General features: G+C 66.2%; 110 protein-coding genes, 1 tRNA gene and 1 pseudogene (1 of these 112 running past the window's edge). 65 read left to right on the forward strand and 47 right to left on the reverse strand.

The features are described from left to right. The 4 genes and pseudogenes from AmiPiv_RS21755 to AmiPiv_RS21770 form a co-directional block, all read left to right on the forward strand. A pseudogene (locus AmiPiv_RS21755) lies at positions 1–136 on the forward strand (homoserine dehydrogenase); the annotation flags it as partial. 2 nt (positions 137–138) lie between these two features. Further along, complete coding sequence (locus tag AmiPiv_RS21760) at positions 139–1,167, forward strand: thiamine pyrophosphate-dependent dehydrogenase E1 component subunit alpha (protein ID WP_340040782.1); 1,029 nt, start codon at positions 139–141, stop codon at positions 1,165–1,167. Next, positions 1,168–2,166 carry an alpha-ketoacid dehydrogenase subunit beta gene (locus AmiPiv_RS21765; RefSeq protein ID WP_340040784.1) on the forward strand — a complete coding sequence of 333 codons (999 nt, stop codon included), beginning with the start codon at positions 1,168–1,170 and terminating at the stop codon, positions 2,164–2,166. 3 nt (positions 2,167–2,169) lie between these two features. Further along, entirely contained in the window at positions 2,170–3,534 is a 1,365-nt protein-coding gene (locus tag AmiPiv_RS21770; protein ID WP_340040786.1) for an acetoin dehydrogenase dihydrolipoyllysine-residue acetyltransferase subunit, read from the forward strand. Positions 3,535–3,661: 127 nt separating this feature from the next. Here the strand turns inward: AmiPiv_RS21770 and AmiPiv_RS21775 are convergent, their stop codons facing one another. Next, positions 3,662–4,330, reverse strand: a complete 669-nt coding sequence (locus tag AmiPiv_RS21775; protein WP_340040788.1) for an HAD family hydrolase — start codon at positions 4,328–4,330, stop codon at positions 3,662–3,664. Between the two features lie 90 nt (positions 4,331–4,420). Further along, positions 4,421–5,047 carry a hypothetical protein gene (locus AmiPiv_RS21780; RefSeq protein ID WP_340040790.1) on the reverse strand — a complete coding sequence of 209 codons (627 nt, stop codon included), beginning with the start codon at positions 5,045–5,047 and terminating at the stop codon, positions 4,421–4,423. Positions 5,048–5,241: 194 nt separating this feature from the next. On the opposite strand from AmiPiv_RS21780, the gene AmiPiv_RS21785 reads away from it, so the two are divergent. From AmiPiv_RS21785 to lpdA, 15 genes are all read left to right on the forward strand, one after another. Continuing rightward, positions 5,242–5,676, forward strand: a complete 435-nt coding sequence (locus tag AmiPiv_RS21785) for a transcriptional regulator GutM (RefSeq protein ID WP_340040792.1) — start codon at positions 5,242–5,244, stop codon at positions 5,674–5,676. A gap of 55 nt (positions 5,677–5,731) precedes the next feature. Then, positions 5,732–6,490: a PTS glucitol/sorbitol transporter subunit IIC gene (gene srlA / locus AmiPiv_RS21790; protein ID WP_340040794.1), complete on the forward strand. Its 759-nt coding sequence runs from the start codon at positions 5,732–5,734 to the stop codon at positions 6,488–6,490. Positions 6,491–6,505: 15 nt separating this feature from the next. Next, positions 6,506–7,519 carry a PTS glucitol/sorbitol transporter subunit IIB gene (srlE, locus tag AmiPiv_RS21795; RefSeq protein WP_340040796.1) on the forward strand — a complete coding sequence of 338 codons (1,014 nt, stop codon included), beginning with the start codon at positions 6,506–6,508 and terminating at the stop codon, positions 7,517–7,519. Between the two features lie 119 nt (positions 7,520–7,638). Further along, a complete protein-coding gene (locus AmiPiv_RS21800) occupies positions 7,639–8,019 on the forward strand; it encodes a PTS glucitol/sorbitol transporter subunit IIA (RefSeq protein ID WP_340040798.1) in 381 nt (126 codons plus the stop codon). Between the two features lie 48 nt (positions 8,020–8,067). Further along, on the forward strand, positions 8,068–10,047 hold the full coding sequence (gene ptsP, locus AmiPiv_RS21805) for a phosphoenolpyruvate--protein phosphotransferase (RefSeq protein WP_340040799.1): 1,980 nt from the start codon (positions 8,068–8,070) through the stop codon (positions 10,045–10,047). 707 nt (positions 10,048–10,754) lie between these two features. After that, a complete protein-coding gene (gene mdh / locus AmiPiv_RS21810) occupies positions 10,755–11,723 on the forward strand; it encodes a malate dehydrogenase (RefSeq protein ID WP_340040800.1) in 969 nt (322 codons plus the stop codon). Positions 11,724–11,733: 10 nt separating this feature from the next. Continuing rightward, a complete protein-coding gene (gene sucC / locus AmiPiv_RS21815) occupies positions 11,734–12,930 on the forward strand; it encodes an ADP-forming succinate--CoA ligase subunit beta (RefSeq protein ID WP_340040801.1) in 1,197 nt (398 codons plus the stop codon). A gap of 3 nt (positions 12,931–12,933) precedes the next feature. Beyond that, on the forward strand, positions 12,934–13,836 hold the full coding sequence (sucD, locus tag AmiPiv_RS21820; protein ID WP_340040802.1) for a succinate--CoA ligase subunit alpha: 903 nt from the start codon (positions 12,934–12,936) through the stop codon (positions 13,834–13,836). A 115-nt stretch (positions 13,837–13,951) separates the two neighbouring features. Next, positions 13,952–16,939, forward strand: a complete 2,988-nt coding sequence (locus AmiPiv_RS21825) for a 2-oxoglutarate dehydrogenase E1 component (protein WP_340040804.1) — start codon at positions 13,952–13,954, stop codon at positions 16,937–16,939. 25 nt (positions 16,940–16,964) lie between these two features. After that, positions 16,965–18,230, forward strand: a complete 1,266-nt coding sequence (gene odhB / locus AmiPiv_RS21830) for a 2-oxoglutarate dehydrogenase complex dihydrolipoyllysine-residue succinyltransferase (protein ID WP_340040806.1) — start codon at positions 16,965–16,967, stop codon at positions 18,228–18,230. A gap of 68 nt (positions 18,231–18,298) precedes the next feature. Then, complete coding sequence (locus AmiPiv_RS21835) at positions 18,299–18,742, forward strand: VOC family protein (RefSeq protein WP_340040808.1); 444 nt, start codon at positions 18,299–18,301, stop codon at positions 18,740–18,742. Then, the gene (locus AmiPiv_RS21840; protein ID WP_340041097.1) at positions 18,742–19,383 is read left to right on the forward strand and encodes a LysE family transporter; all 642 of its coding nucleotides are present in this window, start codon (positions 18,742–18,744) and stop codon (positions 19,381–19,383) included. The genes AmiPiv_RS21835 and AmiPiv_RS21840 overlap by 1 nt, the downstream gene beginning before the upstream one ends. Next, positions 19,383–19,877 carry a hypothetical protein gene (locus AmiPiv_RS21845; protein ID WP_340040810.1) on the forward strand — a complete coding sequence of 165 codons (495 nt, stop codon included), beginning with the start codon at positions 19,383–19,385 and terminating at the stop codon, positions 19,875–19,877. Before AmiPiv_RS21840 ends, AmiPiv_RS21845 begins: the two co-directional genes overlap by 1 nt. Continuing rightward, the gene (locus tag AmiPiv_RS21850; protein WP_340040812.1) at positions 19,874–20,629 is read left to right on the forward strand and encodes an SDR family oxidoreductase; all 756 of its coding nucleotides are present in this window, start codon (positions 19,874–19,876) and stop codon (positions 20,627–20,629) included. Before AmiPiv_RS21845 ends, AmiPiv_RS21850 begins: the two co-directional genes overlap by 4 nt. A gap of 25 nt (positions 20,630–20,654) precedes the next feature. Continuing rightward, positions 20,655–22,061: a dihydrolipoyl dehydrogenase gene (lpdA, locus tag AmiPiv_RS21855; protein ID WP_340040814.1), complete on the forward strand. Its 1,407-nt coding sequence runs from the start codon at positions 20,655–20,657 to the stop codon at positions 22,059–22,061. 70 nt (positions 22,062–22,131) lie between these two features. On the opposite strand, the gene AmiPiv_RS21860 is transcribed toward lpdA, so the two are convergent. After that, positions 22,132–22,410: a hypothetical protein gene (locus tag AmiPiv_RS21860; RefSeq protein WP_340040816.1), complete on the reverse strand. Its 279-nt coding sequence runs from the start codon at positions 22,408–22,410 to the stop codon at positions 22,132–22,134. A gap of 345 nt (positions 22,411–22,755) precedes the next feature. Between AmiPiv_RS21860 and AmiPiv_RS21865 the strand changes: the two genes are divergently transcribed. Further along, positions 22,756–23,100, forward strand: coding sequence for a DUF2867 domain-containing protein (locus AmiPiv_RS21865; protein ID WP_340040817.1), 345 nt, complete (start codon positions 22,756–22,758; stop codon positions 23,098–23,100). A gap of 76 nt (positions 23,101–23,176) precedes the next feature. Here the strand turns inward: AmiPiv_RS21865 and AmiPiv_RS21870 are convergent, their stop codons facing one another. After that, positions 23,177–24,250, reverse strand: coding sequence for a TraB/GumN family protein (locus tag AmiPiv_RS21870; RefSeq protein WP_340040819.1), 1,074 nt, complete (start codon positions 24,248–24,250; stop codon positions 23,177–23,179). A gap of 87 nt (positions 24,251–24,337) precedes the next feature. Then, positions 24,338–25,276 (reverse strand): tyrosine recombinase XerC, encoded by a 939-nt coding sequence (locus AmiPiv_RS21875; RefSeq protein ID WP_340040821.1) that lies wholly within the window; start codon positions 25,274–25,276, stop codon positions 24,338–24,340. A 67-nt stretch (positions 25,277–25,343) separates the two neighbouring features. Here AmiPiv_RS21875 and rimM point away from each other — a divergent pair, with 67 nt between their 5' ends. After that, positions 25,344–25,952, forward strand: coding sequence for a ribosome maturation factor RimM (gene rimM / locus AmiPiv_RS21880; RefSeq protein ID WP_340040823.1), 609 nt, complete (start codon positions 25,344–25,346; stop codon positions 25,950–25,952). Next, positions 25,949–26,647 (forward strand): tRNA (guanosine(37)-N1)-methyltransferase TrmD, encoded by a 699-nt coding sequence (trmD, locus tag AmiPiv_RS21885; RefSeq protein WP_340041099.1) that lies wholly within the window; start codon positions 25,949–25,951, stop codon positions 26,645–26,647. The genes rimM and trmD overlap by 4 nt, the downstream gene beginning before the upstream one ends. Before the next feature lie 49 nt (positions 26,648–26,696). Here the strand turns inward: trmD and AmiPiv_RS21890 are convergent, their stop codons facing one another. Both AmiPiv_RS21890 and acnA read right to left on the reverse strand, forming a co-directional pair. After that, complete coding sequence (locus AmiPiv_RS21890; RefSeq protein WP_340040825.1) at positions 26,697–27,452, reverse strand: sulfite exporter TauE/SafE family protein; 756 nt, start codon at positions 27,450–27,452, stop codon at positions 26,697–26,699. A gap of 263 nt (positions 27,453–27,715) precedes the next feature. After that, a complete protein-coding gene (gene acnA / locus AmiPiv_RS21895) occupies positions 27,716–30,406 on the reverse strand; it encodes an aconitate hydratase AcnA (protein ID WP_340040827.1) in 2,691 nt (896 codons plus the stop codon). Between the two features lie 283 nt (positions 30,407–30,689). Here acnA and ccmA point away from each other — a divergent pair, with 283 nt between their 5' ends. The 4 genes from ccmA to AmiPiv_RS21915 all read left to right on the forward strand — a co-directional run bounded on the left by ccmA (position 30,690) and on the right by AmiPiv_RS21915 (position 33,094). Beyond that, positions 30,690–31,301, forward strand: coding sequence for a heme ABC exporter ATP-binding protein CcmA (ccmA, locus tag AmiPiv_RS21900; RefSeq protein WP_340040829.1), 612 nt, complete (start codon positions 30,690–30,692; stop codon positions 31,299–31,301). A gap of 243 nt (positions 31,302–31,544) precedes the next feature. Beyond that, a complete protein-coding gene (gene ccmB / locus AmiPiv_RS21905) occupies positions 31,545–32,210 on the forward strand; it encodes a heme exporter protein CcmB (RefSeq protein WP_340040831.1) in 666 nt (221 codons plus the stop codon). A gap of 141 nt (positions 32,211–32,351) precedes the next feature. Beyond that, positions 32,352–32,522: a heme exporter protein CcmD gene (ccmD, locus tag AmiPiv_RS21910; protein WP_340040833.1), complete on the forward strand. Its 171-nt coding sequence runs from the start codon at positions 32,352–32,354 to the stop codon at positions 32,520–32,522. After that, positions 32,519–33,094: a DsbE family thiol:disulfide interchange protein gene (locus AmiPiv_RS21915; protein WP_340040835.1), complete on the forward strand. Its 576-nt coding sequence runs from the start codon at positions 32,519–32,521 to the stop codon at positions 33,092–33,094. The genes ccmD and AmiPiv_RS21915 overlap by 4 nt, the downstream gene beginning before the upstream one ends. Positions 33,095–33,252: 158 nt before the next feature. Here AmiPiv_RS21915 and AmiPiv_RS21920 read toward each other — a convergent pair whose 3' ends face one another. From AmiPiv_RS21920 to dapF, 5 genes are all read right to left on the reverse strand, one after another. Further along, complete coding sequence (locus tag AmiPiv_RS21920; RefSeq protein WP_340040837.1) at positions 33,253–33,420, reverse strand: hypothetical protein; 168 nt, start codon at positions 33,418–33,420, stop codon at positions 33,253–33,255. A gap of 165 nt (positions 33,421–33,585) precedes the next feature. Continuing rightward, positions 33,586–34,239 (reverse strand): septation protein A, encoded by a 654-nt coding sequence (locus tag AmiPiv_RS21925; protein ID WP_340040839.1) that lies wholly within the window; start codon positions 34,237–34,239, stop codon positions 33,586–33,588. 41 nt (positions 34,240–34,280) lie between these two features. After that, positions 34,281–36,089, reverse strand: coding sequence for a signal recognition particle-docking protein FtsY (gene ftsY, locus AmiPiv_RS21930; protein ID WP_340040841.1), 1,809 nt, complete (start codon positions 36,087–36,089; stop codon positions 34,281–34,283). A 13-nt stretch (positions 36,090–36,102) separates the two neighbouring features. Beyond that, positions 36,103–37,386, reverse strand: a complete 1,284-nt coding sequence (gene mtaB / locus AmiPiv_RS21935) for a tRNA (N(6)-L-threonylcarbamoyladenosine(37)-C(2))-methylthiotransferase MtaB (protein ID WP_340040843.1) — start codon at positions 37,384–37,386, stop codon at positions 36,103–36,105. Beyond that, positions 37,386–38,270: a diaminopimelate epimerase gene (gene dapF / locus AmiPiv_RS21940; protein WP_340040845.1), complete on the reverse strand. Its 885-nt coding sequence runs from the start codon at positions 38,268–38,270 to the stop codon at positions 37,386–37,388. Before dapF ends, mtaB begins: the two co-directional genes overlap by 1 nt. A gap of 230 nt (positions 38,271–38,500) precedes the next feature. Between dapF and AmiPiv_RS21945 the strand changes: the two genes are divergently transcribed. From AmiPiv_RS21945 to zapE, 3 genes are all read left to right on the forward strand, one after another. After that, a complete protein-coding gene (locus AmiPiv_RS21945) occupies positions 38,501–39,904 on the forward strand; it encodes a hypothetical protein (RefSeq protein WP_340040847.1) in 1,404 nt (467 codons plus the stop codon). 163 nt (positions 39,905–40,067) lie between these two features. Beyond that, on the forward strand, positions 40,068–40,607 hold the full coding sequence (locus AmiPiv_RS21950) for a protease inhibitor Inh/omp19 family protein (protein ID WP_340040849.1): 540 nt from the start codon (positions 40,068–40,070) through the stop codon (positions 40,605–40,607). Positions 40,608–40,639: 32 nt separating this feature from the next. Continuing rightward, the gene (zapE, locus tag AmiPiv_RS21955; RefSeq protein ID WP_340040851.1) at positions 40,640–41,833 is read left to right on the forward strand and encodes a cell division protein ZapE; all 1,194 of its coding nucleotides are present in this window, start codon (positions 40,640–40,642) and stop codon (positions 41,831–41,833) included. A gap of 68 nt (positions 41,834–41,901) precedes the next feature. Here the strand turns inward: zapE and AmiPiv_RS21960 are convergent, their stop codons facing one another. Further along, the gene (locus AmiPiv_RS21960) at positions 41,902–42,600 is read right to left on the reverse strand and encodes a ceramidase domain-containing protein (RefSeq protein ID WP_340040853.1); all 699 of its coding nucleotides are present in this window, start codon (positions 42,598–42,600) and stop codon (positions 41,902–41,904) included. Positions 42,601–42,818: 218 nt separating this feature from the next. Between AmiPiv_RS21960 and AmiPiv_RS21965 the strand changes: the two genes are divergently transcribed. Together AmiPiv_RS21965 and AmiPiv_RS21970 are read left to right on the forward strand one after the other, a co-directional pair. Then, complete coding sequence (locus AmiPiv_RS21965; protein WP_340040855.1) at positions 42,819–43,586, forward strand: DUF1223 domain-containing protein; 768 nt, start codon at positions 42,819–42,821, stop codon at positions 43,584–43,586. A 395-nt stretch (positions 43,587–43,981) separates the two neighbouring features. Then, positions 43,982–44,368 carry a DUF2794 domain-containing protein gene (locus AmiPiv_RS21970; protein WP_340040857.1) on the forward strand — a complete coding sequence of 129 codons (387 nt, stop codon included), beginning with the start codon at positions 43,982–43,984 and terminating at the stop codon, positions 44,366–44,368. Between the two features lie 38 nt (positions 44,369–44,406). Here AmiPiv_RS21970 and AmiPiv_RS21975 read toward each other — a convergent pair whose 3' ends face one another. Next, positions 44,407–44,958 carry a DUF308 domain-containing protein gene (locus tag AmiPiv_RS21975; RefSeq protein WP_340040859.1) on the reverse strand — a complete coding sequence of 184 codons (552 nt, stop codon included), beginning with the start codon at positions 44,956–44,958 and terminating at the stop codon, positions 44,407–44,409. Positions 44,959–45,156: 198 nt separating this feature from the next. On the opposite strand from AmiPiv_RS21975, the gene AmiPiv_RS21980 reads away from it, so the two are divergent. Beyond that, positions 45,157–47,259, forward strand: coding sequence for a putative bifunctional diguanylate cyclase/phosphodiesterase (locus tag AmiPiv_RS21980; RefSeq protein WP_340040861.1), 2,103 nt, complete (start codon positions 45,157–45,159; stop codon positions 47,257–47,259). Between the two features lie 3 nt (positions 47,260–47,262). On the opposite strand, the gene AmiPiv_RS21985 is transcribed toward AmiPiv_RS21980, so the two are convergent. The 6 genes from AmiPiv_RS21985 to AmiPiv_RS22010 all read right to left on the reverse strand — a co-directional run bounded on the left by AmiPiv_RS21985 (position 47,263) and on the right by AmiPiv_RS22010 (position 52,287). After that, positions 47,263–48,141, reverse strand: a complete 879-nt coding sequence (locus tag AmiPiv_RS21985) for an SDR family NAD(P)-dependent oxidoreductase (protein WP_340040862.1) — start codon at positions 48,139–48,141, stop codon at positions 47,263–47,265. A 35-nt stretch (positions 48,142–48,176) separates the two neighbouring features. Next, the gene (locus AmiPiv_RS21990) at positions 48,177–48,620 is read right to left on the reverse strand and encodes a nuclear transport factor 2 family protein (protein ID WP_340040864.1); all 444 of its coding nucleotides are present in this window, start codon (positions 48,618–48,620) and stop codon (positions 48,177–48,179) included. 26 nt (positions 48,621–48,646) lie between these two features. Then, entirely contained in the window at positions 48,647–49,552 is a 906-nt protein-coding gene (locus AmiPiv_RS21995; protein WP_340040866.1) for an NAD-dependent epimerase/dehydratase family protein, read from the reverse strand. Positions 49,553–49,628: 76 nt separating this feature from the next. Beyond that, positions 49,629–51,278, reverse strand: coding sequence for a copper resistance CopC/CopD family protein (locus AmiPiv_RS22000; protein ID WP_340040868.1), 1,650 nt, complete (start codon positions 51,276–51,278; stop codon positions 49,629–49,631). Position 51,279: 1 nt separating this feature from the next. Continuing rightward, positions 51,280–51,810 carry a copper chaperone PCu(A)C gene (locus tag AmiPiv_RS22005; RefSeq protein WP_340040870.1) on the reverse strand — a complete coding sequence of 177 codons (531 nt, stop codon included), beginning with the start codon at positions 51,808–51,810 and terminating at the stop codon, positions 51,280–51,282. A 96-nt stretch (positions 51,811–51,906) separates the two neighbouring features. Beyond that, positions 51,907–52,287, reverse strand: coding sequence for a hypothetical protein (locus AmiPiv_RS22010; protein ID WP_340040872.1), 381 nt, complete (start codon positions 52,285–52,287; stop codon positions 51,907–51,909). Positions 52,288–52,493: 206 nt separating this feature from the next. On the opposite strand from AmiPiv_RS22010, the gene AmiPiv_RS22015 reads away from it, so the two are divergent. Beyond that, on the forward strand, positions 52,494–52,910 hold the full coding sequence (locus AmiPiv_RS22015; RefSeq protein WP_340040874.1) for an ACT domain-containing protein: 417 nt from the start codon (positions 52,494–52,496) through the stop codon (positions 52,908–52,910). On the opposite strand, the gene AmiPiv_RS22020 is transcribed toward AmiPiv_RS22015, so the two are convergent. The 3 genes from AmiPiv_RS22020 to AmiPiv_RS22030 all read right to left on the reverse strand — a co-directional run bounded on the left by AmiPiv_RS22020 (position 52,901) and on the right by AmiPiv_RS22030 (position 55,373). Further along, positions 52,901–53,806 (reverse strand): bestrophin family protein, encoded by a 906-nt coding sequence (locus AmiPiv_RS22020; RefSeq protein ID WP_340040876.1) that lies wholly within the window; start codon positions 53,804–53,806, stop codon positions 52,901–52,903. The two genes, AmiPiv_RS22015 and AmiPiv_RS22020, sit on opposite strands and share 10 nt — an antisense overlap. 292 nt (positions 53,807–54,098) lie before the next feature. After that, entirely contained in the window at positions 54,099–55,133 is a 1,035-nt protein-coding gene (locus AmiPiv_RS22025; RefSeq protein ID WP_340040878.1) for an aspartate-semialdehyde dehydrogenase, read from the reverse strand. Between the two features lie 108 nt (positions 55,134–55,241). Next, positions 55,242–55,373 (reverse strand): hypothetical protein, encoded by a 132-nt coding sequence (locus AmiPiv_RS22030; RefSeq protein WP_340040880.1) that lies wholly within the window; start codon positions 55,371–55,373, stop codon positions 55,242–55,244. 141 nt (positions 55,374–55,514) lie between these two features. Between AmiPiv_RS22030 and AmiPiv_RS22035 the strand changes: the two genes are divergently transcribed. Further along, a complete protein-coding gene (locus AmiPiv_RS22035; protein ID WP_340040882.1) occupies positions 55,515–56,276 on the forward strand; it encodes a DUF805 domain-containing protein in 762 nt (253 codons plus the stop codon). A gap of 68 nt (positions 56,277–56,344) precedes the next feature. Here AmiPiv_RS22035 and leuB read toward each other — a convergent pair whose 3' ends face one another. The 6 genes from leuB to AmiPiv_RS22065 form a co-directional block, all read right to left on the reverse strand. After that, positions 56,345–57,448, reverse strand: coding sequence for a 3-isopropylmalate dehydrogenase (leuB, locus tag AmiPiv_RS22040; protein WP_340040884.1), 1,104 nt, complete (start codon positions 57,446–57,448; stop codon positions 56,345–56,347). A gap of 148 nt (positions 57,449–57,596) precedes the next feature. Continuing rightward, positions 57,597–58,400: an endonuclease/exonuclease/phosphatase family protein gene (locus AmiPiv_RS22045; RefSeq protein ID WP_340040886.1), complete on the reverse strand. Its 804-nt coding sequence runs from the start codon at positions 58,398–58,400 to the stop codon at positions 57,597–57,599. A gap of 16 nt (positions 58,401–58,416) precedes the next feature. Beyond that, positions 58,417–58,797, reverse strand: coding sequence for a RidA family protein (locus AmiPiv_RS22050; protein ID WP_340040888.1), 381 nt, complete (start codon positions 58,795–58,797; stop codon positions 58,417–58,419). Positions 58,798–58,807: 10 nt separating this feature from the next. Further along, the gene (locus AmiPiv_RS22055) at positions 58,808–59,638 is read right to left on the reverse strand and encodes a hypothetical protein (RefSeq protein WP_340040890.1); all 831 of its coding nucleotides are present in this window, start codon (positions 59,636–59,638) and stop codon (positions 58,808–58,810) included. Between the two features lie 234 nt (positions 59,639–59,872). After that, positions 59,873–60,478 carry a 3-isopropylmalate dehydratase small subunit gene (gene leuD / locus AmiPiv_RS22060; protein WP_340040892.1) on the reverse strand — a complete coding sequence of 202 codons (606 nt, stop codon included), beginning with the start codon at positions 60,476–60,478 and terminating at the stop codon, positions 59,873–59,875. 134 nt (positions 60,479–60,612) lie between these two features. Next, the gene (locus tag AmiPiv_RS22065) at positions 60,613–61,527 is read right to left on the reverse strand and encodes an ABC transporter substrate-binding protein (RefSeq protein WP_340040894.1); all 915 of its coding nucleotides are present in this window, start codon (positions 61,525–61,527) and stop codon (positions 60,613–60,615) included. 179 nt (positions 61,528–61,706) lie between these two features. On the opposite strand from AmiPiv_RS22065, the gene AmiPiv_RS22070 reads away from it, so the two are divergent. Genes AmiPiv_RS22070 through AmiPiv_RS22080 form a run of 3 tightly spaced genes read left to right on the forward strand, consistent with a single transcriptional unit; the run spans position 61,707 to position 64,493 of the window. Next, entirely contained in the window at positions 61,707–62,639 is a 933-nt protein-coding gene (locus tag AmiPiv_RS22070) for a FecCD family ABC transporter permease (protein WP_340041101.1), read from the forward strand. Further along, entirely contained in the window at positions 62,636–63,685 is a 1,050-nt protein-coding gene (locus AmiPiv_RS22075; RefSeq protein WP_340040896.1) for a FecCD family ABC transporter permease, read from the forward strand. Before AmiPiv_RS22070 ends, AmiPiv_RS22075 begins: the two co-directional genes overlap by 4 nt. Further along, positions 63,678–64,493: an ABC transporter ATP-binding protein gene (locus tag AmiPiv_RS22080; protein WP_340040898.1), complete on the forward strand. Its 816-nt coding sequence runs from the start codon at positions 63,678–63,680 to the stop codon at positions 64,491–64,493. The genes AmiPiv_RS22075 and AmiPiv_RS22080 overlap by 8 nt, the downstream gene beginning before the upstream one ends. Positions 64,494–64,559: 66 nt before the next feature. Here the strand turns inward: AmiPiv_RS22080 and AmiPiv_RS22085 are convergent, their stop codons facing one another. Beyond that, entirely contained in the window at positions 64,560–65,009 is a 450-nt protein-coding gene (locus AmiPiv_RS22085; protein ID WP_340040900.1) for a glyoxalase superfamily protein, read from the reverse strand. A 248-nt stretch (positions 65,010–65,257) separates the two neighbouring features. Between AmiPiv_RS22085 and AmiPiv_RS22090 the strand changes: the two genes are divergently transcribed. Further along, the gene (locus AmiPiv_RS22090; RefSeq protein WP_340040902.1) at positions 65,258–65,638 is read left to right on the forward strand and encodes a hypothetical protein; all 381 of its coding nucleotides are present in this window, start codon (positions 65,258–65,260) and stop codon (positions 65,636–65,638) included. Between the two features lie 45 nt (positions 65,639–65,683). Here AmiPiv_RS22090 and AmiPiv_RS22095 read toward each other — a convergent pair whose 3' ends face one another. The 5 genes from AmiPiv_RS22095 to AmiPiv_RS22115 all read right to left on the reverse strand — a co-directional run bounded on the left by AmiPiv_RS22095 (position 65,684) and on the right by AmiPiv_RS22115 (position 71,174). Next, the gene (locus AmiPiv_RS22095) at positions 65,684–66,172 is read right to left on the reverse strand and encodes an SRPBCC family protein (protein ID WP_340040904.1); all 489 of its coding nucleotides are present in this window, start codon (positions 66,170–66,172) and stop codon (positions 65,684–65,686) included. 30 nt (positions 66,173–66,202) lie between these two features. Continuing rightward, the gene (locus AmiPiv_RS22100) at positions 66,203–66,544 is read right to left on the reverse strand and encodes an ArsR/SmtB family transcription factor (RefSeq protein ID WP_340040906.1); all 342 of its coding nucleotides are present in this window, start codon (positions 66,542–66,544) and stop codon (positions 66,203–66,205) included. A gap of 154 nt (positions 66,545–66,698) precedes the next feature. Next, on the reverse strand, positions 66,699–68,138 hold the full coding sequence (locus AmiPiv_RS22105; protein ID WP_340040908.1) for an FAD-binding oxidoreductase: 1,440 nt from the start codon (positions 68,136–68,138) through the stop codon (positions 66,699–66,701). Between the two features lie 161 nt (positions 68,139–68,299). Beyond that, positions 68,300–69,088 carry a DUF2189 domain-containing protein gene (locus AmiPiv_RS22110; RefSeq protein ID WP_340040910.1) on the reverse strand — a complete coding sequence of 263 codons (789 nt, stop codon included), beginning with the start codon at positions 69,086–69,088 and terminating at the stop codon, positions 68,300–68,302. Positions 69,089–69,194: 106 nt separating this feature from the next. Next, on the reverse strand, positions 69,195–71,174 hold the full coding sequence (locus AmiPiv_RS22115; protein WP_340040912.1) for a BTAD domain-containing putative transcriptional regulator: 1,980 nt from the start codon (positions 71,172–71,174) through the stop codon (positions 69,195–69,197). A 173-nt stretch (positions 71,175–71,347) separates the two neighbouring features. Here AmiPiv_RS22115 and AmiPiv_RS22120 point away from each other — a divergent pair, with 173 nt between their 5' ends. After that, entirely contained in the window at positions 71,348–71,590 is a 243-nt protein-coding gene (locus tag AmiPiv_RS22120; RefSeq protein WP_340040914.1) for a DUF1127 domain-containing protein, read from the forward strand. A gap of 990 nt (positions 71,591–72,580) precedes the next feature. Here AmiPiv_RS22120 and AmiPiv_RS22125 read toward each other — a convergent pair. Continuing rightward, positions 72,581–73,750 (reverse strand): NAD(P)/FAD-dependent oxidoreductase, encoded by a 1,170-nt coding sequence (locus tag AmiPiv_RS22125; RefSeq protein WP_340040916.1) that lies wholly within the window; start codon positions 73,748–73,750, stop codon positions 72,581–72,583. Between the two features lie 96 nt (positions 73,751–73,846). Between AmiPiv_RS22125 and AmiPiv_RS22130 the strand changes: the two genes are divergently transcribed. Further along, positions 73,847–74,737, forward strand: a complete 891-nt coding sequence (locus tag AmiPiv_RS22130; RefSeq protein ID WP_340040918.1) for an HpcH/HpaI aldolase/citrate lyase family protein — start codon at positions 73,847–73,849, stop codon at positions 74,735–74,737. Between the two features lie 21 nt (positions 74,738–74,758). Then, the gene (locus AmiPiv_RS22135; RefSeq protein ID WP_340040920.1) at positions 74,759–74,965 is read left to right on the forward strand and encodes a DUF1737 domain-containing protein; all 207 of its coding nucleotides are present in this window, start codon (positions 74,759–74,761) and stop codon (positions 74,963–74,965) included. A gap of 28 nt (positions 74,966–74,993) precedes the next feature. Here AmiPiv_RS22135 and AmiPiv_RS22140 read toward each other — a convergent pair whose 3' ends face one another. After that, positions 74,994–75,416, reverse strand: a complete 423-nt coding sequence (locus AmiPiv_RS22140) for a metallopeptidase family protein (RefSeq protein ID WP_340040922.1) — start codon at positions 75,414–75,416, stop codon at positions 74,994–74,996. Between the two features lie 191 nt (positions 75,417–75,607). Here AmiPiv_RS22140 and AmiPiv_RS22145 point away from each other — a divergent pair, with 191 nt between their 5' ends. Genes AmiPiv_RS22145 through AmiPiv_RS22155 form a run of 3 tightly spaced genes read left to right on the forward strand, consistent with a single transcriptional unit; the run spans position 75,608 to position 81,364 of the window. Further along, entirely contained in the window at positions 75,608–76,615 is a 1,008-nt protein-coding gene (locus AmiPiv_RS22145; protein WP_340040924.1) for an ImuA family protein, read from the forward strand. Next, positions 76,557–78,026: a DNA polymerase Y family protein gene (locus tag AmiPiv_RS22150; protein ID WP_340040926.1), complete on the forward strand. Its 1,470-nt coding sequence runs from the start codon at positions 76,557–76,559 to the stop codon at positions 78,024–78,026. Before AmiPiv_RS22145 ends, AmiPiv_RS22150 begins: the two co-directional genes overlap by 59 nt. Beyond that, positions 78,023–81,364: an error-prone DNA polymerase gene (locus tag AmiPiv_RS22155; RefSeq protein WP_340040928.1), complete on the forward strand. Its 3,342-nt coding sequence runs from the start codon at positions 78,023–78,025 to the stop codon at positions 81,362–81,364. The genes AmiPiv_RS22150 and AmiPiv_RS22155 overlap by 4 nt, the downstream gene beginning before the upstream one ends. Before the next feature lie 58 nt (positions 81,365–81,422). Here AmiPiv_RS22155 and AmiPiv_RS22160 read toward each other — a convergent pair whose 3' ends face one another. From AmiPiv_RS22160 to AmiPiv_RS22175, 4 genes are all read right to left on the reverse strand, one after another. Next, on the reverse strand, positions 81,423–81,650 hold the full coding sequence (locus tag AmiPiv_RS22160; protein WP_340040930.1) for a Trm112 family protein: 228 nt from the start codon (positions 81,648–81,650) through the stop codon (positions 81,423–81,425). A 130-nt stretch (positions 81,651–81,780) separates the two neighbouring features. Next, positions 81,781–82,452: an LON peptidase substrate-binding domain-containing protein gene (locus tag AmiPiv_RS22165; RefSeq protein WP_340040932.1), complete on the reverse strand. Its 672-nt coding sequence runs from the start codon at positions 82,450–82,452 to the stop codon at positions 81,781–81,783. A 65-nt stretch (positions 82,453–82,517) separates the two neighbouring features. After that, on the reverse strand, positions 82,518–83,483 hold the full coding sequence (gene trxA, locus AmiPiv_RS22170; protein ID WP_340040934.1) for a thioredoxin: 966 nt from the start codon (positions 83,481–83,483) through the stop codon (positions 82,518–82,520). Positions 83,484–83,543: 60 nt separating this feature from the next. Continuing rightward, the gene (locus AmiPiv_RS22175) at positions 83,544–84,056 is read right to left on the reverse strand and encodes a prolyl-tRNA synthetase associated domain-containing protein (RefSeq protein WP_340040936.1); all 513 of its coding nucleotides are present in this window, start codon (positions 84,054–84,056) and stop codon (positions 83,544–83,546) included. Between the two features lie 211 nt (positions 84,057–84,267). Here AmiPiv_RS22175 and AmiPiv_RS22180 point away from each other — a divergent pair. From AmiPiv_RS22180 to AmiPiv_RS22205, 6 genes are all read left to right on the forward strand, one after another. Further along, positions 84,268–84,342 (forward strand) — tRNA-Gly (locus tag AmiPiv_RS22180). A gap of 587 nt (positions 84,343–84,929) precedes the next feature. Further along, positions 84,930–85,940 (forward strand): ABC transporter ATP-binding protein, encoded by a 1,011-nt coding sequence (locus tag AmiPiv_RS22185; protein WP_340040938.1) that lies wholly within the window; start codon positions 84,930–84,932, stop codon positions 85,938–85,940. Continuing rightward, positions 85,933–86,991 carry an ABC transporter ATP-binding protein gene (locus tag AmiPiv_RS22190; RefSeq protein WP_340040940.1) on the forward strand — a complete coding sequence of 353 codons (1,059 nt, stop codon included), beginning with the start codon at positions 85,933–85,935 and terminating at the stop codon, positions 86,989–86,991. Before AmiPiv_RS22185 ends, AmiPiv_RS22190 begins: the two co-directional genes overlap by 8 nt. Then, positions 86,988–88,703: a peptide ABC transporter substrate-binding protein gene (locus AmiPiv_RS22195; RefSeq protein ID WP_340040941.1), complete on the forward strand. Its 1,716-nt coding sequence runs from the start codon at positions 86,988–86,990 to the stop codon at positions 88,701–88,703. Before AmiPiv_RS22190 ends, AmiPiv_RS22195 begins: the two co-directional genes overlap by 4 nt. 85 nt (positions 88,704–88,788) lie before the next feature. After that, positions 88,789–89,796, forward strand: coding sequence for an ABC transporter permease (locus AmiPiv_RS22200; protein WP_340040943.1), 1,008 nt, complete (start codon positions 88,789–88,791; stop codon positions 89,794–89,796). Further along, positions 89,789–90,715, forward strand: coding sequence for an ABC transporter permease (locus AmiPiv_RS22205; RefSeq protein ID WP_340040945.1), 927 nt, complete (start codon positions 89,789–89,791; stop codon positions 90,713–90,715). The genes AmiPiv_RS22200 and AmiPiv_RS22205 overlap by 8 nt, the downstream gene beginning before the upstream one ends. A 35-nt stretch (positions 90,716–90,750) precedes the next feature. Here the strand turns inward: AmiPiv_RS22205 and AmiPiv_RS22210 are convergent, their stop codons facing one another. Further along, positions 90,751–91,764 carry a sugar-binding transcriptional regulator gene (locus AmiPiv_RS22210; RefSeq protein ID WP_340040947.1) on the reverse strand — a complete coding sequence of 338 codons (1,014 nt, stop codon included), beginning with the start codon at positions 91,762–91,764 and terminating at the stop codon, positions 90,751–90,753. A 148-nt stretch (positions 91,765–91,912) separates the two neighbouring features. Between AmiPiv_RS22210 and AmiPiv_RS22215 the strand changes: the two genes are divergently transcribed. From AmiPiv_RS22215 to AmiPiv_RS22245, 7 genes are all read left to right on the forward strand, one after another. After that, on the forward strand, positions 91,913–92,689 hold the full coding sequence (locus AmiPiv_RS22215; RefSeq protein WP_340040949.1) for a hypothetical protein: 777 nt from the start codon (positions 91,913–91,915) through the stop codon (positions 92,687–92,689). A 329-nt stretch (positions 92,690–93,018) separates the two neighbouring features. Further along, a complete protein-coding gene (gene rplS / locus AmiPiv_RS22220; protein WP_340040951.1) occupies positions 93,019–93,555 on the forward strand; it encodes a 50S ribosomal protein L19 in 537 nt (178 codons plus the stop codon). 179 nt (positions 93,556–93,734) lie between these two features. Continuing rightward, positions 93,735–94,532, forward strand: coding sequence for a basic amino acid ABC transporter substrate-binding protein (locus tag AmiPiv_RS22225; protein WP_340040953.1), 798 nt, complete (start codon positions 93,735–93,737; stop codon positions 94,530–94,532). A gap of 275 nt (positions 94,533–94,807) precedes the next feature. Further along, positions 94,808–95,623, forward strand: coding sequence for an amino acid ABC transporter permease (locus tag AmiPiv_RS22230; protein WP_340040955.1), 816 nt, complete (start codon positions 94,808–94,810; stop codon positions 95,621–95,623). A gap of 14 nt (positions 95,624–95,637) precedes the next feature. Continuing rightward, a complete protein-coding gene (locus AmiPiv_RS22235; protein WP_340040957.1) occupies positions 95,638–96,267 on the forward strand; it encodes a class I SAM-dependent DNA methyltransferase in 630 nt (209 codons plus the stop codon). A 271-nt stretch (positions 96,268–96,538) separates the two neighbouring features. After that, positions 96,539–97,948 carry a 3-isopropylmalate dehydratase large subunit gene (gene leuC, locus AmiPiv_RS22240; protein ID WP_340040959.1) on the forward strand — a complete coding sequence of 470 codons (1,410 nt, stop codon included), beginning with the start codon at positions 96,539–96,541 and terminating at the stop codon, positions 97,946–97,948. A gap of 158 nt (positions 97,949–98,106) precedes the next feature. Next, positions 98,107–99,339: a GGDEF domain-containing protein gene (locus AmiPiv_RS22245; protein WP_340040961.1), complete on the forward strand. Its 1,233-nt coding sequence runs from the start codon at positions 98,107–98,109 to the stop codon at positions 99,337–99,339. A 6-nt stretch (positions 99,340–99,345) separates the two neighbouring features. Here the strand turns inward: AmiPiv_RS22245 and AmiPiv_RS22250 are convergent, their stop codons facing one another. Next, positions 99,346–99,696: a hypothetical protein gene (locus AmiPiv_RS22250; RefSeq protein WP_340040963.1), complete on the reverse strand. Its 351-nt coding sequence runs from the start codon at positions 99,694–99,696 to the stop codon at positions 99,346–99,348. Between the two features lie 415 nt (positions 99,697–100,111). Here AmiPiv_RS22250 and sdhC point away from each other — a divergent pair, with 415 nt between their 5' ends. From sdhC to AmiPiv_RS22285, 7 genes are all read left to right on the forward strand, one after another. Then, positions 100,112–100,522, forward strand: coding sequence for a succinate dehydrogenase, cytochrome b556 subunit (sdhC, locus tag AmiPiv_RS22255; RefSeq protein ID WP_340040965.1), 411 nt, complete (start codon positions 100,112–100,114; stop codon positions 100,520–100,522). A gap of 1 nt (position 100,523) precedes the next feature. After that, the gene (gene sdhD, locus AmiPiv_RS22260) at positions 100,524–100,919 is read left to right on the forward strand and encodes a succinate dehydrogenase, hydrophobic membrane anchor protein (RefSeq protein ID WP_340040967.1); all 396 of its coding nucleotides are present in this window, start codon (positions 100,524–100,526) and stop codon (positions 100,917–100,919) included. A 4-nt stretch (positions 100,920–100,923) separates the two neighbouring features. Then, positions 100,924–102,759, forward strand: coding sequence for a succinate dehydrogenase flavoprotein subunit (gene sdhA, locus AmiPiv_RS22265; protein ID WP_340040969.1), 1,836 nt, complete (start codon positions 100,924–100,926; stop codon positions 102,757–102,759). A 3-nt stretch (positions 102,760–102,762) separates the two neighbouring features. Further along, positions 102,763–103,206: a DUF3052 domain-containing protein gene (locus AmiPiv_RS22270; RefSeq protein WP_340040971.1), complete on the forward strand. Its 444-nt coding sequence runs from the start codon at positions 102,763–102,765 to the stop codon at positions 103,204–103,206. 10 nt (positions 103,207–103,216) lie between these two features. Continuing rightward, positions 103,217–103,996 (forward strand): succinate dehydrogenase iron-sulfur subunit, encoded by a 780-nt coding sequence (locus AmiPiv_RS22275; RefSeq protein WP_340040973.1) that lies wholly within the window; start codon positions 103,217–103,219, stop codon positions 103,994–103,996. 11 nt (positions 103,997–104,007) lie between these two features. Further along, the gene (locus AmiPiv_RS22280) at positions 104,008–105,087 is read left to right on the forward strand and encodes a glycosyltransferase family 4 protein (RefSeq protein ID WP_340040975.1); all 1,080 of its coding nucleotides are present in this window, start codon (positions 104,008–104,010) and stop codon (positions 105,085–105,087) included. Positions 105,088–105,174: 87 nt separating this feature from the next. Further along, positions 105,175–105,816, forward strand: a complete 642-nt coding sequence (locus tag AmiPiv_RS22285; RefSeq protein ID WP_340040977.1) for a YceH family protein — start codon at positions 105,175–105,177, stop codon at positions 105,814–105,816. A 368-nt stretch (positions 105,817–106,184) separates the two neighbouring features. Here AmiPiv_RS22285 and AmiPiv_RS22290 read toward each other — a convergent pair whose 3' ends face one another. Together AmiPiv_RS22290 and AmiPiv_RS22295 are read right to left on the reverse strand one after the other, a co-directional pair. Continuing rightward, positions 106,185–107,300 (reverse strand): Glu/Leu/Phe/Val family dehydrogenase, encoded by a 1,116-nt coding sequence (locus AmiPiv_RS22290; RefSeq protein ID WP_340040979.1) that lies wholly within the window; start codon positions 107,298–107,300, stop codon positions 106,185–106,187. A 272-nt stretch (positions 107,301–107,572) separates the two neighbouring features. Further along, positions 107,573–107,725 (reverse strand): hypothetical protein, encoded by a 153-nt coding sequence (locus tag AmiPiv_RS22295; RefSeq protein ID WP_340040981.1) that lies wholly within the window; start codon positions 107,723–107,725, stop codon positions 107,573–107,575. 177 nt (positions 107,726–107,902) lie between these two features. Between AmiPiv_RS22295 and AmiPiv_RS22300 the strand changes: the two genes are divergently transcribed. Next, complete coding sequence (locus tag AmiPiv_RS22300) at positions 107,903–108,877, forward strand: AraC family transcriptional regulator (protein WP_340040983.1); 975 nt, start codon at positions 107,903–107,905, stop codon at positions 108,875–108,877. A 42-nt stretch (positions 108,878–108,919) separates the two neighbouring features. Here the strand turns inward: AmiPiv_RS22300 and AmiPiv_RS22305 are convergent, their stop codons facing one another. Together AmiPiv_RS22305 and AmiPiv_RS22310 are read right to left on the reverse strand one after the other, a co-directional pair. Beyond that, positions 108,920–109,345, reverse strand: coding sequence for an OsmC family protein (locus tag AmiPiv_RS22305; RefSeq protein ID WP_340040985.1), 426 nt, complete (start codon positions 109,343–109,345; stop codon positions 108,920–108,922). Between the two features lie 186 nt (positions 109,346–109,531). Further along, positions 109,532–110,045, reverse strand: the 3' portion of a protein-coding gene (locus AmiPiv_RS22310; RefSeq protein ID WP_340040987.1) for a ubiquinone biosynthesis hydroxylase. 749 nt of this gene lie beyond the right edge of the window; only the last 514 of its 1,263 coding nucleotides appear in the window; its start codon lies beyond the right edge, outside the window; the stop codon is at positions 109,532–109,534.

Here is a 110,045-nt window from a genome sequence, read left to right on the forward strand (position 1 = left end):
GCAGGGCGGCACCGTCACCGCCCCGATCAGGAAGGGCGAGCTCATCACCACCGCCAACGCCGCCGTCGCGCCCGGCTCGAAGATCGCCGAGCTCAGGGCACGACAGGACAGGCTGGTCTATGGAGCGGAGGCTTGATCGTGGCCCAGGCTAAGACCAAGAACCTGCCGGCGGGCGCCAACCTGCCCTTCATCTACCGGGAATACAGCGCCGACAGGCTGAAAGAGGCGCTGCACAAGATGTATCTCATCCGCCAGTTCGAAGAGGGCGCGGAAGAGTCCTACATGCGCGGCCTGATCCACGGCACCATGCACCTGTCCATCGGCCAGGAAGCGAGCGCCATGGGCATCTGCATGCCGCTGACCAACGACGACCAGATCACCTCGACCCATCGCGGTCATGGCCACTGCATCGCCAAGGGCGCGGAAGTGTCGAAGATGTTTGCCGAGTTCTTCGGCAAGACCACGGGCTATTGCCGCGGCCGCGGCGGCTCGATGCACATCGCCGACGTGACGACGGGCAATCTCGGCGCCAACGGCATCGTAGGCGGCGGCATCCCGATCGCCGTGGGTGCGGCGCTGACGGCCAAGCGCCTGAAGTCGGACCGCGTGGTCATCTCCTTCTTCGGCGACGGCGCCAACAACGAAGGTGCCTTCCACGAGGCGCTCAACATGGCCTCGCTGTGGAAGCTGCCGGTTATCTTCGTCTGCGAGAACAACGGCTACGGCATGTCGACCTCGATGGCCCGCTCAACGGCGGTGCCCAATGTCGCCGACCGTGCCGCCGCCTATTCGATGCCGGGCGTGATCGTCGACGGCAACGTGCTGTCCGAAGTCGCAGAAGCCAGCCACGAAGCGGTGCGCCGCGCCAGGGCAGGGGAAGGGCCGACGCTGATCGAGTCCAAGACCTACCGCTATCGCGGCCACTCCAAGAGCGACCGCAACCGCTACCGGACCAAGGAAGAGATCGAGGACTGGATGACCAACCGCGATCCCATCGTCCGCTTCGAAAACGAGTTGATGGAGTTCGGCATCATCGACATGACCGGAATCAGGACCATCCGCGAGGCAGTGCGCAACGAAATCGCCGACGGCATCGAGTTCGCCAAGGCAAGCCCGGCACCCGAGATCCGCAACCTCGAGCGCTACGTCTATACGGAGACCGCGTAAATGGATCAGGCCGTGCGCGAGCTGAGCTATGCCCAGGCGATCCAGGAAGCCATGGCGATTGCCATGGAGACCGACGAGCGCGTGTTCCTGATGGGCGAGGACATCGGCGTTTATGGCGGTGCCTTCCAGGTGACGGGCGACCTCGTCGAGCGCTTTGGCGCCGACCGCGTTATCGATACGCCGATCTCGGAACTCGGGGGCGCCGGCGTCGCCGTGGGCGCTGCGGTGACAGGCTTGCGTCCTATCTTCGAGTTCCAGTTTTCCGACTTTGCCACGCTCGCCATGGAGCAGATCGTCAACCAGGCCGCCAAGATGCGCTACATGCTCGGCGGCGCGGTGTCGGTGCCCGTGGTCATGCGCTTTCCCGCAGGCTCCGGCACGGGCGCTGCCGCCCAGCACAGCCAGAGCCTGGAGGCATGGCTCGGCCACGTGCCGGGCCTCAAGGTCATCCAGCCGGCGACACCGCACGACGCCAAGGGCATGCTGCTCGCTGCCGTCGCCGATCCGGACCCGGTGATGATCTTCGAGCACAAGCTGCTCTACAAAACCAAGGGCCCGGTGCCCGAGGGCTATTACACCGTGCCGATCGGCAAGGCCGAGATCCGCCGCGAGGGCCGCGACCTCACCATCGTCGCCACCTCGATCATGGTGCACAAGGCGCTCGAGGCGGCCCGGACGCTGGAGGCCGAAGGCATCGACGTCGAAGTCGTCGACCTGCGCACCGTAAGACCCATGGATAAGGAAACCGTCATCGAAAGCGTCAAGAAGACGTCGCGGCTGCTCTGCGTCTATGAGGGCGTGAAGACGCTCGGCGTCGGCGCCGAGGTCAGTGCCATGATCGCCGAGAGCGAGGCCTTCGACTTCCTCGACGCGCCGATCGTCCGCCTCGGCGGCGCCGAGACGCCGGTGCCCTACAATCCGGAACTGGAAAAGGCGACCGTGCCGCAGGTGCCCGACATACTGGCCGCTGCGCGCAGTCTCGCCGCTGGGAGCCGCTAGGCCATGCCGGTCGAAGTCATCCTGCCCAAGGTCGACATGGACATGGCGACCGGGCGCATCTCGCGCTGGTTCGTCGACGAGGGTGCCGTGGTCAAGAAGGGCGACCTTTTGTTCGAGATCGAAACCGACAAGGCGGCGATGGAAATCGACGCACCGGCCACCGGCACCATCCGCGATATCACCGGCAAGGAAGGCATCGACATCCCGGTCGGCGAAGCCGTCGCCTGGATTTATGCCGAAGGCGAGGCAACAAAGCCGGCTAAGGACGTTGCTGCCGAGCCCGCGCAGGCAATCGCACCCGTCGCGGCAGCACCGGCCACGGCCGTGCCCGAAATCGTGATGGCAAAAGCAGCGCCCGGCATGCCATCCACCAACATGCCATCCAACGGCACGCGCGCCACGCCGTTGGCCCGCCGCCTCGCGGCGGAGGCAGGGCTGACGCTCGACGCCATCTCGGGATCCGGGCCCAAGGGCCGTGTCATGCGCAAGGACGTCGAGGCGGCAATTCCGGCGCAAGTTGAAGCACCCGCCCTGGCGAAGCCAGCCCCCGTAGTTTCCAGGTCGCCGGCATCCTCCCAGCCGCGACCGGCGCCCCAGCGGGCCGGTGAGACGGCACCGCTGAACTTCGCATGGCTGCGACAGGGCGAAGGCCGTCCGATCGTGCTGATCCACGGCTTCGGCGCCGACCTCAACAGCTGGCGGCCGATGCTGGCGGCAGGTCCCGTCGGCGCGCTGCTGCTGGCGCTCGACCTGCCCGGACATGGCGGCTCACCGCGCCGGGCGCCCGCCGACCTCGACGCCATCGCCGCCGATGTCGAGGCAACCCTTGCTGCGCTTGATGTCGGACCGGTGCTGCTGGTCGGCCATTCCTTCGGTGGTGCCGTGGCGACAACCGTCGCCGCGCGCGGTCATGCCGACGTGCGCGCGCTGGCGCTGATCGCGCCGGCCGGCCTCGGCCCCGAGATCAACGGCGCCTTCCTGCAGGGCTTCGTGCGGGCCAGGAGCGAATCCAGCCTGATGCCGTGGCTAAAGCAGCTGGTCGCCGACGAGCAGGTGCTGTCGAAGCCTTTCGTCAATGCCACGCTGGCGCAGGCGGCGGACAGCGAACTGCGTACCGCGCAGGCCGAGATCGCCGACCGCTTCTTCGCTGACGGCACCCAGACCTTCGACATCAGGGGGCTGATCGCCGCCTTGCGCATTCCTGTCCGCATGATCGTCGGCGCCAACGACCGGATCATCCCGGCGAGCCAGTCGCTGGGGCTTCCCGGCGAGGTGGCATTGCACGTCTTTGCGGCCACCGGCCACATGCCGCAGGTCGAGCGCCGCGAACAGGTGCTGAAGATCCTGCTGGAGATGGCGCGGGCGTAAGCGCCGCCGGGCCAGCCCGTCATATTGCCCCTCACTCTTACCCTCTCCCCGCAGGCGGGGAGAGGGTGCCGCAGGCAGGTGAGGGGCGGCGCGACCGTCGCCCAACTGCCCCTCACATCGGACCGTCTCAGATAAGCCCGCGCCCACGCAGCTCTGCCGCGACCTCGTCCCAGCTGCCGCAGACGGCCGCAGCGCCAGAAGCCAGAAGCTCCGGGCCGTGGCCGTCGTGGGTATGGCCGCCGCCGACATAGCCGATCGCGGTCATGCCTGCCGAGACGGCGCCCTGCACGCCGTAGCGCGAATCCTCGATCACCAGGCAGCGCGACGGCGCAAAGCCCATCTTCTCGGCTGCGAAGAGGAAGATGTCGGGTGCGGGCTTGCCGTTCTTCACCATCGACGAGCTGAAGATCGCCGCACCGAAATGTTCGGCCAGGCCGGTGACGGCAAGGCTGTGGTTGATGCGCTCCATCGACGAGGAGGACGCCACGCAGCGGGCAGCCTTCAATTCTGCAAGGAAGGCAGGCAGGCCGCGGGTCGATTCCAGCCGTTCGGTGAACAGCGCCCTGGTCTCGCCCCAGATGTCGTCGGTGGCATGCTCGGGTAGGAGGTGTCCGGTGAGTTCGTGGATCTTCCGGATGATGTCGGCCTGCTTCATGCCGACGCCGTGGGCGACGACCTCCGCCTTGATCGGCAAACCGTTCTTGGCATAGGCGCGCTCATAGGCGAGTGCGGCCAGGGGTTCGCTGTCGACCAGCACGCCGTCGCAGTCGAAAATCACCAGGCTGTCGTTGGGCAAGCTCGTCTCCTGAAATCCTTGGGTCGCCGATGCGACGGCATGGCCTGGTCGGATGGGCCCGCCAGCCGCTGCATTCGTTTCGGTATGCGATCAGCCCCGGCCGATGGCCTGCGGCTTGGGTGGAGAGGAAAGCGCGCGCTGCATGGCGCTGCGCTCTTCCGGCAGGTCGGGCGCCAGCCAGTTGGGCTCGGCGCCGAGGAAGCGGTCGAGATAGGCGACCGCGTAGCTCGGCACCTCGGCGGTGTTCTCCTTGTAGGACCACCAGGTCCTGAGATCGTCGGCGCAGGCGTCGAGCTTCGGCGCGCTGCCGAATTCCTGCTCGAAGACGGCTGCGATCGCGCAGACGCAATAGTTGGTGTAGACGAACCCTTCGGGCCAGAACCGGACGATTTCAGGCGTCTCTTCGGCGAGGGCCGCCGCCGTATCGCCCGCACGCACCGGCGACCGTCTGATCAGTTCCTTGAGCGCCAGCCCCGCGGCAAAGACGATGAAGTCGGCCCGGTCCAGCCGCGCATAGGATTTCTGCGCGTTCACGATCTCGACCCAGTCGAGGAAGATGCGGGTGAGCTTCTTCTCGTCGATCTCGAAGCGGATGCCGTAGCGCGCGCTCACGGCACGGGCGCTGTTGCGGAAGGTTGCGCGGAACCAGCGCAGCTGCCTCAGCCGGTGGCCGAGGTCGGGAACGAGAGCCATTTCGTTCTTGAAGAAAAGATCCATCGTCGCTGCGCTCCTGACCGAGGGAAGATAGCACCGCCGGGCGACATACCAAAACGCCCGCGGTGAACTGCCTCCCGCTTCCGGGTCGTTTCAACTTATACATATTGACATTTATAAAGACAAATGTTCTTTGATCGATATGTGAGCGGCCGGGCTTCCGGCCGCGCTCTGGAGGCTTCGGGAGGAAGGGCCCTATGGCGATCTGGCAATGGGGATTGCTGCTTTTGGCGCTCGTCTGGGCGCTGCAGTCGCTCGGCGTCTGGCTGCAGATGCGGCACTATTCCGACGTCTTCAAGGGCATCACCGAGAAATACCAGGACGGCTATGTCGGTGCCGGCAATTGCCGCGGCCGTTTCGGCAAGGGCACGATCGCGCTGGCGGTGGTCACGCCCGATCTGGTGGTCCGGCGACTGCTGACGATGACCGGCCGCTCGGTCTTCGCCAAGTTCCGCCGGCACGAAAATCTCGAGGGCATGACCCTCGATCAGCTCCGGTCCAATCCCGCGGTCCTGGGAGAGGGGGAAGCCGGTGTGGCGGAAGCCGTGAAGAAGGCGGTCGAGCAGATCGACCGTGCACGGCTCGAGCCGAAGGGGCCCGGCCTGTCGGGCCTCGAGCCAGTGCGTACTTAGGGAGGCAGCCTTCGGGGCGGAAGCCTCGTCGGGGCGAGGATATCAAGGAGGAGAAATGTCAGTCCTGACTATGTTGGCGCAGCATGCCGACATGGCCGTGCAGAACCTGCATGTGGCGGGTTCAATGGCCACGGATGCTGCAATTCACGGCAAGCTGGCCGTCAAGGGAGCGGCGAACGATCTCGTCGTGCTCGCCCAGGCGAGCAGCGACATCACCGTCGAGCAGTTCAAGGAAAAGCTCAACACCGTCGCGCAGGAGGAGCAGCTCGGCTGGCTCACCAGCATCGGCAAGTATTTCATCGGCATTTTCCAGAAGGGCGGCGAGGTTTTCGCCGGCTTCGTTACAGGCATCATCCCCACGCTCGTCGTGCTGATGACCGCCTTCTATGCGCTGACCGAACTCGTCGGCGAGGAGAGGGTCCACGGCATCGCCCGCGGCGCCGGCCGCATCGCGCTGACGCGCTATACGCTTCTGCCGCTTCTGTCGGTCTTTTTCCTCACCAACCCGATGGCCTACACCTTCGGCTCGTTCCTGGAAGAAAAGCACAAGCCCGCCTTCTACGACGCGGCCGTGTCCTACGTGCATCCGCCGCTCGGCCTGTTCCCGCACATCAACCCCGGCGAATATTTCGTCTGGGGCGGCATCCTGGTGGCGTTGCTCGAGCTCGAGAAGAAGGGCGTGGTGCCGGGCGGCTACCACATCCAGGTTGCCATCTGGTACGCCATCGTCGGCCTCGTCGTCATCCTGCTCAAGGGCATGCTGACCGAGCGCATCACCGCCATCATGGCGCGCCGCCAGGGCGTCGAGCTGTAAGGCGGGGAGGAAGACATGGCCAATTCCTACAAGGCAGTCAAAATCTCCCGCGGCAAGAGCGGCTGGGGCGGCCCCCTGGTCGTGCAGCCGACCTCGCAGCGCAACAAGGTGGTTTCGGTCACCGGCGGCGGCATCCATCCGGTCGCGGCGCGCATCGCCGAGATGACCGGCGCCGAAGCGGTCGACGGCTTCAAGTCGCCGCCGGTCGAAGGCGAAATGGCGGTCGTGGTCGTCGATTGCGGCGGCACTGCGCGCTGCGGCGTCTACCCGCGCAAGCGCATTCCAACCGTCAACCTCACTCCTGTGGGGCAGGCGGGTCCGCTCGCCCAGTTCATCACCGAGGACATCTACGTGTCAGGCGTCAGGGAGGACAACATCGCCATGGCCGACGGTTCCGAGGCAGTGACGTCGGCCGGCGTCTCGGCGCATAATTCCAGCCCGGCGTCCTTCGCGACCGCCGCCGCCAAGGTGCCGCCCGCGGCTTCCGGCGAGGGCGGTTTCATCGGCCTCGTCGCCGGCATCGGCCGCATCATGGGCCGCGTCGTCGGCATCTTCTTCAATGCCGGCCGCCGCACCATCGACCAGGTCGTCCGCAACGTCCTGCCGTTCATGGCGTTCGTGACGATGCTGATCGGCCTGATCCTCTACACCGGCATCGGCGACGTGCTCGCCCAGCCGATGGGACCGCTGGCCAACAACATCATCGGCCTGCTGATCATCTCGGCCATCTGCGGCCTGCCGTTCCTGTCGCCCATCCTCGGGCCGGGCGCGGTCATCGCCCAGGTCATCGGCGTGGCGATCATCGGCCCGCAGATCGCCAACGGCACGATCGCGCCTGCCATGGCCTTGCCGGCACTCTTCGCCTACAACACCCAGGTCGGCTGCGATTTCGTGCCGGTCGGCCTGGCGCTGGGCGAAGCCAAGCCCAAGACCATCGAGATCGGCGTTCCGGCGGTCTTGATCAGCCGTCAGATCATGGGCCCGGTGTCGGTGCTCATCGCCTGGCTGGTCAGCGTCGTCGTCTTCTGAGACCGTCCGGGCGGCGGGCTCTTGCTCGCCGCCCGGCATGCTTCGTCGCCGGTCATTTGCCGGCGAAATACATCGGCCCAAGGCAGGCGCTGCCTGGGGCACAGAGAAAAGGCTTCGACATGTCGGTTCATCTCAAGACGCAGATCACGGCAATCGGACCGGAAGTGGCAGAGCTGGCCGAAGGCGGCGTGCTGATCCTGTTCGCCGACGGCGCCCCGCCGGAACTGGCCGAGGTGTCGGTGCTGCACAAGACCGAGGTCGGGCCCAGCGACGCCGCCCCCGCCGTGGGCGTTGCCATCGTCATCGGCGACCTCTCGGGCACCATCACCGCGATGGGCGACAGCGCCTGGAACAAGGTGCGCGAGATCGGCCACGTGGTCATCAATTTCAACGGCGCCGTTGCCGCCGAGCGGCCGGGCGAGATCTGCGCCTCGGCAATCGACGGCGAGTTGCTCGTCGCCGCGCTCAAGACGGGTGCCGCGATCACCATCGGCCGCTGATTGCCGCGCCCGACGCGGCTATACTGAACTCGAACAAGAGACCGGACCATGGAACGCTCGACGATCGTCAGAGTGCATGAAGGGCTGCATGCCCGGCCCGCCACCCGCTTCGTCAAGCTCGCCAAGAGCTTCGAGAGCGACGTCGAGATCATCAAGGACGGCAAGTCGGCCAGCGCCAAGAGCGCGGTCAAGCTGATGCTTCTCGCCGTCAAGGAAAACGACGAGGTGACGATCCGCACCAGGGGTGCCGACGAGATCGAGGCGGTCGAGGCGCTGATCGGCTATCTCGAAAATCCGATTTCCGGCCTCGCCGAAGAGCAGGCGCCAGCCGAGCCGGATGCCGCGGCCGCCGCGGGCGTGACGCTCAAGGTCGAGCCGTCCAGGCCGGCAGCGTTGGAGGAGGAGATCGCCGGCGCGCTGAAGGGCGTCGCCGCCTCCGAAGGCTATGCGGTGGGCGCTGCCTTCGCCCACTTCCCGCCCGAGATCAAGCCGGAGCGCCGCACGCTGTCGGCGGGCGAGATGGAAGCCGAACTCGTGCGTTTCAGCGAAGCCGTCGAGGCCGTCCAGGCCCGCATGAACGTTTCGCTCGCCTCCGAGAGCCTGTCGGCCAACGACCGCGGCATCATCGCAGCCCTGCGCGACATCGCCGCCGACGACGAACTGCGCGACGAGGTCACGACCGCCATCAACAGCGGCAGCGACGCTGTGACCGCCGTCATCGGCGCCGCCACCCGTATCGCGGCGCAGTTCGGGCAAGTGGACGATCCCTATCTCAACGCCCGCGCCGACGACGTGCAGTCGGTCGGCCGCCAGATTTGCCTAGCGCTGCTCGGCCAGGCCGACGTCAGCCTCGACGACATTCCCGAGGGCGCCATCCTCATCGCCGAAGACATCGGCGCATGGGACCTGGCACGCGCGCCGCTCAAGCGCATCGGCGGCATCGTCTGCGGCCATGGCGGCGCAACCTCGCACATCGCCATCATCGCCCGAGCCCATGGCATTCCCGCCGTGCTCGGCCTGGGCGCGCAGGTGCATGAGTTGCTTCAGGCGCGAGAGATTGCGCTCGACGGGCATCGCGGCCACGTCGTGGCCAACCCCGAGGGTGCGGTGCTCGAACGCTTCCGCGTCCGCATCGACGAGGCGGCACGCGAACGCGAGGCGCTGAAGGCGTTCCGCGACACCACCCCCCGCCGCGCCGACGGCACGGTCATCGAGGTGGCCGCCAATATCGGCTCGCTGGAGGAAATCGACGCCGCCCGCGAAGCGGGCGCCATGGGCGTCGGCCTGTTCCGCACCGAGCTTCTGTTCATGCGCCACATGCACCTGCCGTCGGAGGACATGCAGGCCGAGACCTACGCGGCGCTGGCCAAGGCCTTCGCGCCCTATCCGGTCATCGTGCGCACGCTCGACATCGGTGGCGACAAGCCGATCTCTGGCATCGAGTTCCCCGACGAGGAGAACCCGTTCCTCGGCTGGCGCGGCATCCGCATGTGCCTCGACCGCCCCGGCATCTTCAAGCCGCAGCTCAGGGCGCTCTTGCGCGCGGCCGTCCACGGCAACGTCAAGGTGATGCTGCCGATGGTTTCCGACATCGGCGAGGTGCGTGATGCGCGCGCCCTGATCGAGACCTGCAAGGCCGAACTCGCGGCCGAAAAGATTGCCTTCGGCGAGTTCCAGCTCGGCGTCATGATCGAGACCCCGGCGGCCGTGCTGATCGCGCCGGCGTTGGCCAGGGAAGTCGCCTTCTTCTCCATCGGCACCAACGACCTCACCCAATACATCATGGCGGCCGACCGGCTGAACCCGACCGTCGCCAGGCTCAACGACGTCACCAATGTCGCGGTCATGTCGGCGATCGAGATGACGGCGCGGGCAGGGGTGGCGGCCGGCATCATGGTCGGCATGTGCGGCGAGGCGGCCGGTCGGCCGGACCTCATCCCCGTGTTTCTCCGCATGGGCCTGACCGAGCTGTCGATGAGCCCGGTCTCGATCCAACGGGCGAAGAAGACGATCGCCGAACTCGCTTAGTCACGCATTTCGAGCTCTTGTGCCCGGCCCGCCGGGGCAAGTTTTGCTGCCCGCGTGCCGGCGCTCCCCACACCGCTTGGCCAAAACGGCCGGCGGCAGCAGGCCCCCGGCCGTCCTGGCGCAGGGTCGCGGATAGACATGACGAATGTCTCGACCGGATCCGCTCGTTGCCGAGCCACGACTGCTCGCAGTCGAGATCGCACGACGAGCACATCCATGAGGCGGCCGGCGATGCAGCGGCGCTGCCGGCCAAGCGCCCCCCCACCTCGTCGACATAAAAGCTCCGTCGGCATTCGACCTGGCGATGGATCATGTCGGCCGCCTGGGCCACAACCTGGCCATCATCGAGCGCGACGAAGGGAAGGCGGTCGGTCGCGCGCGGCGAGGCAGGTTGCCACGGCGCCGCGCATCCCCGGCGACGTTGCCGATAAGGGATGCGTCGCGAGGCATCAGCCATCGTATGAAGATCTCTGACATCGACGTTTCTTCACTTTCCGTTTGCATTCTTGTCACAAAACTTTGACGTTTACGTAAATCCCGAAGTATCTAACCGATTGAAAAAATTGAGCAGGAAATAATCGGTTGAATATTTTCGATCGCAGGTCTATTGCGAGCTGCTCATTTTGGCCGCATCCCGGCGGCCTCATCGCCCAAACCTGTTTCACCCCGCCGTCACGGCGTCGTCAAAGGCAAAGGGAAATTCCTTCATGGCACGTAACAAGATAGCCCTCATCGGCTCGGGCATGATTGGCGGCACGCTCGCCCATATGGTCGGCCTCAAGGACCTCGGCGACGTGGTTCTGTTCGACATCGCCGAGGGCATTCCGCAGGGCAAGGGCCTGGATATCGCCCAGTCCTCGACGGTCGACGGCTTCGACTCGCGCTACACCGGCGTCAACGACTATGCCGGGATCGAGGGCGCCGACGTCTGCATCGTCACCGCCGGCGTGCCGCGCAAGCCCGGCATGAGCCGCGACGACCTGCTCGGCATCAACCTCAAGGTCATGGAACAGGTCGGCGCCGGCATCAAGAAATACGCGCCGAAGGCCTTCGTCATCTGCATCACCAACCCGCTCGACGCTATGGTGTGGGCGCTGCAGAAGTTCTCGGGCCTGCCCAAGAGCCACGTCGTCGGCATGGCCGGCGTGCTCGATTCGGCCCGCTTCCGCTATTTCCTGTCCGAGGAGTTCAAGGTCTCGGTCGAGGACGTCTCGGCCATGACGCTCGGCGGCCACGGCGACGACATGGTGCCGCTGGTGCGCTACTCGACCGTCGCCGGCATCCCGCTGCCGGACCTCGTCAAGATGGGCTGGACCAGCCAGGAGAAGCTCGACGCCATCGTCGAGCGCACCCGCAAGGGCGGCGGCGAGATCGTCGGCCTGCTCAAGACCGGCTCGGCCTACTATGCGCCGGCCTCGTCGGCGATTGCCATGGCCGAATCCTACCTCAAGGACAAGAAGCGCGTCCTGCCCTGCGCCACGCACCTGTCGGGCCAGTATGGCATCAAGGACATGTATGTCGGCGTGCCGGTGGTGATCGGCGCCGGTGGCGTCGAGCGCGTCATCGAGCTCGATTTCAACAAGGCCGAGCAGAAGATGTTCGAGAAGTCGGTCGAGGCCGTGAAGGGCCTCTGCGACGCCTGCGTGGCGATCGCGCCGAACCTCGGCAAGAAGTAAGGGGGTTTCGATGAACATCCACGAATATCAGGGCAAGCAGCTGCTCAAGGGCTATGGTGCGCCAGTCGCCGACGGCGTGCCGGTCTTCAAGGTCGAGGAAGCCGAGGCCGCGGCGAAGAGCCTGCCCGGTCCGCTCTACGTCGTGAAGAGCCAGATCCACGCCGGCGGCCGCGGCAAGGGCAAGTTCAAGGAACTGCCCGCCGACGCCAAGGGCGGCGTACGTCTGGCCAAGTCGATTGAAGAGGTCGTTGCCTTCTCCAGGGAGATGCTCGGCAATACGCTGGTGACCAAGCAGACCGGCCCGGCCGGCAAGCAGGTCAACCGCCTCTACATCGAGGACGGCGCCGACATCGACCGTGAGCTCTATCTGTCGATCCTGGTCGACCGTTCGGTCGGCCGCATCGCCTTCGTCGTCTCGACCGAAGGCGGCATGGACATCGAGGCCGTAGCCCATGACACGCCCGAGAAGATCATCACGGTTGCGATCGACCCGGAAGCCGGCGTGACGGCTGCCGACGTCGCCAAGCTCAACGAGGCGCTGAAGCTCTCGGGCGAGGCTGCCAAGGACGGCGAGACGCTGTTCCCGATCCTCTACAAGGCGTTCGTCGAGAAGGACATGAGCCTGCTCGAGGTCAACCCGCTGATCGTCATGACCAACGGCCGCCTGCGCGTTCTCGACGCCAAGATCTCGTTCGACAACAACGCGCTGTTCCGCCATGCCGACGTGACCGAGCTGCGCGACACGACCGAGGAAGACGCCAAGGAAATCGAGGCGTCGAAGTATGACCTCGCCTATGTCGCGCTCGACGGCAACATCGGCTGCATGGTCAACGGCGCGGGCCTCGCGATGGCGACGATGGACATCATCAAGCTCTACGGCGCAGAGCCTGCCAACTTCCTCGACGTCGGCGGCGGCGCTTCGAAGGAGAAGGTGACCGCGGCGTTCAAGATCATCACCGCGGACCCCGCGGTCGAAGGCATCCTGATCAACATCTTCGGTGGCATCATGAAGTGCGATGTCATCGCCGAAGGCGTTATCGCGGCGGTCAAGGAAGTGGGCCTCAAGGTCCCGCTGGTCGTGCGCCTCGAAGGCACCAATGCCGAACTCGGCAAGAAGATCATCAACGAGAGCGGGCTGAACGTCACCTCGGCCGACGACCTCGACGACGCGGCGAAGAAGATCGTCGCTGCGGTGAAGGGGAACTAATCCATGTCCATTCTCATCGACAAGAACACCAAGATCCTGGTGCAGGGCCTGACCGGCAAGACCGGCACGTTCCACACCGAACAGGCGCTGGCCTATCACGGCACCAAGATGGTCGGCGGCATCCACCCCAAGAAGGGCGGCGACAACTGGACCGGCGCCAAGGGCGAGACCCTGCCGATCTTCGCGTCCGTTGCCGAAGGCAAGGAAAAGACCGGCGCCAACGCGTCCGTGGTCTATGTCCCGCCGGCAGGTGCCGCCGAGGCCATCATCGAGGCGATCGAAGCCGAGATCCCGCTGATCGTCTGCATCACCGAGGGCATCCCGGTCACCGACATGATCAAGGTCAAGGCACGCCTCGACCGCTCGTCGTCGCGCCTGATCGGCCCGAACTGCCCGGGCATCGTGACGCCCGACCAGTGCAAGATCGGCATCATGCCGGGCAACATCTTCCGCAAGGGTTCGGTCGGCGTTGTCTCGCGCTCGGGAACGCTTACCTATGAAGCGGTGTTCCAGACCACCAATGCCGGCCTCGGCCAGACGACGGCCGTCGGCATCGGCGGCGACCCGGTCAAGGGCACGGAATTCATCGACATGCTCGAGATGTTCCTGGCCGACGAAGAGACCAAGTCGATCATCATGATCGGCGAAATCGGCGGCTCGGCCGAAGAGGACGCAGCGCAGTTCCTCATCGACGAGGCCAAGCGCGGCCGCAAGAAGCCGATGGCCGGCTTCATCGCCGGACGTACCGCACCGGAAGGCCGCACCATGGGCCACGCGGGCGCGGTGATCTCGGGCGGCAAGGGCGGCGCCGAGGACAAGATCGCGGCCATGGAGGCAGCGGGCATCCGCGTGTCGCCGTCGCCGGCACGTCTCGGCACCACGCTGGTCGAGGCGATCAAGGGCTAACGCAATAGGGGAGTAGGGCAACAGGGCAGCAGGTGATCGCACCTTTCGCCCTACTGCCTTCCTCCCCTACTCCCTTTCAAAAAGGAGACGGAGCCAGAGGCTCCGCAGGACAAAGATGGCACGATCAGATCAGGCCAACGACCAATTTTCCCTCACCTCGTTCCTCTATGGCGGCAACGCCGACTATATCGAGGCGCTGCACGCCGCCTATCTCGACGACCCTGAATCGGTCGACGCTGAATGGCGCGATTTCTTCGGCGCCCTGAAGGACGACGCCGGCGACATCCGCAAGAACGCCAAGGGCGCATCCTGGTCGCGGCCGAGCTGGCCGCTGCAGGCCAATGGCGAACTGGTCTCGGCGCTCGACGGTAACTGGGGCCTGGTCGAGAAGGTCGTCGAGAAGAAGGTCAGGGACAAGGCCGCCGCCGAGGGCGTCAAGCCGTCGCCGATCGACGTGCTCCAGGCAACGCGCGATTCCGTGCGCGCCATCATGATGATCCGCGCCTACCGCATGCGCGGCCACCTGCACGCCAATCTCGACCCGCTCGGCATCGCCAAGCCGCTCGAGGACTACAACGAGCTGTCGCCCGAGGCCTACGGCTTCACCGCGGCCGACTACGACCGCCCGATCTTCATCGACCATGTGCTCGGCCTCGAATACGCGACCATCCGCGACATGCTCGAGATCCTGAAGCGCACCTATTGCTCGACGCTCGGCGTCGAATTCATGCATATCTCCGATCCCGAAGAGAAGGCGTGGATCCAGGCCCGCATCGAGGGTCCGGACAAGGCCATCGCGTTCACCGCCGAGGGCAAGAAGGCGATCCTGTCCAAGCTGATCGAGGCCGAGGGCTTCGAGCAGTTCATCGACGTCAAGTACAAGGGCACCAAGCGCTTCGGCCTCGACGGCGGCGAGTCGCTGATCCCGGCGCTCGAGCAGATCATCAAGCGCGGCGGCGCGCTCGGCCTCAACGAAGTCGTGCTCGGCATGGCCCACCGCGGCCGCCTCAACGTCTTGACCAACGTCATGGCCAAGCCGCACCGCGCCGTGTTCCACGAGTTCAAGGGCGGCTCCTACGCGCCCGACGACGTCGAAGGCTCGGGCGACGTGAAGTATCATCTCGGCGCCTCGTCGGACCGCGAGTTCGACGGCAACAAGGTGCACCTGTCGCTGACCGCCAACCCCTCGCATCTCGAAATCGTCGATCCGGTGGTGATGGGCAAGGCCCGCGCCAAGCAGGACCAGCTGTTCGGCCGCGCCCGCGGCGAGATCGTGCCGCAGGAAGAGCGCGCCAAGGTCATGCCGCTTCTGCTGCACGGCGATGCGGCGTTTGCCGGCCAGGGCGTGATCGCCGAAATCCTCGGACTGTCGGGCCTGCGCGGCCACCGCGTCGCCGGCACGCTGCACGTCATCATCAACAACCAGATCGGCTTCACCACCAATCCGCGCTTCTCGCGCTCGTCGCCCTATCCGTCGGATGTGGCGAAGATGATCGAGGCGCCGATCTTCCACGTCAACGGCGACGATCCGGAAGCCGTCGTGTTCGCGGCCAAGGTTGCGACCGAATTCCGAATGAAGTTCCACAAGCCCGTCGTGGTGGACATGTTCTGCTACCGCCGCTTCGGCCACAACGAAGGCGACGAGCCGGGCTTCACCCAGCCGATCATGTACCGTTCGATCCGCACCCATAAGACGGTGGTGCAGGTCTATGCGGACAAGCTGATCAGCGAGGGCCTGCTGAACCAGTCCGAGGTCGACCAGATGCGTGCCGACTGGCGCGCCAACCTCGAGACCGAGTTCGAGGCCGGCCAGGCCTACAAGCCGAACAAGGCCGATTGGCTCGACGGTCAGTGGTCGGGCCTGCGTGCCGCCGACAACCAGGACGAGCTGCGCCGCGGCAAGACCGCCGTGCCGGTGAAGACGCTGAAGGAGATCGGCAAGAAGCTGACCGAGGTGCCGAAGGACTTCGAGGTCCACCGCACCATCGCGCGCTTCCTCGAGAACCGCCGCCAGGCGATCGAATCGGGCGAAGGCCTCGACTGGGCGACGGCGGAATCGCTGGCGTTCGGCTCGATCCTGCTCGACGGCAATCCGATCCGCCTGTCGGGCCAGGATTCCGAGCGTGGCACCTTCTCGCAGCGCCACACCGTGCTCTACGATCAGCGCGACGAGAACCGCTACATCCCGCTCAACAACCTGTCGGCGGCACAGGCCGGCTACGAGGTCATCAACTCGATGCTCTCGGAAGAAGCCGTGCTCGGCTTCGAATATGGCTACTCGCTCGCCGAGCCCAAGGCGCTGACCTTGTGGGAAGCCCAGTTCGGCGACTTCGCCAACGGCGCCCAGGTGGTGTTCGACCAGTTCATCTCGTCGGGCGAGCGCAAGTGGCTGCGCATGTCGGGCCTCGTCTGCCTGTTGCCGCACGGCTATGAGGGCCAGGGGCCCGAGCACTCCTCGGCGCGCCTCGAACGCTTCCTCCAGCTTTGCGCCGAAGACAACATGCAGGTGGCCAACGTCACGACGCCGGCCAACTATTTCCACATCCTGCGCCGGCAGCTGAAGCGCGACTTCCGCAAGCCGCTGATCCTGATGACGCCGAAGTCGCTGCTGCGCCACAAGCGGGCGGTGTCTTCGCTGTCGGAGATTTCGGGCGAGAGCTCGTTCCACCGCCTGCTGTGGGACGATGCCCAGTATCTCGGCAACGAGCCGATCAAGCTGGTCAAGGATTCGAAGATCCGTCGCGTCGTGCTCTGCACGGGCAAGGTCTATTACGACCTCTACGAGGAGCGCGAGAAGCGCGGCATCGACGACATCTACCTGCTGCGCGTCGAGCAGCTCTACCCGTTCCCGGCCAAAGCGCTGATCACCGAGCTCAGCCGCTTCCGCAACGCGGAGATGGTGTGGTGCCAGGAAGAGCCCAAGAACATGGGTGCGTGGTCGTTCATCGACCCGTATCTCGAATGGGTGCTCGCCCATATCGACGCCAAGCACCAGCGCGTGCGCTACACCGGCCGTCCGGCCGCCGCCTCCCCGGCGACAGGCCTGATGTCCAAGCACCTGGCGCAGCTGCAGGCATTCCTCGACGACGCCCTCGGCGAATAACTTCAAGAAAACGGACAGGCAAAAAATGGCTACCGAAATCCGTGTCCCCACCCTCGGCGAATCCGTATCTGAGGCGACCATCGGCAAGTGGTTCAAGAAGGTCGGCGACGTGATCGCCGCCGACGAGCCGCTGGTCGAACTCGAGACCGACAAGGTCACCATCGAAGTGCCGGCCCCGGCTGCCGGCGTGCTGGCCGAGCAGACCGTCAAGGAAGGCGAGACCGTCGGCGTCGCAGCCCTGCTCGGTACCATTGCCGCCGGCAATGGCGCGCCCGCGACGAAGCCCGAGGCCGTTGCCCAGGCTTCGGCACCGACCGCCGCCTCGACCGTCAAGGAGGCAGTCGCCCAGACCGCTTCCGTCGCCGGTGCCCCGCCCATCGAGGAGCGCAAGATGCCGCCGGCCCCGGCTGCGGCCAAGCTGCTCGCCGAGGCCAACATCGCGGTCGACCAGGTCGCCGGCTCCGGCAAGCGCGGCCAGGTTCTCAAGGGCGACGTGCTCGACGCCATCGCCAAGGGCATTACCGCCCCCGCCTCGACGCCGGCCGCTCCGGCACCGGTTGCCGCGCGCGCGCCGTCGAGCGCCGAGGACGCCCCGCGCGAAGAGCGCGTGCGCATGACCAAGCTGCGCCAGACGATCGCCCGCCGCCTCAAGGAGGCGCAATCGACGGCCGCCATGCTGACCACCTTCAATGAGGTGGACATGAGCGCGGTGATGGCGCTGCGCTCGAAGTACAAGGACGTGTTCGAGAAGAAGCACGGCGTGAAGCTCGGCTTCATGGGCTTCTTCACCAAGGCGGTGACGCATGCGCTGAAGGAGATCCCGGCGGTCAACGCCGAGATCGACGGCACCGACATCATCTACAAGAACTTTGCCCATGTCGGCGTCGCCGTCGGCACGGACAAGGGACTGGTGGTTCCTGTCGTGCGCGATGCCGACCAGATGTCGATCGCCGAGATCGAGAAGGAAATCGGCCGCCTCGGCCTCGCCGCGCGCGATGGCAAGCTGTCGGTCGCCGACATGCAGGGCGGCACCTTCACGATCTCCAACGGCGGCGTCTACGGCTCGCTGATGTCGACCCCGATCCTGAACGCACCGCAGTCGGGCATCCTCGGCATGCACAAGATCCAGGACCGTCCGGTCGTGGTCGGCGGCCAGATCGTCATCCGTCCGATGATGTATCTCGCGCTCAGCTACGATCACCGCATCGTCGACGGCAAGGAAGCCGTGACCTTCCTGGTCCGCGTCAAGGACAGCCTGGAAGATCCGGAGCGTCTGGTTCTCGACCTCTGAGGCACAAGCGTGTAGAGCGGGCTTGAAAAAAAGCCCGCTCTGGTTGCGCTCGCCGAAAGGACCGGCTCATGGCCTTCGAACCGGACATTCCCCCGATCCAGGTGCATCTCTGCGTCAAGGGCGGCAAGGAAGCGATCGCCTTCTACGAGAAGGCGTTCGACGCCGTCGAGACCTTCGAGCAGATGGCCGAGGACGGCGTGCGCGTGCTGCATGCCAACCTCGCCATGTTCGGCAGCGAGGTGATGCTGCACGACGAGTTTCCGGAGTTCGGTACCGACGTACTGTCGCCGCTGACCAGGGGCGGCGCCGGCATGACCGTCAACATCAACCTGAAGCTGCCTGGTGAGATCGACGCCGCCGTCGAGCGCGCGGTTGCCGCCGGAGCGAGGGTCGCGATGCAGCCGGACGACATGTTCTGGGGCGCTCGTTACGCCAAGATCCAGGATCCGTTCGGGCATGTCTGGGCATTCAACGCGCCGTTGGGCGCGCAGGCCGGGAGCGACGACGCATGATGCAATACGCCTTCGAATTCGCTGGCCTGCTGGCGGTGTTTTCGGTGCTGATGGTGGTGCCGGGCGCCGACTTCGTCATGGTCGTGCGCCAGAGCGTGGTGCATGGCCGCCGCGCCGCCATCATCACCAGCTTCGGCATCGGTACGTCGCTGCTGTTCCACGTCAGCTACACCATCCTCGGCATCGGGCTGATCGTGTCGAAGTCGCTCTTGCTGTTTTCCATGCTGAAGTGGGCGGGTGCGGCCTATCTTCTCTATCTCGGCATCAAGGCGCTGCGCGCCGGCCCGATGGAACTGGGCGCGGTCGACGTGCGGGACGGAGCCGACGCCCCGAAGACCATTTCGGCCATGCGCTGCTTCCTGATGGGGTTCGTGACCAACGCGCTCAATCCCAAGGCGGTGCTGTTCTTCCTGCCCCTGTTCACGGCAATGGTCAGCCACGAGACGCCGGCTGTGGTGAAGGGCGTCTACGGCCTGCTGATGGCCGTGGTGCTGATCGCCTGGTTCGTCGGCGTGTCGATGTTCCTTACCATGGCGTCGGTGCGCGATCGCTTCGTTGCCTGGGGCCGCTGGTTCAACAAGGCGACCGGCATGATCTTCATCGGGCTTGGCGTGAAGCTCGCAACGGTGCAGGCCGGCTGATGCGATTGGCGGCTCTGATCCCGGCTGTTGCGATGCTGTCGGCGATGCCGGCCATTGCCGCATGCCCGATCGAGCTCTCGGTCTATGGCGACCGCGACAAGGCGGCGTCGATCGACTTCCGCCCGACGCTGGAATCGGCCGCCGTCACCAACAGCTTCAAGATGGTGCTGGACAATTCCATCGTGCTCGACGGCGTCGTGATGTGGTCGGCCGAGGTCGGGCGGCCCAACGGCATGCTGATGTACCAGTGCCCCGAAGGCGACGTGACCGGCGAGGAGCTGGACGCCTGCACGGTGTGGCAGGGCGTGATCTACAGCGTCGACGAACAGGGCAGGGTTTCGCTGCTGCCACGCGAGAAAACCGGGTCGGCGGCGCCCAGGCAGCTGATCTTCCCGGATCTCGGCCATTCCCTGCGCATGTCGGCCGCCTACGGGCCGGCTGGCTTTTCGAAAGTGCCATGGGACGTGTTCGAGCTGCAGGGGTGCCAGGAATGAGCGCTCGGGGCAAAGTCCTGCTGGTGACCGGCGGCAGCCGCGGCATAGGTGCCGCCATCTGCCGGCTGGCCGTCGCGGCAGGGTACCGCGTGGCGCTCAACTACGCCGCCAACGAGGCGGCGGCGAACGTGTTGGTCGCGGAGCTTGAAGCTGCCGGCGGCGAGGCCATTGCGATCAAGGGCGACGTCGGCAGCGAGGCAGACGTGCTCGCCATGTTCGCCGAGGTCGACCGGACCTTCGGCAGGCTCGACGCCTTCGTCAACAATGCTGGCGTGGTCGACATGAAGGCGCGCGTCGACGAGATGAGTGCCGCCCGGCTGGAGCGCATGATGCGCATAAACGTCATCGGTTCGATCCTGTGCGCCCGCGAGGCGGTCAAGCGCATGTCGTCCCTGCACGGTGGCGCGGGCGGCGCGATCGTCAACATCTCCTCGGCGGCCGCAACGCTCGGCTCGCCGGGCGAATATGTCGACTATGCCGCCTCCAAGGGGGCGATCGACACCTTCACCATCGGCCTGGCGCGCGAGGTCGCGACCGAGGGCGTCAGGGTGAACGCGGTGCGTCCCGGCATCATCGACACCGAAATCCACGCGTCGGGCGGACAGCCCGACCGCATCGCAGCCATTCGCGGCGCAGTTCCGATGAAGCGCGAAGGCAAGGCGGAAGAAGTTGCCCAGGCAGTGATTTGGCTTTTGTCGGACGCGGCCTCATATACGACGGGCTCGATTTTGAACGTGAGCGGCGGCCGCTGACCGCCCCCAAGAGAAGGACAAGAACATGGCATATGATGTCGTCGTCATCGGATCCGGCCCCGGCGGCTATGTGTGCGCCATCAAGGCGGCACAGCTCGGCCTGAAGACGGCCGTGATCGAGAAGCGCGACACGTTCGGCGGCACCTGCCTGAACATCGGCTGCATCCCCTCCAAGGCGCTGCTGCATGCCTCGGAAATGCTGGCCGAGGCGCAGCACTCGTTCGACGCGCTCGGCGTCGAGGTCGGCACGCCGAAGCTCAACCTCGGCAAGATGATGGCGCACAAGGACGCCACCGTCGCAGCCAACGTCACCGGCGTGTCGTTCCTGTTCAAGAAGAACAAGATCGACAGCTTCAAGGGCACCGGCAAGGTGCTGGGCGCCGGCAAGGTTGCCGTGGTCGGCGACGACGGCAAGACCCAGGAGATCGAGACCAGGAACATCGTCATCGCCACGGGCTCCGACGTTGCCGGCATTCCGGGCGTTGATGTCGCCTTCGACGAGAAGGTGATCGTCTCGTCCACCGGCGCGCTGGAGCTGGAGAAGGTTCCCGGCCACCTGGTCGTCGTCGGCGGCGGCGTCATCGGCCTCGAGCTCGGCTCGGTGTGGGCGCGCCTCGGCGCCAAGGTGACGGTGGTCGAGTATCTCGACACCATCCTGGGCGGCATGGACGGCGACGTCGCCAAGCAATTCCAGCGCATGCTCGCCAAGCAGGGCTTCGAGTTCAAGCTCGGCTCCAAGGTGACCGGTGCCGCCAAAGCCAAGAAGGGCGCGACCGTGACCTTCGAGCCGGTCAAGGGCGGCGCTCCCGAGACCATCGAGGCCGACGTCGTGCTGGTCGCCACCGGCCGCAAGCCCTACACCGACGGACTCGGCCTCAAGGAGGCCGGCGTCGAGATGGACGAGCGTGGCCGGGTCAAGACCGACGGCCACCTGCGCACCAACGTCGCCGGCATCTACGCCATTGGCGACGTGGTCGCCGGCCCGATGCTGGCGCACAAGGCCGAGGACGAGGGCGTGGCGGTTGCCGAGATCATCGCCGGCCAGGCCGGCCATGTGAACTACGACGTCATTCCCGGCGTGGTCTACACCAGCCCGGAAGTGGCGTCCGTCGGCAAGACCGAGGAAGAGCTCAAGAAGGCCGGCACAGCCTACAAGGTGGGCAAATTCCCGTTCACGGCCAACGGCAGGGCGCGCGCCATGCTGCACACCGACGGCTTCGTCAAGGTTCTGGCCGACAAGGACAGCGACAGGGTCCTGGGCGTGCACATCGTCGGCTTTGGCGCCGGCGAGATGATCCACGAGGCTGCGGTGCTGATGGAGTTCGGCGGCTCGTCCGAGGATCTCGGCCGCACCTGCCATGCCCATCCGACCATGTCGGAAGCGGTGAAGGAGGCGGCACTCGCCACCTTCTTCAAGCCGATCCACATGTAGGCGCCGGGTAGAGTTCCCGACACGAAACGGCCCGCTCGGTGAGCGGGCCGTTTTGCTTTTGTGCCGGCTGTCAGCCGCCCGAAGGTGCAGGAGCCGTGGTGCCGCCGCCGGAAGGCGCGGGCTCGGCCGGGGCCGGCGCGGTGGTCGAAGGCGCCGGGGCCGGTTCGGGGGCAGGAGCAGGCGTGCTTGCCGCGGGCGGCTCCGCCGGTGCAGGTGCTTCACCTGTCTTCGGACCGAATATGTAATAGGCCACAGCCGCGAGCAGCACGACGATGATGGCTATCAGCCATGTGCTGCCCATGTTGGACTGGCGTGCAGGTGGGCGGCCTGGATCTGGATTGTTCACCATTAAGAGTCTCCCTCAGCTATGCTCCGCAATCATTGCGTGAACACCGCAATCAACGCGCGAATTGGCTTTCGGTTTCACAATGGCGTGAAATTTTGGAAACGAACGCAGCCGCGGCGGCGTTTCGCCACGCCGCAAAAGCCTCCAAGGCGGGCTACGTTCGGCCCGTTCTGCCATCGGGGATCCGTGACATGCCTCAGTTGCCGAGCCTTCCCAGCACCGACGAACTGCTTCCCGGCGCGAGTTTCTCCGACCGCTTCGCCATTGTGGTGACCGGACAGGCCCTTGACGCGGCGACCTCCGCCAGGCGGGCCTTCGGCAACCGTCGGGCCTGGGATCGGCGGGCTGATGGCGCTGCGCAACCTGATTGTCCGGCCATTCGGCCTGAAGACCCGGCCGGCCGAGGTCCTGCCGCGGCTGCAGCGGGTGGGGATGTTTCCCGTTTTCAGCCAGTCGACGTCTCGGGTCGTGCTCGGGCTCGACGATCGGCATCTCGACTTCCGGCTGCTGGTCGAGGTCGAGGATCTCGGCGAGGGACGGCAGGAGGTCAGCGCATCGACGCTGGTCAGGCCGCACAACCGGTTCGGGCGCGCCTATCTCGCGGTCGTCATGCCGTTCCACCGGGTCATCGTGCCGGCGATGCTGGCGCAGGTCGCCAATGCCGGCGCTCAAGCAATTCCAGGAAAAGTGTGATGCGGTTTTCCGTCCGGAATTGCGTCAAAACAAGGTGATAGAGCGTTTTCGCAATTCGAGGAAAAGCGGAATCGCTCTAGCGGTCGGCGACGCTGACGGTGAAGCCCGCCTTGCGGAACAGTTCGACCAGCCCGTCCGGGCCGGGCAGGTGCAGCGCGCCGACCGCCATGAAGGCGCCGCCCTCGCCGAGGATCGGCGCGCCGCGCTCGACCATGGTCTTGTTGCGCGCCACCACCATCGCCTGCTCGAAAGCGCCGTAGCCCTCCGCTTCTGAGGTGCTGCCGGAGGGCAGCGCGTTGCGGAACAGCGGCCAGAACTTGCCGGTTTCGCCGCGCTGGTAGAGCACCACCATGGTTTCGATGACGTCGTCCATGCGGTCGCCGAGCTTGAGCGTCTCGACCAGCCCCTGGATGTGGAACTGCATCGGCAGCGAGGCCATGGCGCGGAGCTGGTCCGCGGCGCTCTCGAGGCCCTTGACCTCCTTGCCGGCGGCCTTGGCCTGCTGCGCCAGCAAGATGTCGAGGACCGGCGCGCCTCCCGCCTTGCGGGTGAGCTCGCAGGCCGGCAATGCCACCATCGATGACAGCATCCACGGCTTCATCTTGGCCACGCTTGCCGGGGGGATGCCGCGCGCCTCGAGCGCGGCGTTGACGATCTTGGCGTCCTCGGCCGATAGCAGCGAGCGCAGCGTCGTACTGTCGGTGAACATCATCAGGTCGGGCTGCTGCATCAGGCCGGCGAGCATCGCCTTCTGGTCCAGCACGTCGGTGGTCTCCATGACAAAGGTCTTCGACGCGTCGAACGCTTTTTGCGCGGCCGGCTCCAGCGTGGTGACGCGCGGGTCGGTGACGTGCATGGTGCCGTAGAGCCAGGACGGCTCGCGGCCGGGCTTCTCCAGCTTCCAGAGCAGGCCCTCGCCGTTGACGGTCTTCTTCGCCTCGGCCTCGATCTTTTCGAGCAGCGCCGGGTCGCTCTTGGCGAGGTCGGCCAGCATGTCCGTGCCGGTGCAGACCGGCGCCTGGGCGCGGGCCTGGGTGGCAAGCAGGAAGGCAACCGCGAAGAACAGGATGAAGAACAGCACGTTGAACGCTGCAAGCAGCTTCAGCGAGGTGAGCGACGCACGGTCGGCGAAGGCGACGAAACGTTTCATGCCGAAGCTGTAGCGGCCAAAAGCGGCAAAACGGTTAATGGCGCAGTGACAATTGTGCGTCTCGCCGCCGCTGCTGCCCGTCTTGCCTCAGGCGCGTGGGTGGGCGGCCTCGTAGACCTCGAGCAGGCGGGAGGTGTCGACGCCGGTATAGACCTGGGTGGTTGAGAGGCTGGCGTGGCCGAGCAGTTCCTGGATCGTCCTCAGGTCGCCGCCGCGGCCGAGCAGATGCGTGGCGAAGGAGTGGCGCAGCGCATGCGGGGTCGCGGTGTCGGGCAGGTTGAGGGCCGAGCGCAGCTTGCGCATCTCGCGCTGGATGATCGCCGGGTCGAGCGGGCCTCCGCGGGCGCCGCGGAACAGCGCGCCGTCGGCGCCGAGATGGTAGGGACAGAGCTTCCGGTATTCGGCGACCGCCTGGAGGGCGACCGGCAGCACCGGAACCAGTCGCGTCTTGCCCCCCTTGCCGGTGATGCGCAGCACCGTGTCGGCGGGCGAGGCGAGTTCGGCGCCAGCGAGGCCCAGCGCTTCGGATATGCGCAGGCCCGACCCGTAGAGCAGGGTGAGCAGGGCGGCGTTGCGGGCGGCGATCCACGGCTCCTCGGCGAGCTGCTCGCCGACCGAGACGACACGCTTGGCGTCGGCCGCCGTCAAAGGTTTGGGCAGGGATTTCGGCTGCTTCGGCGCACGCAGCGCCGCGGAGCCGGCGGCATTGACCAGGCCCTCGCGTTCGAGGAAGCGCAGCAGCGAGCGCACGCCGGCCAACCCGCGGCCGAGGGTGCGGGCGCCGGCGCCGTTGGCGCGGCGCGAGGCGAGGAAACCGCGCAGGTCGGCCGGGCGCAGGTCGCGGATGTCGGCGATGCCGGGCGGGCCGCCATTGTGGCCGGTCAGGAACTGCAGGAACTGGCGGGTGTCGCGCTCGTAGGCCTCGACCGTCAGTGCCGACAGGCGCCGCTCGCCGGCGAGCGCCTTCAGCCAGCGCTCGCGCGCGCCCTGCAGGTCGGGTTTTGCGGCGATGAGGAATTCCTGCATTGGCAGCGGGGGTCCGATTGAATAAGTCAGTGTGGACCAGACGAAGTTAGCAAGCGGTGAAGCGGCGATGGCCAAACTCAACAATCCGGTGCAGATGGCCGTGATCGGCGCCGCCCACGGCATCAAGGGCGAACTCAGGGTGAAGACCTTCACCGGCGATCCGCTGGCGCTGGCCGACTACGGGCTGCTCTACACCAAGGACGGCCGCAGCCTGGAGATCATCGACATCCGCCCCGCCAACAACATGGTGGTGGTGCGCTTCAAGGGCGTCAACGACCGCAACGCGGCCGAGGCGCTGACCAATGTCGAACTGTTCGTCGAGCGTTCGGCGCTGCCCGACGACGCCGACGACGGCGAGTTCTACCACACCGACCTGATGGGGCTGGAGGTGCGCGACGAGACCGGCGCCACGGTCGGCAAGGTGATCGCCGTGCAGAATTTCGGCGGCGGCGACATCCTCGACATCCACTACCAGGGTCGAAAGGGCGTGCTGATCCCGTTCACCGAAGCGGCCGTGCCGGTGGTCGACATCGCCGGCGGCTTCGTCGGCATCGACACCGTTGCCGCAGGGCTGGTTGACAGCGAAGACGACGAGTTCGGTCCGCCGCCCGAGGGCGGCGAGTTCGAAACGCGCAGGCGCGCGCGGGGACCGAAGGACGCCGGGGGCAACCGCTGATGTTCCGCGCGACCGTACTCACGCTCTATCCGGAAATGTTTCCGGGGGGGCTGGGGATGTCACTGGCGGGGCGCGCGATGGAGCGCGGCGACTGGGCACTGGAGGCGGTGCAGATCCGCGACTTCGCCACCGACAGGCACCGCACGGTGGACGACACGCCGGCCGGTGGCGGCGCAGGCATGGTGATGCGCGCCGACATCATTGCCAAGGCGATCGACCATGCCTCGCCCGCGGGCGACCCGCGCCCGCGCATCCTGATGAGCCCGCGCGGCAAGCCATTGACGCAGGATCGCGTGCGCGAACTGGCTGCCGGGCCGGGCGCCGTCATCCTGTGCGGCCGCTTCGAGGGTGTCGACCAGCGGGTGATCGACGCCCGCGAGCTTGAAGAGATTTCGATCGGCGATTTCATCCTGTCCGGCGGCGAGCCAGCGGCTCTCGTGCTGCTCGACGCGATCGTGCGGCTGCTGCCGGGCGTGATGGGCAACGAGTCGTCAGGCGAAGAGGAGAGTTTCGAGGGCGGGCTTTTGGAACACCCCCACTACACCCGGCCGCAGGAATTCGAGGGGCGGCCGATCCCCGAGGTGCTCACCTCCGGCAATCACGGCAAGATCGCCAAATGGCGCCGGGCCGAGGCGGAGAAGCTGACCAAGGAACGGCGCCCGGATCTGTGGGCGGAACACGAGGCCGAACGGTAGGGCGCAAGCCGAATTTCCCAACATGGGAAGATCGTGGCTTCCGCCGTCCTCAGCCTTTGGTGAAATAATAGCCTGCCAAAAACAGCCCGACCGCGACCACGAAGCTGCGGACCACGCCCTGCGGCACGCGCCGCGCCGTCCAGACGCCGGCATAGCCACCGAGCGCCACGCCCGGTACCATGATCGCTGCTTCCACCCAGGCCACCACCCCGCCTGAGGCGAAGATGACGATGGCGACCGCGGCGATGACGATGGACAGCATGTTCTTCAGCGCATTCAGCCGATGGTAGTCGCCGCCTTCGGTGAGGCCGAGGGTGGCGAGCATCATCACGCCCATGCCGGCGCCGAAGAAGCCGCCATAGATCGAGGTGAAGAACTGGACGATGCGGCCGGCGCGCGAGGACGGCGCGCCTTCCGGTCGCTGGGCAAGCTTTTTCGGCCGGAGCCAGGGGCCGGCGGCGAAGAGTGCTGTGGCGGCCAGCAGCAGCCACGGCACCAGCGCGCCGAAGGAGACATTGTCGAGCGACAGCAGGATCAGCGCGCCGGCCAGCGCGCCGATGGCCGAGATGAAGGCGAAGGCGAGGGCGCCGCGCCACATGCGCCGGATGTCGGCGAGATAGGCGTAGGTCGATGTGACGTAGCCGGGAAACTGGGCGATCGACGAGGTGGCGTTGGCGGCGATCGGCGGCAGGCCAGTCATGGTCAACGCGCCGAAGGTGAGGAAGGTGCCGCCGCCGGCGATGGCATTGACGACGCCCGAAAGGAAGCCGGAGAGGAAGAGTATGGCGACGGAAAGAAACGACAAGGCTGGCCTGCTGGGTGCGTTGCGGTCCAACCGTCTCTAGAGCAATTCCAGGAAAAGTGCGAAGCGGTTTTCCGTCCGGAATTGCGTCAAAACCAAAGGGGCAGAGCGCTTCCGCGATTCAAAGCAGAAACGTTCCAGGCAGCGCCGGCTCGCAAGGCAAGGGATGCTGCCTCGCCGGTTCTTGCCGCCGTCATCCAGGCAGAAAAAAGCCGCCGGAGCTTGCGCCCCGGCGGCCTTGATTCACGTGTAACGCTGCGGCTGCCTCAGGCGGCGAGGTCGCGCAGGACGTACTGCAGGATGCCGCCGTTCTTGAAGTAGTCGAGTTCGTCGAGCGTATCGATGCGGCAGAGGATCGGCACATCCTTCGTCGAGCCGTCGGCGAAGGTGACCTTGGCAACCATCTTCTGGCGCGGCTTGATCGTCTCGAGACCGTCGATCGTCACCGTCTCGTCACCCTTGAGGCCGAGCGTCTTCCAGGTCGTGCCCTCTTCGAAGGTGAAGGGGATCACGCCCATGCCGACCAGGTTGGAGCGGTGGATGCGCTCGAACGACTGGGCGATGACCGCGCGCACGCCCAAGAGGTTGGTGCCCTTGGCAGCCCAGTCGCGCGACGAGCCGTTGCCGTACTCGACGCCGGCGAAGATCACCAGCGGCACCCCTTCGCTGCGGTACTGCATGGCCGCGTCGTAGATCGGCATCTCTTCCTTCGACGGATAGTGGAAGGTGTAGCCACCCTCGCGGCCGTTCTCGCCCAGCATGTGGTTGCGGATGCGGATGTTGGCGAAGGTACCGCGCATCATCACCTCATGGTTGCCGCGGCGCGTACCGTACTGGTTGAAGTCGGCGACGCCGACGCCATTGTCCATCAGGTACTTGCCGGCGGGCGAGGCCGCCTTGATCGAACCGGCCGGAGAGATGTGGTCGGTCGTGATCTTGTCGCCGAACAGGCCGAGCACGCGCGCACCCTCGATCTTGCCGATCTGGCCCGGCTTCGAGCCCATGCCGACGAAGTAAGGCGGGTTCTGCACATAGGTCGAGTCGTCGTCCCAGGTGTAGGTCTGGCCTTCCGGCGCCTTGACGTTCTGCCAGTTCTCGTCGCCCTTGAAGACGTCGGCATACTTGCGGGCAAACAGCTCGCGGGTGACGTTCTTGGCGATGAACTCCTCGATTTCGGCGCTGGTCGGCCAGATGTCCTTGAGGAACACCGGCTTGCCGTCGCGATCCTCGCCCAGCGGCTCGGTCGTCAGGTCCTTGGTGACCGTGCCGGCGAGCGCATAGGCAACCACCAGCGGCGGCGAGGCCAGGTAGTTGGCCTGCACGTCGGGCGACACGCGGCCTTCGAAGTTGCGGTTACCCGAGAGCACGGCCGCACCGATCAGGCCCTTGTCGTTGATGGTCTTCGAGATCGGCGCCGGCAGCGGGCCGGAATTGCCGATGCAGGTCGTGCAGCCGAAGCCGACGAGGTTGAAGCCGATCTGGTCGAGCTCCTTCTGCAGGCCGGCCTTCTCGAGGTACTCGGCAACCACCTGCGAGCCGGGAGCCAGCGAGGTCTTGACCCAGGGCTTCTGCTTGAGGCCGACGCGGTTGGCGTTGCGGGCGAGCAGGCCCGCGCCGATCAGCACGCTCGGGTTCGAGGTGTTGGTGCAGGAGGTGATGGCGGCAATCACCACGTCGCCATGGCCAAGGTCGAAGTTCTCGCCCTCGACGGCATAGCGCTTGGCGGTGTCGACGGTCTTCTTGTACTCGGCCTCAAGCGCGGTCGCGAAGCCCGAGGCGATGCCATCGAGCGGAATGCGGCCTTCGGGGCGCTTCGGACCGGCCATCGAGGGAACGACGGTTGCCATGTCGAGTTCGAGCAGGTCGGTGAAGACCGGGTCGGCCGACGAGGCGTCGCGCCACATGCCCTGCGCCTTGGAGTACTCCTCGACGAGCGCGATGCGGTTTTCGGCGCGGCCCGACATGTTGAGGTAGCGGATGGTCTCGGAATCGACCGGGAAGAAGCCGCAGGTCGCGCCATACTCCGGCGCCATGTTGCCGATGGTGGCGCGGTCGGCCAGCGTCATGTTGGAGAGGCCGGGGCCGAAGAACTCGACGAACTTGCCGACGACGCCCTTCTTGCGCAGCATCTGGGTGACGGTCAGCACCAGGTCGGTGGCGGTGACGCCTTCCTTGAGCTTGCCGGTGAGGCGGAAGCCGATGACCTCGGGCAGCAGCATGGAAACCGGCTGGCCGAGCATCGCGGCCTCGGCCTCGATGCCACCCACGCCCCAGCCGAGCACGCCCAGGCCGTTGATCATGGTGGTGTGCGAGTCGGTGCCGACGCAGGTGTCCGGGTAGGCCGTCGTCACGCCATCCTCGGTGTTCGTCCAGACGGTCTGGGCGAGGTATTCGAGGTTGACCTGGTGGCAGATGCCGGTGCCGGGCGGCACGACGCGGAAGTTGCGGAACGCCTGCTGGCCCCACTTCAGGAACTTGTAGCGCTCTTCGTTGCGCTCGTATTCGAGCTCGACGTTGCGGGCGAAGGCCATCGGGGTGCCGAATTCGTCAACGATGACCGAGTGGTCGATGACGAGGTCGACGGGAACCAGCGGGTTGATCTTCTCGGGGTCGCCGCCGAGGGTCTTGATGCCGTCACGCATGGCGGCGAGGTCGACCACGGCCGGAACGCCGGTGAAGTCCTGCATCAGCACGCGGGCCGGGCGGTAGGCGATCTCGACGCCGGCGGTGCCCTTGTCGGTCAGCCAGCCGGCCACGGCCTGGATCGATTCCTTGGTGACCGAGCGGCCGTCTTCGTTGCGCAGCAGGTTCTCCAGCAGCACCTTCATCGAATAGGGAAGCTGCGAGACGCCGGTCAGGCCGTTCTTCTCGGCCTCGACGAGGCTGTAGTAAACATACTCGGCCCCACCCGCGGTCAGGGTGCGGCGGCAATTGAAACTGTCGAGTGATTTGGACACGTGCGATCCATCCTTGTCTGTTCAGCCTACACGGGAACGGACTCCGATGGCATGCAATCACGCGCAAAGGTGCGGGTACGGCCATTTCCGCTGTCCGCTCCCAAGCAACCCGAGCCGTTCAAGGCGGCGCGTGCGCTGGTTCGGCGCATATTCTGTTTCCATGCCGACCGCTGGCATGGTCGAGTGGCATATAGAGAATTTCCTGGAATAGTTCTAGACGGAGAATCGCCTAATTTGCTGCGACGCAAGACGACGGCAAACCGGCTTCGGCGACGGGGGAAACATGCGGCTGATCGCCGATGATCTGAGCGGGGAACGGGGCGGCGAGACAGTCTTCGCCGGCGTCGATTTCGCGCTCGGAAACGGCGAGGCGCTCACCGTCACCGGGCCCAACGGCTCGGGCAAGTCGACGCTGCTGCGGATAGTCGCCGGTCTTTTGCCGCACGCCCATGGGCGAATCGCCGTCGAGGGCGGCGGCGAGGAATTTCCGACGGTTGCGTCCGCCTGCCACTATCTCGGCCACCAGAACGCAATGAAGGCGGCGCTGACGGTCTCCGAGAACCTGGAGTTCTGGCAAAGCTTTGCCGGCAACGGCAAGCTCGGCATCGGCGAGGCGTTGGACGACGTCGGCCTCGACGGCCTCGGCCATTTGCCCTTCGGCTATCTCTCGACTGGCCAGAAGCGCCGTGCCGCGATCGCTAAGCTGCTCGTCAGCCACCGCCCGGTCTGGCTGCTCGACGAGCCGACCGCGGGCCTCGACAAGGCTTCCGAAGCCCAGTTCGCCGCCCTGATGCGGGAGCATTGCGCGTCTGGAGGCATCGTCGTCGCCGCGACCCACCTGCCGCTGGGATTGGAGGGGGCGAAGACGCTGGAGATGGGGCAGGTGCATGGCTAGCCCTTCAATCGCCCGACGTCAGCGCTCCTTCACGCCCCCCTCTGGCCTGCCGGCCATCTCCCCCACAAGGGGGGAGATCACGCCGTCATCGCGACCTTCGTCAATCTTCGGCATCGCAGGATGGGTGAGGCGGCCGGAGCTGCCAATCTCCCCCCTTGTGGGGGAGATGTCCGGCAGGACAGAGGGGGGTGCGAAGGAACGTAGACCCTTCATCTGTTGCGGATGCAATGAAGGGCCTCACCCATGCTAGCCCTTTATCTTCGCGACCTGCGTATGGGCATCCGCGCCGGCGGCGGGGCGCTGACCGGCGTGCTGTTCTTTCTCGCCGTCATCGTCACCATCCCCTTCGGCGTCGGGCCGGACCTCAATCTGCTCGCTCGCATCGGCCCGGCGATCCTGTGGATAGGGGCGCTGCTCGCCAGCCTGCTCGGCCTCGACCGGCTGTTCCAGGCCGACCGCGAGGACGGCTCGCTCGACCTTTTGGTGCTCAACGCCGACAAGCACGTGCTGGCGCTGACCGTCTTCGTAAAATGCCTGGCCCACTGGACGGCGAGCGTGCTGCCGCTCGTCGTCGCCGCCCCGATGCTCGGCCTGTTCATGAACATGGAACCCACCGGCATCGGCGCCGCGGCTCTCACCCTGCTCGTCGGCACGCCGGCGATCGTCTTCGTCGGCGCCGCCGGTGCGGCGGTCACCGTCGCGTTGCCGCGCGGCGGGCTGCTGATCTCGGTGCTGATCCTGCCGCTGGTCATTCCGGTGCTGATCTTCGGCGTCACCGCCGCCTACGGTGCGGTCAACGACCCTGACCCGTTCATGCCGCCCTTCGTGATCCTCTGTGCGCTGACCCTGTTCCTCGCCGTCATCGGCCCGCTGGCCGCCGCCGTGGCGCTGCGTTCGGGCACCGACTGACCAACTGTCCGGCGATCACGATCGCTTCATCGTGGCCGGGTGCGGCGCGGCGTCCAATTGCATGCGCGCGCGCTCATGGCTAATTGAAGCCATGGTCGAAAAGATCGACATCTTTGAACCTTGCGAGCGGACTGCCGCCCGATGAGCGCACACGCCCTCTACGTCACGGCCGCTTACGGCGCTTCGGCGCTGGCCATAGCCGGCCTGGTCCTGTGGATCCTCTTCGACCAGCGCGCCCGCAAGCGCGAATTGGCGGAACTCGAAGCCGCCGGCCATCGCCGCCGCTCGGACCGCAGCGGAGCCCGCCCATGAGCATCGAAACCGAAAATCCGCCACGCCCGCGCAAGCTGTTCATCCTGCTGCCGCTGCTGCTCTTCCTGGCGCTGGCGGGTGTGTTCCTGGCCCAGCTCCTGTCCGGCCGCAACCTTGCGGTGGTGCCGTCGACGCTGATCGGCCAGGCGGCGCCGAAGACAGAGCTGCCGCCGCTCGAGGGCGTGTCGCTGCCCGGCCTCAACTCGGCGGACTTCATCGGCAAGGTGACGCTGGTCAATGTGTGGGCGTCATGGTGCGCGCCCTGCCGCGAGGAGCATCCGGTGATCGTCGAGCTGTCCAAGGACCAGCGCGTGACGGTGGCGGGGTTCAACTACAAGGACAAGCCCGAGAACGCCCGCCGCTTCCTCGGCGAGCTCGGCAATCCCTTCGATGTCCTGGGCGTGGACCCGAAGGGGCGCTCGGCGATCGACTGGGGCGTCTACGGAATTCCCGAGACCTTCCTGGTCGGCAAGGACGGCAAGGTCGCGTTCAAGCATGTCGGCCCGATGACGCCGGAATCGGTGCGGGCGACCCTCATGCCGGAAATCGAGAAGGCGCTGGCTGCGCAGTAGCCGGGGAGCCTCATGGCTCCTCGGATGGATGGCTCGGCGCATGTCGTCATGCGCTGGCGTAAATTTGCCCGGGGGCGCCAGTACGGACGCGCCGCTCTAGTTGTTTTTCTTAGCCGCATTTCTGCGACGCCAGACGATTCCGTCTGACTGCAAGATGCTCAGCCGTAAACCTGCTTGAAGGCCTGGTACAGCATCTCGCTGCGGTCGGCGCGCATGTCGGCCAGGTCGCGGCCCGAGAAGCTGTCGATCTCGGCGACGAGGCGCTTGTACTGCTTGCGCTTGGCGGCGCTCTGGCGCGCACGGCTCAGAAGGCTGTCGAAGAACATGGTTACGTTCCTTTCATCCACCGCATATTGCGGCGCGATATGACCTCCCTGATCAATCTCAGGATGACATAGGAACTGCTGCACTGCAAAATAAGATGCTGCAACGCAGCAATGCGTCTCGCGCATGGCGCGTTAACGAGGGATTAGGATTTCGGGCAGCTCGGCCTATTTGCCGGGCTGCTCCTCGAGCGAATGGCGCATGATCAGCGGCATCTGGCTGAAGGTGAAAAGCAGCGTGATCGGCATGATGCCCCACACCTTGAAGGCCACCCAGGTGTCGGTCGAGAACGACCGCCAGACCACCTCGTTGACCACGGCGAGGAACAGGAAGAACAGCCCCCAGCGGAAGGTGAGCTTGCGCCAGCCCTCTGCGTCGAGCTTGAAGGCGGAATCGAAGACGTAGCCGAGCAGCGACTTGCCGAACAGCAGTCCGCCGAGCAGGATGACCCCGAACAGCGTGTTGACGATGGTCGGCTTCATCTTGATGAAGACGTCGTCCTGCAGATAGAGCGTCAGCGCGCCGAACACGAAGACCACCGCGCCCGACAGCAGCGGCATGATCGGCAGCGACCGGGTCAGCATCCACGAGGCTGCCAGCGCGATCGCCGTCGCCGCCATGAACAGGCCGGTGGCGATGAAGATCGGCCCGCCGAGATCGGCCAGCGCGGGGAAGCGGGTCGCGAGCCATTCGCCGCGCGCATTGGCGAAGAAGAACACCACCAGCGGCCCGAGTTCCAGCACCAGCTTGAGCAGCGGGCTGACCTCCTGCTTCTTGCGCTGTGGATCGGAGGGGTCGCGTTCGAGGATGGGTGCGTTCATGGCTTCCTGGCTTCCGATCGTTTCCGGCTGGCGGAAACGCATCAGGCGACTCCCGCGATCGCCTTGGCGAAGTCGCTCGCCGAAAATGGTTCGAGATCGTCGACCTGCTCGCCGACGCCGATGAAATAGACCGGCAATCTATGTTTGGCTGCGATTGCGACCAAAATACCGCCGCGCGCGGTGCCGTCGAGTTTTGTCATCACCAGGCCGTTCACGCCCGCGACATTGCGGAAGATCTCGACCTGGTTGAGCGCGTTCTGGCCGGTGGTGGCGTCGACCGTCTGCAGCACGGTGTGCGGCGCCTCGGGGTCGAGCTTGCCGAGCACGCGCACGATCTTCTCGAGTTCGGCCATCAGCTCGGCCTTGTTCTGCAGGCGCCCGGCGGTGTCGATGATCAGCACGTCCGAACCCGCTTCCTTGGCCTTCTCGAAGGCGTCGTAGGCGAGGCCCGCGGCATCCGCCCCGAGCTTGGTGGCGATGACGGGCGATTTCGTCCGCTCGCCCCAGATCTTCAGCTGCTCGATGGCCGCGGCACGGAAGGTGTCGCCGGCGGCGAGCATCACCGACAGCCCGCCCTCGGTCAGCTTGGCGGCGAGCTTGCCGATCGTGGTGGTCTTGCCGGTGCCGTTGACGCCGACGACCAGGATGACATGCGGCTTGTGCGAGAGATCGAGTTCCAGCGGCAGCGCCACCGGCTTCAGCACCTTCTCGACCTCGACCGCCATGATCGAGCGGACCTCGTGGTCGGACACGTCCTTTCCGTAGCGGCTCGACGCCAGCGCATCGGTGACGCGCAGCGCCGTCTCGACGCCGAGATCGGCGCGGATCAGCACGTCCTCGAGGTCCTGCAGCGTGTCTTCGTCGAGCTTCCGCTTGGTGAAGATGCCGGCGATGTTGCCCGACAGCTCCTTCGACGAACGCGACAGGCCCTGGCGCAGGCGCTGGAACCACGACAGGCGCGGCGCCGGCGCGGCCGCTTCGACGACCTCGGCCTTCTGCTCGACCTTCTTCTGGACGGTGACCTTGCCGGTGGAGGTTTTTGGCGTTGCAGGCGCGACCTCTTCTCCCCCCTTGAGTGGGAGATGGTCCGACGGACCAGAAGGGGTTTTCTCCGCTACTGCCGGCTCTTCCGGCGCGGCAAGCGTTTGAGCCGCATCCTTCGATTCGGCGACTCCACCCGGCCGCTGCGCGGCCGCCCTTCCCTCGAGGGGGAGGGAAATCGCGGGCTCTTCGGACTCTGGCACGGGCGCGTGCATCGTCGGCGCGGTTGCCGGGAGTTCCGGCTGCGCCGGGATCTCCTGGGGGAATTCCGGCGTGGACGGTTCTGCCGGCGGAACGGGGACCTCGACCGGTGCCGGTTCCGGCTCCACCGGGCTGGGCACTGGCGCCGGTTGCTCGGTGGGCTTTTCAGGCTCGGTCGCAGGAACTTCCGGCTCGGGTGCGGGCTCGGGCTCTTCCGGCGGAGCCGGCTGCGGCGCAGGCTCCGAAGGCACCGGCTGCTCGGCGGGCTTGGGTTCGGGAACCGATGGCGGCGCGGGCGGGGTTTCGGGCGCGGGTTCCGGCTTCGGTTCCTGGGCGAGCGCGACCTCTTCTCCCCCCTTGAGGGGGAGATGGTCCGAAGGACCAAAGGGGGGCGTCTCCGAGGCTTCGGCGACCCCACCCCGATCGACTTCGTCGATCGACCCTCCCCTCAAGGGGGAGGGAGTTTCGGCGACTGGCGCCTCTTCCGCCGGCTTCAGTGCCTCCAGCGCGTCGAAATTCAGCGGCGGCAGGACCTCGGTCTCGGCCGGCTGCTCGACGGTCTCCTTCTTGCCGAAGGAGAAGACTTTCTTGATGAACCCGAATGCCATGCGGTCGCTTTCGTCAGGCCGCGCGTGCGGCGGCCGGTGCCGCTGTCAGCCGCTCGCCGTTGTGCCCGGCGATGTCGACCTCGACGATTTCGCCCGCAGCACCCTGGTCGAGCGCAACAAGCGTAAACCCTTCCGTCCGCCCAAGCCCCTCGCGCTCGACCAACACCTTCTGGCGCGAGCCCTTGAGCGCTTCGAGATGGCCCCTGTAGGCGACATCGCCGGCGGTGCGCAGGCGCGCGGCGCGCTGCTTGACGATCTCGCGGCGAACCTGTGGCATGCGCGCGGCGGGCGTGCCCTCGCGCGGGCTGAACGGGAAGACGTGGAGATGGGTCAGCCCGCACTCCTCGACGACGCGGATCGAGTTCTCGAACATCGCGTCGGTCTCGGTCGGGAATCCGGCGATGATGTCGGCGCCGAAGACGATGTCGGGGCGCAGATTGCGCACATCGGCGCAGAATTTTATCGACTGGTCGCGCAGGTGGCGGCGCTTCATGCGCTTGAGGATCATGTCGTCGCCCGACTGCAGCGACAGATGCAGATGCGGCATCAGCCGTGTCTCGCTGGCGACGGCCTCGAGCAGATCCTCGTCGGCTTCGATGGAATCGATCGACGACAGCCGCAGGCGGCGCAAGTCGGGCACCTGGCGCAGGATCGTCTTGACCAGCTTGCCCAGGCGCGGCGCGCCCGGCAGGTCGGCGCCATAGCTGGTCATGTCGACGCCCGACAGCACCACCTCGGCATAGCCGTTGCCGGCGAGGCGCTTGATCTGCTCGACCACCGCACCCATCGGCACCGAACGCGAATTGCCGCGGCCATAAGGAATGATGCAGAAGGTGCAACGATGGTCGCAGCCGTTCTGCACCTGCACGAAGGCGCGCGCGCGGCCCTCGATGGCATCGACCATGTGGCCGGCCGTCTCGCGCACGGAAAAGATGTCGTTGACGCGGGCCTTTTCGAAGTCGTTGACGCCGAAGTCCGGCAGCGCCCGGTAGTTGTGCGCCTTGAGCTTCTCTTCGTTGCCGAGCACGAGGTCGACCTCGGCCATATCAGTGAAGGCGGCCGGATCGGTCTGCGCGGCACAGCCGGTGACGATGATGCGCGCGTCCGGGTTCTCCCGCCGTGCCTTGCGGATCGACTGCTTGGCTTGGCGCACCGCTTCACTGGTCACCGCGCAGGTGTTGAAGATGACCGCGCCGCCCTTGAGCTCCTCGAGCCCGGCAGCCTTGGCCTCGCGCTTCATCACCTCGGATTCGTAGGTGTTGAGGCGGCAGCCGAAGGTAACGACATCCACCGCCATCAGGCGACGTCCTGCTGGTCGCGGCGCCAGGCGCCGGTGGCCGGGTCGAAGCTGCCGGAGAATTCCCACTCGGCCGGGCCGGTCATGACCACGTGGTCGTCGGCGCGCCAGTCGATCTTGAGCGTCCCGCCGCTCGGCACGGTGACCGTGACAATGCGCCCGGTGCGGCCGGTGCGCGCGGCAGAAACGGCAGCCGCACAGGTAGCCGAGCCGCAGGCCAGCGTCAGGCCGGCGCCGCGTTCCCAGGTGCGCAGGTTCAGCGTCTCGCGCGAGGTTACCTGGGCGATCGAGATGTTGGCGCGCTCGGGGAAGATCGGGTGGTTTTCGAGCAGCGGTCCAAAGCGCCCGAGATCGTAGCTCCAGACGTCGTTGTCGACCCAGAAGATGGCGTGCGGGTTGCCCATCGAGGCGACCGAGGGCGAGTGCAGCACCGGCGCGTCGATCGGCCCGATCTGCAGCTCGATGGCGCGCGTGTCGCGGAATTCCTCGGCCAGCGGAATGTCCTGCCAGCCGAAGCGCGGGATGCCCATGTCGACCGAGATCGTGCCGTCGTCGTGCTCCTCGGCGTTGAGGATGCCGGCCACGGTCTCGAAGGTGAACAGCTTCTGGCCGGTCTCGGCGGCGAGCGCCTGCACGACGCAGCGCATGCCGTTGCCGCAGGCCTGCGCCATGGTGCCGTCCGAATTGATGATCTCGATATAGTTCGCGGTGCCCGGCGTGCGCGGGTCGTGAATCGCCATGATCTGGTCGAACTTGGTCGCCGGATCGGCGGCCAGCGCGATCGCCGCGGCAGGCGTGACGCGGTCCGCACGGCCGCGCATGTCGGCGACGATGATGTCGTTGCCGAGCCCGTTCATCTTGGCGAAAGGGGCCTCATTGGCCATGGCGGAAAAATTCTCGCGGCTGTTTGGCGCTATATGGCGGAAAGCTCGCGGAATTACCAGTGTCGCGCCAATTTGCGTGACCCGCCGAGCAACGCGACAATTGCCAGCGCCTAACGCCTGAGCAGTCCTGCAAGCACCTCGATCGGTGTTGAGACAAGACGCTAAATAGCTGTTCATCGCCTCGATTGTGCTGCAATCATCGAAAGCGGCGCAATTCATGCGGGGGTAACATGCGCATTGTGGCTTCGATTGCTGTTTCGCTACAGCTTATTTCGTCCGCCTTGTCCGAAGAACAGAGTTTCAGTCGCGCGCCAAGTTGCAAATATGGGGCCGAGATCGAGAAAGCCGCCGACTTTCTTCTGACTGACCCGGCCACAAAATCACGCTTCCGCCGAAACCTGTATGCCACCGATGCAGCCTATATGAAGCTGCACTATGGCGAGACAAGCTATGCTGTCGGTTCCGAGCTGTTGAGCAGCCTGATGCAGGCAGATCAACCTCCCGCGAGGCTCGATGAGCTTCGCTTTGCCTATGCCAACAACGCGGATCGGCGGAAGCTATACGACAGCCTTCCAGCCGATCCGGGTGCACGCAAAGCGATTGCAATGCTTGGCCCATCCGGATGGCGCGCAGCGATCATCGACGGCGACGAAGACTGGCTGCTTGCAAATCTTGCTGAATGGCGAGCCGCAGACCCATTTGGATTCGACGCTGAAATCGATCCACTCGCATCCGCGCTGCTGGATTTGGACGATGAAGTGAAGCTCCGGATTTCGCAGAAGGCGGAAAAACTGGGCATTTCCAGCCTTGCGGTCGACCTGCTGACCACCCTCTACGACCTCCAGCCACTTATCTCTATCCTCGATCGCACAAAGGAAATGGATTCGCAGCGATCCAGAATAGTTCGATCAGCAAGATGGAACAGCCTGTCAAAACCGCTATTTGAAATCGAAAAGCAGCCAAAGGAAATAAAAGACGCAAAATTTGAGCTTTGGCTCCAAAGGATCTTCGATGCGATCGATGTGGCGCCGGAGGCATTCATACTTTACCCGCTGATGCAGTATACGGGCGACATGAGGCTAGGCACGGTTGTGGCGGAGAGCATGCTCGCCGGCATTGCCGGAGGCTCGCTGGATCCGGTCGCCGACCCCGACAAATCCATAGCCATCATGATCGCACTGCTCGACCAGATCTACGGTCGAGATGAGCGGGTCCAACTATTACAACGCGTCACGTCAACCGGCCCCGGCCGACCCGGCCAGTCGGCGTTGGAAATGGTCGACCGCGCATTGGCTCGCTACGCCATGCGGCCACTGTTTAGCGACCCTCGGCAATCGACTGCACCTTCGCGCCCGCCCGCCCTGTCACAAGCGTTCCCTTGGGACCAGTGGTCACAGATCGCCTTGGCTCTGAGACAGGGCAAGCCGATCAAGCCCGAGATGAAGCTTGTCGCCGCCGATCTGCTTGCCGCTTCCGGGCTTATCGGAGCTGCGATAGCCACACTCGGCTCCGACGGTAGCATGAAGGCGCGGCAGCAAACCTACGAGTTGATGCTGTCGCTGGATCGCCGTTGCGCACAATGGTTCAGCCACCCACTGCCGTTATCGGACCCTCTTTATCGGTTTGACAATTGACGGATCGTTGGCGCTTTCTTGCTGCGACAAATTTGCAACAATTTCATACGCAAACCCTATTTTAACCATATCGGGTTGAAATTCTGCCAACTTCGCCGCTTTAGAGGCGAGCTATCGACCACGCGGGGGCGCCCCCAAGAACCGCCCCGATGGAGGGACTGCAATGGCACTATCGAACCCTGGCCTGCTGGCCGCATCGCTGATCACGCTGATGACTGTGGCCGGCTGCACCAGTTCGCGCCTTTCCTCGATGGATTCCCAGCCGGCACCGCTGCCGCCGGCTCCTGCCGGCACCGTGACCAGCGGCCAGCTGCCGCCGCCCGCGGCACCCGGCACGGCGAGCGCCTCGCAGTTTCCGGCGGCACCGCAGACCCAGGTCGCGGCCCTGCCGGCGGATGGCGGCGCAGTGGCGGCCAACGCACCCGATCTCACTGCCGCCAGCGTCGCTGGCGTGTGGAGCGCCTCGGTCTCCGGCCAGAGCTGCAAGGTGGCCACCCCGCAGACCAAGTTCGGCCAGGGCTTCCGCGCCGGTCCGCTGCGCTGCCCGGCTCCGGTCGACGGCGTCAGGTCGTGGAACGTCTCGGGCAAGCAGCTGACGCTCTACGACGATGCCGGCTCGCCGCTGGCACGGCTCTATGCGTCAGGTGAGGGCCGCTTCGACGGCCAGACCTCCAACGGCCTGCCGATCTCGCTCAACCGCTGACGCGGCGTCTCCTCCCGCGGTTGGAATGAACCATGCACGTGCGTGACGGCCTGCAGACCCACGTGACCGTCAGGCAGCGCTACGACCATCTTGTCGAGCTGGGCACGGTGCGGCCGGATTCGGCCCAGCTCGCGATCGTCGCCGCCCTCGACCGGCTGATCGACGAGATTTCCGACAAGCGGCTGGCGCGCAAGTCGAGTGCGCTGGGCTGGCTGTTCGCCAGGGGCAAGCCGCAGCGCGAGCCGATCAAGGGGCTCTATGTCCATGGCGGCGTCGGCCGCGGCAAGACCATGCTGATGGACATGTTCTTCGAGCTCGTCCCGGTCAAGCACAAGCGCCGCGTCCACTTCAACGACTTCATGGCCGACGTCCACGACCGCATCCAGAAGCAGCGGGCGGCACGCAAGAACGGCAAGTCGCGCGACGACGACCCGATCCCGCCGGTGGCCGCACAGCTCGCCGAGGAGGCCTGGGTGCTGTGCTTCGACGAGTTCTCGGTCACCGACATCGCCGACGCGATGATCCTGTCCAGGCTGTTCTCGGCGCTATTTGCGCGGGGCGTGGTTCTCGTCGCCACCTCGAACGTGGCGCCTCGCGATCTCTATCGCGACGGCCTCAACCGCCAGCTGTTCCTGCCCTTCATCGGCCTGCTCGAGGCCAACTCCAGGGTCCTCAATCTCGACGCCGACACCGACTACCGGCTGGAGAAGCTCGACCGTGTCCCGGTCTACCTCACCCCGCTCGGCGAGGCGGCGGACCGCGACATGGACAAGGCCTGGGCCAAGATCACTCATGGTGTTGCTGCCGAGCCTGCGACGGTCGCCGTCAAGGGCCGCAAGGTGGCGGTGCCCGCTGCCGTCGGCCATGCCGCGCGCTTCTCCTTCGCCGACCTCTGCGACAAGCCGCTGGCAGCCCGAGACTATCTGGCGATTACGGCGCACTACAAGACGATCTTCGTCGACCATGTGCCGGTGATGGCCGAGGCCAACCGCAACGAGGCCAAGCGCTTTATCCTTTTGGTCGACACGCTCTACGACCAGCACATCAGGCTGGTGATCAGCGCCGCGGCATCACCCGACAAGCTCTATGTCGGCAAGCGCGGCCACGAGGCCTTCGAATTCGACCGCACCTCGTCGCGGCTTATCGAGATGCAGGGCGCCGAGTGGCTCGAGGGTTGGGCCGAAAGGCATGCCGCCGCGGACAGTGCGGTCGCAGCGGCGGTCTGACTGCCAGCAGGACTGCCACGCTGATGCGGGGGCGAGCGCCTTGGCGCGAACTTCTCGTCTCTCGGCCGTCAGGCCCTTGCGACGCCGGCGATGTGCCGAGGCGCGCTGCCCGGCCTTGCGTAGCGTGCCGTGGCGGACAGCAGCACCCCGAGCATCAGGCCGTTCAGCAGGTGCCACATGAAATGCGTGCCGATCGGCAGGCTGTCGCAGAGCAACGGGTCGGCGACCCGGCAGGCAACCGAGCCGGCGAAGATCGCCGCCGCGGCGATATTGTACCAGCCGGCAGGGTTGCCGCGGGCAATCACCATGCCGCCGAAGACGATCAGGGCAAGGAACGGCGGCAGGTATCCGGTGGTGCCGTTGGAGGCCGCCCGCAGCCAGTCGGGCTGCATGAAGGTGGCGAAGCCGACCACGACGTAGAAGGCGAGGAAGATGCTGAGCGCCCTGGGCCACGGCAGGGCGGCGAACCGCCGGAGATTGAACAGCGTGTAGGCGAGCGTGAAGCCGGCGATCGGCAAGATGTCGGCCCATTTGGTGCCTTCGGTGGCGAAGGTGTGGAACAGCGTCGAGCCTATCCCGATCGCCACCACCCACCAGCACAGCAACTCGGCGAAAGCACCGGCCTCGTGGCGCCGTACCTCGTAGATGCCCCACAGGCCGGCGGCGAAGAAGGCGAGGTTGCTTGTTGCATTGAACGGCTCTGCCCACAGCCCCGGCTCAAGACGCTCGCAATAGAGATCGACGTTTCGACCGAGATATTCCAGCATTGTACCCGCCTCGTCCCGCCACGATCGAATATTAGCTTCAGTTTCATGACAAACGTAGAGGATTCGGTCTGAACGTGGCAAATGCGTCCGTAAAGCGAGGGAGGCTTGCAGTGCTAGAAGTTTCACCTCAACGTGACTTCACGTTGAATGGCGCTTCTGCCACATAATGGCCGCAACCATAAAAAGCCGGTAACGCCGGCCGAGGAAGTTGGATCGGAATGGAGTTTCGCGCATCTCGTTGGCTGGCGGGTCTGGTGCTGGCCGTGGGCGCCATTGCCGGCTCGGCGACAGCCGAGGCGAAGGAGCGTCCCCTTGGCGTGATCGAGCTCTTCACCAGCCAGGGCTGCAGTGCCTGTCCGCCCGCCGACGAGCTTTTCGCCGAATTCGCCGGCAGGGACGATATCGTCGCGCTGGCCTACCACGTCACCTACTGGGACTATCTCGGCTGGCAGGACAATCTCGCCAGCAAGGAAAACACCGACCGGCAGTACGGCTACATGCGTGCCTTCGGCGCGCGCGCCGTCTACACGCCCCAGGCCGTCGTCAACGGCCGCACCCACATGAGCGGCGCCAAGCGCGACGACATCACCCAGGCGCTCGACAATCTCGAGAAGACCGGCCAGGGCCTCAACGTCGACATCCACGTCAGCGAGAGCGCCGACACCATCTCCATCGACGTCGGCCAGGTCGAGGGGCCGCAGCGCATCAATGCCCATCTGGTGCTGGTCTATTTCGGCCCGCCGCAACTGGTCGATCTGCAGCGGGGCGAAAACCAAGGGCGCCGCATCACCTACTGGAACGCGGTCTCCGACGTGAACACCGCCGGCATGTGGCACGGGGAGGAACAACGCTTCGACCTGCCGCGCAGCGAGGTCGAGAAGAAGGGCGGGGCCGCGGTGCTCCTGCAGGCCGTGGGCAAGGACGGGCTGCCGGGCCCGATCCTCGGGGCGGCAGTCATCCGCAAGGCGCCTGGTCCGGTGCGCTGAGCGCAAGAAGCAAAAAGGCCGACGTCGGCTTTCGCCTGGCGCCGGCCTAGATTTGGGATCGTCGCACCGCCGGCTCATCCCTAGGGAGAACCGAGGTTGGTTCGATCCGACTCTGGCCCGTGGGCGGGGGGCTTGGGGTTTACGAGCCGGTGCCGGACCGAACCGTCTCAGGCAACACGGGTAAAGTCGTCGGACATTGGGGCGTCAGCGCGGATAAAAAAAGGCAGGAATGTGGCGAGACATCACCAATTCCAACAGTTTGTTTCGTAATCGTTACCAAGGCTGTAATCTTTCGTGAACCCTTCGCCGAATGGTTTGATTCGGCTTCCCGGGTTGCAATTCGAGCGCGAATGCGCGACCCTCGGAGGGGTCGGAATCTGCAAAGGGAATCATTGATGACCGATCGCAGTGCCGGGGCGGAGGACGGCGAGACATCCGCAGTCCTGATCCCGCTCCACGAGGCCCGCCGGGAGCGCCAGGATCTGCCGGTGGCCTTCGAAAGGCGGGAACTGGACCAGATCCTCCGGCTCTATGGACGCATGGTCGCCGCCAATGAGTGGCGCGACTACGCGATCGACCACATGAGCGATCGCGCCATCTTCTCGGTGTTCCGCCGCACCAGCGAAACGCCGCTCTACCAGATCGTCAAGGACCCCAAGCTGGCGCGCAAGCAGGGCGCGTTCAGCGTCGTCGCCGCTGGCGGCCTCATCCTGAAGCGCGGCCATGAGCTCGCCCGGGTGCTGGGTGTCTTCGACAAGCGCCTGAAGTTGGTCGAGGCCTGAACCAGCCGCCATCGCGACGTGAGGGGCCGCGAGGCCGATCAGCCGTCCATGCGGATGCGCCAGGCGCGGTAGATCAGGGCCGCCGCATAGGCGAGCATCAGCAGCATGGCCACGCGCATCAGCGTTCCGGCGCTCGTCAGCGGCACGAATATCAGTGCGAGGCCGAAGGCGGCGTAGATCGCGCCGCCGACGAATGTTGGCCAGAGGCGCGTCTGCCGCTCGCTGCCCAGCATGCTCGAGGCCATCTCGATCAAGCCGACCAGAAGCGCCAGCAACCCCACCAGCCAGGCCAGGAAAGCCGGGGTGAAGACCGTGGTCAGCACCCCGCTACCAATGACGAGGACACCGGCAGCGATCGACAGCAGGTTGCGGGCGAGTGTGAACCAGTGGCCTGCGTCTTTCGGAGCCGCATAGTCGACCGTGGCAAGCCCCAACACCCCGTCGACCAGCAGCAGCCCGCCTCCGACCAGCACCAGCAGCTGCACCGCCTGCGCGGGGTAAACAAACGCGACCAGCGCCGCCGCGGCGATGAGGATGCCGCGCAGGGCCGTCAGCACCGCTTCGAACCGTTGCGATCTTTCTGCGGCCATCTCTTGCCTCCATTGCCGCGGCCATTGTGGGGACATCGGGCAGGGCTTGGCAATGGCCCCCCGAACCGGGGATGCCCCGCGGGGCGCGCCAGCCGCTGGAATCCTGTACGATTCGTAAATTAGCGATTTCTTTGAATTTTCGGACGAACACTCCTCGCCGGGGCAGTCGGAATTGTGCTGGCATTGGGGGCTGGGGCGATGTTCAAGGTCATTTCCTGTCTTGCTTACGAGCACGACTATTCCTTCGTGATGGTCGCGGCCATCGTCTGCATCGCCGGCGCGGCGATGACCATGCGGCTCTTCGAACGCGCCGCCCGGCTTTCGCCCGAAGCCCGCAACGCCTGGATCGTGCTGTCCGGCATCGCCTGCGGTTCGGCGATCTGGACCACCCATTTCGTCGCCATGCTCGGCTTCCGCCTGCCCTTCGAGGCGGCCTTCGACCCGGTCCTGACCATTGCGTCGCTGCTCATCGCCATCGTCTTCACGGCGGCGGGGCTGCACCTGTCGCTCAGCCCGCCCAAGGGCTTGCCGGTCGAGATCGGCGGCGTCGTCATCGGCATCGGTATCGTTGCCATGCATTTCACCGGCATGCGCGGTTACGATTTCGCCGGCCGCATCGAATGGGATGCGACGCTGGTGAGCGCCTCGATCCTGTTCGCCGTCGCCTTCGGCGCGCTCACCATGCACCTGGCGGCCAGGCAGCCGGTCCGCCATTCCAAGCTCTTGTCGGTGATCAGCCTCGTCCTCGCCATCTGCACCATGCATTTCACCGCCATGGGTGCGGCGACACTGGTTCCCGACCCCTCGGTCGTGGTGCCGGCCAAGCTGTTTTCGAGCGAGTTCCTGGCCGTGCTCGTGCTCGCCACCATGGCCATCATCGCCGGGCTGACGCTTTCGGTCATGGATGCCAAGTCGCAGCGCGAGCTGGTCGACAGCTTCCGCCATGCCGCCCAGCACGACCCGCTGACGGGCCTACCCAACCGTGCCTTCCTGTCCGACAACCTGCCGGCCATGCTGTTGCGCAGCGATGCGGCCGGCCGGAAGGCTGCGGTCATCGTCGTCGATCTCGACCGCTTCAAGGAGATCAACGACGTCCATGGCCACAGTGTCGGCGACCAGTTGCTGCGCACGCTCTCGGCCAGGCTCAAGGGGCTGATCGGCTCGGGCGAGCTGGTCGCCCGCGTCGGCGGCGACGAGTTCGTCGCGGTCAAGCAGGACGTGTCCTCGTCGCGCGAGATCGACGATTTCGTCCGCCGCCTCATCGACGGCGTCCTAGACCCGGTCCAGAGCAAGGCCAAGACCCTGTCGGTCGGCGCCAGCGTCGGCATCAGCGTCTACCCCGACCACGCGGCCTGCGCCGACGATCTGATCGGGGCCGCCGACCTTGCCATGTACCGGGCCAAGCGCGCCGTCTCCGACAAGGTCTGCTACTACGACAGGTCGATGGACGAGGGTCGGCGCGAGCGCAGCGCGCTCGCCATCGAGCTGCGCCATGCGCTGGAGCGCGACGAATTTGAGCTCTACTACCAGCCCCAGCACGACGTCCGCACCGGCGAGGTCGGCGCCTACGAGGCACTGCTGCGCTGGCATCACCGCGAGCGCGGCATCGTCCCGCCCGAGGAATTCATCCCGATCGCCGAGGAGAACGGGCTGATCATACCGATCGGCGAGTGGGTGCTGCGCACCGCCTGCGCCGAGGTCGCCGGCTGGCGCAAGCCCTACAGGATCTGCATCAACATCGCCGCAGCGCAACTCACCCAGGCGGACCTGCCCAAGGTCGTGCACGAGACGCTGCTTGCCACCGGGCTGCCGGCGTCGCGGCTCGAGCTGGAGGTCACCGAGGCCAGCATCATCGAGGACCGCGACCGCGCGCTTCATATTGTCCGCCAGCTCAAGGCGATTGGCGTCACCATTGCCATGGACGACTTCGGGGTCGGCTATTCGTCGCTGTCGACGCTGCAGATATTCCCCTTCGACAAGGTCAAGATCGACCGCTCCTTCGTCGACGACGTGGCCAGCAACGACGCCTCCGCAGCGATCGTGCGCGCCACGATCCTGCTGGCCAACCAGTTGAAGATCCCTGTCCTCGCCGAGGGCGTGGAAAGGCAGGAGAACTTCGAGTTCCTGCGCGCCGAAGGCTGCGCCGAGATGCAGGGCTTCCTGTTCGGCAGGCCGCAGCCGCTGTCCGAGATCGCCGGTCTCGTCGGTCGCCCCGACATCCATCCGGCGGAGCCGTCCAGGGCAGGCGCCGGCCCGCGGCTCGAGGGCGCGGCGCTCGAAACGCGGCAGAGCGCCGCCTGACGTCTAGCCCCTTCGGGCGTGCGGCCGTGGCGTGTAGCCGTCGGCCTCGATGACCGGCAGATGCGTCCAGCCGTTGTCGCCGGGCATGCGCATCCAGGCACCCGCGGCGAGCACGCCGCCGTCGACATGGATGGTCGTGCCGGAGACCCAGCCGGAGAGCGTATCCGAAGCCAGGAAAAGGGCCGCGCCCGCCGAGTCCGCGCCTTCGCCGAAGCGGCCGATCGGGAACCAGCGTTTGAGATGGTCGAGATTCTCCGGCGGCACCCTGGGCGTCGCCACGATCTGCGCCGAGTTGGTGGTCTCCGGCGCGATGGCGTTGACGCGTATGCCGTACTGGCCGAGTTCGACGGCGAGGCTCTGGGTGAAGCCGGTGACAGCCGCCTTGAACGCCGAATAGACGACGGTCATCGGGATGCCGCGGAAGGCCTCGATGGTCGACACGTTGACGATGCTGCCCCCGGCGCCGCCCGCCCGCATCAGCGGTATGGCAGCCTTGCTCATGTGGAACATGTGCAGCAGGTTGATGCCGTAGAGCGCGTCCCACTCCGCCTCGCTCGACTGCTCGAACGGCGTCTTGAAGCCGAGATAGTCGCCGACATTGTTGACCAGCACGTCGAGCCGGCCGAAGCGCACCGCGACCGCCTCGACGACGCGGGCGACGTCGGCCGCCTTGCGCACGTCCGCCTCGACGATGAGATGAGCGTCCCCCAGGGCCGCGCGTACCGAAGCCGCGCGAGCCGGATCGATCTCGGCCACCGCGACCTTCATGCCGGCTCGGGCGTAGAGCTCGGCCGTCGCGCGGCCGATGCCGGCGCCGCCGCCGGTGACGATGGCCACCTTGCCGGCCAGGCCGAGTATCGGGAGTTCTTCCGCGCTGGTCATCTTGTCCTCCGCAACCGGCAAATCGGGGTCAGGCCTCAGGCCGGGGTTTCCTGCACTTCGTAGGTATGCGTCGCCACCACCGCCAGCTCGCGCCGCGCCAGCTTCCAGCCGTCGCCAGTTCGGGCAAAGCGGTCCAGGTAGCGGATGGTCATCTCGTAGCAGAGATAGCGGCCGGCGGGATCGCGGAAGTAGTGGCGGGCGATGCAATACGTCTCGCCTTCCGCACCGCCCTCGATCGGCTCGATCATCTGGTTGAGCACGGCGTGGAAGGTCTTGAGATAGCGCTCCCTGAGCATCGCCGGGATGCCGCGGATCTGCTCCGGCCCTTCAAAGGTTCCGCGCGGCGCGACGATCATGCCATCTGCGGTGAACTGGGCCGCGAGCAATGCGCCGTCGCCGCTGTCGACCGCGTGCGCATAGCGTTCCGACACCCTCCGGAGTGCTGCTTCCAGGAGCAGCGCGCGCTGGTCGTCGGCCATGATTGCCTCTCCAAACGGTCGTTGCGCTATGCGCCGGACACCTGGGCGAAGACCTCGCGCAGCGCCCGCTGCACGTCGTTGCGGCGATAGCCGAGCAGCCTGGTCTCCTCGGGATCCGGCTCGTAGGCGAGCACGTTGCCGCGTCCCGGCACGATGAAGAAGTCGGGCAGCAGCGGATGTTCCTCGTTGCGCTCCTCGACCCGGTGCGGATTGCCGACCGCATCGAACAGCGCCTGGAAATACTGCTGGAAGGTCAGGTTCTCGTCGCCGACCAGATAGGCCTTGCCGCTCTCGGCGCGCTGGAACGCGCCCCAGATCGCCTCGGCCAGCGACTGCACCGACATGTAGTTGGTGCCGCCGGGCGGGGCGAAGACCGGCAGCTGTGTCTCGCCGCGCGCATAGGCCATCAGCGTCTCGTAGCGCTTGGTGGGCAGGCCCTTCACATAGCCGACGATCGACGGCGGGTTGAGCGTCGAGACGTTGAAGTCGTCGGTCGCCAGCGAGCGCACGCCTTCGTCCGCCAGGCTGCGGCTGCGCACATAGGCGTTGGTCTCGACCAGGTTGGGCATGACCTGGTGGTAGTAGCTGCCGATATGGACGACGCGGCGCACGCCGGCCTTGCGCGCCAGCTCGACGAATGCCGGCACGCCCTCGATCTGCATCTTGGCCCAGAATTCGTTCTCGTCGGTGCCCTTGGGCAGGTGGCGGATGTCGTTGCCGGCGGCAAACAGGATACCGTCGAAGGGCGCGAGATCGGCGGCGGAAAAGTCGCCCCTCGTGTAGTCGCCATAGATGGTCGGATAGGCGGCCATCGGTGTCGAATCGGGCGCCGGCTTGCGCGCGGCCAGCACCACTTCGTTGCCGAGCCCCTTGAGATAGCCGGCCGTGTGGCCGCCGATCATGCCCGTTCCGCCAATGATGAGGATTTTCATGCGCACGCTCCCGGGCACCTAGCAAAGAATGCCCGGACGATAGGCGGCGATGCCGATGCGGCATCGTCCGTATCGACTACCAGCCGGTGGCCGGACGAATGGCGACCTTGCCGTCCAGCGTCGTCCGCTGGCTCTCGGAGATGGCGATGTCGATGGCGACGTTCCAGGTGCCGGCAGCCGGCAGGTCGAGATCGTCGACGCGCCATGTGCCGTCGCCGGGCTTGTAGGCGTCGGCATTGATCTCGGCGGAACCCGACCGGCTCAGCCTCAGTGTCACGCCGCGCGCATCGAGCGGGTCGAAATCGACCGACATGACGACGATCGAGGCGCTCGCCTTGCCGGCATGGCCCGGCGCGATGGCTAGATCGGCCATGGCCTCGGCCGTTCCAATGTGGATCGTGGCGGGTTCGGCTGCTTCGATCGCCAGTACGCGCGGCGGCGGCGTGAAGCGGAAGCCGGCGACGACGCCTAGGATCGCGACCATCAGCAGCGTTTCCACCGCGATGCTGCGCACCAGCCAGCGCCGGGCGCCTGCCTGTTCGGCCAGCGCCGGCCTGGTCAGCTGCCAGCGGTTGATGCCTGCGAGCAGGAGCAGAAGCACCGCCAGCCCGAGCTTTCCCAGCAGCAGCCGGCCATAGTCCGAGTGCCAGAGCGCCAACGGTGTTTCGACCTGGACGGCTGCCAGCACCAGCCCGGCGACAAGGAGCGCAGCCAGTACATAGGGGATGGCCATCGCGAAGCGGCGCAACGCGGTCTCCGCGTCCTCGCCGCCCTCGCGCCAGGCAAGGCCGAGCGGCAGCAGTGCGCCGGCCCAGAAGGCGATGCCGGTGCCATGGACGAACACCATCGGCTGCGTCAGCCATTGCGGGGCGGCGGCGCTGGCATGGCCGCTTGCCGCCAGCGCCGCGCCTGTGCCGGCCAGGGCGCTGAGCGAGAGCCAGCGTGCCGGCCTGCCTCCGACAGCCAGGGACAGCAGCGCAGCGCCCAGCGCCAGGAAAGCGAGGGCAGCGGTGAAGCCGTAGCTGGTCGCCGCCGCGGCCCGCCAGGCCATCGCGCTGCCGAACAGGCTGAGCGGCGCGCCCATCGCATCGAGCCCCTGGAGCCCGAAGGTGACGGGGGCAGCAGCAAGCCCGAGCACGACGAACGCGCCTGCCGCTCCCCCGCCGGGTCGCCTTTCGGGCAGCAGCCATGCCAGCGCGAATGCCCCGCCGACGCCGAGGAACAGGCCGAGATAGAGCGCGAGCCTGGCGCTCCAGATGGCTAGGCGCAGCGCGTCGTCGGTAGGATCGGGCGCAGCGGGCGGCTCGGCACTGGGGCTGCCCAGAGAAAAAGTCAGAACGCCGCCGATGGGATGCCCGTCGGAGGAAACGGTGCGCCAGGAAAGCAGGTAGGTGCCGGGGGCGTTCTGTCCGGGCCATTCGACCGTCAGATCGGCTCCGGTAGCCTTGGCCGTCAACCGCGACGAACTGCCGTCAGGCGCCACGAGGTCGGTGACGAGCGGGGTCACCTTCTCGCTGAAGCCGAGCACGATCCCGACGGGCGCCGTCTGAAGCACGGCGCCTTCGGCCGGCGTGGAGCGCAGCAGCGAGGAATGTGCATCAGCCGTCGCCGTCGCGCCGAGGAAGGCCGCGACGGCGAAGACGAGGCGGCAGATCAGCAACGGCAGGCGCGCGCCAACCCCGGCAAAGCCGGCCCCGGGATGGGAAGGACGGCGCGCGCTCACCATGTCAATGGCCCGAGTGGTCCTGGCTCTGGCCGCCCATCTTGTCGACCGCGAACTCGACCGTCACCGCTCCGGCCTTCTCGAAGGTCAACGTGCCGGAGAACTTTTCACCCTCCTTCACCGGCGCCTTCAGGCCGATGAACATGATGTGGTAGGAGCCCGACTTGAAGGCGACTTCGCCGCCGGCGGGGATTTCGACACCGTCGGTGATCTGGCGCATCTTCATGATGCCGTCGGCGCCGACGCTCATCTGGTGGATCTCGGCCTTTTCGGAGATGTCGGACTGGATCGAGACCAGGCGGTCGGCCTCGCCGCCCTTGTTCTTGATCACGAGGTAGCCGCCGGCGACCCGCGCTCCGGGTGGCGTTGCGCGAGACCAGGGGTGGTCGATTTCAAGCTGGCCGCCCTTGAATTCGTGGGCGAAAAGCCCGTGAGCCGTGGCAAAAAGCATTGTCAGCGCAAGCACGACGACGCCGAGGCGCTGTTCGATGCTGCCGAAAAGCGGGCGCGCGATGGCGCGAGCGGAAATGTTCATCTGGAACTCCGATAGGGTAGGCGCCGGCACTGGCGGCGCAAGAAGCTGTGTCGAAAAGGTCGGGTCGCCGCGGCGTCTCGGTCGCGGCTGCGGGCGTCAGACCGCCGGCGGCGGCGCGCGCGGACTGCCGGGGTCGTGATCCTGCGCCGTCGACGGGTCGAGACGTGCAGGCACGAAGGCCACCGCCGCCCGGCGTGACCGCCCGACCGGAAGGGTTGCGCCGTCCGGCGGCGAAGCCATCGGCGTTGCGAACATGTTGCAGCCGAGCGAACAGCATTCGGGCAGGCTCGGGTGGCCGCTCTTTGCCGGTGCCGTGTGATCGGTGCTCGAGGTGATGCAGAGCGGATTGCCGAACATGTCGAGCGGCGGGGAGCCCTGGCCGAGGGCGAGCGCACCTGCCGTGGTCTGCAGCATGAGGATCAGCGCCACGGCGAGCGCGGCCCCGATACTCCATCTCTTGCGGGCAAATGCGATCAACAGGTGCAAACCTTCAGCTTCGGTGGAGAGTTAGCATTTTCGCCATCGGCGGAAAATCGCCGCGGGCTGCGACATTTTCGGGAGTGCGGCCCATGCTCACGAATGGAAGCAGTTCTCGGGTATGCTTGACCCATCGTCTCGGACATCTCACCTTCGGCGCCGAATTGGGCCTGCATCGGCCCAAGAGCCCTGCAGCGAGGCAAAAAATGAACGGCGAGACCGACCTCCAGCTTCTGCTGGCTTCCATGGCGCCGCAGCTTGCACCCGATCTCTATGTCTTCGCCACCGTGCCGCACGGGGCACCGGTGCCTGCCGGCGTGGATGTGGTGATGAGCTTTCGCGAAGCCGAGGGGATGACGCTCATCTTGCGCGAGGAGGATGCGCGGAATGCCGGCGTCGAGGCTGCCTTCGCATGCCGCATGGTGACCCTCGACATTCATTCATCGCTGGAGGCGGTCGGCTTCCTCGCTGCGATCACCGCGCGCCTCGCTGGCGCCGGCATGGGGGTCAACCCGGTCTCGGCCTTCTATCATGACCATCTTTTCGTGCCTGCCGACCGGGCGGACGAGGCGATGGCCTTGCTGAAGCAACTGGCAGCAGAGGCCGCCCGGGCTCACGAATAGAAGTAGTTCTCGGCGGCGAGCATCGGCGGCGGCGTCTCGCCCAGCGCCTCGAACACGGAGATCTCGCAGACGCGGCAGAGCCCGTCGAGCGCCAGGTCGTTGGCCTCCATGCCGAACGGGTCCTCCAGCTCCTCCGAAAGCGCGTCGAGGCCGAAGAAGGTATAGGCGATGAGCGCTGTGAACAGCGGTGTCGCCCAGCCGGCGGACCCCGCCAGCCCGAAGGGCAGCAGCAGGCAGAAGATGTAGGCCGTGCGCTGCAAGAGCAGCGTGTAGGCGAAGGGCAGCGGCGTGCCCATGATGCGCTCGCAGCCGGCCTGGAGTGCGGCGATGGCCGACAGCCTTTCGTCGAGGATGCGGTAGTCCATCGCTTCCAGCGCCTTGGCCCGCTTCAGCGCGCCGATCTTCTGCCCCATGCGCCGCATCACGGCGTCCGGCCGGTTGGTGGCCGCCTGGATTTCATCCACCGCGTCGCCGATGAAAGGCCGTGCCGCCTCGCGCGTGTCGACCCGGCGCAGTTCGCCGCGCAGGAAATGGCAGAACGCCAGCGCGTCCATCAGCAGCGGCCGCAGTTCGGCGCGGTCGGAAATCATCGCCGTGGCCGCGCGTGAAAAGTTGCGGATCTCGAAGACGAGCTGGCCCCATAGCTTGCGCGCCTCCCACCAGCGGTCGTAGGCGGCGTTGTTGCGGAAACCGAGGTAGATGGACAGCGCCACGCCGAGCAGGGCGAATGGCGCCACGCCGGCATTGCCGAATTCGAGACCGAGCAGCCTGACGGCCATCACCACCAGGGCGCCGTAGGCGGCAAAGCCGATGATCTGCGGCAGGATGCGCGGTACCACCGAACCGCGCATGACGAAGAACAGCTTGAGCAGGTTCGTGCGCGGGCGGACGATCATGTGGCGTGGAAACCTCGGTGGCCGGGCCGTCATTGTGCGCTGAGAAGCGCGGTCAAGTCACGCCGAATCGCGCCGCGATAGGTCGTTTCATCGAATTGTTTCAGAGGCTTGCAACAGGCGCGCCAGGATGAGCGGCATCTGCGATGCCGGCGCGCTTCCCCATCCCCACAGGGAAGAAGGAAAAGCAGGTAGGATCGGCGATGGCGAGCAGCCCGCGACCCGTGGGATGCCGGTTGTCCGGCTGCGCGGCAGACAGCCAGCCGCCGAAGCGGCCGGCCATTTTCGGCTGCCGTCAGGCCGCCTTCTGCTTCGGCTGGATCAGGCCGCGCGCGACCAGGAGCTCGGCGATCTGCACGGCATTGAGGGCCGCGCCCTTGCGCAGGTTGTCGGATACGATCCACATGGCGAGGCCGTTCTCGACCGTGCCGTCCTCGCGGATGCGCGAGATGTAGGTCGCGTCCTCGCCGGCCGTTTCGACCGGGGTGGCGTAGCCGCCGTCCTCACGCTTGTCGATGACCAGGCAGCCCGGTGCCTCGCGCAGGATGTCGCGCGCCTCGTCGGCGGTGATCGGTTCCTCGAACTCGATGTTGACGGCCTCGGAGTGGCCGATGAACACCGGCACGCGCACCGCGGTCGCCGTCAGCTTGATCTTGGGGTCGAGCATCTTCTTTGTCTCGGCCACCATCTTCCACTCTTCCTTGGTGTAGCCGTCCTCCATGAAGACGTCGATGTGCGGAATGACGTTGAAGGCGATGCGCTTGGTGAACTTCTTGGCTTCCACCGGATCGGCGACGAAGACGGCGCGCGTCTGGGTGAACAGCTCGTCCATGCCTTCCTTGCCGGCGCCCGAAACCGACTGGTAGGTCGAGACGACGACGCGCTTGATCTTCGCCTTGTCGTGCAGCGGCTTCAGCGCCACCACCATCTGGGCGGTCGAGCAGTTCGGATTGGCGATGATGTTCTTCTTGGTGAAGCCGGCGATGGCGTCCGGGTTCACTTCCGGCACGATCAGCGGCACTTCGGCGTCGTAGCGCCAGGCCGAGGAGTTGTCGATGACGACGCAGCCCTGCTTGCCGATCTTGGGCGACCATTCCTTGGAGATGTTGCCGCCGGCCGACATCAGGCAGATGTCGGTGTCGGAGAAGTCGTAGGTGTCGAGCGCCTTCACCTTCAGCGTCTTGTCGCCATAGGACACTTCGGTGCCCTGGCTGCGGCGCGAGGCGAGCGGAACCACCTCACTGGCGGGGAAGCCGCGTTCCTCGAGGATATTGAGCATTTCGCGGCCCACATTGCCCGTGGCGCCGACGATCGCAACCTTGAAACCCATCAGATCACTCCTGTCCCTCTCCGCTCGTTTCCTGGAGAAAACCCGCTGGCCAGCGCGGGCTTCATCCCCCGGGCCGGACCCGGGAGAGGGTGAGCAGGCCAAGGGAAATCACACCGTTTTGGTGGTGGTGGTTTTGGCCATGGTTTTGGTCGAAAGCAGGGAAACGGCTCCGCGCCCGGCACGATTTCTGTCGTGGCCGGGGAAATCAAATGCGAAAAGCGCCATCAAGAGGCCGCGCATCGGAGGGGTTCCCTGTTCGCCGCCGCTTTTATCCGGTTTCGGCAAAGAGTCAATCGCGGCAGGGCCGGTTCAGTCCTTGGACTTGCGAGGATCGCCGACAATGCCCATCCTGCGCAAATCACTTGCTGGATGGGGGCATCGATGCGAGGAGAAGTTCTGCACTACGATCAGGCCGAGGGCTTCGGATTCATCACCGGGGTCGACGGCAACCGCTATGCCTTCGCCCGCGAGGACATGCGCCAGGCAGCCACGATGGGCAAGGGCACCCAGGTGGAGTTCACGCCGTCCGGCGGGCAGGCCCGCGATGTCTTCGCCATCCATGCGCCAATTGAGCGCCCGACAGCCCCCGTCCCCCAAGCGGGGCGGTCGGTGCCGCAGTTCGGCCGCAGCGGCGCGACGGAGAGCATGTCGCCGCAAACGGGCTACGCACCCGCGCCAACCCCGAGCTACGCATCTGACAGCGGTGCATCGACCGGGCTGTGGTCCCATTTCCGGCAGGCGATCACGACCAACTACGTCAATTTCCGCGGCCGGGCGCGTCGGAAGGAGTATTGGGGCTACGTTCTGTTCTGGCTGATCGCCGTAACGGCGCTTGCCATCGCAGGCTTGGCCGTCGATGCCGCGACGGGCAATCTCGACGCGGGCATGGGCGAGCCCGTCATCGGATTCGCGCTTCCCGGCCTGTTCGTCGTGGCAACGCTCCTGCCCGGCCTCGCAGTCACGATACGCCGGATCCACGACCTCGGCCTTTCGGGCTGGTTCTATCTGCTGATCCTGCTGCCCTATGTGGGCGGCCTTATCATCTTCGTCTTCACCCTGATCCCGTCGCAGAAGCACGAGAACAGATGGGGGCCGGTGCCTGCGGGGGTAAGAATCCCCACGCCTTACGTTCCGACCGCCTGAAAACTTCCGTCCGGCCAAAGCAAAAGCGGCGCCCCAAGCAGCGCCGCCTTTTGTTGTTCAGCCAGGCTTCAGGCGAAGAACTTGGCCACGATGGCGTCGCCCATTTGGGTCGTGCCGACCTCGGTCTTGCCTTCCGACATGATGTCCTTGGTGCGCAGGCCGTCGTCGAGCACGGCGGCGATCGCTGCCTCGAGGCGGTCGGCCTCGGCCACCATGTTGAACGAATAGCGCAGGCACATGGCGAAGGACGCGATCATGGCGATCGGGTTGGCGATGCCCTTTCCGGCGATGTCGGGGGCCGAGCCGTGCACCGGCTCGTAGAGTGCCTTGCGCTTGCCGGTCTTGGCGTCGGGCGCGCCCAGCGAAGCCGAGGGCAGCATGCCGAGCGAGCCGGTCAGCATGGCGGCCACGTCCGACAGCATGTCGCCGAACAGATTGTCGGTGACGATGACGTCGAACTGCTTGGGCCAGCGCACCAGCTGCATGCCGCCGGCGTCGGCCAGCATGTGGTCGAGCTTAACGTCCGAATACTTGGCCTTGTGGCTGGCGGTCACCACCTCGTTCCACAGCACGCCCGACTTCATGACGTTGCGCTTTTCCATCGACGTCACGTGGTTCTTGCGGGTACGGGCCAGCTCGAAGGCGACGCCCGAGATGCGCTCGATCTCGAAGGTGTCGTAGACCTGCGTGTCGATGCCGCGCTTCTGGCCGTTGCCGAGGTCGATGATCTGCTTGGGCTCGCCGAAATAGACGCCGCCGGTGAGCTCGCGCACGATCAGGATGTCGAGGCCCTCGACCACTTCCTGCTTGAGCGACGACGAGGCGGCCAGCGCCGGGTAGCAGATCGCCGGACGCAGGTTGGCGAACAGCTCCATGTCCTTGCGCAGGCGCAAAAGGCCGGCCTCGGGACGCACCTCATAGGGGACCGCGTCCCACTTCGGGCCGCCGACCGCACCGAACAACACCGCGTCCGCGGCCATCGCCTTGGCCATGTCGGCGTCGGAGATCGCCTGGCCATGGGCGTCGTAGGCCGAGCCGCCGACGAAGCCTTCCTCAGTGGCAAAGCCGCTGCCGAGCTTCTCGTTCATGGCCGCGATCAGCTTGCGGACCTCGGCCATGGCCTCGGGGCCGATGCCGTCGCCGGGCAGGAGAAGAAGATTGCGCGTCGCCATGGGAAACCTTTCCGAAAGATGCGTGAACCGCGGCCTTGCTAGCCTTGGCGGGGCGCCGGTGCAAGCGGGAAAGGGCGTGCGAGAAGGCGCAAATGGCCCCACCATCGCATGTTGAGTTGGATTCGTGTCCCAACAGGCCTGAGGCAGCCTACCCGATCTCCAGCAGCAGGGCGCGGTGGTCGGAGACCTCCGGTTCGGCCACTACCTCGAAATTACGCACGTCGACATTGGCGCTGACCAGCATGTAGTCGGCGAAGCGCGGCATCTTGCGGTAGAAAGACGTCCGCGTGTCGGTGAAGCCATGGGACGTGACCAGCTCCGTCAGCCCGATGTCGCGCAGCGCTGTGAGCATGCGGCCGTCAGGCAGCACGTTGAAGTCGCCGCAGACGACCAGGCCGTCTCCATGACGGCGTATCCTGCCGATCATCTCGATCAGCTTTTTGGTCTGGATGTCGCGTGCCGGCGTGTCGCCCTTGCCGTCGAGTTCGCGCAGGCCGTGGAGATGGACGACCACGGTCGTCCGCCCCGAGGCATAGTCGTGCAGTCGCACGGCATGGGCGTTGCGCGAGCGCGGATGTTCGCCGAAGCCGTCGGCCGAAAAGCCGCCGTGGATGAAATCCTGCGCCTGCCCGACGATCGAAATTGAGCGCCTGACGAAGGTGCCCAGCCCCCATTCGGACGGAATCGCCCGGTCGCCGTCATGAAGCGGGCCGCGCGCGGCGGGACAGAAGAAGGCCTGGTGACCGGGCAGGGCGCCCGCCACCTCGGCGAACAGGTTGGCACGCTGCGCAAGTTCGCCGCCGCCATCGCGATAGATCAGGCACGGCGTTGTCGCCTCAAGCGTGTTGGTCACCTCCTGCAGGCAGAGCACGTCGGGGTTCTCCGCCCTGACATAGTCGACCAGCTGCTCGCCGAGCCTGCCGCCCCAGCCGTTCAGCGATAGGATGCGCAAGCAGCTCTCCCCGCGGTCACCTGCGCTTCAGCGCGGTCACCTCGATCTCGATCTTCATCTCGGCCTTGTTGAGCTGGCAGACGATCATTGTCGCCGCCGGGCGGATGTCTGAAAAAGTCTCGCCGAGGATCGGGAATACCAGGTCCACATGGGCTTGGTCGGTGATGTAGTAGTGTGCCCGCACCACGTCGGCCATGACGAAGCCGCCCTCTTCGAGCGCCTTGGCGATGGTCGCCAGGCAGTTGCGCGTCTGCGCCTCCACGCTCTCGGGCATCGTCATGGTGGCGTAGTCGTAGCCGGTGGTGCCCGAGACGAAGCACCAGTCGCCCTGCACGACGGCGCGCGAATAGCCGGCCGTCTTCTCGAAGGGCGAACCGGTGGAGATCAGCTTGCGCATGGCGTCCGCCTCACTGCGAGACCAGGGCCTTGGTCATGGCGTCCTTCACGTCCGCCGGCCATTCGGCCAGTGCCGGCCAGGCTCTGGGCTCCGGCGTGTCGCCCGCCTGGGCGAAATAGAGCTTCTTGCCGGCGGCATCGACGCCGATGAAGGCGTCGGCGCTGCCGCAGGCGTGCGGCACGCAGCCGCTGGCGAAGAGCACGCCCGAAGCCGTCTTCTCCGGCTCGCCCGCCACCGACAGGCCGAGCGCCACCTGTTCGAGCTGGTCGCCCAGCAGCGCTGCCGCCGCCGCATAGAGCTCGGCATTGGCGAAGAAGTCGCTCGGATACGTGATCTTGTCGGGCGCAATGTCGGCCCAGGTGGTGCCGGGCTGCGGCGTGAAGCTCAGCTCACCCGCGACCTTGAGGCCGTCCTGCGGTGACCAGCTGCGCACCGGTGCCTTCGATCCCGGTCTGAGATAGGGTACGAAATAGAGCGCATCGCTGGTGGCGGCCGCCGGCGGGGTGCCGCATTCGTCGGCGCCGACGGTGGTCGACTGGATGCCCGCCTCCGTTTTCCAGGCAAGCACCGTCGCGGGGCCGCAGGCATTGCCGCCGTCGCCGACGTCGAAGATGGCGACCTTGGTTCCGTTGAGGTCCACTGTACGCTCGTAATAGGCGACGTAGTTGCGGGCGAGTTCCTTGCCGTCATAGGCGAGGACCTTGTCGAGCTCCTCGGTCTCGTTGATGGTGAAGGTGCCGCCCTCGAAGGGGATCTCCACCGGCTCGTCCGACTGGGCCAGTGCCTGTACCGACAGGCTGCCCGCCAGCGCGATCGAGGCAAGGAGGGTGGACGGCTTCATGCAACGCTCCCGAAATCCAATGTGATGTCCGGAGCGGCCCTTGTCGCGCTCCGAATCCCGGAGCGCGACAATGCCATGGCGCCGTTGCGGTGTCAGCCGTTCCGCATTGCGCCAAATCGACGTTTGTGGCTTGCCAGCATCACGGAATCGCGAGCGTCACTCGCCCCCCGAAACGAAGAAAGCCCCGTTCGGATGGAGCGGGGCTTCCAGGCATTTTCCAAAGCGAGCGGGCGATCAGGCCCAGGGGCGGCTTTCGCCGACCTTCTTCTCGTAGCTGTCGATCGAGCCTGCCTTCTCCATGGTCAGGCCGATGTCGTCGAGGCCGTTGAGCAGGCAGTGGCGACGGAAGTCGTCGAGGTCGAACTTGACCACGCCGCCGTCGGGGCCGCGGATTTCCTTGGCTTCGAGGTCGACCGAGACGGTGGCGTTGGCGCCGCGCTCGGCATCGTCCATCAGCTTGTCCAGATCTTCCTGGCTGACGGTGATCGGCAGGATGCCGTTCTTGAAGCAGTTGTTGTAGAAGATGTCGGCGAACGACGTGGAGATCACGCAGCGGATGCCGAAGTCGAGCAGCGCCCAGGGCGCATGTTCACGCGACGAGCCGCAGCCGAAATTGTCGCCGGCGACGAGGATCTCGGCCTTGCGGTAGGCCGGCCTGTTGAGCACGAAGTCGGGATTCTCCGAACCGTCCTCGTTGTAGCGCATCTCGGCGAAGAGCCCTGTGCCAAGCCCGGTGCGCTTGATCGTCTTGAGATAATCCTTGGGGATGATCATGTCGGTGTCGACGTTGACGATCGGCAGGGGGGCGGCGACGCCCGTCAGCTTGGTGAATTTTTCCATGGCTTTTGCCCGTCTGGCTGTTGCGGGGATTTTGGCTTGCCCCGCTTTACACAAGCTTGGCTGGGAATCAAAGCGTTTCGACGTTGCGGAAAGCCGCGCGGCACCCGGCGATGCCGCGCGATGACAGATGCGGACTACTTCGCCGGCGTCACGCCATAGACGCGGGCGATGTCGTCGAGCAGCAGATTGGCCGCGATCGCGCCACCGGCCGTGTTCCACACCGCGTCGTCCACGGCCACCGCCTTGCCGGCCTTGACCACCGGCAGGTTCTGCCACAGCGGCTCGGCCAACCATTCCTCCGACTGCTTGCTCGCCTTGCCGTTGCCGGTCTCGTAGACGAAGTAGAACAGCCGGTCGCCGTCGAAATCGGGGATGCGCTCCTTGGTGACGTCGTCGGCGAAGCCCGGCTTGTCCTGCACCGCCGGGCGGGCGATGCCGATCTGGTCGAAGATCATGCCGGGGAAGGTGTCCTTGAAGTAGATGCGGGTCAGGCCCGGCATGAAGCGGATCAGCGACACCTTTTCGGCCTTCTTGTCACCCAGCGCCTCCGCCAGCTTGGCGGCCTTGTCGTCGAAGGCCTTCAGCCCGGCCTCGCCCTCGGCCTTCTTGCCCAGCGCGTCGGCGTAGAGCGCGTAATTCAGCTTCCAGTCGCCGCGCAGGCGCTCGGACATCACGGTCGGGGCGATCGCCGAAAGCTGGTCGTAAATCTTTTCCTGGCGCGTCTTGTTGCCGAGGATCAGGTCCGGCTGCAGGCCGGCGATAAGCTCCAGGTTGACGGCCGATTCCTCGCCCACCACCTCGACGCCGTCCATCTTGTCGGCGATGTGCTTGTACCAGGGCGAACCGGTCCACGAGCGCACAGCGCCCACAGGCTTGAAGCCCAGCGCCAGCACGGCCTCGGTGCCTTCGTTGGTCAGGACGACGATGCGCTGCGGGTTCTCGGGCACGTCGGTCACGCCCATGGCGTGTTTGACCTCGTGGGCTGAGGCGGCACTCAGGCCGAAGGCGGCCAGGGCCAGGCCGAGCGCGGCTTTGACGAAGAGCTTCATGGGTGGGGCTCCAAACTTGACTAGGTAGAGAAGGTTTGGCAAAGGGTCAGAACAAACCCTGACTGTCAAGCTCATATTAAGGCCCGCGCGTGCCCCTCGCTTCGTCGACCACGAGCCTCCGAGCGCATTGGCGCATCGGGTACAGGTCGCTCTTCGCCGGCCTCGCGCTCCTCTTGCTCGTGCTGGTGTATCTCAGCCTGGCGCTCGGCTACCGGCTCTACTCGCCCCCGGAAATCTGGGCGGCGCTGACTGCGTTCGATGGCAGCGAGAGCCATGTCGTCATTCACGACCTCAGGCTGCCTCGGGCGCTGATGGCGCCGATGGTGGGGGCAGCGCTCGGCATATCAGGCGTGCTCGTCCAGACCCTGTCGCGCAACCGCATCGCCTCGCCCGATACGCTCGGCCTCAATGCCGGCGCCGCCTTTGCCGTCGTCGTTGCCAGTGGCATCTTCGGTGTCGTTTCGCTGCCCAGCCTGTCGCTGATCGCCGCAAGCGGCGCGCTGGCCACCAGCTTCATCGTCTTCGGCCTTGCCGCGGCTGCAGGCGGCATCTCGCCGCTCCGGATCGTGCTCGTCGGCGTCACCTTCGCCGGCCTGTTCGACAGCTTCCTCAATGTCGTCCTGACCGTGAACGAGACGATGCTCGACCAGTTGCTGTTTTGGCTCGCCGGCTCCTTCGCCGACCGCAAGCTCGGGCTCGCGCTCAACGGCCTGCCCTTCGTGCTTCTAGGCGCCGGCATCGCCATCGCGCTGGCGCGGCCGCTCGACATTCTCCAGACCGACGATTCGACCGCGCGCGGCCTCGGCGTGCCGCTCGGCGTCGTCAGGGGGCTCGCCTTCCTGGCGGTGGCGTTGCTCAGCGGCGCTGCGGTCGCCATGGCCGGCCCGGTCATGTTCGTCGGCCTGGTCGTGCCCCATGCGGCGCGCGCGCTTGTCGGTCTCGGCCATCGCCTGCAGATCCTGGCCGCAGCCCTTGTCGGCGCGCTCTACACCACGCTCGCCGACATCGTTGCCCGCTTCGTCATCTATCCGCGCGAAGCGCCAGTGGGGGCCGTCACGGCCATCGTCGGCGGTCTCCTGCTTCTCGTCCTGCTCAGGAGGCGCGCCGCATGAGCCTCGCCCTTCCGCGCAATACGGCGCTTGCCGGTATCAGCCGCCGTGCCTGGCTGGCCGTGGCGATCATCGCCGTTGCTGCCATCCTTGTCGCGCTCTGCGGCATCGGCTTCGGCTCGACCTGGATCGACCCGCGCCGCATCGTCGAAATCCTGCTCGGCGAAGGCTCGCGCGGCGAACGCGTCGTGGTCCTGCAGCTGCGCGCCCCGCGTGTCGCCATCGCCATTCTTGCCGGCGGCGCGATGGCGGTGTCGGGCTACCTTTTGCAGAAGGTGACGCGCAACGAACTGGCCTCGCCCGGTGTGCTCGGCGTCATCGGCGGCGCCGGCCTCGGCGTGGTCATCTTCCTCGCACTGCTCTCCAACGAGAGCAACGCGCTGGTCACCTCCATCGTCTGGCAGCCTGTGGCGGCCATGGTCGGTGCCAGCGTCGCCATAACGGCCGTCTTCCTGCTGTCGGGCCAGCAGGCCTCGTCGGCGGTGCGCCTGCTGCTGTTCGGCATTGCCGTGGGTGCGGTCTGCAAGGCCGGAACGCTGATCCTGATGATCGTCGGGCCGATCTATCGCACCACCCAGGCAAGCCGCTGGCTCGCGGGTGCGGTCAACGAGATCAACTGGGGCGAGGTCCAGGTCGTCGCTATAGGCCTCGCCATCGCCATGATCGGAGTCTTTGCCGTGGCACGCCGCCTGCCGCCCACCGATCTCGACGAGGTCTCGGCGCGCGGCATCGGCCTCAACCTGCCGCACTTTCGCATCCTCGTCTTCGCGCTCGCTTCGGCGCTGACGGCACTCGCGGTTGCTTTTGCCGGCGGCGTCGGCTTCATCGGCCTGATGGCGCCGCATCTGGCGCGGTTGATCGTCGGCCGGCCGGTTCTGCCTGGCATCGTCGCCAGTTTCCTTCTCGGCGCCATCATGCTGGTCGGCGCCGACCTCATCGTGCGTGTGCTGTTTGCTCCGACGGAGGTGCCGGCCGGCACCGTCACGGCGGTCATCGGCACGCCCTATTTCCTCTACCTCGTGCTGCGCAGGGGACGCACCAATGGATAAAGCCGTCTCCGTCGCTGCCCTCACCGTCGCCTATGGCGCGGCTACAGCGCTTTCCGCCATCGACCTGGGGATTCCAAGGGGCAAGGTGACAGTGCTCGCCGGCCCCAACGGTTGCGGCAAGTCCACGCTGCTGCGAGCCATCCGCCGGCTGCACCAGCCGAAATCGGGCGAAGTGCGGCTCGGCGACCTGCCGATCTCGGGCCTCAAGGAAAAGGAGCTTGCCCGCCATATCGGGCTTCTGGCGCAGAACCCGTCCGCACCCGACGACATGACGGTCGAGGAGCTGGTCCGGCTCGGACGCTACCCGCACCAGACCATGCTGCAGCCCTGGAGTGCTGCCGATGCCGAGGCCATCCAGGCGGCGATGTTCGGCACCGGCGTCTCGCACCTCTCCGACCGCCGCCTCGGCTCGCTGTCGGGCGGTCAGTTGCAGCGCGTCTGGATCGCCATGGTGCTGGCGCAGGAGACCGATATCATCTGTCTCGACGAGCCGGTCAACCATCTCGACATGGCCTATCAGATCGATTGCCTCGACTTGGTCAGGCGCCTCAATCGCGAGCATAGCCGCACCGTCGTCCTCGTCCTGCACGACCTCAACCTCGCCGCCCGCTATGCCGACCGCCTGGTGTTCCTCAAGGGCGGAGCGGTCGTCGCCGAGGGGATGCCGGTGGAGTTGATGAGCGAGGCGCTGATCGAGGACGTGTTCGGCATTTCCTGCCGTGTCATTACCGATCCGGTGCACGAGCGGCCACTGTGCATCCCGATCCGCAATTCCTCGCCGCGCTTCCGCGCCGAAACAGCTGCCTGACCCTGCAACGCAAAACGGCCGCGGATCGGGTCGATCCACGGCCGGGTTGAGCAGGAAGCGGTTGCGTCAGGCGCGTGCGAGCGCCATCACGCCGGTTTCGGTGCCGGTCAGGCGGCGCGAGCGGCCGTCGGCGCCCACCACCATCTGGATGCGCCGTCGTTCCGACGAGAACAGCTTCGAGGTCGACACGTCCACCGGAGGGTTGAAAGCCACCGTCACGCGCCAGAGGTCCGGCTTGATCGTCTCTTCGAGGCCGATGACGCGGCCCCTGGCCGGGTTGCCGTTGAACGTGCCGGCGACAGTCTCGCCGACGCTGAAGGGCACGACAGCCTTGGACTCGTCTGCTTTGGTCGCCATCGGACGCGCGGCAAGCGTGTTCCAGTCGCGGGCGCCGTTCTGCCTGGCGACCAGCTCGAGTGCCTTGGCGTGGCTGATGTCGAAACCCTCGGCAGCAAGCGCGTCGCGCAGCCTGCGGGCATTGGTCTTGTAGTCGGTCGGGGTCTGACCGTTAGTCATGGTTTCGCTCCTTCGCGATTGGCGAACGGCGTCTTTCGAAATCGGGAGCCCGCATTGCCGCTTCGGCCGTCGCATCGACAGGGAAACGAAATTTTCGAGGGAAGCTTCACCGTGCCTTGCGGCCGCGGGCGGCAGGGGCTTCCCGCCCTTGACCGCGCTCAGATAGGGAGAAGCCGACGCAACGTCAATGGCCGCACCTTCGTCGCCATTGCATCGGCTGCAACAAGCACTACCTTGAGCCTGGACCGATGTTGCAGAAGAAACAAAGCGTTTTCGTGATTGAGGAAAGCGGAAGCGCTCGAACGATGCGGGAGAATTGGATGCCGGTTCTTGCGAAGAGGACCCTGCTTGCCGCCGCCGTTCTGCTCGGCGGCATGGCGCAGGCGTTCGGGGGCGGCCTGGTGGGCCAGCCCGACCGGGACACGCTGATCCGCGAAGGCCGCTTCGACGAACTGCAGATCCTCCAGAATCGCGAACGGCGCATCGAATTCCAGCAACAGCAGCAGAGGCTGCGCGAGGTGGACCGTCAGACGGCCAACCAGCCGACCCCGAGGCCCGACGTGCCGGTGATCCGGCCAGGCTGCCGGATCGATGTCTTCGGCAGCAATTTCCTCCGCACCTGCCGCTGATTTTTTGCCTCGGCAAGGCGCGGGGCCGCGGTGGGGCGGCGCGCCCTACTCGGCCGCCATACGCTCCGCCAGCACGCCATCGAGCCGGTCGTAGCCGGCTGCCACGCCATCGGCCATGCCGACCTGGATGGCGCCGTCGCGGGCCTTTTCCGAGCTGTAGAGAACCGTCATTGCCGAGGTGGTGCGGCCGCCCCTTTCGGTCAGCACCAGCGTCACATGGGCCTCGCCGTCGGTCCAGTCCATGTCGAAGAGCTCGGTGCTGGCGAGCCTCTCGGGCCTGACGATCTCGCGATAGGTGCCGGTCATGCCCATGTCGCGGCCGTCGACATGCTGCCAGACGAAACGGTAGTTGCCGCCGACGCGCAGGTCGACGTCGCAGACCGAAAAACTCCAGCCATCCGGTCCGGTCAACCAGCGCTTCAGCAACGCCGGGATCGTCCAGCAGTCGAAGACCAGGTCGCGTGGCGCGTCGAAGACGCGTGTCATGGCGATCTCGCGCGGGCTCGGCGTGGTCACTTCCAGTCGGTGCGTCATCGTCCTCTCCTCGTATTGCTGTTCGGGGGGTCAGGCCTTGCCCTTGTGCGCCTGCAGTTCGGCAAGCAGGGTATCGAGCCGCCTGTAGTTGCCTTCCCAGACCTTGCGGTATTCCTCCATCCAGCCCACGGCCTCGGCCAGCGCTGCGCCCTCTATGCGGCATGGTCGGCGCTGGGCGTCGCGGCCGCGCGAGATCAGCCCGGCGCGCTCCAGCACCTTGAGATGCTTGGAGATCGCCGGCTGGCTCATGTCGAAAGGCTCGGCCAGCTCCATCACCGTCGCCTCGCCCTCGATCAACCGGGCGAGGATCGCCCGTCGCGTCGGGTCGGCAAGTGCCGCAAAGGTGGCGTCGAGGCGTTCGGACGGCGTCATCGCGTGAAACTTCGATGTTGATAACAATTTGGTTATATAAAAGATAGGCTGCGTTGTCCAGACGGTCGCCGGCTTTCTCCGGGGCGCAGACGTAGCCAAGGCCCTCCCCGTTACAGGGGAGGGCCGGCAGCGGGCAGAGCCTTTGGCCGACGCGCTATGCCGCCTTGCGGGCGTGCCGCGCTTTGAGGTTCTGGTTCAGGCGGAAGAAGTTCTTCGGATCGTATTTCTGCTTGACCTCGATCAGCCGGGCATAGTTGACGCCATAGGCGGCCTCCACCCTGTCGGCTTCGTCCGACGGCATGAAGTTGATATAGGCGGTGCCGATCGCCTGCGGCTTGGTCGCCTCGTAGATGCCGCGCGCCCAGGCGATGCAGGCGTCGTCCATCGCCGCCTCGCGCCAGCGCGCATGCACGTTCATGACATAGTGCGAGCTGCGCTGCGGGAAGGCCGTCGCCTCGGTGGCGACCTGCCCGGCGACGCCGCCGACATGGCCGATGAACACCTCGCATTCCGGTCCGGGCAGGTTTCGGATCGCCTGGTCGAGCGCATCGATGGTGTCGTCGGCCAGTTCGATGAAGTCATGGCTCTTCCAGTAGTTGCGGGCGCCGGGCGCGAGCAGCGGGTCGAAGGCTGCCTGCCACCCGACGAACGGGTTCGGGCCGACCACGTCGACGATCGGCTTGCCGATGCCGCGCAGGCGGGCCGTCGCCTGCTCGCCCGCCGCCATTTCGCCGCACCAGCACATGGCCAGCACCAGCACCTCCTTGCCGTGCCAGTCGGCCGGCAGGAACGGCAGCGGCGGCGCGCGGCGCGCAACCGTCCAGCAGGTCAGCTCGTCGGGGGCGTCCTCGAGCGCGGCCCGGTAGCCTTCGAGCACCGCCTTGGCGTCGTCGAACGGGTGCACGACGAGGCCCGAAAGCACCTGCGGCCCGAGCTTGTGCAGCTTGAACTCGAAGGCGGTCACCACGCCGAAATTGCCGCCGCCGCCGCGGATGGCCCAGAACAGGTCCGGGTGCTCGGCAGTGCTCGCCCGCACCAGCTCGCCGTCGGCCGTCACCACGTCGGCGGAAAGCAGGTTGTCGATGGTGAGCCCGAGCTTGCGCGCCGTCCAGCCGAAGCCGCCGCCGAGCGTCAGGCCGGCGATGCCGGTGGTCGAGTTGATGCCGGTCGGCACCACCAGCCCGAAGGCCTGCGTCTCCTTGTCGACATCGGCCAGGATCGCGCCCGGCTCCACCCAGGCCCTGCGGGCCACCCGGTCGACACGCACCGATTTCATCCTGGTGAGGTCGATCATCAGCCCGCCGTCGCACACGGCGTTGCCGGCGATGTTGTGGCCGCCGCCGCGCACGGCGACGAGCAGATTGTTCTCACGCGCGAAATTGATGGCGGCGATGACGTCGCCCGCGCCGGCGCAGCGCACGATCAGGCCGGGCCGGCGGTCGATCATGGCGTTCCAGATGGCGCGTGCCTCGTCGTAGCCGGGATCGCCGGCATTGAGCACGTCGCCGCGCAGGCCGGCGGCGAAGGCATCGAGCACAGGCGCGCTGAGCATCGCCATGCCTCCGTCCAGCGTGGTCAGGCTGAGGTCGTTCATGGGGCTTTCCTCCGTTGCGAGAAATGCCTCCTCGTCCGCATGGCGGCGGATTGTGCGCCTCGCTCGCCGCCGCGACAAGCCAAACGGCCGCGATGCGGCCGAAATTGATGAGCCGGGGCCTTTGACGGCACGCCGCCGGGCCTGTTTTATTGCCTGAATGCCTACACCACCGCCCGGCGGTAGAGGTGCCAGGTCGCGTGCCCGAGCACCGGCAGCACCACCAGGAGCCCGAGAAACAGGGGCGCGCAGGCGGCGAGCACCGCCACCGTCACGACGAGGCCCCAGCCGAGCATCACCAGCGGGCTCGCCAGCACCGTGCGGATCGAAGTCAGCATGGCAGTGACGAAGTCGACCTCGCGGTCGAGCAGCATGGGGATCGAGATCACGGTGATCGAAAACAGCACTAGCGCAAGGGCTGCGCCCTCGATGTGACCGACCGCCAGGAACACCCAGCCCTCGTTGGTGGTCAGCACCACGTCGGCGAAGCGGTTGAGCGTGGCATAGGACATGCGGCCGAGGATCAGCGCCATCAGCAGCCTGATCTGGTACATCCACACCCAGAACACGAACAGCATCGTGAAGGCCATCCACGACACCTCGCGCCGACGCTGGGCCCAGATGACCTGCCACACCTCCCGGACCGTCGGCATCCGTCCCGCCTCCAGCCGGCGGCTCACCTCGTAGAGGCCGACCGCGGCGAAGGGGCCGACCAGCGGAAAGCCGATGGCGAAGGGATAGATCAGCCACGGCTCGTGCAGCACCAGGAGCGAGGTGGTGATCGCCAGGCCGATCACCACGAACACGGCGGCGATGGCGAGGCCGATCGCCGGCCGCCGCGCAAAGTCCGCGGCACCCTCGGCCAGGCTGTCGCGGATGTCGGCCATCGTCAGCGCCCGCACCTCGGGCAACGCTCCCGGCCGCCTGGCATTGCCGCTGCCCATGTCGACCATCGCTTCCTCCCTCGCTCGGTCCGCCACCATCCCAGCTTGCATCCCAGGGGGCGGACGGCCTTGATCGAGATCAAGGGCGGGCGAAACCATGCCACCCCACCTGCGGTTACTCCTCCGGCAGGCCGGCGCGCCGCCAGCCCTCGACGAAGGTGTCGAACAGGCGCGGAATGTGCCGCAGCGGGTGGCTTTTCTTCATCACCGCGATCGACACGCCGGGATTCACTACCCTGAGCGTCGCGATGGCGCGGCGGGCGGTTTCGATGTCGCCGGCGAAGGCGGAGAAGGACGCAAGCTGGCGGTAGGCCCAGGTCACCTGAGGGTTCTTGTCTATCATCTCCTGCGTGAGCCTGACGGCCTGGGCGAAATCGCCCTCGAGTCCGCTCGCCGCCGCCAGCCCCATGGTGAAGTTGTGTTCCAGCGGATCGAACGGGCTCAGGGCCATGGCGCGCTCGAAGTCGCGCCTGGCCGCCTGCGGCTGGTCACGGTAGATCGCGACCCATCCGGATCGGGCCCAGGCCCAGGCGCTGTTCGGGTCGAGCGCCAGCGCCCTTTCGATATAGGCGCCGGCGCGGCTCTGGTCGGTGGTGCACATGCTGAGCGCCGCGCCGATCGCCGTCAGCGCCATCGGGTCGTTGCTCGCCAGCCGGGCGGCCGTCTCGGCGTCCGCCAGCGCCAGCTCCCTCTCCCTGTCGGGGTCGGACGACCACAGATAGGCGAGGTTCTGGGCGTGACCCCAGGCGCGCAGCGCATAGGCGCGGCCATAGCCCGGGTCCGCCGCGATCGCCTGTTCGAGCAGCACGATCCCAAGCCGGTTGCCGTCGCTCGTCGCGCTCCAGATGTTGGGATAGGCCCGCAGCATCAGCTCATAGGCCCTGAGGCTCTCCGGCGGCTTGCGTCTGGCAGCTTCGATCTCGGCCTTGAGCAGGGCCGGGTGCATGGCGCCGGCAACCTGTCCGGCGATCTCGTCCTGCAGGGCGAAAATGTCGGATGCGGCGCGGTCGTAGCGTTCGGACCAGATCTGGGCGCGCGTTTGCGTGTCCTCCAGCTTGACTGCGACCCGCACCCTGTCCATCGACCGGCGCACCGAGCCTTCGACGGCATACTGGACGCCGAGTTCGCGCCCGATCTCGGCGAGGTCGACGAAGCGGCCGCGATAGGCATAGGCCGACTGGCGGGCGATGACGAAGAAGTCGCTGACGCGGGAAAGCGTGGCGGTGATCTCCTCGACCACGCCTTCGACGAGAAACTCGTCCTCAGGGCCGCTCAGGTTCTCGAACGGCAGCACGACGACCGAGGGTTGATCGGTGCCGCGCGACGGCGGCTGACGGTCCGTCGCCGGCATGGCCGGAACCTCGGGCGGGCGGGCAACCTCGCGCTCCGCCTCGAGCAGCGCGCTGGTGGCGGCCTCCGGCTCGGCTTCGAGTTCGCGCCGCAGCGCCTCCTGGCACAGCTTGTATTGCCTGAGCGCGGCGTTCGGCTGGCCGCGCTGCAGGCATAGCCGGATGATGGCACGGTGCGCCTCCTCGGCGGTCGGATCTGCCGCGAGCAGCCTTTCCGCCAGCCGCTCGCAGGCTGCCGCTTCTTGCGAACCGGGTTGCGGCGCAGCCTGGCTCAGCCGCTCCGCCACCTGCAGGGCGATGCGCCGATAGGTGCGCTGGTGCGGCGCGAACCAGTCCAGCCCTTCGTGGATCGCGTCCGCGGCAAGCAGGTCGCCCCGGTAGAGCTCGGCGGCAGTCGCAAGACCGCCGTCGTCTCCTTGCGCCGTCTGCTCGAAAACCCAGATATCGGCTGTGCCTGGCTCCGCCTTCAGCGTGACGGTGTCGAGGTCGCTTTCGATCTCGACCCTGGCGGCGTTTCCGGCCGGAAAGCTGCGCCTGATGTCGACAAGCGCCTGGCGCAGGCTGTTACGCGCCTGCGCCTCGCCTCGCCCCGGCCAGAACGCCTCGCACAGTGCCTCGCGCCGCACCGCCCTGCCGCCCGCCAATACGAGGGCGGCGAAAATCTGCGCCGTCTTGCGCGTGGCGAAGCGGACGGGCCGGTTTCCCGGAGAAACCACTTCGAGGCCACCGAACAACCGAATGCGCATCAGCGTGCTCCAGCACTGGCGACGTCATGCGACAATAGCACTGCGGAGGCCTGATTTAACGCCGATTTAGCGCGGTCACGCAGTCCTTTGCACGCGCCGTTCACGCCGCGCGAACGCTGGCATCACAGCCGGATGGCAAAGTCTCCCTATCAACTTCGCTATGGGAGGCCACGATGGCTTACTCGGCATATTCCGGCCACAAGCTGCCGGCATCCGGTTTCACCGCACGCTTCGTCGAAGCCGCAGCCACGCGTTTCGCCGCGATCGAAGACTGGTATCGGCTCGTCCGCAGCCGCAAGGTGATCGAGGCGCTCAGCCCCGAACAGCTCAAGGACATCGGCTATCCGTCGGTCGAGGCGAAACCCTCGATGGAGGTCGAGCGCGGACTGATGGATAAGCTCATGACCATGCGCTAGACGCGTGGAGCGGCGGTCGCCCGCGACGCCTCGCAGGCGACCGCCGCTTCTGAAAAGCAATATTCGGGCCGTCCGACTCGCGAACGCTCAAATTCGTCGAATTCGCCTATCTTATGGTTAACCACCTTTTAGGGCCTTTGTGGACGCCTCTGCGGCATCGGCCTACGCTTCCATCGTTGCGAGTACCGATGGAGGCGAATATGGCAAAGCGGCCCTTTACTGTTTGATTTCATCCGCGGTCTCGCCTCTCTGCCGGTCGAAGCCGGCGGCGATATGGGCGGCGGGAGCGAAAGCTGATCCGGCATTCGTGCCGGGTACGACTGAGCCGTCCGGGTCCGAGCCCGCGACGGCTCTTTCATTTTCCCCGGTCGCTTGCAGCTTTCGGCCGCCGGCGGGGCTCGCGGGCGGGGGATGAATTCCCGCGCATTGCCGAGATAACTTATTGTTATCGCTCGCACTTCGAAAAAACTTCGAGCCGATTTCTCCACGCCTTCGGCAGCCGGCTTAAGATCAGCTCATCTCCCTCGCGGGAAGCCTGGTGCGCGCACCGGGTATCAGGTGGGGGAGACGGTGTCCTGGCCGGTGGCGCTAACGGTGGCGTCGCTGGGTGTTGAGCCCCCAGGCCAGGGCCCCGCCAGCCGTCGCGCGAAAATGCGTTTCCACGGCACGAGGGTGGGGCAAGAGCACCGGCGGACGCATGGCGGCGTGCCGCATACATAGTATCAGGAAGGCGCGCCCCATGCGCCGGCTTCCCACATGACCAAATCCCGGCTGGTGCGCCAGGCCGGGCGGCTCGTCTATGGGCTCGGCGCATCCCTCAGGCACGAAGGCACATCCGCTTGAAACGACCGCAAGCACGTCGATGGCGTACCGAACGGGCAGGGAGGAGAGATCAGCGTTGAGCCATGGCCGATTGCCCACTCCGCTCCCCGTCGACCCTCATCCTCGATCAGTTCACCCTTCGACACCCTCGGGATGAGGGGCAGAAAGCTAGATCACGTTCAGCTCGCGGAACGCCCGGCCCTCGGCGATGCGCTGGTAGCCGAAGGCGGAGCAGTCGATGCTGCGGTAGCCGCCATGGACGATGAGCTCGGCCAATGCCCTGCCGACGGCCGGCGCCTGCTGCAGGCCGTGGCCGGAGAAGCCGTTGGCGAAGATGAAGTTTTCGACCTCTGGATGCGGGCCGATGACGGCGTTCTGGTCGAGCGCGTTGTAGTCGTAGTGGCCGACCCAGGCGCGTGTCGGCTTGATCGCCTCGAAGGCCGGCACGCGGGTGGCGAGCACGGGCCAGATCACCTCTTCGAACAGCGGCCAGTCGGGGTTGAAGTCTTGCGGATCAGCCGCCTGCTCGCCGTCCTCGCTCTCGGCCCCGCCGGTAATGTAGACCGAGCCCTCAGGCCGGACATAGACGCCGCTCGGGTCGACCATCAGCGGCATGTCGTCGAAGCGGTCGCGCGCCTCGAACACGAAGACGTTGCGCTTGCGCGGCTCGACCGGCAGCACCAGGCCTGCCATGGCCGAGACCTTGCCGGCGTTGGGGCCGGCGGCGTTGATGATGGTGCCGGCTTCGAGCCTTTCGCCGTTCGTCAGCGTCACGGCCACGACGCGATTGCCCTGCCGCTCGATGCCGGCGACCTCGGCGGTGATCAGGTCAACGTTCTTGGTCTTCAGCGCCTTGCGGAACAGGCCGAGCATGGCATGCGCGTCGAACCAGCCTTCGCCCGTCCGGCCATAGGCGCCGGCGGAAATGCCTTCGGTCGAGATCCACGAGAAGCGCTTCGAGAGCTGTCCGGCGTCCTCGAGCACGATGTCGGCGCCCTCGGCCATCTGCGCCTCGTGGTTGGCCTTGAGGATCGGCAGGCCGTTCTCGCCGGCCAGGATCAGGTAGCCGCCCTCGCGGAAGCCGATGTCGGCGTCCGCGCCGAACTCGTCCTTCAGCCGCCGGAACAGGCCGAGCGTGAACTGCGACAGGCGGATGTTCTCGGGGATCGAGAACTGCTGGCGGATCGAGGCGCAGGACAGCGTGGTCGCGGCCGTGGCGAATTGCGGATCGCGTTCGACCAGCGCGATCGAGCCGGTAAAGCCCTCGTCGCGGAGGTAGTAGGCGATCGAGCTGCCGACGATCGCGCCGCCGATGATGACCACGTCGTAGCGTGCCATGAAATGATTCCGTCTGTTCGGATGGAGGAGAAAAGCAGTTACGCCACCGCCCGGCAAGCACTTGCAAGGGCCAGCATTGCCGGGCAAGAAGACCAGATGTCACATTCTCCGTCCCGCCCCCGCCGTTCGGCGCTGTTCGTGCCCGCCACCAACGAGAAGGCGATCGCCAAGTTGCCGCAGCTTGCCTGCGACGCCGTCATCTTCGACCTGGAGGACGCCGTGCTGCCCGAGCACAAGGCTGTGGCGCGCGACAGGCTGGCGGGCTTCTTCGCCGAAAGGCCGGCGGGCAACCGCGAATTCCTCGTCCGCATCAATTCGCTGGCGAGCCCCTGGGGCGTGGAGGATCTCACCGCGGCGAGCGGATGGGCTATCGACGGCGTGCTCCTGCCCAAGATCGCGACGCCGCGCGACATCATCGAGGCGGGCGACGTGCTCGACGACAACGACGCGCCCGACGGCGTCCGGCTCTGGGCGATGATCGAGACGCCGCGCGCGCTGGTCAACATCGCCGCCATCGCCGAGCTCGGCCGCGATCCCGCCGCGCGGCTGGCCTGCCTGGTCGCCGGGCTCAACGACCTCGCCAAGGACACCGGCGTGATGCTCACGCCCGACCGCCGCTACCTGCAGGCCTGGCTGATGCAGATGGTGCTCGCGGCGCGGGCCGGCGGCGTCGACATGCTCGACAGCGTCTCCAACGATTTCCGCGACCTCGATGCCTTTTCGAGCGAATGCCGGGAGGCGGCCGCGATGGGCTTTTCGGGCAAGACGGTGATCCATCCCGCCCAGATCGGCCCCGCCAACGAGGCGTTCTCGCCCTCGCCCGAGGCGCTTGCCGAGGCGCGCGCCGTGGTCGATGCCTTCGCGCTTCCGGAAAATGCCGGGCGCAGTGTAATCTCGCTCGAAGGCAAGATGGTCGAGCGGCTGCATCTCGCCCAGTCCGAAAGGCTGCTCGCCCGGGCGGCGATGATCGAGAAGCTGAAGAACTGACAGCTCGACGCGGAGACAAGCATGAAACTCTACCGCTTCCTGACCGGCCCCGACGACGCCACCTTCTGCCACAAGGTGACGGCGGCGCTGGACAAGGGCTGGCACCTGTTCGGCTCGCCCACCTATTCCTTCGATGCCGAGACCAAGGCCATGCGCTGCGGCCAGGCCGTGGTCAAGGACGTCGACGGCGTCGAATACGATCCCGCCATCAAGCTCGGCGATTTCTGAGCGGGTGAATGCGGGGGAGGCGCCGCGTTCAGTCGACCGACGCTTCCAGCTTTTCCATGTCGTCGTCGGAAAGGCCGAAATGGTGGCCGATCTCGTGGATCAGCACATGGGTGACGATGTCGCCCAGCGTCTCCTCGTTCTCCGCCCAGTAGTCGAGGATCGCCCGGCGGTAGAGGGTGACGCGGTTGGGGCCTTCGCCGGTCTGCGGGTTCCAGCGCTCGGCGATGCCGCGCCCCTCGAACAGGCCGAGCAGGTCGAAGGGCGTCTCCAGCGACAGGTCGTCCATGATCTCGTCGGTCGGGAACTCGGCGATCTGGATGACGACGTCGCCGGTGAGGGCGCGGAATTCTTCCGGCAGGTGGGCATAGGCTTCGAGCGCCAGGAGCTCCATCTCCTCGATCGAGGGCGACAGCTGGTCGTGCCAGGCGCGGGTCTTGTAGATGCGGGCCATTCTTTTTCCTTTTGAGGGCATATAGCCTTTCACCGCACGCCTTACGAGGCCTTTGCCGTGGCGGGGATGATTTAGGGCCGGAGGTGCTTGCCCTGAGAGGAATAGATTCTCATCGAATCGGCTTGACTCTCCCCGATGGCTCTGGAATCTATAAGAACATAACAGGAACACACTGAGGAAGGCAGACCGGCATGGCGACCAGCGCCGTGGCGCGGGACGTCGTTTTTGCCCTGCGCCAGAAGATAGCGAAGATCGAGGGGACGCTGGCCGAAAGGCTGGCCCCACCTTCCGACGGCCAGTCTTCCGCCGGCCAGCCGGCTGCCTGTCTCCTGGTTCGCCGCAACGGTCTTGCCTCGGCGCGCGACTTCTTCCTGCCGACCGGCGTCGAGCGCCTCGACGAAATCTTGGGTGGAGGGTTGCCGAAGGCGGCGTTGACCGAGATCCACGCGGCCGAGACCCGCAATGCCGGCGCCGCCGCAGGGCTCGCGCTCTGTTTCGTCAGCCGCATGCTGAAGGAGCGGTCGCGGCCGCAGGATCTGGTCCTGTGGGTCGGCACGTCCGAGATTTTCCGCGAGGCGGGGCTGCCCTATGCGCCGGGCCTTTCAAGGTTCTTCGGCATTCCTGCCGAAAGCCTGCTGCTTGCCGAGGCGCCGAAGCCGGCCGACGTGCTCTGGATCGCCGAGGAGGCGGCCCGCATCGAGGAGATCGCGACAATCGTGGTCGAGATGCGGGGCAATCCGCGCGGCGTCGACCTCACTGCGACGCGCCGCCTGCACCGGCGGGCGCAAGACAGCGGCCGTCCCGTCTTCCTGCTGCGCCAGTCGGCCGAGCCGGAGCCCACGGCCGCGCCCGTCAGGCTGGTCGCAGCACCTGCGTCGGCCACCCTGCGGCAAACGCTTCTCGGGCCGCTGGCCGGTTCGATCGCAGCACCCGCATTCGCCGTCGAGATCGGCAAGAGCCGCACGGCTCTGCCCGGCAGCTTCATTCTGGAATGGAACCCTGATGCACGAACCCTCGCAGAAAGAAGAGATACCCCAGAGAATCGTGTCGCTGTGGCTACCCCATCTCGCGGCCGAACGCGTACTCAGGCGGCGGCTGGGACGATCCTGGCGTTCAAGCCCGCAACTGGTGAAGCCGCTGGTGACCAGCCATCGCGAGAGCAACACCCAGCGCATCGCCGGCCTCGACGCGCGGGCTGAGGCGCTCCGGCTGAAGCCGGGCATGGGCATAGCCGAGGCGCGCGCCATGCATCCCGACATCGACGTGGTCGAAGCCGATCCCGAGGCCGATCGCAGGTTGCTCGAAGGGCTCGCCGACTGGTGCGACCGCTACACGCCGCTCGTCGCTCTCGATGGCACGGACGCACTGTTCCTCGACATCTCCGGCTGCGCCCATCTCTTCGGCGGCGAAAAGGCGCTGCTCAACGACCTGATGACGCGCTTCTTCCACCAGGGCTTCAGCGTGCGGGCCGGTCTCGCCTCGACGCCGGGGGCGGCATGGGCCGCAGCCAGGTTCGCCACCGGCCATATCCTGGCGCCGGGCAGCGAGCGCAATTTCCTCGCCTGCCTGCCGCTTTCGGCGCTCAGGATCGATGCCAGGACGAAGACGAGCCTCGAGAGCGTCGGGCTGAGGACAGTGGGTTCCATCATGGACGGGCCGCGCGCGCCGCTCGTCCGCCGTTTCGGGGCGGAGCTCATCGAGCGCCTCGACCAGGCGCTCGGCCGGCTCGAAGAGGCGATCTCGCCGCGACTGCCGGTGGCACCGCTTTCGGTCGAACGGCACCTCGCCGATCCCCTGTCGCTCATCGACGATATCGAGCGGCTGGTCGGCCTGCTTGCCGTCACCCTCAAGGTCGATCTCGAACGCAGGGAGGAGGGCGCTCGGGCGCTCGAGCTTCTGCTGTTCAGGGTCGACGGTATGGTCAGTCGCATAACGGTCGGCGCCTCGCGCCCCATCCGCGAGCCGGCCCTGGTGCAGAGGCTGTTCCACGAACGGCTTGCTGTACTGGGCGAAACCATTGATGCCGGCTACGGCTTCGATCTCGTGCGCCTTTCGGCTCTGTCGACGGCCCGGTTCGACGCCCGCCAGGCCGACCTCGCCGGCGAGGTCGACGATGGTGGTGAGGAACTGGCGATCTTTGCCGACCGGGTCGGCGCGCGCCTCGGCGATGCCGCGGTTCTCGAAGCCGTTGCTGTCGAGAGCCACCTGCCGGAACGCGCCGCGCCCGCCATCCCTTACGCCCGGGAAGAGGCTCGCAAGGATGCAGCCGGGCGCCCGGCCAGGGAGGTGCAGCCTGCCGGCAGGCGCTCCCGGGAGGCCGACCGTCCGATCCGGCTGTTCCGGCAGCCCGAGCCCATCGACGTTCCCGCGACCGAGGTGCCCGACGGTCCGCCGCTCAACTTCCGCTGGCGCCGGGCACTGCATCGCGTGGCCCGCGCCGAAGGGCCGGAGCGCATCGCGCCCGAATGGTGGCGGGAAGGGGCGGACGCGCCGACGCGCGACTATTACCGCATCGAGGACGCCGAGGGCCGCCGCTACTGGCTCTACAGGCAGGGCCTCTACAGCGCACAGGCAGTGCCGCGCTGGTTCCTGCACGGGGTCTTCGCATGAACGCAGTCGCTGCAACCGCCTATGCCGAATTCGGCATCCAGTCGAATTTCTCGTTCCTGCGCGGGGCGTCGACGCCGGAGGAACTGGTCGCCACGGCAAAGCTTCAGGGGTATTCGGCCATCGGTCTTGCCGACTGCAACACGGTGGCAGGTGTCGTCCGCGCTTGGCAGCAGTCCAAGGTGGACGGCCTCACCTATCATCCGGGATGCCGGCTGGTCTTTTCGGACGGCACGCCCGACATGCTTGCCTATCCGCAGGACCGCAACGGTTGGGGTCATCTCTGTCGTATGCTGACCCAGGCCAACATGCGCGGCGAGAAGGGTGCGCCGGACCTGCGCCATGAAGACCTGCTTGAATGGGGCGATAGTCTGTCGCTTGCCGTTTTTCCCGACGTGTCGGAGGCGGTACAGGACCAGATGTCCCTGCTGCGGCTGCTGAAGGGCCGCTTCGACACAAATCTCTGGCTGGCGGTTTCGCCGGAATATCGTGGCGACGATCGTTTCAGGATCGAGCAGGCCGCCGCCTTGAGCACAGCGGTCAAGCTGCCACTCATGGCCACGAATAATGCCCTCTACCATATTGCGGAACGGCGCTCGCTTCAGGACGTCCTGACCGCCATACGCTTGAATGTACCGGTCGGCGAAGCCGGTTTCACCCTCGCCGCCAATGCCGAGCGTTACCTAAAGCCCTTCCCGGACCTTGCCCGCCTCTTCCGCAGCCATGGGGCGGCTTTGGCAGAGACGCTGCATTTTGAGGAGACGCTCGGGTTTTCGCTCGGAGAATTGAAGCATAACTACCCCGATGAAACGACCGAGGCCGGGGTGGATCCTCAGGTCGAACTGGAAAGGTTGACCTGGGAGGGCGCCCAGAAGCGATACCCAAGGGGTATTCCCGAAAAAGTACAAGGCCTTATCCGCCACGAGCTTGGGATCGTCGCCGATAAGAAATACGCACGCTATTTTCTCACGGTCCGCGACATCGTCCGCTTCGCTCGGTCCGAGGACGTGAATATCCTCTGCCAGGGACGTGGCTCGGCGGCCAATTCCGTCATCTGCTTTTGCCTTGAGATCACGGAAGTGGACCCCTCCCTTACGGATGTTCTTTTCGAGCGGTTTGTTTCAACGGAGCGGGACGAACCGCCGGATATCGATGTCGATTTCGAGCACGAAAGACGTGATGAGGTCATTGCCTACATCTACAAAAAATACAGCGAAAAACGCACTGCCCTCGCCGCGTCCGTTGTCACCTATCGCGGTCGTTCCGCGCTGCGCGAAGTTGCCAAAGCCATGGGGCTATCGGATGACATCAGGGGTGCGCTGTCAGCTTCTATCTGGGGCTGGTACTCATCCGAACTTGGCGAGAAGGAGGCGCGGGCGGGTGGCCTCGACAAGGCAGATCCGCTGACCAGACATATCATCGACCACGCCAATGACATCATGGGCTTTCCACGACACCTTTCGCAGCATGTCGGTGGTTTCGTCATCACCAAGGACCGGCTCGACGAGATCGTACCCATCGTCAAGACGGCGATGGACGAACGCAAGATGGTCGAATGGGACAAGGACGACCTCGATGCCGTTGGCATACTGAAGGTCGATATCCTTGCGCTTGGAATGTTATCTTGCCTGAAACGCGCATTTGATCTGCTTGAGGCTCATTATGGCGTCAGGGATGAATATGGCAGACAGCTGGGGCTGGCTAATATCCCCAAAGAGGATTCCCGCGTCTACGACATGATCTGCCGCGCCGACACGCTCGGCGTCTTCCAGATCGAGAGCAGGGCGCAGATGTCGATGCTGCCGCGACTCCGGCCCCGCAAGTTCTATGACCTTGTGATCGAAGTGGCGATCGTCCGTCCCGGTCCTATCCAGGGCGACATGGTGCACCCCTACCTCCGTCGCCGGCAAGGCAAGGAGCAGGTGGAATATGCGCTTCCGGAACTGAAGGAGATACTTGATAAAACCCTCGGCGTGCCGCTGTTCCAAGAGCAGGCAATGCGAATTGCGATTGAGGTCGGCGGTTTTACGCCCGGAGAGGCGGATCAGCTGCGCCGTTCTATGGCTACTTTCAGACGCACTGGCACGATCGGCAACCACCGCAAAAAAATGATTGATGGCATGATGGCGAAAGGGTGCCCTGCAGACTTCGCCGAGCGCTGCTTCAAGCAGATCGAGGGGTTCGGCGAATATGGCTTCCCGGAAAGCCACGCCGCGTCCTTCGCCTTGCTCGTCTACGCCTCCTGCTGGTTCAAGGCCTTTTATCCGGATGTCTTCTGCGCCGCGATCCTCAACTCGCAGCCAATGGGCTTCTACAGGCCGGCGCAGCTGGTGCGCGACGCGCAGGACCACGGCGTCGAGATCCGCCAGGTCGATGTCAATCATTCCGTCTGGGACTGTACGCTGGAGCGTTCGGGATTCGACCCAAAACGCATCCAGCCGCGCCACGCCGAAATGCGCGACGTCATCAAGACCAGCCATGCCGTCCGGCTCGGTTTCCGCCAGATCAAGGGGCTTTCCGACAAGAAGATGCGGGCATTCGTCGAGCGGCGCGGCAAGGGCTATGTCTCGGTGCGGGATGTCTGGCTGCGTTCGGGACTCGATGTCGGCGAGATCGAGCTGCTCGCCCAGGCCGATGCCTTCCGCTCGATCGGCGTCGACAGGCGCGCGGCGCTGTGGGCCGTGCGGGCGCTCGACGGCAAGAGTGCCGCCGAGATGCTGCCGCTGTTCGACCGCCCCGATGTCCAGCTGGCCGACAACGAACCCGAGACGCAGCTGCCGCGCATGCCGCTCGGCGAGCACGTCATCCACGACTACCGCTCGCTCGGCCTGTCGCTCAAGGCGCATCCGGTGGCCTTCCTCAGGCATCATCTCGACCGTGCCGGCATCACGCCCAACGCGCGGCTCGGCTCGGTGCCCGGCGGGCGGCGTGTCTCCGTCGCCGGGCTGGTGCTGGTGCGCCAGCGGCCGGGCAAGGGCAACGCCATCTTCCTCACGCTGGAGGACGAGCATTCGATCGCCAATGTCATCGTCTGGGCGCGCGTCTTCGAGCGCTTCCGACCCGTCATCATGGGGGCGAAGTTCATTCGGGTCACCGGCAAGCTGCAGACGGAATCGGGCGTGATCCACATCGTCGCCGACAAGATGGAGGACCTGACGCACTGGCTGGCGGCGATGTCGGAGGAATTGCAGCCAAGTGCGGAGGCAGGCGCCGGGTCTTCGCCGGAAGGGCGGGCAAGTGCCGCGAACAAGGCGGCGCGCGACCCGCGCATGCTGCAGAGCTACGAAACCTTGGCCCGCAAGGCGAGCAGCGTCATGCCTAAGGGCCGGAATTTTCAATGATGCGGGCTTTACCGATGCGGGAGAATGCTATCACCCCGATGGGTGTTCAGGCCCCGCCTCATTCTGGCGACGGCCGCCGCTTGGTTCCCGTCTCCGCCTCGTCGACCGGCCTTGCCTCGGAAGGCAGCATGACCGGGATGCCGTCGCGGACGGGATAGGCGAGCCGCGCCAGCCGCGAGACCAGTTCGCCGCGCTCGGCGTCCCAGACGAGCGGCCCCTTGGTCAGCGGGCAGGCAAGCAGCTCGAGCAGCTTGACGTCGATGCCGCGTCCCTTCGTTTCGGCCATCCGCACCTCCGCCTGTCGACCGCTTCCGTTCCGCCGCGCCCGTCGCATCCGGATGCTGCCATTTCCGTCCCGCATCGTTCCCCCGAAGCATGGCGGGATTCGGTCACGCGGTTCCGTCGCTCGGCCGCGCCTATTGCAGGCTCGAACCGAAATCATCGTTGTCACGCGCCAGCGTCATCTCGGTGATTGCGATCAGCGTCTCGGCGCGGGTCTTGAGGTCGGGAGCCTCGAGCAGCGCCTGCTTTTCGGCGGCGCCATAGGGCGCCATCATCGACAGGGCATTGACCAGCATCGCATTGTCGGCCCGGCTGACGCTTTCCCAGTCGGCCTCGAGTTCGTTGGCCTGCAGATAGGCGCGGAAGGCGCGCAGCAGCGCCGGGCGGTCGATGTCGGTCGCCGCCCTGTCCTCGGCGAGATCGGCGACGAAGGGAGCGATCTTGCACTGCCTGAAGGGGGTCTTGACCGCAATCTCCTGCACCACGCGGAATCGGCACACTCCCTGCAGCGAAATCAGGTAGCGCCCGTCGCCGGCCTCGGTGAAGGAGGTGATGCGCCCGATGCAGCCGACCGGGCAAAGCTCGGGCTCGCCGTCGGCCATGAGCGTGCCATCGAGCGCCGGCTGGATCATGCCGATCAGGCGCGAGCCGCCGATCGCCGCATCGACCATCTGCAGGTAGCGCGGCTCGAAGATGTTCAGCGGCATGCGGCCGCCGGGCAGAAGCAGCGCGGCCGTCAGCGGAAACACCGGGACAGTCGCCGGGAGATCGGTGCCGAGCCTGTAGTGCGCGTTTCCTGCCTGCATGGTACCCCCTGCCGATCTCTATCTGGGGCGGTTCCGGCGCGCCGCAAGCCCGTTTCGCCCAATCGTCACGAAAACAGCAGCGACGACAGCTTGCGCCGGGTGGCGAGCGTCACCTCGTCGGTCATGCCCCAGGCCTCGAACAGCTGCAGGAGCTGCGCCCTGGCGCCGTCGTCGTTCCAGCTGCGGTCGGCCTTGACGATGGCGAGCAAATTGTCGGCCGCCTCGGTGCGCTGCCCCTTGGCATTCTGGATCATGGCGAGGTCGAAACGCGCCTGGTGGTCCTTCGGGTTTTCGGCGATGCGGCGTTCCAGCTCGGCGGCGTCGCCCAGGCTGGCGGCCTGCTCGGCCAGCGCCAGCTTGGCGCGCACCGAAGCGATCGGGGCGGCATCCTTCTTGCCCTCCGGGACCTGGGCCAGAACTTCCTCGGCCCCCGCGCTGTCGCCGGCCTCGAACAGGAGATCGGCGAGCGCGGCGATGGCGTCGACATTGTCGGGCGCCTGCGCCAGCACGGCGTCGTACATCTGGGCCGCGGCCTGCAGGTCGCCCGCGGCGCGGGCTTCCGCTGCCGCCGCCATTGCGTCCTCGACCTGGGCGCCGCCGCCCTTGCCGGCGACGCGGTCGATGAATTCGCGTATCTGGGTCTCGGGCACCGCGCCCATGAAACCGTCGACCGGCTGGCCGTTCTTGAAGGCGATGACGGCCGGGATCGACTGGATGCCGAGCTGGCCGGCGATCGCGGGATGGTCGTCGATGTTCATCTTGACGAGCTTGACGCGTCCTCCGGCGGCCTGCACCACGCGCTCGATCACCGGCGTCAGCTGCTTGCACGGCCCGCACCAGGGCGCCCAGAAGTCGACCAGCACCGGCTGCTTGCGCGATTCCTGGATGACGTCGGCGGCAAAGCCGGCGGTGGTGGTGTCCTTGATCAGATCGGACGCCGGCGCCGCACCGGCTGCCGGCGCGCCGGCATATTGCACGTTGGTGGAGTATTGGCCGCTGACGCCGCCGAAGGGATTGTTCTGGTTGCTCATCTTCGATCTTTCGGTAGAGGCGGCCGCTCGCAATGGCCGTTAAAGCCAAGCATGTGGCGATCAGCCGGAGACTTTCAAGATAACAGGGTCGTGGCCGGTCGCACGGACGAAATGCAAGAGATCGTCGCGGCCGATCGAGGTCGTCGCCTCGTTGGTCAGCGGGTGGGCATTGACCACCTCGTTCTCCATCAGGCTGCTGTCGAGCACGACCTTCACCCGCGCCGCGGTGTCGTTGATCAGGCCGAAGACGGTGACGGCACCCGGGATCACGCCGAGCAGCTCCATCAGCGCCTCCGGCTTGCCGAAGGACACGCGGCTCGATGCGCCGATGAGGTGGTGGATCTGCTTGAGGTCGACCTCGGCCTCCTCGGCGACGGTGACGAGGAAGAAATTGTCCTTCTTGTCCTTGAGGAACAGGTTCTTGGTGTGCCCGCCCGCGATCTCGCCGCGCAGCGCCTGCGAATCGGCGACGGTGAACAGCGGCGGATGGTTGCGCGTCCTGACCGCGATCCCCAGTCCGTCGAGGAAAGCCATCAGTTCGGCCTGGGTCTTGGGGGTCGCTGGAGCTGTCATGGAATCTCGCCCGGATTGCTGTGCGCTACGGTTTATGGGCAATGCCAGGAGCCGACACAAGCCTGCCCGTGCCGTCGCGGCAGCCTTCCCGTGGGTCAACACCCGGTTTTCCGCGCCTGCGAAAAAAGATGAAAAAAGAGCGCTCATACCCTGTTGCATTCACGGCGCTCTTCGGCCATATAGGCGCCGTTGCGGCGGCGAGCCGCGGCGAGCGGGTGTAGCTCAGGGGTAGAGCACAACCTTGCCAAGGTTGGGGTCGAGCGTTCGAATCGCTTCACCCGCTCCAATTACTCCACGAAAAAGGCCGCGGTTCTCCGCGGCCTTCGTCGTTTCTGGGGCGGTCTTGTCGGTGGGCAGGGCTGCCGATCCCATATGTCCGGTCGATCATCGGCGAACGTCGAATCGGGTGACCAGCCTTTTGCAGGCATGGCGGTCTCCGGTGTCGTTGCCCGCTTGATTGCACACCAGGTCCTGGCGGCGCGGCCGTTCCCCATTGCGCCGGCAAGCCCCTTCCGCGTCAAGTTGTTCTGCGAACGTATCATGCCGGCGACTGTGAGCGGCAGGATGACGAACCCGCGTGCGCAACGCACCGCCGAACCACTTCGCTGCGCCAGGCACAACAAAAACCGTTCGCCCACGTTGAGTTCACACGGGCGTTCCCAAGTACGAAACAAGGCCAATCTACCCATATGATTTCAAGTACGGAGTCCAGACTGAGATTACTGGAAGGTTCTTCACGATTATTTGTTGTCAATGCCTGAGTAAAACCGGATATGGATTCCAAAAAATCAGCACGCACCTTCGTGATTTGCCGATCGCAGAGGATGTGAGAACTGAAATAAAAATAAAAACAAAATACTAGGGGAATATCATATGCCCGATGGGGCGCAGGCCGTCCTCGATGTTCGAGGGCTCGAGACCGTCTTTTGCACAAGAGGCGGAGATATCCATGCCGTCAACAAGGTCAGCTTTCACCTGAAGCCCGGCGAGTTGCTGGGCGTTGTCGGGGAAAGCGGTTCGGGCAAGTCGGTCACGATGATGTCGCTGATCGGGCTTCTGCCGTCGCCCCCTGCCGAGGTACGCTCGGGCGAGGTCCTGCTCGGCGGAAAGGATATCCTGAAGCTCTCGCCCGTCGAGCTGCGGCGCGTGCGGGGTGCGCGCGTGGGCTTCGTCTTCCAGGACCCGATGACCAGCCTCAACCCGGTTCTCACGGTGGGCGACCAGATCATGGAGCCCTTGCGCCGCCACATGGGGATGAGCAAGGCCGACGCGAGACGGCGCGCGGCCGAGCTCCTGGTGCTCGTCGGCATCCCCGATGCCGAGAGGCGGCTGAAGAACTATCCGCACCAGTTCTCGGGCGGAATGCGCCAGCGGGTGATGATTGCCATGGCGCTTGCCTGCGACCCGGAGGTGCTGATCGCCGACGAGCCGACGACGGCCCTCGACGTCACCATCCAGGCGCAGATCCTCGAGCTGGTGGCGGAACTGCGCCGGAAACTCGGCATGGCCATCGTCTGGATCACCCATGATCTCGGCGTCATCGCGGGCATCGCCGATCGGGTGATGGTCATGTATGGCGGCCAGGTGGTGGAACAGGCGCCGGTCAAGGAGCTTTTCCGCAATCCGCGCCATCCCTACACGCGGGCGCTGCTCAAGGCCGTTCCCACGCTTTCGGGCGCGCGGGCCGCGCGCCTCCAGGTGATCGAAGGGCAGCCGCCGATGCTTGGCGCAGCCCCTTCGGCCTGTCCCTTCCGCAGCCGCTGCGCCCATGCCTTTGGCCGCTGCGCGACGGAAAATCCAGCCCGCCGCCCACTCGACGACAAGCCGATCGATCACGGCCATGACGTTGCCTGCCACTGGAATCCGGAAACCGCCGATGCTTGATGCGACCGGCCCCGCGGCGAAGCCCCTGGTTCAAGTCCGCGACCTGAAGATGTACTTCCCGATCCATACCGGCGTCTTCCGCCGCCACACCGGCGACGTGAAGGCCGTGGACGGCGTTTCCTTCGACATCATGGAGGGCGAGACGCTCGGCCTCGTCGGGGAAACGGGCTGCGGCAAATCCACCGTGGGGCGGGCGCTGCTGCGGCTTTGCGAGATCACCAGCGGCCAGGTGACCATCGGCGGAGTGGACGTGGCCACTCTTTCGCCGTCGGAACTGCGCAAGGCCCGGCCCATGATGCAGATGGTCTTCCAGGACCCGCAGGCGAGCCTCAACCCGCGCATGACCGTCGCCGCCATCATCGGCGAGCCGCTGGACGAGCACACAGCGCTCAGCCGCGACGACAAACTTGCCCGCATCTACGAGCTGATGGATGCGGTGGGCCTGAACCGCCGCTTCGCCAACCGCTATCCGCATGAGTTCTCGGGCGGACAGAGGCAAAGGATCGGCATTGCCAGGGCGCTCGCGCTCAATCCGAAGTTCGTCGTCTGCGACGAGCCGATCGCGGCCCTCGACGTCTCGATCCAGGCGCAGGTGGTGAACCTGCTCGAAGACCTGCAGGACAAGTTCGGGCTCACCTACCTGTTCATCAGCCACGATCTGTCGATGGTGCGCCACATCGCCGACCGGGTGGCGGTGATGTATCTCGGCCAGATCGCCGAGCTTTCGCCGCGCGAGGCGCTCTATTCCGAGCCGCTGCACCCTTATGCCAAGGCGCTTCTCTCCGCCGTGCCCGAGCCCGATCCGAGCCGCGAGGGCGCCCGCAAGCGCATCATCCTGAAGGGCGACGTCCCTTCACCCGCCAATCCGCCGAAGGGCTGCACTTTCTGCACCCGCTGTCCCGAAGCGCAGGAGCGCTGCCACGGCGTTGCGCCCCGGCTCCAGGAGGTCGCACCCGGGCGCTTCGTCGCCTGCCACCGCGTAACGAAATCCGCCGGATCAACCGGCGCGACCAAGGCCAACGAGCACAACCTACAGGGAGGAAACCAATGAACTTCAGAACGGCTCTACTCGGGACAACAGCGGCGGCAACGGCCCTAATCGGCCTCGCGCCCGCCGCCCTTGCCCAGCGCGCCACCGACGGCAATGTGAACATTCTCTACTTCCAGGCCGTGTCGGTCATGAACCCCTATATGTCCTCGGGCACCAAGGATGTGCACGGGGCGAGCCTCGTCATCGAGCCGCTCGCCGGCTTCAACGAAAAGGGCGACCTGATCCCGCGCCTGGTGAGCGAGATCCCCTCGATCGAGAACGGCGGCATCTCGAAGGACCTCACCACCATCACCTGGAAGCTGACCCCGGGGCTGGTATGGTCCGACGGAACGCCCGTCACCGCCGCCGATGCGGTCTTCACCTATGAATATTGCACCAACGCCGACATGGGCTGCTCGCAGGCCGCGCGCTTCACCGGAATCAAGACCGTCGAAGCCGTCGACCCGCAGACGATCAAGATCACCTTCACCGCGCCGAAGCCCAATCCCTTCAATGCCTTCGTCGGGGCGGCCTCGCCCGTCCTGCAGAAGGCGCAGTTCGCGGCCTGCACGGGTGCCGCGGCCCAGGCCTGCACCGAGCAGAATACCAAGCCCATCGGCACCGGCCCCTTCACCGTCACCGACTTCAAGGTCAACGACGTCGTGCAACTGGCCGCCAACCCGAACTACCGCGATCCGGCGAAGCCCGCTTTCGCCACGGTGACGCTCAAGGGCGGCGGCGATGCCAGGGCGTCGGCCCGCGCGGTGCTGGAGACGGGCGAGTTCGACTACGCCTGGAACACCCAGATCAATCCCGAGTTCCAGGCCCAGATGGCAGCCGGCGGCAAGGGCGAGCTGATCTCGGCCTTCAGCAACAATGTCGAGCGGATCGAGCTGAACCTGACCGACCCCTCGCCCGACCTGCCCGAGGGCGAGCGCTCCACGATCAAGAACCCCCACCCGATCCTGTCGGACGTTCGCGTGCGCAAGGCGCTGTCCATGGCCATCGACCGCAAGCTGCTGGTCGAGGTCGGATATGGCGCCGCGGGCCGGCCGACCTGCAACGTGATCCCCGCCCCGGCGATCTATGCCAGCCCCAACACCGATTGCCTGGTGCAGGACGTCGAGGGCGCCAAGGCGCTGCTCGACCAGGCCGGCTGGACCGACAGCAACGGCGACGGCATCCGCGACAAGGACGGCAAGAAGCTCTCGCTGCTGTTCCAGACCTCGGTCAATGCGGTGCGCCAGGACTTCCAGGCGCTGGTCAAGGGCTGGTGGAGCCAGATCGGGGTCGAGGCGGAACTGAAGGCCATCGAGCCCAGCGTCTTCTTCGGCGGCGATCCGGGCACGCCCGACACCTACCAGAGGTTCTACGCCGAGGCCCAGCTGGACACCCTCGACTACGACGGCACCGATCCCGAATCCTATCTGGCGCAATATGTCTGCGGCAACATCCCGGGACCGGGCAACGGCTGGCGGGGCACCAACATCAACCGCCTCTGCGACCCGCGCTACGAGGAGCTGCTGGCGCAGCTGTCGAAGACCAGCGACATCAACGAGCGCGCCAAGATCGTCATTTCGATGAACGACCTGCTGACCAAGGACGGCTATGTGAGCATTCCGCTGGTCGATCGAGCCCGCCTTTCGGCCAAGGCGAAGACGCTGGGCGGGGTGGTCCTCAACGCCTGGGACAGCGAGCTGTGGAACGTGTCCGACTGGTACCGCATCAAGTGATGTGACGGGCGGGGCGGGGCCGGACGGTCCCGCCCCGCCCCGCCGACGCAACCAGACCGCCGCACCCCCTGGACCGCCGACGACCATGCTGACTTTTGTGATCCGCAGGCTGTTGCTTGCCATCCCGACGCTTCTGCTGATCAGCCTCGTGATCTTCCTCCTGGTCGATCTGGCGCCCGGCAGCCCGATGTCGGAAATTCCCCGGACCGTGCCGCCCGAGGTGCGCGAACGGATGATGCAAGCCATGGGCGCGAACGAGCCCGTCGTTGTCCGCTACCTGCTCTGGCTCAGGCAGTTCTTCCTGATCGAGCCCGCCTATGTCATCGACGGCTGGCTGGGGACGAACCTCGCGGGCAACGCCCAGCGCGTCCTCTCCTGGCAGAGCCGCACGCCGGTGTTCGACATCATCGGCCAGCGCCTGCCCCAGACCATGATGGTGATCGGCACCGCCTATGTCGTCGGCATCCTCATCGCGCTTCCCATCGGCATCTATTCGGCCTACCGGCAATATTCCTGGTTCGACCAGCTCGGCACCTTCGTCGCGATGGTGGGCTCTTCGGTTCCGACCTTCTTCACCGGCGTGCTCTTGATCATCGTCTTCTCGGTCAATCTCGGCTGGTTCCCCTCGATCTACGACACGACGCTTGAGGTGACCGACTGGGCCTCCTTCAAGAAGCAGGTGATGCAGATGGCCCTGCCGGTCACCGTGCTGGCACTTCACAACGCCACGGAGATCAGCCGCTACATGCGCTCCTCCATGCTCGAGAACCTCGGGCAGGACTACGTCCGGACCGCGCGCGCCAAGGGCATGGGCGAGCGGGTGGTGGTGCTGAAGCATGTCCTGAGAAACAGCCTCATTCCGGTGGTGACGGTGATCGCCCTCGGCATCCCGACGATCTTCGGCGGCGCCATCATCGCCGAGCAGGTGTTCAAGGTGAACGGGCTCGGCACCGCGCTGATCGGCGCGATCAACGCCAGCGACCTGCCCACGGTCCAGACGCTTACCTTCATCTTCGCCGTGCTGATCGTGTTCTTCAATCTGGTTGCCGACATCCTCTACGGCATCCTTGACCCGAGGATCCGCTATGACTGATGCCGCAGCCACCCTCGTCGAAAAGCCACGCAGCCATTGGCGCGACGTCTGGATGCAGTTCAAGACCCATGGCGGCGCGCTCGGCGGGATGTTCGTCTTCCTCGCGCTGATTGCCTTCGTGGCCGTCGGGCCGCTCGTCTGGGCGGTCGATCCGACCTACGTCAATCCCGACGCGGCCAAGATGATCATGACGCGGAACAAGCCGCCCTCGTTCGAATGGCCGCTCGGTACCGACCAGCTCGGACGCGACATGCTCGCGCGGGTGATGGCGGGCGGCCAGGTCTCGATCGCCGTGGGCCTCGTCGCCATGTCGATCGCGGTCCTTCTCGGCACCACTGTCGGCGTGCTGGCGGGCCTGTTCAAGCGGCTCGACGGGCCGTTGATGCGGCTCACCGACCTCGTCCTCGCCTTGCCGCTGCTGCCGCTGCTGCTGGTCATGGTCTTCCTCTTCCGCGATGCGCTGGCGAGGGCCCTCGGGCCGGAGACAGGGACCTTCGTGCTGATCGTCAGCGCCATCGGCGCGACCTCCTGGATGCAGGCGGCGCGCATCGTCCGCGGCGAGGTGCTGGCCCTGAAGGAGCGGGAGTTCGTGCTCGCCGCGCGCTCCATCGGCACGCCGCCGCACCGCATGATCCTGCGGCACATCCTGCCCAACGTGATCTCGCCGGTGATGGTCGCGGCGACGCTCGGCATCGCCAGCGCCATCATCACCGAATCGGCGCTCAGCTTTCTCGGCCTCGGCTTCCCACCCGATTTTCCGACCTGGGGCCGGCTGCTGTTCGAGGGGGTGGAGTACATGCAGCTCTACCCTCAGCGCGTGCTCTGGCCGGGCCTCGCCATCTCGCTGACCGTTCTCAGCGTGAACTACATCGGCGACGGTCTGCGCGATGCGCTCGATCCGCGGATCAGGGGGCGGTAGGCCGGGGTCCGCGCTCCCGCGCCAGCCCTAGTCGCTCAGGGGGCCTCGATCATGCGCCGGGCGCTGTGCTCGTCGGTGATCAGCACCGTCGGGTTGACCAGCTTCATCGCCCCGAGCAGGGCGTCGATCTTGTCGGTGCCGCCGGAAGTCAGGATGCGCAGCGGCGCGCGGCGGATGCGGTCGACGTCGACCGACATCACCAGGTCGTTGATCGGGTGGTCGACCAGGTTGCCGTCGCGGTCGAAGAAATGGAACAGGAGGTCGCCCACTGCCCCCTTGGCGGCGAGCTTCTGGCGCTCGGCCTCGGTAAGGAAGCCGCCGCGGTAGAAGGTCGAGGCGGAGGCGATGTCGCCGACGCTGACCAGCACCGCGTCGAGCGAATCGGCCAGCGCGAAGATCTCGGACAGGCCGCAACGCTCGATCAATGCGCGCTTGGTGTCGATGCTGTCGACGACGGCCGGTGCCGGGATCAGATAGCCGTCGCCCTGGAAGGCCTGGGCGAAGCGCCAGGCGAACTCGGCCGGGTTGGTGCGGCGCGCGACGCCGACGCCGCCGAGCAGCGAAATGACGCGGAAGTCGCTGAGCGGCCGGGCGCTGATGTAGGGCAGGGTGCCAAACAGGGTGCGGCCCCAGCCGACTCCGACGGACATGTCCGAGCGCATCGCCTCGGAAAGATAGCTGCCTGTGGCCGCGCCGATCGCCGGGATCGGGTCCGCGCCCTCGGCCGACAGCGGCGCCACGATGGCGCGCTGGACGCCGAACTTGCGCTCGATCGCGCGCTCCTGCCTGACGATGCCGGACAGCTCGCCCTCGATGGCGATCTTGACCTCGTTGCGCGCGCGCGCCTCGGCCAGCATGCGGACCACCGTGACGCGCCCGACCCCGAGCACCTCGGCGATGTCGTTCTGGGTCATCTGCTCGATGAAATACATCCAGGCGGCGCGCAGGCGGAGCCGGTCGGCGCGGCTGTCGGCGGGGGAGCTGTCGGCGTCCGTTGGAGCCTCCGCGGCGCGCGACCTCGCGCCCGAACCTCTTGTACCCTTGCTCACGCCGCTCCCCCTGCTTCGGATTCCATCACTTTTCAAGGAACGCTCCGCAGGTCAAGCACCCGTGCGCTGCGCGTGAATTGAAGTTGTGGCCGAACAATGCTGCAATGCCCCGGTGAAAGCCTCGCCAGACGGGCTGCAAGGAACGCGCATGCTGAGAAGCTTTTCCGAAGAGGTCGTCGTCAACATCAAGGATCGCCTGCGCGACGTGCGCCATTTCGTCCGGGCGAGCCGGCACGACAATCCGGGCGGGCCGCGGCGGCCGCCGGGCACCGAACCGTTCGCTCCGCCCGTTGAGATCGAGCGGCTCATCGGGCGGGCGGCGAGCGTGGTCGACGACACGCTGACCATGGCCGAGACGGTGTCGCTGTCGCTGCTGCCCATCGTCAGGCCCGACGACGGCGCGAGGCTGCATGGCTTCGACGTCTATTTCGCCACCGTTGGCGGCGCGGAGGGGGAGCGGCTGTTCCGCCGCGACCTCTACGCCGCGCTGAAATCCTGGCTGCGCCAGAAGGGCGGCATGACGCCCCTGCTGCACGAGGCGAGTTTTTCGCAGGCGCATCTGGCCGTTCGCCGCAAGCATCCGGAACTGCTTGCGGCGATGCGCGCTGCCGGCCCCGAAGATCGCCGCGACGCGGTGGCCGCGGTCGCTGCAGCGACGCTCGTGGAGCTGCGCGCCAGCCAGCCGCTGCAGGGCGACATGCGTGTGGCGGAGGTCGAGCCGACGCTGCAGCTTTTGGCGCCTGTGGCGCTTGCGGCCGGCATCGCGACGCTGTCGCTGTCGGGACTGAGCGATGCCGAACTGCTCGAGGCGGCGAGCATGGTGGTCGAGGCGCGCGGCGACCGGATTTCGCGCGCGCTGGAGAGCGCCGATCCGGCAGCGGAGCTTGCGGCGATCTTCAGTGCGCTGCTTGCGCATCTACCCTAGCGACGGCGGTTCGAGCAGGATTCGGCAGCCAGCGCGTGGCCGGACCGTGCCGTACTGCAGATGCCGGGGCGCGCGCGGCATGAAATGCGGAAGCTTCGCGCGCGGGACGTGCAAAAAAGACGCCGCAAAGGCGTGACAAATGGGCGAAATAGCGGTATGTGGCCGCCCGAACCGGACGAATGATCGTCCAGTCCCGTCAACAATGACGGTGTAGTCGCCCCTGCCGGAAGGCCCGAAAGGGAATGAAGGCATAGCCGAGCGGTCAGGTGGACTGCAAGGCAAGCGTCGGGCGCTCTGGCTGTCGGAAGAACAAGAAGTGGATTTTTGAGATGGATCTGATCCGTCAGCTCGAGGCCGAACAGGCCGCCAAGATCGAAGCCAAGCGCACCCTGCCGGAATTCCAGCCGGGCGACACCGTGCGCGTCCAGGTGCGCGTTACCGAAGGTTCGCGTACCCGCGTCCAGGCCTATGAGGGCGTCGTCATCGCCCGTTCGGGTTCGGGCTTCCAGGAAAACTTCACCGTCCGCAAGATCTCCTATGGCGAAGGCGTGGAGCGCGTGTTCCCGGTCTACTCGCCGATGATCGAGGGCGTCGAGATCGTCCGCCGCGGCAAGGTGCGTCGCGCCAAGCTGTACTACCTGCGCGACCGTCGCGGTAAGTCGGCTCGTATCTCCGAGAACACCGGCGTGCGCGCCCGCAAGCTGAACGACGCCGAGCGCGACGCAGCGAACGCCGAGAAGGCCCGCATCGAGGCCGAGAAGATCGCCGCCGCCGAGGCGCTGGCCGCCGAGAAGGCCGCCCAGGAAGCCGCCGAGAAGAAGGCTGCTGCCGAGGCCGCCAAGGCTGCCGAAGCCGCCGCCGAGTAATCGCCGGCGCGACCAAGTTCCAAAAGGGCGGCTTCGAGCCGCCCTTTTTCGTTTCGGGGGGACGGAATTCCAGTTCTTTCAGGCGCGACGCATGCGGCCTGCTTGCAAGCAAGCTTGAGACAGCTAAAGTCTCGCGCAATAGACCGGCGCAGCCGTCTAGTCATTTTGGGGAACTGACCATGAATAGTCTAAAGCTTGCGCTCGCCGGCGCGTTCGCCGTCGTGATTTCGCCCTTCGTCGCCCAGGCCCAGAGCCTGCCTGACCTCGGCGGCAAGTCGGTCGTTGTGGTGACCGAGAACGCCTATCCGCCGTTGCAGTTCGTCGATCCGAAGACCGGCAAGCAGATCGGCTGGGAATATGACGCGATGGACGAGATCGCCAAGCGGCTCAACTTCAAGGTCGAGTACCAGAACACCAGCTGGGACGCGATGATCCAGGCGGTGTCGGACGGCCAGTACCAGATCGGCATGACCGGCATCACCATCAAGGAAGACCGCAAGGAGAAGGTCGACTTCTCCGATCCCTACATGCTTTCGCAGCAGTTCATGCTGGTGCGCGCCGACGAAAGCCGCTTCACCGACGCCAAGAGCTTCGCCGCCCTCAAGGACGGCCTGATCGCGGCGCAGCCGGGCACCTCGCCGTTCTACACCGCAGTCTACGAAATCCTCGACGGCAACGAGCAGAACCCGCGCATCAAGCTGTTCGAGACCTTCGGCGCCACGGTGCAGGCACTGAAGGCCGGCGACGTCGACCTGGTGCTGACCGACAGCGTGGCGGCGCAGGGCTATGTCGACGCCTCCGAGGGCAAGCTCAAGGTGGTGGGCGAGCCGCTGGGCAGCGAGGATTTCGGTTTCATCTTCAAGAAGGGCTCGGACCTCGTCGCGCCGGTCAACCAGGCGATCGCGGCACTCAAGGCCGACGGCACCTTCGACAAGCTGAACAAGAAGTGGTTCCTCGATTACAAGATGGGGCAGTGAGGGATTGCGCGTCGCAGCCCGGATCGGTGTTCGTGCTCGACGTTGCCCCCCTCTGGCCTGGCAGCCATCTCCCCCACAAGGGCGGAGATCGGCAGTCGCCCCCGCATCGCCCAATCGCCTACGGCGGCGATCTTAGCGTGTTGCTGCATTGGAATAGCGGCGTCGGAGCCGGCGCTGCGAATCTTCCCTCTTGCGGGGGAGATGGCCAGCCCTTCGGCAGGCTCAGGGGGCAACATAAAGCACCGCCTACAACAGCTCAGATGGTCGCTCCGTAGATGCCGCCGTCACCTCGTTCCGGCACGCAGGCGGATTTCCCCTGGTGGCTGGTCGCCGCCGGCATCATCGCCGTGGCCGCCGCGCTGGCGATCGGGTCCGACGAGCTCTATCGCCAGATCATCGCCACCCTCGCCAAGGGGCTTTTGGTGACGTTGTTCGTCACCGTCGTCGCCTTCGCGCTCGCCTCGGCGCTCGGGCTGTTCGTCGCGCTGCTCGGGCTGTCGAACTCCAAGGTGCTGCGCCAGATCGCGCGGTTCTATGTCGAGATCATCCGCGGCCTGCCGATCCTGGTGCTCTTGTTCTGGATCGCCTTCGTCGGCGCGCCGGCCTTCGTGGCGGCGTGGAACTGGTTGTCGACGCCGCTGCAGGCCGCAGGCCTCGTCGAGGCCATGCAGGTGCGCGACTTCTCGCTGCTGTGGCGGGCGATCATCGCGCTCACCATCGCCTATTCGTCCTTCATCGCCGAAATCTTCCGCGCCGGCATCCAGGCCGTCGATACCGGCCAGATCGAGGCGGCGAAGGCGCTGGGGCTGTCGCGTTACCAGCGCTTCCGGCTGATCGTCTGGCCGCAGGCGTTCAAGACCATCCTGCCGCCCTACGGCAACGACTTCATCGCCATGGTGAAGGATTCGTCGCTGGTGTCGGTGCTGGGCGTCGCCGACATCACGCAGATGGCCAAGGTCTATGCCTCGGGTTCATTCCGCTTCTTCGAAACCTACTCGATCGTGGCCTATGTCTACCTCATACTGACGGTGGGACTGTCGCTGGCCTTGCGGTCGCTGGAGCGGCGGCTGAAACGGGGACAGGCGCGATAGGCAAGGAGAAGCCGATGAGCGAGGACGGCGAGGCGCTGGCCCGGGTCTATGCGGCGAGGACCGACGGCGAACTCGCCGACGCCTATGCCGCCTGGGCCAACGGCTACGACACCGAGACGGCGGCGCTCGGCTACTGCCTGCCATTCGTCATTGCCGCGTGGGTGGCGCGGCACGTGCCGAAGGGAGCCAGGCCGCTGCTCGACGCCGGTTGCGGCACCGGGCTGTCGGGGCCTTACCTTGCCGCGCTGGGCTATCCCGCGATCGAGGGGCTGGACCTTTCCGACGAGATGCTGGCGCTGGCGCGGGCGCGCAGCGGCTATGCGGCGCTGACCCGGGCGGCGCTCGGCGGGCCGCTGCCCTGGGGCGACGGACATTTCGCGGCGTTCTTCTCGACCGGCGTGTTCACGGCCGGCCATGCGCCGGCGGCGAGCCTGGACGAGCTGGTGCGGATCACCCGGCCCGGCGGCTTCGCCATCTTCACGGTGCGCGACATGGTGCTGGCAAAGGGCGGGTTCCTGGAAAAGTTCGCCGAGCTCGAGGCCGCCGGCCGATGGCGGCCGGTGGAGGAGAGCCCGCCGTTCCGGGCCTTCGCCGTGGCGGAGCCGGAGGTGCTGGTCAAGGCATTCGTCTTCGCGATCCGCTGAGCAGGCCTCGGGAACCTCGGCCGGTGCGGGCGCTGCAGTCGCAATTGCCGGAAGCCCAAAAGATTGATATGAGCGGGCCATGGAAGAGCTCTTTGGAGATCCGGCCTACAAGGGTTTCGTGCTGCAGGACCACAAGCGCCTGCCGTCGCGTTTCTTTGCCCGGATTTCAGGCGCGCTGACCAGCCGACTTATCTAGTCGCCTGCGCCGAGCCGACGGGCCTTTGGCGCGCCCTACCGCCTTCCCCAGTTTCATATCGACGGATCCAAAGCCATGAGCGCACCGCGTACCCTCTACGACAAGATCTTTGACGACCACATCGTCGACCGCCAGGACGACGGCACCTGCCTGCTCTACATCGATCGCCACCTCGTGCACGAGGTGACCAGCCCGCAGGCCTTCGAGGGCCTGCGCATGGCCGGCCGCAAGGTGCGCCATCCGGAAAAGACGCTGGCCGTGGTCGATCACAACGTGCCGACCTCGCTGGACCGCAAGGACGGCATCAAGAACGAGGAGAGCCGCATCCAGGTCGAGGCGCTGGCCAAGAACTCGGCCGACTTCGGCGTGGAATATTACTCCGAGAACGACAAGCGCCAGGGCATCGTCCACATCGTCGGCCCCGAGCAGGGCTTCACCCTGCCGGGCATGACTATCGTCTGCGGCGACAGCCACACCTCGACGCACGGTGCCTTCGGCGCGCTGGCGCATGGCATCGGCACCTCGGAAGTGGAGCATGTGCTGGCCACCCAGACGCTGATCCAGAAGAAGGCCAAGAACATGCTGGTGCGTGTCGACGGCGTTCTGCCCGAGGGCGTGACCGCCAAGGACATCGTGCTGGCCATCATCGGCGAGATCGGCACCGCCGGCGGCACCGGCTACGTCATCGAATATGCCGGCGAGGCGATCCGCGCGCTGTCGATGGAAGGCCGCATGACAATCTGCAACATGTCGATCGAAGGCGGCGCCCGAGCCGGCCTGATCGCGCCCGACGAGACGACCTACGCCTACGTCAAGGACAAGCCGCGCGCGCCGAAGGGCACGGCCTGGGACATGGCGCTCGACTACTGGAAGACGCTGCACACCGACGAGGGCGCGCATTTCGACAAGGTGGTGGTGCTCGACGCCGCCAAGCTGCCGCCCATCGTCACCTGGGGCTCGTCGCCCGAGGACGTGGCGTCCGTCACCGGCATCGTGCCGAACCCGGAGGAGATCCCGGACGAGACCAAGCGCAACTCGAAGAAGCGCGCGCTCGACTATATGGGGCTCTCCGCCGGCACCAAGATCACCGACATCGCCATCGACCGCGTCTTCATTGGCTCGTGCACCAACGGCCGCATCGAGGACCTACGCGCCGTCGCCAAGGTCGTCGAGGGCCGGAAGGTGGCAGCGACCGTCAACGCCATGATCGTACCGGGCTCTGGCCTGGTGAAGGAACAGGCGGAGGCCGAGGGCCTGGACAAGATCTTCGTCGCCGCCGGCTTCGACTGGCGCGAGCCGGGCTGCTCGATGTGCCTGGCCATGAATGACGACCGGCTGAAGCCGGGCGAGCGCTGCGCCTCGACCTCGAACCGCAACTTCGAAGGCCGCCAGGGCTTCAAGGGCCGCACCCATCTGGTTTCGCCGGCCATGGCCGCGGCCGCCGCGATCGCCGGTCATTTCGTCGACATCCGCGACTGGAAATAGCCGTCGCCGACACACATGCGAACGAGGCGGCGGGCGCGAGCTCGCCGCCTTGTCCATTTGTTGAGGATATTAGTGAAACCCGTCTTCCGCCGGGTCACGTTAACGTCTTTTTCTCGCGCGTATGATTTGCTTGCGAGCATCGGAGGCGACCACACGCGATGAGCGGTGCAGAGTTCATTCTCGCGATCAACCTGTTCGTCGCCGGCCTGCTCGCCAGCGCGTTCATGGCAATCGCGATCTATGATGCGAGGCGCATTTCGGCGCGCTGGTTCGCACTCTGCTACGGCCTGGGCATCGTCTATATCGGGACGGAATTCACCATTCCGCTGTTCCAGGACACGCGGGCGATCGTCGCGGTTAATTTCGCGATGTTCCTGGCCATCACCCTCCTGATGAATGTCGGCCTAGCGCGCCGCTACGAAGTCGCGCCGCCGTGGCGGTCGATGCTGGCCTTCTTCGTGCTGGCGACCATTGCGGTCTATGTCACGCAGGGGCTCGACCGCGACTCGCTGCTGCGCATGATGACGTTCCAGACGCCCTATGCCATCGCCCAGGCCGTCGGCGCGGCGATCGTGCTCCAGGCGCGGACCAAGCTCAGCCGTTTCGACTACGCGCTCGCCGGCGTGCTCCTGGCAAGCTCGGTGCAGTTCTTCTCCAAGCCGTACCTGGCGCTTGCGGTCGGCGGCTCGGGTTCCGACCCGCACTTCTACCTGCAGAGCACCTACGCGATGATCTCGCAGGCGCTGGGCACGGTGTTCGCCCTGTCCATCGCGCTGCTGATCATGGTCATCCTGATGCGCGACATCCTCGGCGACGTGTTGCAGAAGTCGGAGACGGATGCGCTGTCGGGGCTGCTCAACCGCGGCGGCTTCGAGCGGCATGCCGCGGCCGCCCTGCGCGATGCGTCGCGTCAGGGCCTGCCGGTGACGCTGGTGATCTCCGATCTCGACCACTTCAAGTCGATCAACGACAGCTACGGACATGCCTCGGGCGACCGTGTCATCGAGGCCTTCTCGCGCTTCCTGCACGAATCGAAGGCAGGCCACCACATAGCCGGCCGCATCGGCGGCGAGGAGTTCGCCATCATCCTGCCGGGCACGCACATGGCGGCGGCGCGCCTGTTCGCCGAAGGCGCCCGCAGCGCGTTCTCGGCCCTGCCGATAGACGGCCTGCCGGTGAACCGGCGGTTCACGGCGAGCTTCGGCGTGGCCGAGCTCGTTGCCGGCGAGGGCATCGACCAGTTGATGCGGCGGGCGGATGCCGCCCTCTACGAAGCCAAGAAGGACGGCCGCGACTGCGTCCGCATCGCCGGCATCAGCGTGCTCGAAGTATCTTTCGAAGCGAGTGTGTCGAACGTCGTGCCGTTCGGGGGCAAGCCGCCGTCGGCCTGAACGGGTTCAGCGGCAGCGAAGGCCGGGCTGGGGAATCTCGCCCTCGGAAAAGCCGTACATGTAGCTGCGGCCCTTGAGCAGCATGGGCGGACGGTAGCAGCGGCGGACCGAATCCCTGCCCTGCCGGTCGAGATAGACCACCTTCGGTCCGGCGCCGGCTGCGAGCTTGCGGGCCGATCCGCCCTCGCCGACGACGATGCGCTTGTATCCCGCACCGCTTTCGACGACGAGGTTGCCGAAGGAATCGGCGTAGATGCGGTCGCCATCCCAGCCGCCCGCGGAGGCGGGAGCGGCAAGTGCAATGGCGGCTGCCATCGCCAGCGGCAGGATTCCGGTCAAGGCCAATGCAGTGCGCATCGCAGAATCTCCCTGGCTTGCAGCGCGGCTTCTCGAATCAAACCTTAACGCTTTCTTAACCTTTGTTAAGGGATTTCGGCCAACCGGGCCGTTTCGATTAACAAACAAGGTCAATCTTGCTCCCGTATCAGGCGCGTGAGCACCCCACACCCGGGTAGGGCCGGTGGATGCGGACGGGCAGGCAGCGACGACGACCGGCTGCCGCCCCGTCCAGGCGTTGCTCACCCGGGCGGGTAGTGGGGCCGGGCTTCAATCGATTGAAGGCGCAATGCGACTAAATATGTGCGCCAGAACGGTTTTCCGACTTTGACGCGGTGCAAAAACCGCATTAGAAAGCGCCCATTCCGACGTCGCAAAACGGTGCGACGACGCCGTATTCAAACATAGCCACGCTCGGATGCAGACCGGGGGAGCCATGAGCAAATCACAAGCAACCCAATCGCGAGCGCGGCCGCTGTCGCCGCACCTGACCATCTATCGCCCGCCGATCACGATGACGACGTCGATCATCCATCGCATCACCGGCGCGGCGCTCTACTTCGGCACGCTTCTGGTGGCCTGGTGGCTGGTGGCGGCGGCGACGTCGCAGGAGTATTTCGACTTCGTCAACGGGATCTACGGCAGCTGGTTCGGCCGGATCGTGCTGCTGGGCTACACCTGGGCGCTGATGCAGCACCTGCTGGGCGGCATCCGCCACCTGATCTGGGATACCGGCGCGGGGCTCGAGAAGCACACCGCCTCCAAGCTCGCATGGGCGACCGTCGTCGGCGCGGTGCTGCTGACGCTGCTGGTCTGGATCGTCGGCTACATGGTGCGGGGAGCCTGAGATGAGCGGCAACAACAAAGACATGCGCACCCCGCTCGGCAAGGTCCGCGGCCTGGGCTCCGCCCGCGAGGGCACCGAGCATTTCTGGCGCCAGCGCCTGACGGCGGTCGCCAACGTGCCGCTGATGCTGTTCTTCGTCGGCCTCCTGGTCGTGCTCAACGGCGCCGACTACGCCGCCGTGCGGGCGACGCTCGCCAACCCGCTCGTGGCGCTGGTCATGGCGCTGGTGCTGATCTCGGGCCTCTACCACATGCGCCTCGGCATGCAGGTCATCATCGAGGACTACGTGCATGGCGAGGGCACCAAGGTCGCGCTCATCATGCTCAACACTTTCTTTACCATAGCGGTCGGCGTGGCTTCGCTCTTCGCCCTGCTCAAGATGGCATTCGGAGGCTGATACGGTGGCCAAGGACGGCAAGAGCGGAGCAGCTTCCGCCTATACCTACGTCGATCACAAGTTCGACGTCGTTGTGGTCGGCGCCGGCGGCGCGGGCCTGCGCGCCACGCTCGGCATGGCCGAGCAGGGGCTGAGGACGGCCTGCATCACCAAGGTGTTCCCGACCCGCTCGCACACGGTGGCCGCGCAGGGCGGCATCGCCGCGTCGCTGCAGAACATGGGCCCGGACTCGTGGCAGTGGCACCTCTACGACACCGTCAAGGGCTCGGACTGGCTCGGCGACGTGGACGCGATGGAATATCTGGCGCGCGAGGCGCCGGCGGCCGTCTACGAGCTCGAGCATTACGGCGTGCCGTTCTCGCGCACAGAGGACGGCAAGATCTACCAGCGCCCCTTCGGCGGCCACATGATGAACTATGGCGACGGCCCGCCCGTGCAGCGCACCTGCGCTGCCGCCGACCGCACCGGCCATGCCATCCTGCACACGCTCTACGGCCAGTCGCTGAAGAACAACGCCCAGTTCTTCATCGAGTATTTCGCGCTCGACCTGATCATGGAGCCGGACGGCACCTGCACCGGCGTCGTGGCCTGGAACCTCGACGACGGCACCATCCACCGGTTCTCGGCGAAGATGGTGGTGCTGGCCACCGGCGGCTACGGCCGCGCCTATTTCTCCGCCACCTCGGCGCACACCTGCACCGGCGACGGCGGCGGCATGGCGGTGCGTGCCGGCCTGCCGCTGCAGGACATGGAGTTCGTGCAGTTCCATCCGACCGGCATCTACGGTTCGGGCTGCCTGATCACCGAGGGCGCCCGCGGCGAGGGCGGCTACCTGGTCAATTCCGAGGGCGAGCGCTTCATGGAGCGCTACGCACCGTCGGCCAAGGACCTCGCCTCGCGCGACGTGGTTTCGCGCTGCATGACGCTGGAAATCCGCGACGGCCGCGGCGTGGGCAAGAACAAGGACCACATCTTCCTGCACCTCGACCACCTCGATCCGGCGGTGCTGCACGAGCGGCTGCCGGGCATCTCGGAATCGGCGAAGATCTTCGCCGGCGTCGACGTGACCCGCGAGCCGATCCCGGTGCTGCCGACGGTCCACTACAACATGGGCGGCATCCCGACCAACTTCTGGGGCGAGGTGCTGAACCCGACCAAGGACAACCCCGACCGCGTGTCGCCCGGCCTGATGGCCGTCGGCGAAGCCGGCTGCGCCTCGGTGCACGGGGCTAACCGCCTCGGCTCGAACTCGCTGATCGACCTCGTGGTGTTCGGCCGCGCCGCCGCCATCCGCGCCGGCCAGGTGGTCGACCGCAACGCGCCGATCCCCGCGCCGAACGCGGCCTCGGTCGAGAAGATCATGGACCGGTTCGACCGCCTGCGTTACGCCAATGGCGGCACGCCGACGGCCAGCTTGCGCGAAAAGATGCAGCGCGCCATGCAGGAAGACGCCGCCGTGTTCCGCACGCAGGAATCGCTCGAACAGGGGTGCAAGCGCATCTCCCAGATCTGGGGCGAGCTCAAGGACGTCAAGGTCTTCGACCGCTCGATGATCTGGAACTCGGACCTGGTGGAGACGCTGGAGCTCGAGAACCTGATGGCCAACGCCATCGCCACCGTCTATGGCGCCGAAGCCCGCAAGGAAAGCCGCGGGGCGCACGCCCGCGAGGACTTCTCGGCGCGCGACGACCAGAACTGGCGCGTGCACACGCTGGCCAATGTCGCCGAGGACGGCAAGGTGACGCTCAACTACCGGCCGGTTCACACCGAGCCGCTGCTCAAGGAAGAAGACGGCGGCATCAGCCTCGCCAAGATCGCGCCGAAGGCGCGCGTGTACTGAGCCATGGCGCTGCCGGCGGCAGGATACTCGCCAACGCCACTTGCGGCCAAACTCGGCCTCAAGGACGGGCAGAGCGTGGTGTTCGTCGACCTGCCGGAGGAACTCGGCGAACTGGCTTTTTCGCGCGATTTTGCGGCGAGGAAGCTGACCGACTGGCCGGGCATCGATGCGGCAGGCGAGAGCCACGACGTGGTTCATGCTTTCACCAGGCGCCGTGCCGACCTCGACGGCAACGCCGAGACATTCAAGAAGATGATCGCGCCTGACGGCGCGGTCTGGATCTCCTGGCCCAAGAAAGCGTCGAAGATCGCGACCGACATCACCGAGGATGTCATCCGCGACGTGGCGCTGCCCAAGGGGCTGGTGGACGTAAAGGTCTGTGCCGTGGATGCCGTGTGGAGCGGGCTCAAGCTCGTGATCCGCAAGGAACTCCGCGCCAAGATGTGAGGAACCGATCGTGGTCGAACTAGCACTCCCCAAGAATTCGCAGATCCGCGAGGGCAAGACCTGGCCGAAGCCGGCGGGCGCGACCAATCTGCGCGAATACCGGATCTACCGCTGGTCGCCCGACGATGGCGAGAACCCGAGCATCGACACCTATTTCGTCGATGTCGACGACTGCGGCCCGATGGTGCTCGACCACCTGCTCTACATCAAGAACAAGATCGACCCGACGCTGACCTTGCGCCGCTCCTGCCGCGAAGGCATCTGCGGCTCCTGCGCCATGAACATCGACGGTTCGAACACACTCGCCTGCACCAAGGGCTGCGACGACATCTCGGGCGCGGTCAAGATCTACCCGCTGCCGCACATGCCGGTGGTCAAGGACCTGGTCCCCGACCTCACCAACTTCTACGCCCAGCACCGCTCGATCGAGCCATGGCTGAAGACGGTGTCGCCGGAGCCGGCGAAGGAATGGCTGCAGAGCCATGAGGACCGCCAGAAGCTCGACGGCCTCTACGAATGCATCCTATGCGCCTGCTGCTCGACCTCGTGCCCGAGCTACTGGTGGAACGGCGACCGCTATCTCGGCCCGGCCGTGCTGCTGCAGGCCTATCGCTGGCTGATCGACAGCCGCGACGAGGCCACGGGCGAGCGCCTCGACAATCTCGAGGATCCGTTCCGGCTCTACCGCTGCCACACGATCATGAACTGCGCCCAGACCTGCCCCAAGGGCTTGAACCCGGCCAAGGCGATCGCCGAGATCAAGAAGATGATGGTCGAGCGCCGCGTCTAATCCGGGTCTCCATGCGCGTTCTCCTTGTATCCGAGGATCCTGCACATTTAGACACCCCCATCCTTCCCCATCTGGAGGCGCTGGGGGTCTCCTTTCGTTTCGTTTACCTTGGGGCGCTGCGTAAAGCCGGAAATAGCGGCCTGGCTGGCAAGTTGCGCCGCTACATGCCTGGCTCGAACATCGTCAACGCGATCAAGGCAGCCGTTGCGGAATTTTCGCCCGACATCGTGCATATCGGCCTTGGCCGCACCGTAGCACTTCCCGTGATGCTTGCCCTTCGCGGTACGCCGAGGGTGCCCGTCGTGTTCGCCCACGGCGCCATCGATGGGCTGAACATCCTCAGCCCCTTCGACTGGGCGACCTATTTCAACCGGCGCGTCACCCGGCTGCTGCTGCCCTCGCGCGCCCATGTGAACAATTGGATGGGCCGGCAGATATTCCGGCGCCTCATCGATCCGGGCCGCTGCCACGTCCATCCGCATCCGATCGAGGTCCTGCCATCGCTCAGTGAAGTCGAGCGCGGCGCATTGCGTGCTGGTTTCGGCCTGGGCGCCGACGACATCGTCATCGGAACGGTTTGCTCGATTCGTCGGATCAAGAACCTGGCTTTCGTCGCCGATCTCGTCCGGCGCATGGGCCCTCCCTTCGTGTTCGCCGTCGTGGGCAGCGGGTCGGAGGCCGAGACTGCCCTGATCAAGCAGGCCGGCGGCGACCGCCTGAGGCTTCTCGGCAGGATTCCCGATGCCCGGCGGATGATGTCGGCCTTCGACATCTACGTCACCCCGACCCGGCTGCCTGGCGAGTCGTTCGGCCTGGCGCCCGCCGAGGCCATGGCCGCGGGCGTGCCTGTGGTGACGATGAATTTCGGCGGGACGGCCGAGATCGTCGAACACGGCCTTTCTGGATTGACGCTACCGTTCAACCAGCACGCCTGGGTCCGAGCGCTGAAGCTGCTTGCCGACGACGAGGATCGCCGTCGCGCGATGGGGATGGCCGCGCGCGAACGGATCGCGGCACGTTTCTCGGCCGAGGCGATTGCCGGCAACTGCTACGACCTATACGTCAGTCTGATCGGCCAGAAAGCTTCGTAAGTAACTGTGCGCGCGGCCGTGCCGGATCGGCGCGGCCAGATCAAGAAGATGATGGTCGAACACCTGAGTAAGGCGAAAGCGACTGACATGACGGACACGGATCTTCCCCACCTCACTGCGGCCGAAGCCCGCGTGCTCGGCTGCCTGATCGAGAAGAAGGAACTGACGCCCGACGTTTATCCGATGACGTCGAACGCGCTGGTTGCCGCCGCCAACCAGAAGACGTCGCGCGAGCCGGTCATGGCCCTCGAGATGGTCGACATCACCAGGGCGCTCGGCACGTTGCAGGCGAAGGGGCTGGCCAAGCAGCAATTCGCCTCGCGCGTCGAGCGCTACGAACATCAGATGGCGCAGAAGTTCTCGCTGACGCGCAACCAGGGCGTTCTGATCGGCCTGCTTCTGCTGCGCGGACCGCAGACCGTCTATGAACTGCTCGCCCGCGCCGAGCGCATGGCGAACTTCGCCGATGCCGACGCCGTGCGGGACGAACTCGACATGCTGATCGGCCGCAGGCCGGCGCTGGTCAAGGAGATCGGCCGCGCACCCGGCCAGCGCGAGGATCGCTTCGCGCATCTCCTGTCCGGCGATGTCGAGGCTGCGGTCGTCATCACGACAAGCCGGGCGCCGAGCGCCGCCTCGCCTGTCGTTTCGGAGCTCGAGGAACGCGTCCGTGTCCTGGAAGAGGAAGTGGCGGCGCTGAAGGCGCGGCTCGACGCAGTCGGCGCATAGGCGCGCGGCGGAAAGATTGAAAATGGCCCGGTTGCGGAAGCAGCCGGGCCATTGGATGCCCCCTTCTCCCCTTGCGGGAGAAGGTGGCTTGGCGAGCAGCGCCAAGCCGGATGAGGGGTGTTGGAAGAATCGGGAAGGTGGAGGAGCGGGCACTGATGAGGGCAGCCGAGATGCCGCGTTCCGGCCAGCACCCCTCATCCGCCCCTCCGGGGCACCTTCTCCCACAAGGGGAGAAGGGGAGGTCGCGTTGGCCCGGGCCTCCGCCATGGCTCCGGGCGTTCGTCGTTGGAAAAGCCAAATCGTTGGCTTTTCCTGGCCTGCGGCCACCACTCCTCACCCCACGAGGGGAGAAGGCATAAGCCGGCGCCTTACTTCCTCGCGGCCTCGACGATCTCGCGGGCCATGGCCTCGGCGACGTCGTCGGTGGTGCGGCCCTCGCGCTCGGCGCGCTCGAAGATCTTCGTCAGCGTCTTGGCGATCTTCTCGACGCGCGGCATCACCGCCTCGACGCTGTAGCCGCCGTCGGCCATCTCGGCCGCCACGTTGATGACGCCGCCGGCGTTGATGACGTAGTCCGGCGCGTAGAGGATGCCCTTCTCGACCAGGCGCTGGCCGTCCTCGGCCGTCGCCAGCTGGTTGTTGGCGGCGCCGGCAACGATCCCGGCCTTGAGCAGCGGGATGGTTTCAGCCGAGAGCATACCGCCCAGCGCGCAGGGCGCGAAGATATCGACGTCGGCGGCGACGATGGCGTTGCCCTCGACGATCGTTGCACCGAGCGTCTCGGCGGCGCGGGCGGTGCGGGCCGGGTCGAGATCGGAGACGGTCAGGACGGCGCCTTCGGCATGCAGCTTGCGGCAGAGCGACCAGCCGACCGAGCCAAGGCCCTGGACGGCGACGCGGACGCCCTTGAGGTCGTCGCTGCCCTTGCGATGGCGCAGCGCTGCCTTGAGGCCGAAAAAGGTGCCTTGGGCGGTGAACGGCGAGGGATTGCCGCTGCCGCCCCTGGTGGTGCCGGCGACATTGGGTGCGCGCTCGGCGAGGAAGTCGGCGTCGGCAAGCGTCATGCCGACGTCCTCCGCGGTGATGTACTGGCCAACCAGCGTGTCGAGCATCTCGGCATAGGCCTCGAGCATGGCCGGCGCCTTGTCGGTCTTCGCGTCGGCGATGATGACCGCCTTGCCGCCGCCGAGCGGCAGGCCGGCGATGGCCGACTTGAAGGTCATGCCGCGCGACAGGCGCAGTGCATCGGTGAGCCCGGCCTCGAAGCTGACATGGGGCCAGATGCGGGTGCCGCCCAGCGCCGGGCCGAGGACGGTGGAATGTATGGAGACGATGGCGATCAGCCCGCGCACGGTATCGCGGCCGAGCCAGACCTGCTCGTGGGCGTCGAAGGCCGGGAGACGTGCTGCTTCGGCGGTGATGTCGGTGATTTCGAGGGTCGTCGCGCCGGCGACTTCGTGGCGCGGTTTCAGGACGTTCAGCATGAGGGTTCCTCCCGGTGAGCTGGTCCCTGGAGGCTAAACTTTTTGGACGATCTTTGGTTTCGAAGTGCGGGCGCGGCACGGTCGCGCATTGCGCCCGGCTGCCTTGCCGCGCAACAAACGCAAAGACAGCTCCAAGGAGAGGGTGGCCGGACGCGGGTCTGCCCCCCACGCGCCCGGCCTGCCGGCTGGCGGATTGCCACTGCCCTGGCATCCGCTGCAGCCAGACTCCTGCGACCGGCGGCGAAGCCCGCCGCCGTCTTCGAGGACTGCGCTCAGGCCTCGGGTTCGTTCTCCTCCTTCGGCCGGCGTTTCCCGCCCGGTTCCGGCAGCTTGCCGCCGAGTGCCATGGGGGCGAGGAAGGCACGCGGGTTGAAGCCCGCCGCGGCGAGCGCCGCCAGCGTCTTCCAGAACTGCAGGCAGTACATGTGCGTTTCCTCGGACCGACCACATCGACTGGCGGGGCAAGCTAGACGGATGGCGATGCCCATTCTTGGACTGCGCGGCCCCATCTCCGGGCCTCGGCGGTACCGGCTTGACCTATCCGTCAGCGCGAAATAGAAGGTGAATCTGCCCGCCATGGTTGTATGATGTCGAGTAAGCCAATGACGAAATCCGACGGGCAGTCCTTCTCATTCCGCGTGCTCACCGACGAGCTTCCGCCGCAGGACCGGCTCGCGGTCCTGCGCGAGGTCTATGGCCGCACGATCCTCAAGGCCGAGCTCGCACCGGTGGACGATGCGCCGGTACACATCGACATGCAGGTTCGCCTGCTGCCCGGCGTGGGGATCGCCACAGGCACCGCCTCGCCGATCAGGGTGGCGGTGCGCAAGGAGGCGATCGACAACGACGACGTGATCCTGCTGGCCGCGCTGTCGGGTGGCAGCCACATGCAGATCGGCAGCTTCGAGGAGAGCATCCGCCCGGGCTGCGCGATGTTCGTGCCCGGCGGGCGGGTGGGCGCCAACGTGACCCGGCTCGGCTTCAGCTACATAAACCTGCGCTTCGAGCGGAAGGCGCTGCAGCCGCTGCTCGGCGACGTGACGAAGATGCTGATGCGGCCCATTCCGATCAACCAGGGGCCGATGCAGCTTCTGATCAGCTACGCGACTGCCCTGCAGAAGCTGGACGAGCCGCTGCCGGGCAACATGGCGCGCATGGTTTCGAGCCATCTGCTCGACCTGACGGCGCTGACGCTCGGGGCGGAACGCGACGCCGAGCAGGTGGCGCTGGGGCGCGGCCTGCGCGCGGCGCGGCTGGCGGCAATCAAGGCGGACATTGCCGCCCGGACGGAGCTGCGCGGGCTTTCGGCCGAGGCGATCGCGGCGGAGCACAAGCTGTCGCCGCGCTACGTGCGCAAGCTGTTCGAAAGCGAGGGGCTGTCGTTCACCGAATTCGCACTCGGCCAGAAGCTGACGCGGGCTCATCGCATGCTGGCCGATCCGCTGTGGACGCAGCGCAGCATCACCGACATCGCCTACGAGGCCGGGTTCAACGACCTGTCATACTTCAACCGGGCGTTCCGCAGGCGCTTCGACGCGACGCCCTCGGAGATCAGGGCGGCCGTGCTCGCCGCCTGAAGGCGAGGCGAGGGCGCCGGCCGGACCGGCGCCCCAGAAGGCTCAGGCGAGCCTGGCGTCGAGCGAGACGTTGATGGCGCCGAGGGCCTTGGAGACGGGGCAGTTCTCCTTCGCCTTGGTGGCGAGTTCCTGGAACTTGGCGCTGTCGATGCCGGGCACGGTGCCGACGAGGGTGAGCGCGCTCTCGGTGATGCCGGTGCCGGGGATCAGCGTCACGACCGCCTGAGCGTCGAGCTTGTCGGCCGGCGTGCCGTTCTCGGCGAGGAAGTGCGACAGCTGCATGGCAAAGCAGCCGGCGTGGGCGGCGGCGATCAGCTCTTCGGGATTGGTGCCCGACTTGCCGGTTTCATCCTCGAAGCGTGCCTTGAACGAATAAGGCTGGCCCTTGAGTGCACCGCTCTGGGTGTCGAGCGTTCCCGAACCTTCCTTCAGATTGCCTTTCCAGACGGCGTTGGCGCTGTGCTTCATGACGTTCTCCCTGATTGCTGACTGTGGGCCAGGTGCGGCGACCGGGGAAGACTATAGCGCCGCCCGGCGCGGCTGCCAGCATCCGAGCCGCAACGAAAACAGCGAGGCACGAAAAAACTGTCTTGCGAAAATGTCGGCTTGTTTTCGCGGCCGGCTTCGCTCCGGCCGCCCGGATGTCGACGCAGCCTAGATCGCCTCGCCCTTGAGCAGGCGCGGCGTCTCGCCGGTCGTGCCGGAAGCCTGGCGGATGAAGTATTCCTTGAGCCGCGGGACTCGGTCGACGAGGCCGAGACCGAAGTCGCGCAGCGCACGGACGGGGGCGATGTCGTTGGAGAACAGACGGTTGAGGACGTCGGTGGTGACCCCCATGCGCACCGTGTCGAAGCGGCGCCAGACCTCGTAGCGCTCGAGCACGTCGATCGCGCCGATGTCCTGGCCGAGCCGGTCGGCCTCGACGATGGTTTCGGCGAGTGCCGCGGCATCCTTGAAGCCGAGGTTGAGGCCCTGGCCGGCGATCGGGTGGATGCCGTGGGCGGCGTCGCCGGCGAGCGCGAATCGCGGCGCCACGAAGGCGCGCGCCAGCGTCAGCCCCAGCGGCCAGGCGCGCGGCTTGTCCTCGACGCGGATCTCGCCGAGCTTGAGCCCGAAGCGCTGCTCAAGCTCGATCTCGAAGACGAAGGGATCGCCCTTGACCAGCTTG

The organism is Aminobacter sp. Piv2-1 (assembly GCF_037625995.1).
GTDB lineage: Bacteria > Pseudomonadota > Alphaproteobacteria > Rhizobiales > Rhizobiaceae > Aminobacter.

Excerpts from the sequence above, each read along its gene's own strand:
- AmiPiv_RS21765 (WP_340040784.1), top strand. The coding sequence starts at position 1,168 with ATGGATCAGGCCGTGCGCGAGCTGAGCTATGCCCAGGCGATCCAGGAA.
- AmiPiv_RS21770 (WP_340040786.1), top strand. The coding sequence starts at position 2,170 with ATGCCGGTCGAAGTCATCCTGCCCAAGGTCGACATGGACATGGCGACC.
- AmiPiv_RS21780 (WP_340040790.1), bottom strand. The coding sequence starts at position 5,047 with ATGGATCTTTTCTTCAAGAACGAAATGGCTCTCGTTCCCGACCTCGGC.
- AmiPiv_RS21785 (WP_340040792.1), top strand. The coding sequence starts at position 5,242 with ATGGCGATCTGGCAATGGGGATTGCTGCTTTTGGCGCTCGTCTGGGCG.
- srlA (WP_340040794.1), top strand. The coding sequence starts at position 5,732 with ATGTCAGTCCTGACTATGTTGGCGCAGCATGCCGACATGGCCGTGCAG.
- srlE (WP_340040796.1), top strand. The coding sequence starts at position 6,506 with ATGGCCAATTCCTACAAGGCAGTCAAAATCTCCCGCGGCAAGAGCGGC.
- AmiPiv_RS21800 (WP_340040798.1), top strand. The coding sequence starts at position 7,639 with ATGTCGGTTCATCTCAAGACGCAGATCACGGCAATCGGACCGGAAGTG.
- ptsP (WP_340040799.1), top strand. The coding sequence starts at position 8,068 with ATGGAACGCTCGACGATCGTCAGAGTGCATGAAGGGCTGCATGCCCGG.
- mdh (WP_340040800.1), top strand. The coding sequence starts at position 10,755 with ATGGCACGTAACAAGATAGCCCTCATCGGCTCGGGCATGATTGGCGGC.
- sucC (WP_340040801.1), top strand. The coding sequence starts at position 11,734 with ATGAACATCCACGAATATCAGGGCAAGCAGCTGCTCAAGGGCTATGGT.
- sucD (WP_340040802.1), top strand. The coding sequence starts at position 12,934 with ATGTCCATTCTCATCGACAAGAACACCAAGATCCTGGTGCAGGGCCTG.
- AmiPiv_RS21825 (WP_340040804.1), top strand. The coding sequence starts at position 13,952 with ATGGCACGATCAGATCAGGCCAACGACCAATTTTCCCTCACCTCGTTC.
- odhB (WP_340040806.1), top strand. The coding sequence starts at position 16,965 with ATGGCTACCGAAATCCGTGTCCCCACCCTCGGCGAATCCGTATCTGAG.
- AmiPiv_RS21835 (WP_340040808.1), top strand. The coding sequence starts at position 18,299 with ATGGCCTTCGAACCGGACATTCCCCCGATCCAGGTGCATCTCTGCGTC.
- AmiPiv_RS21840 (WP_340041097.1), top strand. The coding sequence starts at position 18,742 with ATGCAATACGCCTTCGAATTCGCTGGCCTGCTGGCGGTGTTTTCGGTG.
- AmiPiv_RS21845 (WP_340040810.1), top strand. The coding sequence starts at position 19,383 with ATGCGATTGGCGGCTCTGATCCCGGCTGTTGCGATGCTGTCGGCGATG.
- AmiPiv_RS21850 (WP_340040812.1), top strand. The coding sequence starts at position 19,874 with ATGAGCGCTCGGGGCAAAGTCCTGCTGGTGACCGGCGGCAGCCGCGGC.
- lpdA (WP_340040814.1), top strand. The coding sequence starts at position 20,655 with ATGGCATATGATGTCGTCGTCATCGGATCCGGCCCCGGCGGCTATGTG.
- AmiPiv_RS21860 (WP_340040816.1), bottom strand. The coding sequence starts at position 22,410 with ATGGTGAACAATCCAGATCCAGGCCGCCCACCTGCACGCCAGTCCAAC.
- AmiPiv_RS21865 (WP_340040817.1), top strand. The coding sequence starts at position 22,756 with ATGGCGCTGCGCAACCTGATTGTCCGGCCATTCGGCCTGAAGACCCGG.
- AmiPiv_RS21870 (WP_340040819.1), bottom strand. The coding sequence starts at position 24,250 with ATGAAACGTTTCGTCGCCTTCGCCGACCGTGCGTCGCTCACCTCGCTG.
- AmiPiv_RS21875 (WP_340040821.1), bottom strand. The coding sequence starts at position 25,276 with ATGCAGGAATTCCTCATCGCCGCAAAACCCGACCTGCAGGGCGCGCGC.
- rimM (WP_340040823.1), top strand. The coding sequence starts at position 25,344 with ATGGCCAAACTCAACAATCCGGTGCAGATGGCCGTGATCGGCGCCGCC.
- ccmA (WP_340040829.1), top strand. The coding sequence starts at position 30,690 with ATGCGGCTGATCGCCGATGATCTGAGCGGGGAACGGGGCGGCGAGACA.
- ccmB (WP_340040831.1), top strand. The coding sequence starts at position 31,545 with ATGCTAGCCCTTTATCTTCGCGACCTGCGTATGGGCATCCGCGCCGGC.
- ccmD (WP_340040833.1), top strand. The coding sequence starts at position 32,352 with ATGAGCGCACACGCCCTCTACGTCACGGCCGCTTACGGCGCTTCGGCG.
- AmiPiv_RS21915 (WP_340040835.1), top strand. The coding sequence starts at position 32,519 with ATGAGCATCGAAACCGAAAATCCGCCACGCCCGCGCAAGCTGTTCATC.
- AmiPiv_RS21920 (WP_340040837.1), bottom strand. The coding sequence starts at position 33,420 with ATGTTCTTCGACAGCCTTCTGAGCCGTGCGCGCCAGAGCGCCGCCAAG.
- AmiPiv_RS21925 (WP_340040839.1), bottom strand. The coding sequence starts at position 34,239 with ATGAACGCACCCATCCTCGAACGCGACCCCTCCGATCCACAGCGCAAG.
- ftsY (WP_340040841.1), bottom strand. The coding sequence starts at position 36,089 with ATGGCATTCGGGTTCATCAAGAAAGTCTTCTCCTTCGGCAAGAAGGAG.
- mtaB (WP_340040843.1), bottom strand. The coding sequence starts at position 37,386 with ATGGCGGTGGATGTCGTTACCTTCGGCTGCCGCCTCAACACCTACGAA.
- dapF (WP_340040845.1), bottom strand. The coding sequence starts at position 38,270 with ATGGCCAATGAGGCCCCTTTCGCCAAGATGAACGGGCTCGGCAACGAC.
- AmiPiv_RS21945 (WP_340040847.1), top strand. The coding sequence starts at position 38,501 with ATGCGCATTGTGGCTTCGATTGCTGTTTCGCTACAGCTTATTTCGTCC.
- AmiPiv_RS21950 (WP_340040849.1), top strand. The coding sequence starts at position 40,068 with ATGGCACTATCGAACCCTGGCCTGCTGGCCGCATCGCTGATCACGCTG.
- zapE (WP_340040851.1), top strand. The coding sequence starts at position 40,640 with ATGCACGTGCGTGACGGCCTGCAGACCCACGTGACCGTCAGGCAGCGC.
- AmiPiv_RS21960 (WP_340040853.1), bottom strand. The coding sequence starts at position 42,600 with ATGCTGGAATATCTCGGTCGAAACGTCGATCTCTATTGCGAGCGTCTT.
- AmiPiv_RS21965 (WP_340040855.1), top strand. The coding sequence starts at position 42,819 with ATGGAGTTTCGCGCATCTCGTTGGCTGGCGGGTCTGGTGCTGGCCGTG.
- AmiPiv_RS21970 (WP_340040857.1), top strand. The coding sequence starts at position 43,982 with ATGACCGATCGCAGTGCCGGGGCGGAGGACGGCGAGACATCCGCAGTC.
- AmiPiv_RS21975 (WP_340040859.1), bottom strand. The coding sequence starts at position 44,958 with ATGGCCGCAGAAAGATCGCAACGGTTCGAAGCGGTGCTGACGGCCCTG.
- AmiPiv_RS21980 (WP_340040861.1), top strand. The coding sequence starts at position 45,157 with ATGTTCAAGGTCATTTCCTGTCTTGCTTACGAGCACGACTATTCCTTC.
- AmiPiv_RS21985 (WP_340040862.1), bottom strand. The coding sequence starts at position 48,141 with ATGACCAGCGCGGAAGAACTCCCGATACTCGGCCTGGCCGGCAAGGTG.
- AmiPiv_RS21990 (WP_340040864.1), bottom strand. The coding sequence starts at position 48,620 with ATGGCCGACGACCAGCGCGCGCTGCTCCTGGAAGCAGCACTCCGGAGG.
- AmiPiv_RS21995 (WP_340040866.1), bottom strand. The coding sequence starts at position 49,552 with ATGAAAATCCTCATCATTGGCGGAACGGGCATGATCGGCGGCCACACG.
- AmiPiv_RS22000 (WP_340040868.1), bottom strand. The coding sequence starts at position 51,278 with ATGGTGAGCGCGCGCCGTCCTTCCCATCCCGGGGCCGGCTTTGCCGGG.
- AmiPiv_RS22005 (WP_340040870.1), bottom strand. The coding sequence starts at position 51,810 with ATGAACATTTCCGCTCGCGCCATCGCGCGCCCGCTTTTCGGCAGCATC.
- AmiPiv_RS22015 (WP_340040874.1), top strand. The coding sequence starts at position 52,494 with ATGAACGGCGAGACCGACCTCCAGCTTCTGCTGGCTTCCATGGCGCCG.
- AmiPiv_RS22020 (WP_340040876.1), bottom strand. The coding sequence starts at position 53,806 with ATGATCGTCCGCCCGCGCACGAACCTGCTCAAGCTGTTCTTCGTCATG.
- AmiPiv_RS22025 (WP_340040878.1), bottom strand. The coding sequence starts at position 55,133 with ATGGGTTTCAAGGTTGCGATCGTCGGCGCCACGGGCAATGTGGGCCGC.
- AmiPiv_RS22030 (WP_340040880.1), bottom strand. The coding sequence starts at position 55,373 with ATGCGCGGCCTCTTGATGGCGCTTTTCGCATTTGATTTCCCCGGCCAC.
- AmiPiv_RS22035 (WP_340040882.1), top strand. The coding sequence starts at position 55,515 with ATGCGAGGAGAAGTTCTGCACTACGATCAGGCCGAGGGCTTCGGATTC.
- leuB (WP_340040884.1), bottom strand. The coding sequence starts at position 57,448 with ATGGCGACGCGCAATCTTCTTCTCCTGCCCGGCGACGGCATCGGCCCC.
- AmiPiv_RS22050 (WP_340040888.1), bottom strand. The coding sequence starts at position 58,797 with ATGCGCAAGCTGATCTCCACCGGTTCGCCCTTCGAGAAGACGGCCGGC.
- AmiPiv_RS22055 (WP_340040890.1), bottom strand. The coding sequence starts at position 59,638 with ATGAAGCCGTCCACCCTCCTTGCCTCGATCGCGCTGGCGGGCAGCCTG.
- leuD (WP_340040892.1), bottom strand. The coding sequence starts at position 60,478 with ATGGAAAAATTCACCAAGCTGACGGGCGTCGCCGCCCCCCTGCCGATC.
- AmiPiv_RS22065 (WP_340040894.1), bottom strand. The coding sequence starts at position 61,527 with ATGAAGCTCTTCGTCAAAGCCGCGCTCGGCCTGGCCCTGGCCGCCTTC.
- AmiPiv_RS22075 (WP_340040896.1), top strand. The coding sequence starts at position 62,636 with ATGAGCCTCGCCCTTCCGCGCAATACGGCGCTTGCCGGTATCAGCCGC.
- AmiPiv_RS22080 (WP_340040898.1), top strand. The coding sequence starts at position 63,678 with ATGGATAAAGCCGTCTCCGTCGCTGCCCTCACCGTCGCCTATGGCGCG.
- AmiPiv_RS22085 (WP_340040900.1), bottom strand. The coding sequence starts at position 65,009 with ATGACTAACGGTCAGACCCCGACCGACTACAAGACCAATGCCCGCAGG.
- AmiPiv_RS22090 (WP_340040902.1), top strand. The coding sequence starts at position 65,258 with ATGTTGCAGAAGAAACAAAGCGTTTTCGTGATTGAGGAAAGCGGAAGC.
- AmiPiv_RS22095 (WP_340040904.1), bottom strand. The coding sequence starts at position 66,172 with ATGACGCACCGACTGGAAGTGACCACGCCGAGCCCGCGCGAGATCGCC.
- AmiPiv_RS22100 (WP_340040906.1), bottom strand. The coding sequence starts at position 66,544 with ATGACGCCGTCCGAACGCCTCGACGCCACCTTTGCGGCACTTGCCGAC.
- AmiPiv_RS22105 (WP_340040908.1), bottom strand. The coding sequence starts at position 68,138 with ATGAACGACCTCAGCCTGACCACGCTGGACGGAGGCATGGCGATGCTC.
- AmiPiv_RS22110 (WP_340040910.1), bottom strand. The coding sequence starts at position 69,088 with ATGGTCGACATGGGCAGCGGCAATGCCAGGCGGCCGGGAGCGTTGCCC.
- AmiPiv_RS22115 (WP_340040912.1), bottom strand. The coding sequence starts at position 71,174 with ATGCGCATTCGGTTGTTCGGTGGCCTCGAAGTGGTTTCTCCGGGAAAC.
- AmiPiv_RS22120 (WP_340040914.1), top strand. The coding sequence starts at position 71,348 with ATGGCTTACTCGGCATATTCCGGCCACAAGCTGCCGGCATCCGGTTTC.
- AmiPiv_RS22125 (WP_340040916.1), bottom strand. The coding sequence starts at position 73,750 with ATGGCACGCTACGACGTGGTCATCATCGGCGGCGCGATCGTCGGCAGC.
- AmiPiv_RS22130 (WP_340040918.1), top strand. The coding sequence starts at position 73,847 with ATGTCACATTCTCCGTCCCGCCCCCGCCGTTCGGCGCTGTTCGTGCCC.
- AmiPiv_RS22135 (WP_340040920.1), top strand. The coding sequence starts at position 74,759 with ATGAAACTCTACCGCTTCCTGACCGGCCCCGACGACGCCACCTTCTGC.
- AmiPiv_RS22140 (WP_340040922.1), bottom strand. The coding sequence starts at position 75,416 with ATGGCCCGCATCTACAAGACCCGCGCCTGGCACGACCAGCTGTCGCCC.
- AmiPiv_RS22145 (WP_340040924.1), top strand. The coding sequence starts at position 75,608 with ATGGCGACCAGCGCCGTGGCGCGGGACGTCGTTTTTGCCCTGCGCCAG.
- AmiPiv_RS22155 (WP_340040928.1), top strand. The coding sequence starts at position 78,023 with ATGAACGCAGTCGCTGCAACCGCCTATGCCGAATTCGGCATCCAGTCG.
- AmiPiv_RS22160 (WP_340040930.1), bottom strand. The coding sequence starts at position 81,650 with ATGGCCGAAACGAAGGGACGCGGCATCGACGTCAAGCTGCTCGAGCTG.
- AmiPiv_RS22165 (WP_340040932.1), bottom strand. The coding sequence starts at position 82,452 with ATGCAGGCAGGAAACGCGCACTACAGGCTCGGCACCGATCTCCCGGCG.
- trxA (WP_340040934.1), bottom strand. The coding sequence starts at position 83,483 with ATGAGCAACCAGAACAATCCCTTCGGCGGCGTCAGCGGCCAATACTCC.
- AmiPiv_RS22175 (WP_340040936.1), bottom strand. The coding sequence starts at position 84,056 with ATGACAGCTCCAGCGACCCCCAAGACCCAGGCCGAACTGATGGCTTTC.
- AmiPiv_RS22185 (WP_340040938.1), top strand. The coding sequence starts at position 84,930 with ATGCCCGATGGGGCGCAGGCCGTCCTCGATGTTCGAGGGCTCGAGACC.
- AmiPiv_RS22190 (WP_340040940.1), top strand. The coding sequence starts at position 85,933 with ATGCTTGATGCGACCGGCCCCGCGGCGAAGCCCCTGGTTCAAGTCCGC.
- AmiPiv_RS22195 (WP_340040941.1), top strand. The coding sequence starts at position 86,988 with ATGAACTTCAGAACGGCTCTACTCGGGACAACAGCGGCGGCAACGGCC.
- AmiPiv_RS22200 (WP_340040943.1), top strand. The coding sequence starts at position 88,789 with ATGCTGACTTTTGTGATCCGCAGGCTGTTGCTTGCCATCCCGACGCTT.
- AmiPiv_RS22205 (WP_340040945.1), top strand. The coding sequence starts at position 89,789 with ATGACTGATGCCGCAGCCACCCTCGTCGAAAAGCCACGCAGCCATTGG.
- AmiPiv_RS22215 (WP_340040949.1), top strand. The coding sequence starts at position 91,913 with ATGCTGAGAAGCTTTTCCGAAGAGGTCGTCGTCAACATCAAGGATCGC.
- rplS (WP_340040951.1), top strand. The coding sequence starts at position 93,019 with ATGGATCTGATCCGTCAGCTCGAGGCCGAACAGGCCGCCAAGATCGAA.
- AmiPiv_RS22225 (WP_340040953.1), top strand. The coding sequence starts at position 93,735 with ATGAATAGTCTAAAGCTTGCGCTCGCCGGCGCGTTCGCCGTCGTGATT.
- AmiPiv_RS22230 (WP_340040955.1), top strand. The coding sequence starts at position 94,808 with ATGCCGCCGTCACCTCGTTCCGGCACGCAGGCGGATTTCCCCTGGTGG.
- AmiPiv_RS22235 (WP_340040957.1), top strand. The coding sequence starts at position 95,638 with ATGAGCGAGGACGGCGAGGCGCTGGCCCGGGTCTATGCGGCGAGGACC.
- leuC (WP_340040959.1), top strand. The coding sequence starts at position 96,539 with ATGAGCGCACCGCGTACCCTCTACGACAAGATCTTTGACGACCACATC.
- AmiPiv_RS22245 (WP_340040961.1), top strand. The coding sequence starts at position 98,107 with ATGAGCGGTGCAGAGTTCATTCTCGCGATCAACCTGTTCGTCGCCGGC.
- AmiPiv_RS22250 (WP_340040963.1), bottom strand. The coding sequence starts at position 99,696 with ATGCGCACTGCATTGGCCTTGACCGGAATCCTGCCGCTGGCGATGGCA.
- sdhC (WP_340040965.1), top strand. The coding sequence starts at position 100,112 with ATGAGCAAATCACAAGCAACCCAATCGCGAGCGCGGCCGCTGTCGCCG.
- sdhD (WP_340040967.1), top strand. The coding sequence starts at position 100,524 with ATGAGCGGCAACAACAAAGACATGCGCACCCCGCTCGGCAAGGTCCGC.
- AmiPiv_RS22270 (WP_340040971.1), top strand. The coding sequence starts at position 102,763 with ATGGCGCTGCCGGCGGCAGGATACTCGCCAACGCCACTTGCGGCCAAA.
- AmiPiv_RS22280 (WP_340040975.1), top strand. The coding sequence starts at position 104,008 with ATGCGCGTTCTCCTTGTATCCGAGGATCCTGCACATTTAGACACCCCC.
- AmiPiv_RS22285 (WP_340040977.1), top strand. The coding sequence starts at position 105,175 with ATGACGGACACGGATCTTCCCCACCTCACTGCGGCCGAAGCCCGCGTG.
- AmiPiv_RS22290 (WP_340040979.1), bottom strand. The coding sequence starts at position 107,300 with ATGCTGAACGTCCTGAAACCGCGCCACGAAGTCGCCGGCGCGACGACC.
- AmiPiv_RS22295 (WP_340040981.1), bottom strand. The coding sequence starts at position 107,725 with ATGTACTGCCTGCAGTTCTGGAAGACGCTGGCGGCGCTCGCCGCGGCG.
- AmiPiv_RS22300 (WP_340040983.1), top strand. The coding sequence starts at position 107,903 with ATGACGAAATCCGACGGGCAGTCCTTCTCATTCCGCGTGCTCACCGAC.
- AmiPiv_RS22305 (WP_340040985.1), bottom strand. The coding sequence starts at position 109,345 with ATGAAGCACAGCGCCAACGCCGTCTGGAAAGGCAATCTGAAGGAAGGT.